Source organism: Jannaschia formosa (assembly GCF_003340555.1).
Lineage (GTDB): Bacteria > Pseudomonadota > Alphaproteobacteria > Rhodobacterales > Rhodobacteraceae > Jannaschia > Jannaschia formosa.
Genome location: NZ_QPLJ01000002.1, coordinates 160,650 through 269,806, shown reverse-complemented (window position 1 = coordinate 269,806; position 109,157 = coordinate 160,650). Strand labels below are relative to the sequence as shown.

Sequence of the window (109,157 nt, the reverse complement as noted above, 5' to 3'; positions counted from 1 at the left end):
CCCTCGTCGTCCATCTCGGACCGGGCCGCGCCGATGATGCGCGCCGTCGGCGGCACCTGCCCGGCAAGGAAGCGGCGGTAGAGCGAGGGCAGGATCTTCCGCGACGCGAGATCGCCGGTCGCACCGAAGAGCACCAGGTCGAAATCGTCGACGGGGATCGTTCTGGAGACCATGTCACGTCCTTCCGGGCTGATCTTTTCCGGGGTCGCTCTCGGACCCGAACTGCGGGGCGCCGTCATATGGTAGCGCTAACGGCCTCCCTCTATCCGGCGGCCCAAGTGGTGTCTAGCGTCAAGGGCGGAAAGGTCCAGATCGCCGCTGACCTTCGCGCCACCGACATTGGCCCGCACCCCGGTCGTGCCGGGGAACGAGGTCGGCAGCCCCCGCGCGGCCCGCACGGCAAGAAAACCGAAGGCCTGCGCCTCCAGCATGTCGCCGTCGAGCCGCACCGCCTCGACCGGCACCGTCTCGCAGAGCGTCGCACGCGCCAGCGCGTCCATGATCGCCGGGTTGCGGCGCCCGCCCCCGGTGACCAGCAGCCGCTCGGGCCGGGTCGGACAGCGCTCCAGCCCCAGCGCGACGGCGCCCGCGACGACCGCGACCCAGGTCGCGACGGCATCGGCGGTGGGCAGCGCGTCGATCTCTGCACCGGTCTCGGCGAAGTCGCCCCGGTCGAGCGACTTGGGCGGTTGGCGCTCGAAATAGGGATGCTCCAGCACGGCGCGGACGAGGTCGATATGGACCCGGCCTTCGGCGGCCAGCGACCCGCCCTCGTCGAAGGGCAGGCCCAGCCGGGCCTGAACCAGGTCGTCGATGGGCGCGTTGGCGGGACCGGTGTCGAAGGCGAGCAGCGCGCCCTCCTCCTCCATCGGGCGGGCGGGGTCGAGCCAGGTCAGGTTCCCGACGCCGCCGAGGTTGAGGAAGGCCACCGGGGCGGTCGCGCCGACATGGCGGGCGCAGGCATGGTGATAGGCCGGGGCGAGCGGCGCGCCCTCGCCCCCCAGCGTCACGTCGGAGCTGCGGAAGTCCCAGACCACCGGCCGGCCCGTCGCCCGGGCCAGAGCATCGCCGTCGCCTGCCTGATGCGTGCGGCGCCTGCCGGGATCGTGGGCAAGGGTCTGGCCGTGAAAGCCGATCACGTCGGGCGGGGCGAACTGCGCCAGAAGCTCGCGATGCGCGGCCTCGACCACGCCGGCGGCCTCGGCCACGCCGGGCTCGCCGTGCCAGAGGCCGAGTGCCGCGCGGATGGTCCTCCGCTCCGCCTCCGTATAGACGCGGTAGCGCGCTTCGCCGAAGCGGGCGATGGACTCGCCGTCGGTCCAGATCTCCGCCGCATCGACCCCGTCCAGCGAGGTGCCCGACATCGTGCCCAAGGCCCGGATCGGCCGCATGTCCCTTCCCCTTCGCGATGGCTCCGCCTATTGAAGCCGCACCGACAACAGGAACCTAACCCGAGATGACCTACCACCCCAAATCCGACTTCCTGCGCGTGATGATCGAGCGTGGCTTCCTGGCCGACTGCACCGATTATCAGGGGCTCGACGAAGCTCTGATCGCGGGGATCGTCCCGGGCTATATCGGCTTCGACGCCACGGCGTCTTCGCTGCATGTCGGCTCGCTGATCCAGATCATGATGCTGCGCTGGCTGCAGAAGACCGGCGGCAAGCCCATCGTGCTGATGGGGGGTGGCACGACCAAGGTCGGCGACCCGTCCTTCCGCGCCGAGGAGCGGCCGCTGCTCACGCCCGAGCAGATCGAGTCCAACATCGCGGGCATCAAGGCGGTCTTCGCGCCCTACGTGACCTTCGGCGATGGCCAGACCGACGCGCTCATGGTCAACAACGACGACTGGCTGGACGGGCTGAACTACCTGTCCTTCCTGCGCGATGTGGGCCGCCATTTCAGCGTCAACCGGATGCTCAGCTTCGAGTCGGTCAAGTCGCGCCTCGACCGCGAGCAGTCGCTCAGCTTCCTCGAGTTCAACTACATGATCCTCCAGGCCTACGACTTCCTGGAGCTGCACCGCCGCCACGGCTGCCTGCTGCAGATGGGCGGGTCGGACCAGTGGGGCAACATCGTCAACGGGATCGACCTGACGCGCCGCATCCTCGACGATCAGGTCTTCGGCCTGACCTCGCCGCTGCTGACGACGTCGGACGGCAAGAAGATGGGCAAGTCCCAGTCCGGCGCGATCTGGCTCAGCGCCGACCTGCTTTCGCCCTACGAGTTCTGGCAGTTCTGGCGCAACACGGCCGACGCCGATGTGGGCCGCTTCCTGAAGCTCTATACCGAGCTGCCCGTGGACGAATGCGACCGGCTGGGCGCTCTCGAAGGGGCGGAGGTAAACGAGGCCAAGGTGCGGCTCGCCAACGAGGTCACGACGCTTCTGCACGGAGCCGAAGCGGCGGCGGCGGCCGAGACCACCGCCCGCGAGGTGTTTGAGAGGGGCGGTGCGGGCGAGGACCTGCCGACGGCGACCGTCACCTCCGAGGAGGCCGCGGCCGGGGTGTCGGTCGTCCAGCTCTTCGTGCGCAGCGGGCTCGCCAAGTCCGGCAAGGAAGCCAAGCGCCTCATCGCCGAGGGCGGCGCGCGGGTGAACGACGAGGCCCTGTCGGACCCCGGCCTCGTGCTCGCCGGTCCGGCCTTCGCCGAGCCGGTCAAGCTGTCGGCCGGACGCAAGCGTCACGCGCTCGTGAAGCGGGAAGACTGATCGGAACTCTCCGCGGGGGATGCGGGTTTCTTCAGTAACCGCATTCACCGCAGGAGGTCCGCCATGAGCGCCCCCGACACGAACCTCGACAAGCAGAAACGCCGCCATGCCGGCCCGCTGATCGGCATGGCCGCCGGTGTCACCCTGGCCGGGATTCTGATCTTCGCCCTCTTCACCTTCCTGGCGGAGTCGCCCGGCGAAGGCGAAGCCGACATCGTTCCCAGCCCGGATGTCGCCGACGTCGTCCCCGAGGGCGTCGAGATCGACGAGCTGGAGAGCCAAGCCCCGATCACCGTGGCCCCCGACTCGGAAGGCCCGCCGACCGTGCGCGGCGGCGGACGCGACGGCGAACTCATCGTGGTACCGACCGAGTGACGCCATCGCCCGGAACGTGAAAAAGGCCCGCGCGAGCGGGCCTTTTGCCGTGGTCGGACCCGATCCGCGTCACTCGATGACGCGGACGTCCTCCATCACGTCGGGCGCGCCGGTGACGGCGCCGCCGCGGCCTTCGCCGCGCTTGATCCGGTCGACCACGTCCATGCCCTCCGTCACCTCGCCGATGACGGTGTACTGGCCGTCGAGGTGAGGCGCGGGCGCGAACATGATGAAGAACTGGCTGTTGGCCGAGTTCGGGTTCGCCGCGCGGGCCATTCCGACGACGCCGCGCTCGAAGGAACGGTCCGAGAACTCGGCGTCGAGATCGTCGAGATCGCTTCCCCCGGTCCCGGCCAGCGCCATGTTGCCGCCGATGCGGCCATGCTGCACGTCCCCGGTCTGCGCCATGAAGCCGTCGATCACGCGATGGAAGACGACGCCGTCATAGGCGCCCTGCTCGGCCAGCTGGGTGATCTGGGCGACATGGGCGGGGGCCACGTCCTCGTAGAGGTCGATGGTGATCGTGCCCTCGGCCTCGCCGGTCACGTCGATCTCGAGCCCCGCGGCCTGCACGGCGCCGGCGGCCAGCATGGCCGCGATGAAGGTGAGCTTATGCATCGGCGGCAACCTTGACGGAGATCATCTTGTCGGGGTTTGCGGGCGGCTCGCCGCGGGTGATCTTGTCGACATGCTCCATCCCCTCGATGACGCGGCCATAGACCGTGTACTGCCGGTTGAGGAAGTGGTTGTCGGCGAAGTTGATGAAGAACTGGCTGTTGGCCGAATCCGGGTTCTGCGACCGGGCGGCGCCCAGCGTGCCGCGGTCATGCGGGATGCCCGAGAACTCGGCCTTGAGGTTCGGCTTGTCACTGCCGCCGGTGCCGGCGCGGCCCATCGAGCCGCCTTCCTTGCCGTGCTCGACATCGCCGGTCTGGGCCATGAAGCCGTCGATGACGCGGTGGAAGACCACGCCGTCATAGGCACCCTCGCGGGCCAGCTCCTTCATCCGCTCGCAATGGCCCGGCGCGATGTCGGGCAGAAGCTCGATGGTCACGGGGCCGTCCTTGAGCTCGATGATGACGGTATTCTCGGGATCCTTGATCTCGGCCATGGCGAGGTCTCCTTCCTGGGTCTCGACCGCTACCTATGCTGCGGCCGGGCGGAGGGAAAGGCCGCGCCGCTCATTCTCCGGGCAGTCTTGGCGTCTCGCCGCTCCGCGCGCCCTCCGCATCGCTGACGACGCGGGTGCCGTCGCCTTCCAGCGACGTGTCGAGGACGCTGTCGAAATCGAGCAGCACGACCGAGCCGCCGGACCCGCTCGCCACCTTCAGCTCGGCGCCGAGCTGGCGGACGAGGCCCGAGACGATCCGGGCGCCGAGATTGCCGGTCTTCGGCCAGTCCTCGCTCATCCCGATGCCGTCGTCGCTGACCGAAAGCCTCACGCGGTCGCCGCCGCCCTGCTTAAGGCTGACGCTGATCATCCCTTCCTCGCGCCCGACGAAGGCGTGCTGAAGCGTGTTGGACAATATCTCGGAGGTGATGAGCCCGAGCTGCGCGGCCGGTTCACTGCGCATGTAGACCGGATCGACGTCGATCGAGATCCGGATGTCGCGCCGCCCGTCCAGCGCGCCGACGGTCGAGGCGACGCGGCTGACATAGCCGCCCGCAGAGACGACGTCGTAGCGCGGCGCCTGGGCCTGCGGCGGGCGCGAGAACTCGTCATAGAGCAGCGACAGCGCGTTGATCCGGCGCGACAGCAGGTCGTAGCCGTGGCTTCCCTCGTCGGCGTGGGACTGCATCCGCACCAGCGAGGCGACCATCTGAAGGTGGTTCTTCATTCGGTGCTGCATCTCTGCGATGCGATCGTCGATGGCCGTTACCGAATGGCCGTCGCGCGGGGGCGTGCTCAGCACCTCCGACTGGAGGCCGACGAAGGCGTGCAGGTCCCCGTTCGCGTCGAAGACCGGAGAAATCATCAGCCGGTTCCTGAAGGGCTTGCCGTCGGCCCGCGTGTTGCGCAGCGTGACCGTCACCGGTTCGCGGGCGGCGATGGCGTCCGAGAGCACGCGGATCTCCTCCTGGTCGACGTCGTCGCCCTGCAGGAAGCGGCAGTTGCGGCCCACCACCGCCGAAGCCGAATAGCCGGTCAGCCGCTCGAAGGCGCCGTTGACGTAGACGATGGGGTTATCGACCTGGTTGGGGTCGGTCAGGACCATCGAGAGCGGGACGTTGGCGAGGATGGCCTCGCCGACCCGAAAGTAGATATCCTCGCCCTTGATCCCGTCCATCGACACCCCCGGTCAGACAGGCGGACTATGCCGTTCCTCCCGCAGGGGTTGCAAGCCTCGGATCGCGTCAAGGCTTCAGGGGGTCAGCGCGGCTTGCCCGCCGCCTCGTGCAGTTGGGCCACCTCGGCGTCGCGCAGGCGCAGCCCGCGCGCGAAGCTGGCAAGGAAGGCCCGCTCGGCCGGACGGTCGGGGTCGATGGCCGTCAGGGCGGCGGCATAGACTTCCGACTCGTGGCCGACGGGGACGTCCCGCGCCAGCGCGTCGGGATCGACCGGCTCCTGCAGGGCGGAGTCGAGCGCGGCGCGGTCCTCCTCCGTCTCCATGTCGCCCATGATCTGGTGCAGGGTGTCACGCTCCGCCGCGTCGATCTCGCCGTCGGCGCGGACGGCCTGCCCGATGGCGCGGATCATCGCGCGGGCGGTGTCCTCGTCCTGCGGTCCGGCCTCGGCCATCCGCATCGCGTGCTCCGGCCCGGCGGTGCTTGCCAGCGCGCCAGAGCCGCCGGCCATCGCAGCCAGCCCGCCGAGCAGGCCACCGAGCCCGCCCTTCGTGGCCTGCCCGCCGCCCAGCGCGCCCAGAACCGCGCCCAGCCCACCGCCAGACCCGCCGGCGCTGCCGGCGCCGGAGCTGCGGGCAAGCTGGTCGCGGATGCCGGACATGCCGCCGCGACTGCGGAAAGCCTGGTAACCCTTGGCGGCGGCGAAGGCGATGGCCATCCGCGTGGCGGTGCGCTTGAGCGACATGATCGGTCTCCCTCTGTGGTCGCCGGAAAACGCGCCGACCCCGCCCTCCGTTCCCGGCCGATCAGGGCAACAGGTTCGGCACGATGGTCACGATGGCGGGGAAGAACCACAGGATCGCCAGCCCCGCGAGCTGGATCAGCACGAAGGGCAGCACGCCACGATAGATGTGACCGGTGGTCACCTCCTTCGGCGCGACCCCGCGCAGGTAGAACAGCGCAAAGCCGAAGGGCGGCGTCAGGAACGAGGTCTGCAGGTTGACCGCGATCATGATCGTCACCCAGCTCGGATCGAAGGCGCCGCCATAGATGACCGGGCCGACGATCGGCACGACGATGTAGATGATCTCAAGGAAGTCGAGGACGAAGCCCAGGATGAACAGAACCAGCATGACGATCAGGAAGACCGTCAGCTCGTTGTCGAAGCTGCGCAGGAAGTCCTGGATGTAGTGCTCTCCGCCGAAGGAGATCAGCACGAGGTTCAGGAGCTGCGAGCCGATGAGGATGGTGAAGACCATGCTCGTGACCTTCGCCGTCTCGCGCACGACCGGACCCAGCACGCCGGTGCGGAACAGCACCCAGCAGGCGTAGAGCAGGCCGAGGAAGGCGGCGTGATAGGCGATCTGCGCGATCACCCCGGCGATGATGTCGCCGGTCGTCGTCGTCTCCAGCCCCATCCGCAGGTCGAAGTTGACCCCGAAGAGCAGCATCACGACCAGCGCCAGCGAGGCGAGCAGGATCACGGACCCCTTGCCGTTCCCCTCCTCCTCCAGCTTGCGGTAGGCGGCCAGCATGATCGCACCGCCCGCGCCAAGTGCGGCGGCCGGGGTCGGGTTGGTGATGCCGCCCAGGATCGAGCCCAGCACCGCGACGATCAGCACCAGCGGCGGGAAGACCACGCGCAGAAGCTCGTTCCGGGCCAGCCGCGAGAAGGCGGGACCGACGCCATAGAGCACCAGCGCCATCGGGATCGCCAGCAGAACGAAGGTCGCCCCGGAGGAGGTCGTCGGCCCGATCAGAAGCCAGTCGATCAGGAAGGCCAGCGCGACGCCCCCGGCGCCGACCAGCAGCGGCCGGGCGTCGGCCAACGGATTGACCGCGCGGGCCGTCGACAGGACCAGCGCCAGGCCGATGAACAGGACCGCGACGCCCGTGCCGATGGGCGCCGCGTTGGCGATGGCGGCGAGGCGCGCGGTCTCACGCTCCTCGGCGGTGCGCTCCTGCGCCATCTGCACGCCGCCCGAGGCGTCTATCTCGGCCTGCTGGGCCACGGCGGCGTCCCAAGCCGCCTGCCCGTGCAGCGCGATCATCGCGTCCCGGCAATCCGGCGACACCTGTGTGCGCAACGAGGCGGTCGCCCCGGCTTCGGTGAAGCTGGAGACGCGGACGTCCTGGCTGCCGACGACGCCGACCTGCCCCAGCAGGACGGCGCCCACGATCAGAGCGGCGGGTACGCCCAGGGCCCAGGTCAGCATGTCCTCGCGGGTCGAGATCGTGCCCTGCCCGTCTTCCATCCGGACGGCGGGTGCCTTGGAAGGGTTCAGCAGCGCGAAGCCGAAGGCGTAGGCGCCATAGAGGAAGGCAAGCAGGATGCCGGGCAGCAGCGCCGCCTGGAACAGCGTGCCTACCGAGACGACGGCGGGCGTGCCGAGGTAGGTCAGGGCGTCCGTGCAGCCGACGAGCTGGGCCCGGTTCTCCTGCGCGGTCGAGTAGATGTCGCCCGCGAGGGTGCCCAGAAGCACGATCACGATGGACGGCGGGATGATCTGGCCCAGCGTGCCGGAGGCCGCGATCACGCCGGTGGCGAGCTCCGGCGAGTAGTTGTTGCGCAGCATAGTCGGCAGGGCCAGCAGACCCATCGTGACGACGGTCGCGCCGACGATTCCCGTGGAGGCGGCGAGGAAGGCGCCCACGATCACGATGGAAACGGCGAGCCCGCCCGGCAGCGGCCCGAAGACCCGCGCCATCGTGGTCAGCAGGTCGTTCGCGATCTTAGACCGCTCCAGCGTGATGCCCATCATCACGAACATCAGCACCGCGAGCAGCGTCTCGATCGAGGCACCGGCGATCACCCGCTCGTTCATGCGGTTGACGATGAAGGAGATGTTGCGGTCCAGCGCCACTTCCCAGCCGCCGGGGAAGAGCGGTTCGATCACGCGCGGAAGCTCGGGGTAGCGGAAGATCGAGATGGCGTCGCGCCGGACCCCCTCGGCCACGAGCTGCGCATACTCGGCAGACCCGGTGTCGATGGCGGCGTGGAGCAGGATCCCGGCGCTGTCGAGCGCGGCGATGATCCCGAAGCTGATAACCCCCGCGCCGGCGATGGCGAAGGCGACCGGGAAGCCCGACATGATGCCTCCGAAAAGGCAAAGGAAGACGATGATCAGGCCGACTTCGACCCCGTCCAGTCCGAATGGCATCCGTTGTTCCCCTCGTGTCGGCCCCCGGCCTTTTGGCGGAAGGGTGGCCGTTGTCGTTCGTGTCGACGCCGCGCGGGCGTCAGTGGATCTCCGCCACCCGCTGCGCGTCCTCGTCCCCCAGGACGTCGCGGTCGAGGTAGCGGTCGGCGCTCAGCTCACCCTCGCGGTATTCCAGCCAGGACCGCCAGAAGAAGGTCAGCGCCTGGAAGAAGGAGATCGCGGCGAAGCAGAGGATGAGGACCTTGAACAGGAAATAGGCGTCGAAGCCGTTCGGGCTGAAGCTGATGGTCTCGACGTTCCAGCGCACCGCCCGGGCCTTCATCAGCAACCTGTCGAGATCTTCCGAGGCCGAGGTGGCGGGGGTGATCATCGAGCGCCAGAAGAAGAACCAGGAGAACAGCCAGATCAGCACCACCGACGGCACCATGAAGAGCAGCGATCCCGCCATGTCGATCGCCCGCTTGGTGCGGTGCGAGACGGCGGAATAGACGAGGTCGACGCGGACATGCCCGCCCTGGATGAAGGTCCAGCCGACGCAGAGACACACGACGATGGCGTTGTAGAGCTTCAGCTCTTCCGAATACCAGCTCAGGTCGCGGGTGAAGGTCGTGCCGAAGGGGCCGATCGAGATCTCCGAGACGCGGAAGATGCGCTGCAGGAACACGATCATGATCTGCTGCAGGACGAGGATCAGACCGGCCCAGGCGGCGACCCGGCCGACCCAGTTGAGGATGGCCTCGTTGACGCGCACGACGCCCCAGAGGAAGTCGCGGAAGAAGTATCCGGCGACGGTGATCACGAGGAAGATCGCGAACAGGACGAAGAAGAACTCGACCGAGGCGCCGTAGTAGATGAATCGCATCAGCGACTGCTTGGCCTCGATCGTCTCGATCCCACCCGTCCAAGCCAGCCACGACCCCGGGTTCACCAGCGCCATCACCAGGTTGTACGGAGCGAGGACGATCTCGAGCAGGAGGGCTCCGATCCAGTCGAGCATGGCGATCTCCTGTCAGGCCGGCATCGTGCGCCGGGCGGCTCGGGCAGTCTGTCACATCGAGATCGGCCCGCCCCCCGACGAGAGGGGCGGGCCGGAGCGGTCAGGGCATCATGCGCCCCGGGGTCACATCCCCAGGATGCGGTTGCGCTGGGCGGCGAACTCGCCTTCCGAGCGCGAGGCCCACTGGGCGGAGCTGTTCATCGACGCCATGTAGCTGTCGTGGACGCGCTTGTAGAACTCGTCGCCCGCGATCGGAGCTTCGATGACTTCCTTGGCCGCGGCGCCGAACGCGTCCCAGACGGAGTCGGGGAACTCGCGAACCTGGACACCGCCCTGCTGCAGGCGCGACAGCGCCGCCGCGTTGTTCGCCATGAACAGCGACATCGTCCAGATGTTGTCGGCGCGGGCTGCCTGCTGCACGATCGACTGCTGCGCGGGCGTCAGGCTGTCGAAGACCTCGAGGTTCCACACGACGTTCAGGTTCGGGCCAGGCTCGTGGAAGCCGGCGGGGTAGTAGATCTTGGTGATTTCCTGGAAGCCGGCCTTCTCGTCCGCCCAGGGTCCGATCCACTCCGTGCCGTCGATCGCGCCGGAGGCCAGCGCCTGATAGACTTCGGAGCCGGGCAGGTTCTGCACGGACGCGCCGAGCTTGCCCAGGACCTCGCCGCCCTGGCCGGGCATGCGGAAGCGCAGGCCCTGGAAGTCCTCGGGGCCGTTGATCTCCTGCCGGAACCAGCCGCCGGCCTGCGGACCGGTGTTGCCCGCCGGGAAGGCCTTCAGGCCGAAGATCGAATAGAGTTCGTCGGCCAGCTCGCGCCCGCCCTCATGGTAGAACCAGTTGTTGAACTCCATGTAGGTCATGCCGAACGGGATCTGCGAGAAGAACGACAGCGACGGGTCGTTCGCCAGGAAGTAGTAGTCCACCCCGTGGTAGAGATCGGCCTGTCCCGAGGACACCGCGTCGAACACCTCGAAGGGCCCCACCAGCTCGCCGCCGGCACGCAGGTCGATGGTCAGCTGACCGTCGCTCATCGCGGTGACGGCGTCGGCATAATACTGGGCCGAATCGTGCACACCGGCGAGACCGCGGCCCCAGGTCGTGACCAGCGTCAGCGTGCGGTTGCCCTGCGCATAGGCGGGCGCGGCGAGCGCGGTCGCGCCGGCGGCGGCGCCACCGATGGCGGAATTCTTCAGGAATGAACGACGGTCCATTTCTTCCTCCCTATATGAAATGCCTGAACCACCCTCCCGGCGGCCCGGCAGCCCCTGTCTCGAGACCTGGCGCGACACTAGGCATCCGCGGGGCCGTGTCAAATACCGGATACTACGCAGCACACCCCGAATCCGGGGCCACCGCGCGCGCGCTGGCGTGGCGGCGTTGCGGCCACGAGACGGCCCCGCCGCGGACCAAATGCCGCCGCGCGCGCCCCCTACGGCTTCGGGTCGAGAGGATCGACTGTGCCCGCGCTCCGCCTGCGCGCCCCTCTGGGTGCAACCGGGCTGCGCGGCCTGATGCGGGCGGCCGTCGTCTCGTCCATCCATCCCGGCGCCGCCCGCGAGGGGCCGCGTCCCCGCACAGGAACGACACGAGATGAGATCGCTGAGCTTGAAACTGGCCCTCGCGGCCGCGCTGACGCTGGCGCCGGGCCTCGCCTCCGCCGAGACCGGCACGATCCGGATCGGGACGGGCGGCCTGACCGGGGTCTACTACCCGACCGGCACCGAGATCTGCGGGCTGCTCAACGCCGGAAAGCCCGCGCCGGTCTGCGAGGCGGTCAGCTCCGGCGGGTCGGTCGCCAATATCGAGGCCGTCCGCGACGGCACCTTCACCTTCGGGATCGCGCAATCCGACGTCGTCGCCGCCGCCTATGCGGGCGAGGGCGCCTTTGCGGACGCCGAGCCCTATCGCGACCTTCGGGTCCTGTTCTCGCTCCATGCCGAGGCGCTTCAGGTGCTCGTGGCGGCCGACTCGGACATCAAGACGGTGGCGGACCTGCGCGGCAAGCGCGTCAATGTCGGCAATCCGGGCTCGGGCACCCGCGTCCTGACCGACATGATGCTGGCCAGCGCGGGCATGGGAGTCTCCGCGCTTGGCGAGGCCGCCGAACTCGAGACGGCCGACCAGTCGAAGGCGATCTGCGACAGGACGCTGGACGCCGTCACCATCGTGGCGGGCCTGCCCAACGGCCTTGCCATGGAGGCGACGATCAACTGCGCGACCCGCCTGCTCGACCTGCGCTCGGCCGGCATGTACGACCTGATGAAGGCGAACCGCGCCTTCGCCGAGGTGCGTGTGCCGGGCGGGACCTACCCCGGCAACCCCGCCGACGTCGTGACCTGGGGTCCGCGGGCCGTCGTCGTGGTCGACGCGAGCACCTCGGCCGAGGAGGTCGGGATGCTCGTCGAGGCGGTCTTCGACAACATCAGACGGCTGCGGCGGTCGCATCCCGCGCTCCAGTTCCTGGACCTGTCGGAGATGAAGACCCAGGGCCTGTCGGCGCCGCTGCATCCGGGCGTGGCCGAGTACCTGTTCAACTGAGCTGACGCGGTCGGGGGCTGGCGTCCCGGGCCGGGATCGACTTCTATCCCGGGCCATGCCCCTGCCCCGCCTCCCCTACGGCCAACGCCTGCTGCTGCTTGCCGCCCTGCCGCTGATCGTCGCCGTCGGCGCCATCGCGGTGCTGGTGACGCTGCAGTCGGAACGCGCCGCGCAGCGCGAGATCGCCGCGCTGGAGGCGGCGATGATCGAGGCCAAGCGGCGCGAGCTGCGCAACTACCTGCAACTGGCCCGCACCTCCTTCATCACCATCTACGGCAATGCGGCGCCGGACGACGAGGCCGCCAAGCGGCAGGTCACGCAGATCCTGTCCGCGATGATATACGGTTCGGACGGCTACTTCTTCGTCTTCGACTATGACGGCACGAACCTCGTAGCGCCGCGCCAGACCTGGCTGATCGAACGCGACTGGTCGGGGCTCACGGATGCCGAAGGCACGCCGATCACCGACCGCCTGATCGAGATCGCGCGCCAGGGATCGGGGTATCACAGCTATGTCTGGCGCAAGCCGTCGACGGGGACGGAATCGACCATCCTGACCTACGTGATCGGGCTGCAGGACTGGCAGTGGGCCATCGGCACCGGCGTCTTCCTCGATGACGTGCTGGCGCAGGCCGCCTCGACCCGCGCCGAGGTGCGCGCCCAGGTGCGGGAGCAGTTCCTCTGGATCGGTGGGATCGCCCTGGCGGCGCTGCTGACGGTCTTCGCCTCGGGCTTCCTCATCACCGTGCGGGAGCGGCGGCTCGCCGACGTCAAGCTGAAGGAGCTGACACAGCGCGTGCTCGATACCCAGGAGGAGGAGCGGGGCCGGGTCGCCCGCGAGCTGCATGACGGGATCAGCCAGGTCCTCGCCGGCATCCGCTTCCGGCTGGAGCTGGCGCGCCGCCTGACCGCCAAGGGCGACCCGAAGGCCGGCGGCGCGGTGGACGCCGCCATCGACGGGCTGCACAGCGCCATCGGCGAGGTCCGCCGCATCAGCCACGATCTGCGGCCCGGCGTGCTGGACGATCTCGGCCTCGGCCCGGCACTCAAGACGCTTTGCGAGACCTTCGAGGCCCGCACCGGGCTCGATGTCACGTTCCGCACCGTGGTCTTCCGCAACCGGCTCGACATCGAGGCGAAGACCGCGCTCTTCCGTATCGCGCAGGAGGCGCTGACCAATATCGAGCGGCACGCCGAAGCCAGCCGCGTCTCGGTTCGCGTCCTCAGCCACCGGCGGGGCGCGACGCTCCGGATCGAGGACGACGGGCGCGGGCTGGGCCGCAGGCGCCAGGGGCTGGGGTTGCGCAACATGGCGGAGCGGATCGAGCAGCTCGACGGGACGCTGACCCTCTCCGACGGCCCGGACGGGCGCGGCACCGTGGTCGAGGCGACGGTGCCGCTGACGCACCTGCTGGCCCCGGCCAGCGACGACGCCCCGGTCCAGGCGGCGGAGTAGGCGAGCGAGAGCAGATCGGATGAAGGTCGCCTCGCAAGCAACTGACTTCCTGAATTTTCCTTCACAGACACCCGCATGGCAAGCCCGGGCTCGCCTCGCGCAGCCTTGCCCGCCCTGCGCCGCTCGCGTATCGCGGCGCCATGCAGGCCAAAGCCCCGATCCGCGTCCTCGTCGTCGACGACCACGCCATGGTCGCCGACGGTTTGCGCGCCCTGCTCGAGACCTATGACGACCTGGAGGTCGTCGGCGCCTATCAGGACGGGCAGTCCGCGCTCGACCATTGCGCGATCGCGGCGCCGGACGTCGTCCTTCTGGACCTCAACATGCCCCGCATGAACGGGCTCGCCGCGACCGAGATCCTGCGGGACCGGCATCCCGGGATCGCCGTGCTGATCCTGTCGATGCACGATACGCGGGAATACGTCGCGACGGCCATGCGTCACGGCGCGGCGGGCTATTGCCTGAAGGACCAGCCCGGCGACGAGATCCGCCGCGCCATCGACATCGTGGCGGGCGGGGGCCGCTACCTCTGCCCCGGCGCGGAGGAAGCGCTGGAGCCGGGCCCCGAGGGGAGCGAGCCGCTGACCTCGCGCGAGCAGACGATCCTTCTGCTGCTGGCGCGCGGGCGGTCCAACAAGGAGGTCGCGCACGAGCTCGACATCTCGGTGCGGACGGTCGAGACCCATCGCAAGAACCTCAAGCGCAAGTTCGGCATCTCCTCGACCGCCGGGCTGACCCGCTATGCCATGGAGCACGGGGTGCTTCAGGGGACCGGCTTCGGGCGCTGAGGTCGTCGTGCACGGAGGTGCGTCGTAACTCGGGTGCGGCTGGGCGATGCGCAACTCCGGCTGTCATTCCGCCGAGGGAGACCTGTCTGATGGAAGACCGGCACCCGGCAGGACGTCCTCACCCCTGTCCCAGGATCACCCGGACATAGTCGCGCGTCTCGCGGTAGGGCGGCACGCCGCCATGCCGCTCCACCGCGCCGGGTCCGGCGTTGTAGGCGGCGAGCGCCAGGCGCCAGCTCCCGAACTTGCGATACTGCTGCGCGAGATAGCGTGCCCCGCCTTCGAGGTTCTGGCGCGGGTCGAGCGGGTTGACGCCGAGCAGCTGCGCCGTTCCCGGCATCAGCTGTGCCAGCCCCAGCGCGCCCTTGTGCGAGCGGGCGTTCGGGTTCCAGCCCGATTCCCGCCGAATCAGCCGCAGGAACAGGTCCTCGGGCACGCCGTGCCGCTGCGCCGCCGCCCGGGCCTCGGGCAGGTATTGCGAGCGGATCGAGCCGGTGTAGCGTGGGATCGCCTCGCGCGCCGACAGCTCGCGGATCCCCGGCGTCTCGGGAGCGAGGCGCGCGGAATGGGCGTATTGCTTGGACAGGCGCCGGTCCATCAGCGCCGTCTGCTGCGCGAATTGCGAAAGCCGGCTCTGACCCGCCGATTGCGCCAGGACGGGTCCGTTCGCCGAGGCCAGACACATTGCGAGAAGTCCAAGGGCCATCGCCCCTTTCCGATGCCGCATGCCGTCCCCCCGTCCTGTCCCGATCCGTTTCGCGGCCCGTTCCGACGGGCCGTCTCAAACCGAGCCGCAGATTAACGCCGGCCTCGCGATTTTCCAAGCCTGCGCTGCGACCGGCCTTTCGCCCCGGCGGGCGGTCTTGTAGTGGCTAACGGAATATCAACCTTCGCCGGGCCAGACGTCCGGGCGACGGAGACGGGAGCGACGCATGGCCGGAAGTGTGAACAAGGTGATCCTGATCGGGAATCTGGGCCGCGACCCCGAGGTCCGCAGCTTCTCGAACGGCGGCAAGGTCTGCAACCTGCGCATCGCCACCTCCGAATCCTGGCGCGACAAGAACTCCGGCGAGCGGCGCGAGAGGACGGAGTGGCACACCGTCGCGATCTTCAGCGAGCCGCTGGTCCGCGTCGCTGAGCAGTATCTCAAGAAGGGCTCGAAGGTTTATATCGAGGGACAGCTCGAGACGCGGAAGTGGCAGGACCAGTCGGGCCAGGACCGCTATTCGACCGAGGTCGTGCTGCGGCCCTACCGGTCGGAGCTGACGATGCTGGACGCGCGCGGCGAAGGCGGCGGTGGCCCCAACTACGGCGGCGGCAGCCCCGATGACGACCGTGGCGGCTCCTCCGGGGGCTATGGCGGCGGCAACCAGAGCGGCGGCTATGGCGGCAGCTCGGACATGGACGACGAGATCCCGTTCTGAGCCCCCGGATGCGCGGCCCGCTGAACCCGGCCTTCGCGGCCACCTTCCCGCCCCCGGTCATGGAGGCGCGCCGCTGGATCGAGGGCGCGACCTTCCCGTCCGACCGCCCGCTTCTGAATCTCAGCCAGGCGGCCCCGGCGGACCCTCCGCCCGAGCCGCTGCGGCAGGCGATGGCCGAGATCGTGCTGGGCGATCCCGCCGCTCATCTCTATGGCCCCGTGCTGGGCCTGCCCGCGCTGCGCGCCCGCGTGGCGCAGGACTGGTCGGCGGCCTATGGCGGCACCGTCCGCCCCGACCAGGTCGCCATCACATCGGGCTGCAACCAGGCCTTCACGGCGGCGCTGGCGACGCTCGCCGGCGCGGGCGACAACGTCATCCTGCCCCTGCCCTTCTATTTCAACCACAAGATGTGGCTCGACATGGAGGGGATTGCCGCGCGCTACCTCGAGACCGGCGACGACCTGCTGCCCGACCCGGAGGCCTGCGCCGCGCTGATCGACGACCGAACCCGCGCCATCGTGCTGGTCACGCCGAACAACCCCGGCGGCGTCGAGTATCCGGCCGCGCTGGTCGCCGCCTTCCGCGACCTGGCCCGCGCCCGGGGCCTCGCCCTGATCGTCGACGAGACCTATCGCGACTTCGATGCGCGCGAAGGGGCGCCCCACGACCTGTTCGCGGATCCCGACTGGGACGAGGTGCTGATCCAGCTCTATTCCTTTTCGAAGGCCTACCGGCTGACCGGGCACCGCGTCGGTGCCATCTGCAGCTCGCCCGCACGTTTGGCGGAGGTCGAGAAATGGCTCGACACGGTGGCGATCTGTCCGAACGGGCTGGGCCAGCGCGCAGCACTCTGGGGGATGGAGAACCTGGGCGACTGGCTCGCAGGCGAACGGCAGGAGATTTTGGCGCGCCGGGCGGCAATGGATGCCGGGTTCGCGAAGCTCGCCGACTGGCGTGCGCTGGGCTGCGGCGCCTATTTCGCCTATGTCGCCCACCCGTTCGACATGCCCTCGGACGCCGTGGCACGGGCGCTGGTCGACCGCGTCTCGCTCCTGCTGCTGCCCGGCACGATGTTCGGACCGTCGCGGGCCGAGGGCGGGTCGGGACGGGCAGAGGCGACGCTGCGTATCGCCTATGCCAACGCCGATCGGGACGGGATCGCCGTGCTGTTCGACCGTCTCGCCGACGTGACCGCGCGCGGCCTCTGACCCGCTTGTAGCCGCAGGCCGGGCCGCATAGGAACGGCCCTGCACGAGCAGGAGGGCCCGATGGCGGACGAAGAGAGACGGCCGAAGAAGAAGGGCAACATCGTCGTCTGGACGATCCTGGGCCTTCTGATCCTGGCGCTGGGCGGGTTCGGCGTGGGCCAGTTCGGCGGCACGCTCTCCACCGTCGCACAGGTCGGCGAGCGCGAGGTCACGGTGCAGGATTACGCCAACGCCATCCGGGCCGAGCAGCGCCGCCTGCAGCAGCAGACCGGCCAGGCGCTGACGATCCAGCAGATGCAGCAGTTCGGCCTCGACCAGCAGGTGATGGAGCGTCTGCTGTCGCTCGCCGCGCTGGAGGAGGAGGCGCGCAGCCTCGGCGTCTCCGTCGGCGATGCCGAGGTGGCGCAGCGGATCCGCTCCAACCCCGCCTTCGGCGGCATATCGGGCGAGTTCGACCGCGAGGGCTACACCTTCGCGTTGCGCCAGATCGGCCTGAGCGAGCGCCGCTTCGAGCAGCGGGTCCGCGCCGAGGCGGCGGCCGAGCTGCTGCAGGCGGCCGTCATCGGCGGGCTCGCGGTGCCCGAGGCGCATACCGACGCGATCGTCGACTGGCTGGCCGAGACCCGCGACGTGACTTTCGCCGAGGTCGGGCGCGGCACGCTCGACGGCATCTCGCGCGCACCCACCGAGGAAGCACTGGCCGCCTTCTTCACGGAGAACGCCGCCGCCTTCGAGATCCCCGAGACCCGCAGCCTGACCTACGTCTGGGTCACGCCGACCCTGATCCTGGACGAGGTCGAGGTCCCGGAGGCGGCCATCGTCGCGCGCTACGAGGAGCTGGGCGAGGAGTTCCGCCAGCCCGAGCGCGTGCTGGCCGAGCGGCTGATCTTCCGCGACCGAGCCGCCGCCGACGCGGCTGTCGCCGCGATCGAGTCGGGCGAGACCGATTTCGACGCCCTGGTCGAGGAGCGGGGGCTGACCCTGGTCGACGTCGACATGGGCGATGTCGCGCGCGACGATCTGGACGCGCAGGTGGCCGACGCGCTCTTCGGGCTGGAGGAGCCGGGGCTGGCCGGGCCGGTCGAGACTTCGCTCGGCCCCGCGCTGTTCCGCGTGAACGCGATCCTCGACGCGACCGAGGTGCCGCTGGACGAGGTGCGCGACGACATCCGCGCCAACCTCGCCCGCGATGCCGCGCGCCGTCAGATCGACGCCGCGCGGGAGGAGATCGACGACCTTCTGGCCGGCGGCGCCACGCTGGAGGAACTGGCACAGGAGACCGACATGGAGCTCGGCACCGTCGCGCTGCGCCCCGGCGCCTCGGGCGGGATCGTGGATTACGAAGCCTTTCGCGAGGCGGCCCTGGCCGCCGAGGAAGGCGACTTCCCGGAACTTCTGGACCTGTCCGACGGCGGGCTCTTCGCGCTGCGCCTCGACGCGGTCGAGCCGCCGCGTACGCCCGAGCTGGACGAGGTCCGCGTGCGGGTCGAGCAGGCCTGGCGCGACGACGACGACGCCCGCCGCCTGGCCGAGGCCGCCGAGGCGCTGGCCGCCCGCATCGAGGCGGGCGCGAGCTTCGAGGAGGTCGGGCTTGCACCCGAGACGCTGGACGGCATCGCTCGAGACGGCGTGGTCGAAGGCCTGCCCCGAGCGCTGCTGACCGACGTCTTCGAAGCCGAGCAGGGCGACGTGATCGCCCGGCGCGGCAACCCGCGGACCGCCTATGTGCTGCGCGTCGACGCGGTGAACACGCCCGACCCGGCCGACGCCCGGACCGCCGAACTGATCGCCGCGGTCGAGCAGCAGATCCGCGCGCAGATGGCGAACGACCTCTACGGCGCCTTCGCCGAGGCGGTGCGCGCCGATATCGGCTTCACCGTCGACCAGCAGGCGGTGCAGGCGGTGCAGTCGCAACTCTTCGGCGCCGGGGGCCAGTGACGCCATGATCGAGCCAGGCTTCGCTTCGTTCGAGGCCGCGCATGCGCGAGGCGCCAATCAGGTGCTGTGGACGCGCCTGCCCGCCGATCTCGACACGCCGGTCTCGCTGATAATGAAGCTGGCCGAGGCACAGCCCTTCTCCTTCGTGCTGGAATCGGTCACCGGCGGCGAGGTGCGGGGGCGTTATTCCATCGTCGGGATGCGCCCCGACCTGATCTGGGAATGCCGGGGCGAGACCAGCCGCGTGAACCGCGCCGCGCGCTACGACCCCGAGGCCTGGGAGGATGCGGGCAAGCCGCTGGAGGCCATCCGCGCCCTTCTGGAAGAGAGCCGCATCGATCTGCCCGAGGGGCTGCCCGCAGCCTCCGCCGGACTGTTCGGCTATCTCGGCTACGACATGATCCGGCTGGTGGAACATCTGCCGGACGTGAACCCCGACCCGCTCGGCGTGCCCGATGCGATGCTGATGCGGCCCTCGGTCGTGGCTGTCCTCGACGGGGTGAAGGGCGAGGTGATCCTCGTGGCGCCCGTCTGGGGCGGCGCCGACCGCTCGGCCCGCGCCGCCTATGCCCAGGCGGCGGAGCGGCTGCAGGACGCGCTTTCGGCGCTGTCGCGCGGGGTGACCGAGACGCGGCGCATGGCCGACCCCTTCGCGCTGGCCGAGCCGGTGTCGAACTTCACCAAGGACGCCTATCTGGCCGCGGTCGAGAAGGCACGTGAGTACATCGCCGCCGGCGACATCTTCCAGGTGGTGCCCTCGCAGCGCTGGACCTACGACTTTCCGCTGCCGCCCTTCTCGCTCTACCGCGCGCTGCGGCGCACGAACCCCTCGCCCTTCATGTTCCATTTCGACATGGGCGGCTTTCAGATCGTCGGCGCCTCGCCCGAGATCCTGGTGCGGGTCTTCGGCGACGAGGTCACGATCAGGCCCATCGCCGGGACCCGGCCGCGCGGCGCCACGCCCGAGGCCGACCGCGCCTTCGAGGCGGAGCTGATGGCCGACGAGAAGGAGCTGGCGGAGCACCTGATGCTGCTCGATCTCGGCCGCAACGACGTGGGCCGGGTCGCCAGGACCGGCACCGTGCACCCGACCGAGAAGTTCATCGTCGAGCGCTATTCCCATGTCATGCATATCGTGTCGAACGTCGTCGGCACGCTCTCTCCGGAGCATGACGCGCTGTCGGCGCTTCTTGCGGGCCTGCCGGCGGGGACGGTCTCGGGCGCGCCCAAGGTGCGCGCGATGGAGATCATCGACGAGCTGGAGCCCGAAAAGCGCGGCATCTACGGCGGCGGCGTCGGCTATTTCAGCGCGGGCGGTGACATGGACATGTGCATCGCCTTGCGGACGGGCGTGGTGAAGGACGGCAAGCTCTACGTCCAGGCGGGCGGCGGCGTCGTCCATGACAGCGATCCCGACGCCGAATGGCAGGAGACGGTCAACAAGTCCCGGGCCCTGCGGATGGCGGCCGAGGAAGCCGGGCGCTTCGTGCCCGGCGGCAATCGGTAGAGGGGGGCTCCGCCCCCCGCCTTCGGCTCCCCCCGAAGTATTTTCGGCCACAGGAAGGCCGGAACAGTTTTATTTGAATTCTGGAGGTCAGGCACCTGCCTTGGCGATCCTGCTGAGGATGCGGTCCAGCCCGTTCCGGAAGGCTGCGCGGTCGGCGGGGCCGAAGGGGGGCGGGCCGCTCGACTGGCCGCCCTGCTGGCCCATCATGCCGGGGCGCAGCTCGGCCATCAGGTCGCGGGTGGCGACCGTGTCGCCGATGGTGGCGGAGGTGTATTCCCGTCCTCTCGGGTCGAGCGCGGCCGCGCCGAGCTTGACCACCCGCTCGGCCAGCAGGATATCCGCGGTGATCGTTACCGTGCCGGGCCGGGCCACCTTCGCGATGGCATCGTCGGCGGCGTCGAACGCGTCGCCCGCGACGAACATCCTGAAGAGCGGATGTTCCGGCAGGCGCAGATAGGTCGCGGCGACGAAGATCGCGGGTACGTTGCGGCGCAGCGCGATCTCCTGGATCTCGCGCTTAACGGGGCAGGCATCTGCGTCCACGAGGATCATGCGAAATGACCTCCGTCGAAGGGGACGGTGCGGGGGCCGGCCTCGGTCCCAAGGATCAGGTCGGGCCCGAGCTCGACGGTGGTAATCTCCAGCGGCTCGGGCAGGCGCAGGATGGCGTGGGGGATCACGTGGCGGCCGGGGGGCAGCGCGGTCGGCAGGCCCTCGGCGGCGACGCGGCTTCGGCCGGAGAGCGCGGCGACGGTGCCCTCCGCCCCGGCGCAGGTGGCGTGCTCGATCCCGAGGACGTTGCGGAAGCGGCCGTTCCAGGGTGGGGCGGTCCGGGCGCCGTTGGACAGCCAGAGCATGGTCAGCGGAAGCTGCTCGGCGCGGCGGAGGATCAGGATCGTGTCGCCCTCGGCATGGCGGCTAAGCGCGGTCCAGCCGACGCCTGTGGCGGGTCCGGTCAGCGCGACGAACTCCTCGTGGGGGTCCGCCGGCAGGTCGCGGAGGTCGCGCGGGCCGTCGGGCGTGGGGAGCACCCAGCCCTCGGCGCGCTGGTCCGGGGCGAAGACCGGCGCGTCGGCCTGCCAGGTCAGCGAGGCGCGAGGCGTCGGCGCGGAGAGGCGTCCCCCGCGGGCGGCGTGGATCATCGGGTGATGGGCGAAGCTGCAGGGCGCCTCGAGCTCCAGCACATGGGTCTGGTAGAGCGCCGGATGGCCGTCGCGCAGGGCGATCCGGGCCTCGATGCGCCCGCGCGGGAGCGCGCGGCGTGCGTTCAGCGCAGAGGGCGCGGCACGGGTCACGGTCCAGGGCGCGTTGGCCGTCAACCCGTGGGGCGGGCCATGATCGGCGTCGTCGGCGCCGAAGGGCGCGCAGGTGAAAGTGCCGCCGAGGCGGCGGTTCACCACGGGGATCGACGCGTCCGCCTGGATGGCGGGGTCGTCCCGCCAGGGCGCGGCGTGCAGGACGGGGGCGCCGCCGATTTCAAGCTCCGGCAGGTGACCCGAAGACGGCTCCCACGCGGCACGGATGCCGCGGGCGGCCAGCCGGATCATCGCAGCGCGGCCAGCCCGGCCGTCAGCACCATCGCATCCGACCCGAGGCAGACGGCGCGCGCGCCCGCCTTCACCCACCGCTCCGGGTCGGCTGCGAAGATGCCGGGCGGCGTGCCGGTGGCGGCGATGCGGGCGATGGCGTCCTCCAGTGCGGCCAGGACCTCGGGCGCGCCGGGGCGCTGTCCCATGTCCCAGGCGAGATCGGCGGGGCCAAGGAAGACGCAGTCGATCCCGGGCACGGCGCAGATGGCCTCGAGATTGCCGAGGGCGGCCCGGCTCTCAGCTTGGACCCAGATCGAGACCTCCGCATTGGCTCGGTCGACATAGCCCGGGTCGGCGCCCCAGGCGCCCGCCCGCGCCACCATGGCGCCGACGCCGCGCCGCCCCTCGGGCGGGTAGCGGGCGGCGGCGACGGCGGACTCGGCCTCGGCCGCCGTGTCGACCATTGGGACGAGTAGCGTCCGCGCGCCGAGGTCGAGTGCCTGCTTGACGATCCAGTCCTCCAGCGCGGGGATGCGGATCACGGCCTCGGGCGCGGCGATCAGCTTGGCGCGGATGGCGGCGGGGTCCCAGGGCCCGTGCTCCCCGTCGATCACGATCCAGTCGAACCCGGCGCGGGCGGCGATCTCGGCGGCATCCATCCCCGGCAGGTTCTGCCAGAGCCCGCGGGTCACGTCGCCCCGGGCGAGCCTCTGCTTCAGCGTTGTCATGGCGCGGAGGTGCCAGTCCCCTGCCCCGGTGGCAAGCCCCCGGAAAGCAGCAGCGGCAGCGCCGGATGCGGAAAGCGGCGGGCGGCGGTGACGGCGTAGAAGGGCGCGCCGATGGCGAGGTCGAAGGCCGCCGTGGCGATGCGGCCCGAGGCGATCTCGTCGGCCATGACGACGGCGGGCGCGATGGCGAGGCCCAGCCCCTCGCGCGCGAGCAGCCGGATCATCGCCATGTCGTCCACGTCGGCCGCGACCCGGGGCCGGACCGAGAGCCGGTCGAACAGCGCTTCGACCTGGCTGCGGATCGCGGCGTCGGTGGGCAGGATCAGCGGCTCGGCGGCGAGCAGGTCGCGCAGGGTCTCGTGCGCCAGCCGGGCGGGCGTGCCGTGCAGCCCGACGGCCTGATCGTCGACCCGGGTGGCCGAGAGGTCGCCGTCCTCGGGCAGCGCGGTGGTCAGCACGACATCGAGCGACAGCGCGCGCAAGCCGTCCAGCAGGGTCGCCGTGCTGCCGGAGGTCAACGCGATCTCCCACCGCGCGGCCTCCAGCACCGGGCGCAGGAAGCCGAGCTGGAAGTTGCGCGACAGCGTGGACTGGGAGCCGACGCGCAGCGGGGCCGCGTCGCCCTCGCCCGCGAAGGTGGCGAGCAGTTCGTCCCCGGTCGCGAAGATGCGTGCCGCGTGGTCGAGCGCGATGCGCCCCGCCTCGGTCAGGTGCAGCCCCCGCGCCTCGCGGGTGAAGAGCGGCCGGCCCAGCCGCTCCTCCAGTTGGCGGATCTGGGTCGATAGCGCCGATTGCGAGACGTTCAGCCGCTCGGCCGCGCGGCCCAGATGGCCCTCGGTGGCGACCTCGTGGAAATAGCGCAGGTGGTGGTAGTTCAGGCGATTCATCGTTCTGTCATAGCGAACGAACACCGGGGATCCATGTCCTTTTCGTGGATCTCGTCGCGCTTCCAGCCCCGGCAGGCGCAACTATCGGCAAGAAATCCACCTCATGGGGCAATTTTCTCCGCCGTCGCAGGTTGACCCCGTCCCCTCCATCGGTATGGATGACGCGCAGTTGAAGGACCAGGCATGAAGACGCGTCTCGTAATTCTCGGAACAGGGTGCATGGGCTGATCGGATCAGCGACCATATCGGTCACCATGCGCCCCCGGAGCCCAGCCTCCGGGGGTTTTTCGTGGAAGACGGGGCGTCCCCGGGCGAAGGAACGGAACGATGAACAAGCAGACTGGCACGCGGCAGTTGACTGGCGCGCAGATGGTCGTGAAGGCGCTGAAGGACCAGGGAGTCGACACGATCTTCGGCTATCCCGGCGGCGCCGTGCTGCCGATCTATGACGAGATCTTCCAGCAGAACGACATCCGCCACTTCCTCGTCCGCCACGAGCAGGCCGCGGTCCACGCCGCCGAAGGTTATGCCCGCTCGACCGGCAAGCCGGGCGTGGCACTGGTGACCTCCGGCCCCGGCGCGACCAACGCCGTCACCGGCCTGACCGACGCGCTGATGGATTCGATCCCGATCGTCGTGCTGACGGGACAGGTGCCGACCTTCATGATCGGCTCCGACGCCTTCCAGGAGGCCGACACCGTCGGCATCACCCGGCCCTGCACCAAGCACAACTGGCTGGTGAAGGACACCGACGACCTGCCCAAGGTCATGCACGAGGCGTTCCACGTCGCGACCTCCGGCCGGCCCGGGCCGGTGCTCATCGACATCCCGAAGGACATCCAGTTCGCCAGCGGCAACTACACCGGCCCGAAGCAGGTGAAGACGTCGCATTACCAGCCTCGGCTCAAGGGCGACATGGAGGCCATCGAGCAGCTGGTCGAGCTGATCGAGACCGCCGAGCGCCCGGTCTTCTACACCGGCGGGGGCGTCATCAATTCCGGCCCGGCGGCGAGCCAGTTGCTGCGCGAGCTGGTGGACGCGACCGGCATCCCGATCACCTCCACGCTGATGGGGCTGGGCGCCTATCCCGCCTCGGGCAAACACTGGCTGGGGATGCTGGGGATGCACGGCCTCTACGAGGCCAACATGGCGATGCATGGCTGCGACCTGATGATCAATGTCGGCGCGCGCTTCGACGACCGGATCACCGGACGGCTCGACGCCTTCTCGCCCAAGTCGATCAAGGTCCATATCGACATCGACCCGTCGAGCATCAACAAGGTCGTCAAGGCCGACGTCCCGATTTTGGGCGACGTGGCCCATGTCCTGGAGGACGCGCTGCGTCTCTGGAAGGCGCGGGGCCGCAAGGTGAACGCGCGCGCGCTTCAGAAATGGACCGCGCAGATCGAGCAGTGGCGCACCGTCGACTGCCTGGCCTACACCCAGGAAGGCAAGGTCATCCGCCCGCAATATGCCGTGGAGCGGCTGGAGGCGCTGACCAGAGACCACCCCAACCGCTACATCTGCACCGAAGTGGGCCAGCACCAGATGTGGGCCGCGCAGTACATGGGCTTCGAGGCGCCCAACCGCTGGATGACTTCAGGCGGCCTGGGCACGATGGGCTATGGCCAGCCCGCGGCCATGGGCGTGCAGGTCGCGCATCCGGACGCGCTGGTCATCAACGTCGCGGGCGAGGCGTCCTGGCTGATGAACATGCAGGAGATGGGCACGATGGTGCAGTATCGCCTGCCCGTGAAGCAGTTCATCCTCAACAACGAGCGGCTCGGCATGGTCCGCCAGTGGCAGGAGCTTCTTCACGGAGAGCGCTATTCCTCGAGCTGGTCCGAGGCCCTGCCCGATTTTGTCAAGCTGGCCGAGGCCTTCGGCGCGAAGGGCATCCTGTGCTCCGACCCCGACGATCTGGACGACGCGATCATGGAGATGCTGAACCATGACGGCCCGGTGATCTTCGACTGCCTTGTCGCGAAGCACGAGAACTGCTTCCCGATGATCCCGTCGGGCAAGGCGCATAACGAGATGCTGCTGGCCAACGCCGAGACGCAGGGGCAGATCACGGCGACGGGGGCGGTGCTCGTGTGAGGAGCAGCCTCGCACCGCATCGAGCACGGAAGGCGTCCTGATGGCGGCGATCGACCGTCTCCTGACATGGAAGGCCGGACGGCGCTGGTCGTCCGCGCCCCGGACCCGAAACTGGTGGACGATCCCGGCGCTGAACGACGAGATCGAGCGCCGGATCGCCAATGGAGCGGGGCGCGGCGTGCCGGATCTGCTGCGCGCCGCCCTGGGAGGGAAGACCGCCGCACGCGGAGTGTCCGTTGCCGCGGGGGACGGCGCGAAGGAGCGGCGCCTCATGGCCGCAGGACTGGTCCGGCACTTCACGCTCTACGAAGTCGCCGGAACCCGGGCCGAGGCCGCGCGCGAGGCGGCCCGGCGGGACGGGATGGCGGACAGGGTCGAGATGATCCTGGGCGACGCCTTCGCCGCGCCCGCCGAGCCGCGCTTCGATCTGGTGACCTGGGATCACGCGCTGCATCACATGATGGACGTGGACGACGCCTTGCGCTGGAGCATTGAGGTGCTGCGCCCCGGCGGCCTGCTTCTGGTCAACGACTACATAGGGCCGAAGCGACTGCAATTTCCCTTCAGCCAGGTCAGGGCGGCGCGGGCTTTCCTGAGGGTTCACGCTGCGGTCCTGGGCGACGTCGCTTTACAGGTCCGGCGCCGGACTCCGGTCAGCCATCTGCGGCAGATACTGCGCGACCCCTCCGAGGCGCCGCAGAGCGAGTTGATCCCCGAAGCGTGGAAGCGGCGTACGGTTTTGCCGATCCGCAGGATCGGGGGGCAACTCATCCATCTCTGCGCTCCGCCCATCGCAGGTGCCGTGGGCGAGACGCATCCGATCTACGACGATCTCATCGCGGCGGATGCGGCGCTGGCGGATACGCCGGACGGAAGCCATTTCGCCGTGGGCCTGTGGCGCAAGCCCGGCTAGCGGCGGTCCGTTCACTCGTCGACGCTGATGATCTTCGGCTCGACCTCCGTGGCGTCGACGCGGCTCGCCTCCAGCCCGTCCTCGCCCGGCAGCACCTCTTCGGGGATGGCGATGCCGTCATCGGCGGTCAGCAGCAGGAAGGCGTCGTACTCGCCGCCGCTGATGACGCCGTCGTTATTGGCATCGATATCCTCGAAGGACGGGCCTTCGAGGCCGAACTCGTCGGGCTCCAGCAATCCGTCGCCGTCGAGATCGGACCAGTGGTCGTTCGCATGGGCTGCGGTCGCCGTGAGCAGGATCGCGGCAAGAGCGATGCGGGTCATGGGGTGTCTCCATTCGTTTGCAGGTATCGGAAAAACCGGCGCCGTCCGGGCTTTGTTCCGCACACGCGAAGCGGGCGGCCCCCGGGGGACCGCCCGCCGCGTCGCGAAGGATCCGTCTGGATCAGGCGTCGGTTTCCATGTCGCCGAAGACGCCGCCCTCGCCCATGTCGGCATCCATCATGCCGCGCTCGGCCTCGTCGATGTCGCCCGAGCCGTCGGCGTCGTACTGGTTGAACCAGGCAGTGTTGTACTCTTCCTCGTCGAGGAAGCCGTCCGCATCGCTGTCGTAGTCCGAGAAGGAGCCGAACTCGCGCTCGCCCATCATCTCGTCGAAGCCCTCGCGGTCGGTGAAGGCCGCGTCGAACTCCTCCTCGTTCAGCATGCCGTCGGCATCCGAATCGTAGGTGCCGAAGGTGTCGCTCTCGGTGAAGCCCGCGTTGAACTCGTCGCTGCCGATCAGGCCATCGGCATTGGTGTCGTAGCTCATCGGCGCCATCTGGGCGGCGGCGGGCAGCGCCAGCGCCAGCAGGGCGGCGGCGGTCAGGGTGATCGTCTTCATGGTGCAGGTCCTCGATGTCTCGATCGGGTGCTGGTCGCGTCCTTGCGACCTTGGCAGAGGGGGAACACCGGCGCTTGGGGGCGGTTCCCGCCGGGCGATTGCGTCTTCCGTCCATAGGCAGAATCGCGCACAAGTGCCCGACCCGAAGGAGGATGCCCGTGTCACCGATCAAGCTGAAGAAGGGCTCGACAAGCCATTCCGCCTACAACCTCCGCCCGACCTTCTCGGACGTGCAGGAGAGGCATACGCTGGCGGTGATCGTCGACAACGAGGCCGGCGTGCTGGCCCGGGTCATCGGGCTGTTCTCGGGCCGGGGGTACAATATCGAGAGCCTGACCGTCGCCGAGGTCGACCACGAGGGCCACCGCAGCCGCATCACGGTCGTCACCACCGGCACGCCGCAGGTGATCGAGCAGATCAAGGCCCAGATCGGCCGCATCGTCCCCGTTCACGCGGTCCGCGACCTGACCGTCGAGGGCAAGGCCGTCGAGCGGGAGCTGGCGCTGTTCAAGGTTCACGGCACCGGCGACAAGCGCATCGAGGCGCTGCGCCTGGCCGAGATCTTCCGCGCCAACGTGGTCGACTCGACGCTCGACAGCTTCGTCTTCGAGATCACCGGCGATGTCGGCAAGATCGACGCCTTCGCCGACCTGATGCGCCCCATCGGCCTGGTCGAGATGGCCCGCACCGGCGTCGCGGCGCTCAGCCGCGGCTCGCAGAGCTGACGGAGGGGGTCAGCCGGCCTCGAAGATCCCGTTGGAGATCTCGCGGAACATCCGCCACGCATCGCCGTCGTCGAACCCGCCCAGCTCGCCGATCTGCGCCGTCACATCCCCCGAGGCGAGGTCGGCCAGACCACAGGCCGCCCAAGGGTCCTCGGCATCCGGCGCCGCCGCATGCTCGGCGTCGCTGACCTGCAGGAAGCTCGCCACCTTGCCGGACGCGTCGAAGCTGCGGACGCGTTCGTGCCAGTCGAAGCTGTCGCCCAGGTCCAGCGTCCGCTGCGTCGCAAGCGCGCTGTCCTCGTACGTCCGGACCCATTCCAGCCCGTCGTCGCGTCGCTCGATCTCGATCTCGATCCCGCCATCGGGATTCACGATGCGATAGATTGAGCTTTGGCCCTCGTGCTGCCCGAGTACTGCAGTCCTTGCGGAGGGTGCGATTAGCGACCCAAGCGTACCTCACCCCGTGATCTGCACGTTCATGTCGTCCCACGCGTAGCAGATGTCGGTGCAGCCGTCCGGATGGAAGGCCGCTCAGTGGACACGCAAGCGCAGGAGGAAGGGCGTCCTCTCGCACAGCGTCGTTCATCCCTCCCTCCAATAGGGTCGCACGGCCGGAGGTGTAGGAGGCGATGAGACGGGCGATTTCGCACCCGCCGACGAGCAGCACTGAGCGGATGCGGGATCGCCAGCGCGTCCGGCGAGCCTTCGTCGCCGATCCTCAGGGACGGGGAAACTTGCCGTTCAGTGCGGCGTTCACCGCCGGGGTCACGAAGCTCGACACGTTGCCGCCCAAGCGGGCGATTTCCTTGACCAGCTTCGAGGCGATGGCCTGATGCTCCGCCTCGGCCATCAGGAAGACCGTCTCGATCCGGTCGTCGAGCACCCGGTTCATGCCGACCATCTGGTACTCGTACTCGAAATCCGCGACCGCGCGCAGGCCGCGCACGATGACCTGCGCGTCCACGTCGCGGGCGCAGTCGATCAGCAGATTCTCGAACGGGTGGACGACGATCTCGGTGCCGGTCTTGCCGGTCCAGCCTGCCGCCTCGGCCTCGACCATGGCGACCCGTTCCTCGAGGGTGAACAAGGGGCCCTTGTCGCGGTTGATCGCCACCCCGATCACGAGGCGGTCGACCAGCCGGCAGGCCCGCTTGATGATGTCGGTATGGCCCAGAGTGATCGGATCGAAGGTCCCGGGATAGAGGCCAGTCCGCATGAATCATTCCCCCTTGCGGTCGCGCCCTTGCGTCGCACGGGGGGGCGCGGGGTTCAAGCGCGGCCCTTGCAGCGCCGGTTGGGGCCCTGGCGGTTCGGCGCGGCGCCGTCTGTGACCCCGTGAGCCGGGAAGCCGAGGCCCGCCGCGCCAGGGCTGGTCCCCCGTCCGGCGCGCCGCCATATAGGGCCAAGCCCGAGGAGACCCCCATGCAGAAGCCCTTCGACGCCGCCATCACCCGCTTTCACGACGAAGAGGCCCCGCAGGAAATCCGCGACGCGCTGGCGGCGGGCGGAAGGAAGGACGTGCTGACCGACGACTATCCCTACGAGCGATGGCTCGACCGCGACGTCTACGAGGAGCGGCTCCACGCCCTCCAGATCGAGCTGGTGAAGATGCAGGCCTGGACGCGCGAGACCGGCGCCCGCATCCTCACCGTCTTCGAGGGGCGCGACGCGGCCGGGAAAGGCGGCACGATCCGGCGGCTGACCGACAACCTGTCGCCCCGCTCGGCCCGGATCGTGGCGCTGTCGAAGCCGACCGAGACCGAGGCCGGGCAGTGGTATTTCCAGCGCTATCTGGGCCATCTGCCCTCAGCCGGTGAGATGACGGTCTTCGACCGCTCCTGGTACAATCGCGCCGTGGTGGAAAAGGTCTTCGGCTTCTGCACCGACGCCCAGCGCGAGGCGTTCTTCGCCCAGCTGCCCGAGGTCGAGCACCTGCTGGTCGAGGACGGGATCATCCTCGTCAAGCTCTGGCTCAATGTCGGCCGGGCAGAGCAGCTGCGCCGCATGCTCGCGCGGGAAAGCGATCCGCTCAAGCACTGGAAGCTCAGCCGGATCGACGTCGAGGGCCTCTCGCGCTGGGACGCCTATACCGACGCCATCGGCGAGACCTTCGCGCGGTCCCATTTCGACTTCGCGCCATGGACGGTGGTCCGGTCCGACGACAAGCGGCGCGCACGGATCGACGCCATCTCGGCGATCCTGTCCCGCATTCCCTACGAGGGTCGCGACGAGGCCGTGACCCGGGTCGACCCGCAGACCGCCGGCGGCCCGGAGCTGTGGCTCGCCGGTGCCTAAGCGCGGCTACCACCACGGCAACCTGCGCCAGGCGCTGGTCGACGCGGCCCTCTCGCTGATCGAGGAGAAGGGCCCGACCGGTTTCACCCTGTCGGAGGCGGCCAAGCAGGCGGGCGTGACCCCCGCCGCCGTCTACCGCCATTTCGAGGGGCGCGAGGACCTCATCATCGAATGCGCCCTTCAGGGGCACGCGATCTTCGGCGACCTGATGGAATACGCCTTCGAGAGCGGCCAGCCCTCGGCGCTGCGCGCCTTCGAGGCAACGGGCCGCGCCTATCTCGCCTTTGCGCGCAAGCATCCGGGGCACTACATGGCGATGTTCGAGAGCGGCCTGTCGCGCCACGCCACGCCGGAACTGGCCCGCGCCGTCGCCCGGTCCCGCGGCGTGCTGGAGCGCGCGGCCGAAGACTTGTCGCGCCACATCCCGCCCGAACGCCGCCCCCCGGCAGCGATGGTCAGCGCCCATATCTGGGCGATGAGTCACGGCGTCGTCGAACTCTTCGCCCGCGGCAAGCCGGGGTCCAACACGCCCTTCCCGCCCGAGGATCTGCTGGAGGCGGGGATCGGCGTCTATCTCCGCGGACTGGGCCTGATCGAAGCCGAGGCGTGACGCGCCTCACTGCCGCGTGAGGCCGGTGCGAGGCGGGATAAGCCCTGTTTGTATGCGCACCTAAATCCCGTCTCCCTCACCTTCACGTGCGTTGAGGCCGCATCCGCGTTCTCCTATCTTCTGCCTGTCGGCGGGCGACCGCGCCCTGCCACGCTTCGGACTCCGCCTCTTCCGGCAGGTCCGGCAGTCAAAGGAACCGCACCCATGAGACCCTTCATCGCAGCCTCCCTCCTCGCCGTCGCCAGCCTGACCGGCGCCGCCTCCGCCAACCCGGTGCCTTACGGCGTTCTGGGCGCCATCGCCCATTTCAACCTCGACCGCGAGGGCGGCGAGCGCATCCGCGCCACCGGCCCCGACACCGTCTCGATCTCGAGCCGCGGCTACGGGTTCGACGGCATCTTCGCCCATTTCAACGCCGACGCCGACAGCCGGAACGACATCCGCGGCCAGAACGGCGCGACGCTCTATCCGGGCAGGCCCGCCATCGGCGCGTCCATCTTCGATCGGCTCGACGCCGAGTGACGCAGCCGGCCCCGGCGCGCCTGCCGCGCACCGGGGCCGTCAACCGCCCGTTAAGGTCCTTCGGCTATTCGCTTTCCTGCCCTGACAGGAGAACCGCCGATGGAAGACACCTCGCCTCAGGCGCCGGGCTGCGCCCGATGCCGCACCGGCAACAGGACCGACTTCACGCGCCCGATCACCATGGCGTTCCAGCCCATCGTCGACCTGTCCGAGGGCACCGTCTTCGCGCAGGAGGCGCTGGTCCGCGGGACGGACGGCGCCAGCGCGAAGGAGGTGCTGGACGCCATCGACGCGTCCAGCCTCTACGCCTTCGACCAGCAGTGCCGCGTGACCGCCATCGCGCTCGCCGCGCGGCTCGACCCCGCCATGACCGTCTCGATCAACTTCATGCCGAACGCGGTCTACAAGCCCGAGACCTGCATCGAGCGGACGCTCTGGGCCGCCGACCAGTTCGGCTTCCCCACCGACCGGATCATCTTCGAGCTGACCGAGCACGAGCAGGTGTCGAACCTCCCCAAGCTGCGCCGCATCGTCGAGGTCTATCGCGAACGCGGATTCCGCACCGCGATCGACGATTTCGGCGCGGGCTTCGCCGGTCTGGGCCTTTTGGCGGAGTTGCAGCCGGACCTCATCAAGCTCGACCGCCACCTGGTGACGGGCCTAGACCGGGACCTGACGCGGCGCGCCATCGTGGCAGGCATCTGCGGGACCTGCCGCGACCTCGGCATCACCGTCATCGGCGAAGGGGTCGAGCGGGCGGAGGAGTCGGATGCCCTGCTGGAGCTGGGGGTGACGCTGCAGCAAGGCTACCTCTTCGCGCGGCCCCTGTTCGAGGGGCAGGTCCGGGCCGAGGCGATCGAACGGCTGACGGCGAGGCGCCGGCCCTTGCGGAAGACGGCCTGATCCCAACGGCACGCCGCGCCCGGGATCAGGCGAGCTTTCCCAGGATGCGCGCCCAGCTGCGCGCGCCCTTGTGGAACGATTCGAGGTCGTACTTCTCGTTCGGCGAGTGGATGCGGTCGTCGTCGCGGGCGAAGCCGGTCAGCATCGAGTCCATGCCGAGGATGGTCTGGAAATGGCCGGCGATCGGGATCGAGCCGCCGCCGCCCACGAAGGCCGCTTCGATTCCCCATTCCTCGCCCAGGGCGGCGCGCGCCGCCTCGAAGGCCGGATGGTCGACCGCCATGGCCGAGGCCGGCGCGCCGCCATGCCCGGCGAACTCCGCCCGGCAATCGCCCGGCATCTGCGACAGAACCCAGTCGCGGAAGGCCACGCGCAGCCGCTCGGGATCCTGCCCGCCGACCAGCCGGAAGCTGACCTTGGCGCGCGCCCTGGACGGCAGCACCGTCTTGAACCCCGCGCCGGTATAGCCCCCCTCGATCCCGTTGATCTCGGCGGTGGGGCGCGACCAGAGCTGTTCCAGCGCGGAATAGCCTTCCTCTCCGGCAGGCACGGACAGGCCGACGGCGCCGAGGAACGCCTCCTCCTGGAATCCCAGCGCCTCCCAATCCGCCAGCACAGCGTCGGGCGGAGCGCCCACGCCGTCGTAGAAGCCGGGGATCGTCACCCGCCCCGTCCCGTCGTGCAGCCCGCCCAGGATGCGCGTCAGCACGCGGATCGGGTTCATCGCGGGCCCCCCGTACTGCCCGGAATGCAGGTCCATCTCGGGTCCGGTGACCGTGATCTCCTCCCCCAGCATCCCGCGCAGCTGGGTGACGATGGCCGGCAGCCGCCCGTCATGCAGGCCGGTGTCGCAGATCAGCGCGATTTCCGCGCGCAGCTCCGCGGCGTTCTCCTTCAGGAACGGCACCAGCGACGGCGAGCCGGACTCCTCCTCCCCTTCCAGCAGCACCGTGACGCGGCAGGGCAGCGATCCGGTCTCGTCGCGCCAGGCGCGGCAGGCTTCGAGGAAGGTCATCAACTGGCCCTTGTCGTCCGATGCGCCCCGCGCACGGATCGCCCCGCCCGCGATGACCGGCTCGAAGGGCGGCGTATCCCACAGCGCCAGCGGATCGACCGGCTGCACGTCGTAATGGCCGTAGAACAGGACGTGGCGCGGGCCGTCCCCGCCATGGGCGACCACCATCGGATGGCCCGGCGTGTCGCGGACCGAGGCGTCGAAGCCCAGCGACGCAAGCTCGGCCGCCAGCCACTCGGCGGCGGCGCGGCAATCGCCCGCATGAGCCGGATCCGTCGAGATCGAGGGGATGCGCAGAAGCGCGCTCAGGCGGTCGAGCGCGGCGGGCTGGCCCGCGTCGATGCGGTCCAGGATGGCGGCAATCGGCTGGGTCATGGCAAGCTCCGGCAAAGGGTCGGCTCTCTAGCTGTGTCCGGGGGGTGCCGCTGTCCAGAGGCGATCGCGCGGCCGGCTGACCTGCGCCGCGCCCGATGGGCGCATGTTGTTGGCGAATCCGGCGCGATGGCCTAGATGACGCGACAACTTGTGGTCTGGCGGGTTCCGTCCGGGACGCTTACCGCAGGCGCGATTACGGACGAGGACGTGGAATGACGAACTACGCGCAGGCGCTGGACGACGCGATCGAGGCGCTTCACAAGGAAGGCCGCTATCGCACCTTCATCGACATCGAGCGCCATCGCGGCCACTTCCCGCACGCCACCTGGAACAAGCCGGACGGCAGCACGCAGGACATCACCGTCTGGTGCGGCAACGACTACCTGGGCATGGGCCAGCATCCCGTCGTGCTCGCGGCGATGCACGACGCGCTGGACGGCGCCGGCGCCGGATCCGGCGGGACGCGCAACATCAGCGGGACGACGGTCTATCACAAGGCGCTGGAGGCGGAGCTGGCGGACCTCCACCGCAAGGAGGCCGCGCTGGTCTTCACCTCGGCCTACATCGCCAATGACGCGACGCTCTCGACCCTGCCGAAGCTGTTCCCCGGCCTCATCATCTATTCCGACGCGCTCAACCACGCCTCGATGATCGAGGGTGTGCGGCGGAACGGGGGTGCCAAGCGCATCTTCCGCCACAACGACACGGCCCACCTGCGTGAACTGCTGGAAGCGGACGATCCTGCCGCGCCGAAGCTCATCGCCTTCGAGAGCGTCTATTCGATGGACGGCGACTTCGGCCCGATCGAGGCGATCTGCGACCTGGCGCAGGAATTTGGCGCGCTGACCTATATCGACGAGGTCCATGCCGTCGGCATGTACGGCCCCCGCGGCGCCGGCGTGGCCGAGCGGGACGGGCTGATGGGCCGGATCGACATCATCAACGGCACACTGGCCAAGGCCTATGGCGTGATGGGCGGCTACGTCGCCGCTTCGGCGCGGATGTGCGACGCGATCCGCAGCTATGCGCCGGGCTTCATCTTCACGACCTCGCTGCCCCCGGCCGTAGCCGCCGGGGCCGCCGCCTCGGTCCGCCACCTGAAGGGCGACCGCGCCCTGCGCGAGCTGCATCAGGAGCGGGCGGCCGTGCTGAAGCTGCGGCTGCGCGGCCTGGGCCTGCCGATCATCGACCACGGCAGTCACATCGTGCCCGTCCATGTCGGCAACCCGGTCAAGTGCAAGATGCTGTCGGACCGCCTGCTGGCCGATCACGGTGTCTACGTCCAGCCAATCAACTTCCCCACCGTCCCGCGCGGGACCGAGCGGCTGCGCTTTACGCCCTCGCCTGTCCACACGCCGCCCATGATCGACGCACTGGTTCGCGCGATGGACGATCTGTGGTCCCATTGTGCGCTGAATCGTGCCCATGCGGCGGGCTGACAAGTCCCGTGCATTGTGACGGAAACGCTGCTACACTAGAGGCGGCAGTGGAACCTCGGGGACGGGACCGGGGTTCATCAACGGGACGGAATCGTGCCCACAGACGGCATGACCACAACCTTTGAGGGGCAGGCTGATGTTCGGCCGTAAAGCGAAGAACAGGACGAAGGTGGTCAGTCCGGAGAAGGGCTTCGACTCCTTCGATTTGCGTCTCGGCGACGAGATGCGAGGGGAGCGGGCGACGCTCGGCAAGTCCCTGATGGACGTCCAGCGCGAGCTTCGCATCAAGGCGAGCTACATCGCTGCCATCGAGAACGCCGATCTCGACGCCTTCGACAGCCAGTCCTTCGTCGCCGGCTACGTCCGCAGCTATGCGCGCTACCTCAACATGGACCCCGAGATCGTCTTCGCCCGCTTCTGCGAGGAATCGGGCTTCGGCGGCATCGGCTCGCTTCGCCCCATGGAATCCGCCCTGACGCGGCGTGACGGGCTCGGCGCCGCGCTGTCGGCGCCCCCTGCGGGCCGCGGCTCGCCGCTGCGCAAGGCGAAGACCGAGACGAAGCCGATTGACCCGCTGCTGGGCGCAGGCAACCCCTTCGCCAAGAAGGCCACCCCCGTCTTCGCCGGGTTCGAGCCCGGCGCGCTCGGCTCGCTCGCCGTGCTGGCGCTGCTCGTCGGCGGGCTCGGCTATGGCGGCTGGACCCTCGTGCAGGAGATCCAGCGCGTCCAGGTTGCCCCCGTAGAGGAGGAGCCGACCCTTCTGGCCGAACTCGACCCGCTCACGCCCGTCGCCCCCGCCAATGCGGCGCCCGAGGTGGCCGGGGTCGATATGCCCGCGACCGAGGCGCTGTCGCGGCTCTACCGTCCGCAGGCGCTCGACGCGCCGATCCTGACCGCCCGCGACCAGCCGATCTCGACCATCGATCCGGGCCTTCCGGAACGCGACCTCGCGGGAGCGCCAGCCGGCATGAGCGGTCCCGACGCCGCCCGTGCGGCGGTCCGCGCCAACGGCATTCAGGCCGGCGTCGACCTCGCCCTGGCCGAGGCCCTGGGCGAGCAGCCGGCCGAAGACGCCCCCGCCACGCCACAGGTCCTCGCCTCCGAGCCCGATGCCGTGGTGATCGTCGCGACGGCGACCGCGTGGGTCCGGGTGCGCACCGCCGACGGCTCGACGATCTTCGAACGGACGATGCAGGCCGGGGATACCTACGAGATCCCCGCCTCCGAAGGCGCCGTCAGCGTCCGCACCGGCAATACCGGCGCCACCTACTTCTCGGTGGCCGGCACGACCTACGGGCCGGTGGCTCCGGGCGCGGATGTGACGACGACACAGGTCGCCGCCGCCACCATCGGCGAGGATTTCCCGTCCGTCGACCCGAACGCCGACAGCGACATCAACCGGCTCGTCGCGGAGCTTGCGGTCGAGCCCGCCCTTCCCGGAGAGGCCGCGCCAGAGGAGTGAGCCGGTTGCGCCGCCCGGCCCCGCGTCCTACCTGAGAGCGAACCGGAAACGAGGCCGCCCATGTCCCTCCACGCCATCCGCCCCTGGCGCCAGATCGACCGTCGCAAGTCGCGCCAGATCATGGTCGGGAACGTCCCCGTCGGCGGAGACGCCCCGATCACCGTGCAGACGATGACGAACACGCTGACGACGAATGTCGCCGCCACCGTGGCCCAGGTCCAGGCCGCCGCCGATGCGGGGGCGGACATCGTCCGCGTCTCGGTCCCCGACGAGGCATCGTCGAAGGCCCTGAAGCAGATCGTGCGCGAAAGCCCGGTGCCGATCGTCGCGGACATTCATTTCCACTACAAGCGCGGGATCGAGGCCGCCGAGGCAGGCGCCGCCTGCCTTCGCATCAACCCCGGCAATATCGGCTCCGCCGACCGCGTGCGCGAGGTCATCAAGGCCGCCCGCGACCACGGCTGCTCGATCCGCATCGGCGTCAATGCGGGCAGCCTGGAAAAGCATCTGCTCGAAAAGTACGGCGAGCCCTGCCCCGAGGCGATGATCGAATCCGGTCTCGACCACATCCGCATCCTGCAGGACAACGACTTCCACGAGTTCAAGATCTCCTGCAAGGCCTCCGACGTCTTCCTCGCCGCCGCCGCCTACCAGGGCCTGGCCGAGGCGACCGACGCGCCGATCCATCTCGGCATCACCGAGGCGGGGGGCCTGACCTCCGGCACGATCAAGTCGGCCATCGGCCTCGGCAACCTGCTCTGGATGGGGATCGGCGACACGATCCGCGTCTCGCTCTCGGCCGACCCGGTCGAGGAGGTGAAAGTCGGCTACGAGATCCTCAAGTCGCTGGGCCTGCGCCATCGCGGCGTCAACGTCATCTCCTGCCCCTCCTGCGCGCGGCAGGGTTTCGACGTCATCAAGACCGTCGAGATCCTGGAAAAGCGTCTGGAGCATATCAAGACGCCGATGTCGCTCAGCATCATCGGATGCGTCGTGAACGGTCCGGGCGAGGCGCTGATGACCGATGTCGGCTTTACCGGCGGCGGCAACGGGCGCGGCATGGTCTATCTGGCCGGCGCAAGGAGCCATGCGATGGACAACGACCGGATGATCGACCACATCGTCGAACAGGTCGAGAGAAAGGCCGCCGAGATCGAGGCCGCCCAGGCCACCGAGGCGACCGCCGCCGAGTGACGACCCCCCGGGGCCGCCTCTTTCGATGCTCCGGAAATATGCCGGGGGGAGCCGAAGGCGGGGGGCAGAGCCCCCCTCCCCGCCCGACGCAGAGAGGACCGCTCTCAGTCCAGTCCGTGCACCGCCTCCGCCGTCGCACGTGCGCCCAGCAGCATGAAGGCGTGCTCCGAGGCGATGAAGAACATCGTCACGCCCAGTTCCCGCAGCGGCGCACAAGCGGCCGCGTTCGGCGCGAAGGTCATGAAGGCCTTGCCGTTGGCCCGCGCCGCCTTGCCGACCCGCTCCATCGCCGCACGCACGGGGGGTGCCGTGATGTCGGTGACACCGTAGCAGACCGACAGGTCGGCCGGGCCGACGAAGAGGCCGTCGATCCCCTCGGTCGCGGCGATCTCCTCGCAGGCCTCGACGCCCGCGGGCTCCTCGATCTGGGCGATCACGATGGTCTGGGCGTCCTGCGCCAGCACCTCGGCCATACCGCGGGTGGCGAAGCCCGCCCAGCGGGTCGATCCGGCATAGCCGCGCCCGCCCTCGCCGAAATGCGCCGCGCGCGCCACGGCCCGCGCCTTCTCGGCCGAATCGACATGCGGCACGACCACGCCCAGCGCCCCGCCGTCCAGCGCCTTCAGGATCTCCACCGGCGTGCCGGTCGGCACCCGGACCAGCGCGGGCAGGCCCAGTGCCCGGGCCACCGCGAGGCAGACATCCATCCGCCCGTGGTCGAAGGGCGCATGCTCCGCGTCGAGGCAGAGGAAATCGAGCCCGGACACCGCCAGCACCTCCACCAGCTCGTGCGCGGGCGTCTTGAAGAAGGTGCCCGCCATCACCTCCCCGCCCATCATCCTTGTCCTGAAACTCGCATCGGCCATCTTGGTCCCCCCGGCTGGCGCGCATACGACCCGGCCGCAAGTGCCGGGTCAAGCGGCCGTTGCATAGCTATCCACTTCGCCCGCGCGTGCCGCCCTGCGGAGCTCGCCGGCGGCGCGGCCTTGGTGAAGCTGTCAGGTCTCTACCGTCTCTGCGATGCGCCCTACGAGGCGGCGGCGGCGCATGTGGCGGCGCTGGTCCGAGCCAATCTCGGAAGCTGCCTCTGGGGCTCCGACTGGCCGCATGTCCTGCTGGCCGGGGCTAGGCGGCAGGATGCCATCACAGGACCGACAGGTAGCGCGCGGCCAGGGGCGCCCAGGCGGCGCCCACGGCGCGGGCGGTCTCTCCGACCCGGCCCTCGACCACGGCGGGCACGACGAGGCCGCGCATGTCGAGATCCGGCAGCACCTCGCGGACCCGCGCGACCAGCCGGGCGCGCACGGCGGGCGGCACGGCGCCGTCGACCACGACCGCCTCGAAATCGATCACCGCGCAGGCCGAGACCATCGCCCGGGCGATCGCCTCTCCGGTCCCGGCGATCCAGGGGGCGAGCTGCGCCTCGAACGTCGACCAGTCCCGCGACCCGGTCCAGAGCTGGCTCGGGTCGCCCCCGGCCTCGGTGATCGCGTTTTCCAGCAGGTACAGCGACGCCGTCTCGACCAGCGGTGCGGCGCGGCCGTCCGGGGTGCGGCTCTGCATGGCGCCGAAGGCTCCGGCGTTGCGGTGCGGACCGTCGAACACCGAGCCGCCCAGCGCCACTCCCCCGCCGATGAACGACCCGACATAGAGATAGGCCCAGTCGGTAAAGCCCGGTCCCCGGCCCAGCATCGCCTCGGCGCGGCAGGCGGCGGTGGCGTCGTTGACGACGACCGCCTCCAACCCCGTGCGGGCCGCGACCTCGGCGCCGGGGTCGAGGTCGCGCCAGGCGTCCAGGCCCTTGGGCGGCGCGCCGATCTCGTGCTCCCACCGCCAGAGCTCGAACGGCAGGGCGAGGCCGAGGCCGCAGAGCCTGTCCTGCGCCGTGCGGGGCAGCCCGGCGACCAGCCGGGCCAGCGCGGTCTCGAGGAAGCCGAACACGACATCGGGCAGCGGATAGCGATAGGCCGTCTGCACCTGCCCGCGGACGCCGCCCTGCAGGTCCATCAGTACCAGGTCGGCCGAGCGGCGCCCGATCTTCAGCCCGACCGAGAAGGCGCCGTCGGGCGCCAGTTCCATCGGGACCGAGGGCTTGCCGACCCGGCCCCGCTGCGGTGCGCCGCGCGCGACCAGCCCGTCCGCTTCGAGCCCCCTGAGGATGACCGAGACGGTCTGTGCCGACAGACCGGTGAGGCGCGCAAGCTCCGCCCCCGGCGCCGCGCCGAGCCGCGACAGCGCCGTCAACAGCAGCCGTTCGTTATGGTCCCGCTGGTCCCTGCGCGCGAGCGCGGGACCCATCATGGAATCACCCTGGTCGGGCATGTCGGCCTCCGTCGCCGCCAGCCTACGGGGGCGCATTAATAAATCAATCTGATTTATGAATTGACGGAGCGACAGACTCGCGCCATGGTCGTTGCGGAGACGGTCGCCACGGCCGTCGGACTGGGAGGAAGACAAAAAATGAAGAAGCTACTCGCTGGAACCGCGCTCGCGCTGACCGCCACCACCGGCGCGGCCTTTGCCGACGCGCATGGCACGACCGCCTGCCTGATCACCAAGACGGACACCAACCCGTTCTTCGTGAAGATGAAGGAAGGCGCCACCGCGAAGGCCGAAGAGCTGGGCATCACGCTCAAGACCTTTGCCGGCCAGGTCGACGGCGATCACGAGACCCAGGTCGCCGCCATCGAGACCTGCATCCTCGACGGCGCGAGCGGGATCCTGATCACCGCCTCGGACACCTCGTCCATCGTGCCCGCCGTGCAGCAGGCGCGGGACGCGGGCATCCTGGTGATCGCGCTCGACACCCCGCTGGAGCCGATCGACGCCGCCGACATGACCTTCGCGACCGACAACTACGTCGCCGGCCAGCTGATCGGCCAATGGGCCCGCGCCGCCATGGGCGACGAGGCCGAGAACGCCAAGATCGCGACGCTCGACCTGGCCGTCAGCCAGCCGACGGTGGACGTGCTGCGCAACCAGGGCTTCCTCGACGGCTTCGGCATCGACCTGAACGATCCGAACGTCATCGGCGACGAGACCGACCCGCGCATCGTCGGCTCGGACGTGACGCAGGGCAACGAGGAAGGCGGCCGCCGCGCGATGGAGAACCTGCTGGCGCAGGATCCCGAGATCAACGTGGTCCACACCATCAACGAGCCCGCCGCCGCCGGCGCCTTTGAGGCGCTGCGCGCCATCGGGCGCGAGAACGACGTGCTGATCGTCTCGGTCGACGGCGGCTGCCCCGGCGTCCAGAACGTGGCCGATGGCGTGATCGGCGCGACCTCGCAGCAGTATCCCCTGCTGATGGCGTCGAAGGGCATCGAGGCGATCGCCCAGTATGCCCAGGACCGCACCCTGCCCGCCCCGACCGAGGGCAAGAACTTCTTCGACACGGGCGTGGCCCTCGTCACCGACCAGCCGGTCGAGGGCGTCGAGAGCATCTCGGTCGAAGAAGGCAAGGAGCTGTGCTGGGGGTGAAGTCCCGAACCCGGCTTCGCCGGGCGGACCCTCCGGGGGAGGGTCCGGGGAGTTCACGGGCGGAGCCCCGGGCCTGAAGCGGGCGTCTGCTCCGACCTGAACCATCCGGGCGCGCGACCCTCGCGCGCCCTCCATCGCGGCCTGGGGAGGCGCCGACGTGACTCAATCCGACAGCTACGAGACCGCGATCAACCGCGTGGACAAGGTCGCCGAGTTCGAGCGCCGCAAACGCGGCTTCGTCGGCACCCTTCAACATCTTTTGCACGTCAACCCGGCGCTGGTGCCGCTGATCGTGCTGGTGGCCTCCATCGTCGTCTTCGGCCTGCTGCTCGGGTCGCGCTTCTTCAGCCCCTTCGCCCTGACGCTGATCCTGCAGCAGGTGCAGATCGTCGGCATCGTCGCGGCGGCGCAATCGCTGGTCATCCTGACCGCGGGCATCGATCTGAGCGTCGGCGCCATTGCCGTCATCTCTTCGGTCATCATGGGCCAGTTCACCTTCCGCTACGGCCTGCCCCCCGAGATCGCGGTCGCCTGCGGGCTTCTGTTCGGGACCGCCATCGGCTGCGTCAACGGCTGGCTGGTCGCGGTGATGAAGCTGCCACCCTTCATCGTGACGCTGGGCATGTGGCAGATCGTTCTGGCCGCGAACTTCCTCTATTCCGCCAACGAGACGATACGAAGCCAGGACATCCAGGCCGAGGCGCCGCTGCTGCAATTGCTCGGCGCCAAATTCGAGATCGGCGGCGCGGTCTTCACCGTCGGCGTGATCTTCATGGTCCTGCTGGTGGTCGGGCTGGCCTTCGTGCTGCGGCACACCGCCTGGGGGCGCCACGTCTATGCCGTGGGCGACGACCCGGAGGCGGCGCAGCTCTCGGGCGTGAACGTGCGCGCGACGCTGATCTCGGTCTACGCGCTGGCCGGCCTGATCTGCGCCTTCGCCGGCTGGGCGCTGATCGGCCGGATCGGCTCGGTCTCGCCGACCTCGGGCCAGCTTCTGAACATCGAGAGCATCACCGCCGTCGTGATCGGAGGCATCTCGCTCTTCGGCGGGCGCGGCTCGATCCTCGGCACCTTCTTCGGGGCGCTGATCGTGGGCGTGTTCACGCTGGGCCTGCGCCTTCTGGGGGCGGACGCGCAGTGGACCTACCTGCTGATCGGCGTGCTCATCATCGCGGCCGTCGCGGTCGACCAGTGGATCAGGAAGGTCTCGGCATGACGCATCTCCTCCGTTGCGCGAACTCGCCCGGTGCAAGCGTGACAGCGAAGCTGCACGGGGACCAGTGGATCAGGAAGGTGGCGGCATGACCCGGCAACCCATTCTCAGCGCGACAAACCTGGTCAAGCGCTACGGCCGGGTGACCGCCCTCGACCATTGCGACTTCGAGCTCTTCCCGGGCGAGATCCTCGCGGTGATCGGCGACAACGGCGCGGGCAAGTCGAGCCTCATCAAGGCCATCTCCGGCGCGGTGCAACCCGACGAGGGCGAGGTCTTCCTCGAGGGGAAGAAGGTGGACTTCCAGTCACCGATGGACGCCCGCGCGGCGGGGATCGAGACGGTCTACCAGACCCTCGCCATGTCCCCGGCGCTCTCGATCACCGACAACATGTTCATGGGCCGCGAGATCCGGAAACCCGGCTGGCGCGGCAAGTACCTGCGGATGCTCGATCGCTCCGCCATGGAGAAATTCGCCCGCCAGAAGCTGAGCGACCTCGGGCTGATGACGATCCAGAACATCAACCAGGCGGTCGAGACCCTGTCCGGCGGCCAGCGCCAGGGCGTGGCCGTGGCCCGCGCGGCGGCCTTCGGGTCGAAGGTCATCATCCTGGACGAGCCGACGGCGGCGCTGGGCGTCAAGGAGAGCCGCCGGGTGCTGGAGCTGATCCTCGACGTGAGGGCGCGGGGCATCCCGATCATCCTGATCTCCCACAACATGCCCCATGTCTTCGAGGTCGCCGACCGCATCCATGTCCACCGCCTGGGCAAGCGGCTGACGGTGCTCGATCCGAAGGAGCACACGATGTCCGACGCGGTCGCCTACATGACCGGCGCGAAGGAGCCGGTGGCCGCGTGAACCTCGACGCCCTGCTGGCCCGGATCGAGGCCCATCCCGGCGACCGCGTCGTCGTCGCGTTGGCCGGGCCGCCCGCCTCGGGCAAGTCGACCCTGGCCGAAACACTGGCGGAGCGGACGGGCGGCGCCGTCCTGCCGATGGACGGCTTCCATCTCGACGACCGCATCCTCGGCCCCCGCGGCCTGCTGCCCCGCAAGGGCGCGCCCGAGACCTTCGACCTGGGCGGCTTCGCGCGCACGGTCGCCGCGCTGCGCCGGGGCGAGGACGTCTACCACCCCATCTTTGACCGCTCCCGCGAGATCGCCATCGCGGGGGCCGGGCATGTCCCGGCCGCCACGCGCGTCGTCGTGGTCGAGGGCAACTGGCTGCTGCTCGACGCCCCCGGCTGGCGCGACATCGCATGGGACGTCACGGCCCGGCTGGAGGTGCCGGATGCGGAACTGCGCGCCCGGCTGGAGGAACGCTGGGCCGGACTGACGCCCGAGGCGCGGGCGGCGAAGATCGACGGCAACGACATGCCGAACGCGCGCCTCGTCCGCGAGGGGTCGCGCACGCCCGACATCCTGTTGCGCAAGGGATAGGCTGGGGGCGCCGCCGGTCGACCGGCGGCGGGCCTGCGGTCGACCGCAGGCCCGCCCGGCTCAGGCCTTCACCGCCTCCATGAAGCGGTGCCGGATCACCACCGGGTCCATCGTGATGACCGGCATCTTTGCGTTGCCGCTGTCGCATTTCACCACGATGACGTGCATCTGCTTCGAGTCGATCGCCTTCTGCAGCACCTCGCCGGTGTCGATGTCCTTGCACTCGATCACGTTCTCGCAGCCGCAGGCCTTCGCGACGCCCGCGAGAGACGTCTTCTTGCCCGTATAGGTCGGCTGGTCTCCGGTGGACCCGTAGGACCCGTTGTCGATGATCATCAGGATGTAGTTGTCGGCCACGTTGTTCGCGATGGTCGGCAGCGTGCCCATGTTGGTCAGGATCGAGCCGTCGCCGTCGATCACGATCACCGTCTTCGGCTGCGCCAGCGCCAGCCCGAGGCCGATGGACGAGGCCAGCCCCATGGTGCCCAGCATGTAGAAGTTCGTCGGCTGGTCGTCGATGGCGTGCAGCTCCTGCGACGGGATGCCGATGTTGCAGACGACGAGCTGGTCGCGGAGGATCGGGGCGATCTCCTTCAGGATTTCGGAACGGATCATTGGTCGCCGTAGCCTCCCCAGAAATTGGCGTCGGTCAGGATGGCGACCGGCTTGTTGGACATGAAGGTATATTTCAGGATGTTGTCGAACTCTTCCACGTCCTTCTGCCAGTGGAAGTGGTAGGTCGGGATGTGCATCTGCGCGAGCAGCGCCTTGGTGTGCACGGCCATCTCGACCTGGCAGGCAACCGGCTCCCGCAACTCTCCGCGGTAGGAGATGATCATCGGCAGCGGCATCCGGTAGAACTGGATCAGCGTGGCGAGCGTGTTGATCGTCACGCCCAGCGCGGTGTTCTGCATGATGATCGCAGGCCGCTTGCCGCCCATCCACGCCCCGGCGCAGAGACCCATGCCCTCGTCCTCCTTGTTGGAGGGGACGTGCATGACCTCGGGGCGGGTGTCGATCTCGGCGATCACGCCGGCGAGCTGCTTGCAGGGGACGGTAGTCACGAACGAGATGTCGTTCGCGATCAGGTCGTCGCAGATCCTCTTGTCGATATCCAAGACGGGGGCTCCTTTCAGGGGACGAGCAATATCTTCGGGGCCGCGACGCGGCCCGCACGGACGTCGGCGAAGGCGCGGGCGCCATCGGCCAGCGGACGCTCCTCCACCCAGTCGAGCGGGCCGAGCGTTCCGGCGAACATGGCGGCGCAGGTGTCGCGGAAGTCCCGCGCCGTGTAGGTATAGATGCCCAGAAAGGCGATCTGCTGCAACGTGATACGCCGCAGGTCCAGCCCGCCCTGCCCGCCGCCCAGCCCGATATGGACGATGGCGCCGCCGGGCCGCACCGCGGCCGAGGCGGCGGCGCGGGTCGCGTCATAGCCGACGGCGTCGACCACGATGTCGAAGGCGCCGTGCGGGGCCTCGGCGACCGCCTCGACATGACGCCCCAGATAGGCGCGGCGCGTGTCATTCGGCTCGACCACGACGACCTCGCCCACGCCCTGCGCCGACAGGCACAGCGCGGCGCCGAGCCCGATGGCTCCGCCGCCCAGCACCAGCGCCCGGTCGGCCACGCCGGCCGCCGCGATGCCGCTGCGCGCACCATTCCAGCCGCAGGCAATGGGCTCCGCCAGAGCGGCCTGGGCGTCGGTCACGTGGTCGGGCACGTCGACCAGGTTGCGCTCCGGCATGGCCACGGCGCCCGCGAAGGCCCCTTCGCGCGGCGGCATGGAGATGATCTGGCGGCGCGCACAAAGGTTCGTCTCGCCCCGCAGGCAGACGGCGCAGTCCATGCAGGTCACGAGCGGGTTGACCGTAACCCGCCGCGCCCCGACCGCCCCGGCGGCCTCGTGGCCCAGGATCAGAGGCGCGGGGCGCCGGTCGTCATGGCCGAGAAAGGCATGCATGTCCGAGCCGCAGATGCCGACCCGCGCGATGCGGACGACCTCCTCCCCGGGCGCGGGCACCGGCTCCGGGACGTCCCGCAGCTCCAGCGTCTCGGCGCCGGTATAGACGAGCGCCTCCACGCTCAGCCTTCGGCGCTCAGGTCGAAGTTCTCGCCGGGGAAATACTTGGCGAGCCGGATGTCCGCCGTCCGGGCATGGCCCTCCATCCCCTCCAGCCGGCTGATCCGCGCGGTGGCCAGCGCCACGTCCCGGGACCCCTCGCGCGTCGCGCGCTGCCAAGTCACAACCTTCATGTACTTGTGGACCGACAAGCCGCCCGTATAGGTCGCCGCGCGCGAGGTCGGCAGGACGTGGTTCGTCCCCGAGGCCTTGTCGCCGAAGGCCACCGTCGTCTCCTCTCCGAGGAACAGCGAGCCGTAGCAGGTCAGCCGGCCCAGCCACCAGTCGAGATCGGCGGCCTGCACCGTCAGGTGCTCGGGCGCGTATTCGTCCGAGGTGGCGGCCATCTCCTCGCGATCCGCGCAGAGGATCACTTCGGCATAGTCGCGCCAGGCGGCAGTGGCGTTCTCGCGGTTCACCTCGGGCAGCTCGGCGATCAGCTGGGGGACCCGCGCCATCACTGTTTCGGCCAGCGCGCGGTCGTCGGTGACCAGCCAGACCGGCGAGTTGTAGCCATGCTCCGCCTGCCCCACGAGGTCGGCGGCCACGATCTCCGCATCCGCCGTGCTGTCGGCGAGGATCAGCGAATCGGTGGGGCCTGCGATCATGTCGATCCCGACCCGGCCGTAGAGGATGCGCTTCGCCTCCGCCACGAACTGGTTGCCCGGACCGACGAGGATATTGGCCTTCGGCAACCCGTGCAGCCCGAAGGCCATCGAGGCCACGCCCTGCACCCCGCCCATGGCGAGGATCGCGTCGGCGCCGCAGATCTTCGCCGCATAGACGATGGCCGGGGCGATCCCGTCCGCCCGCGGTGGGGAGCAGGCGGTGATATGGGTGCAGCCGGCGACCTTGGCCGTCGTCACCGTCATGATCGCGCTCGCGACATGGCTGTAGCGCCCGCCCGGCACGTAGCAGCCGGCGGCGGCGACCGGCATCACCTTCTGGCCGGCGATCAGGCCCGGGACGACCTCGGTCTCGACATCGGTCATGGTGGATTTCTGAAGCTCGGCGAAGCGCTTGACGTTCGCGTGGCTGAACCGGATGTCCGCCTTCAGCTTCTCGGGAACCCGGGCGCAGGCGGCCTCGATCCCGGCCTCGTCCAGAAGGACCGCACCGTCATACTTGTCGAACTTCGCCGCGTATTCCAGCGCCTTGGCATCGCCGCCCTGCTCGATGTCGTCGAGGATGGCCTGCACCGTGGCGGACACGTCGGCCGCGTCGCTGCGCGCCGTCTTCGTTGCCTTCTTCAGATACTCGCGCGCCATGGCCGTCACTCCCCCTTCGTGCCTGATCGCTGTGTAAGCGCTCTCATCGCGTCATGCAAGCGCTTACATGCGAGGCGCGTTCCTGTTATCCTCGGCGCCAGCCCCAGCGAGACGGACCGGCCCGCAGATGACCAGGACACCGACTTTGGCCGATGTCGCCCACCGCGCGGGCGTCTCGACCGCGACCGTCTCGCGCTGCGTGAACGCGCCCGCCCGCGTCCAGCCCGAGACGCGGGAGCGGATCGAGGCCGCGATTCGCGATCTCGGCTATTCTCCGAACTTTGGTGCCCGCGCGCTGGCGGCCAGGCGAACCGACACGATCGGCGCCATCATCCCCACGCTCGACAATTCCGTGTTCGCCCGGGGGCTTCAGGCCTTCCAGACGGCTCTGGTCGAGCATGGGATGACGCTGCTGCTCGCCTCCTCCTCCTACCGTCCCGACCTGGAGGAGGCGCAGATCCGCACCCTCGTGGCGCGGGGCGCCGACGGGCTGCTGCTGATCGGGCATGAGCGGGACCCGGCGCTCTACGACTTCCTTGCGCTGCACCGGGTGCCGGTGCTGGTTGCCTGGGTCCACGACCCTGCCGCGCCCCGGCCCTCGGTCGGCTTCGACAACAAGGCGGCGATGGAGGCGATGACCTCGGCCGTGCTCGACCGCGGCCATGTCCGGCTGGCGACGATCTCCGGCCATACCCGCTTCAATGACCGCACCCGCGACCGCGTGGCGGGGGTGCGTGCCGCGATGGCGGCGCGGGGCCTGGACCCGGCCGCGCTGGCCGTGGTCGAGACACCCTACGGGATCGAGACCGGCGCGCAGGCGATGGCCGAGTTGATGGCGCGAGACCCGCGCCCGACGGCGGTGATCTGCGGCAACGATCTTCTGGGGATGGGAGCGCTGCGCCAGGCCCGGGCGATGGGGCTGCGCGTGCCCGGCGACGTCTCGATCACCGGCTTCGACGATATGGAACTCTCGACCGTGGCCGACCCGCCGCTCGCCACGGTCGCCATCCCGCATGCGCGGATGGGCACGACGGCGGCTGCCATGCTGACCGGAATGGTGCGCGACGGGACAAGGCCCGACAGCGTCGCCCTGCCCTGCGAGATCCTGCTCAGGGCCTCGCTCGGCCCCGCGCCGCTCAGTCCAGCCTGACGGCGCCCAGAACCGGACCGGGCTTCCCGTCGACCAGCTTCTGCGCCAGCACCACGCTCGAATGGCCCGGCTCCGGCTCGGGCACGGCGAAGCTGGTGGTCTCGCCCGACCAGTCGCTCATCACCTCCCAGCCGACGACGACGTTGTGGTAGGTCATCGTGCGGCCCGCGTTCTCGCCGCGCATGATCTTGACCTGCGCCTCGGGCAGCACGGTCACCAGCACCAGTTGCCCGCCGCCTTCGACCTCCATCGCCATGACCTTTCGGCCTTCGGCGCCCGAGGCCGCCCTCAGCACGTCGTCGGTGACGCCGCGATGCGCTTCCACCAGCTGCGCGAGTTCCATGCCCGAAGGTCCCGCGACCTGGTCGATCCCGCCCACGACGAATTGCGGCGTGTAGACGACGCTCGACCCGGCAGCAGAAGCATAGGCCCGCTGCCGCGCCGAGAACAGCGCATGGCCGAAGGTGTCCTCCCAGCCGATCCAGTCCCAGTAATCGACATGCAGCGACAGCGCGATCACGCCCTCCTGCTCCGCAAGCTCGCCCAGCATCTCGTCCGCGGGCGGGCAGGAGGAGCATCCCTGCGAGGTGAAGAGCTCGACCACGACCGGATCGGCGGCAGCGGACAGGGGAAGCAGGGCGGCGAGAGCGGCAGTGGCAAGGCGCATCAGGATCATGTCCGGCAATCGGGTCAGGCCCGATACCTAGAGGAGCCGGGGCCCGAATGCCAATCACCTACGGGTGAAGCTTTCACAGCCAGCGCCGCGTTTGCGCCAGATAGGGCTCGGCCGCCGCGCCGAACCTCGCCTGCAGCCGCGCCTCTTCCACGGCGGCGAAGCGTCGGTCCAGCACCCACCAGAGCGCGGGGACCGGCAGCAGCGCCAGCAGGCTGTCCTGCCGCAGCGCGACCCCCGCCGCGATGACCACCATCGCGAGATAGATCGGGTTGCGCGAAAGCCGGTAAGGCCCCTCGACGATCAGCGCGTCGGGATCGTGATGCGGCATGATCGGCGTCCGTTTGCGCCGGAACCAGATCGCCGCCCAGAGGATCAGCCCCAGCCCGAGGACGACCGCCGCGCCGCCGACCCACTCCCCGACCGGCCCTGCCGAAGGGCCCGGCCCCCGGCCCAGAAGCCAGGACGCGGCCACGGCGCCCAGCAGCCAGATCGGCGGCAGGTCCGGGAAGCCCTTCAGGTGTTCCGCCAGCGCCATACGATCCCCCCGACAGCCTCGTCCCCATCCTGCGCCTGCCCGCCCCCCGAACGCAAGCGGGGCCCCCTAAGGGACCCCGCAGGCGGTCAGAAGGACAAGGTCACTCGGCCGCGATGGCCGGTTGCGCCAGGTTGCGCAACACGTAATGCAGCACGCCGCCGTTCTTGATGTAGTCGATCTCCACCTCGGTATCGATCCGGCAGCGCAGCGTGACCGTCTTCTCGGTCCCGTCGGCCATGGTGATCCTGGCCGGAACCTCCTGCAGCGGCTTCACGTCGCCCAGGCCCACGATGCTCACCGTCTCCTCGCCGGTCAGGCCCAGAGTCTTGCGGGTGTCACCGCCGGTGAACTCGAACGGGATCACGCCCATGCCGACCAGGTTGGAGCGGTGGATGCGCTCGAAGCTCTCGGCGATGACCGCCCTGACGCCCAGCAGCGCGGTGCCCTTCGCGGCCCAGTCGCGGCTGCTGCCCGCGCCGTACTGCTCGCCCCCGAAGATCACGAGCGGCACGCCCTGCTCCTGCCAGGCCATGGCGGCGTCGTAGATTGAGGTCTGCTCGCCGTCCGGCCCCTTGGTATAGCCGCCCTCGACCCCGTCCAGCATCTCGTTGCGGATGCGGATATTGGCGAAGGTGCCGCGCATCATCACCTCGTGATTGCCCCGGCGCGATCCGTAGGAGTTGAACTCCCGCACCGGAACCTGCCGCTCGATCAGGTACTGGCCCGCGGGCGACGTCTCCTTGAACGACCCGGCCGGAGAGATGTGGTCCGTCGTGATCATGTCGCCCAGCACGGCCAGGACGCGGGCGTCCTCGATATCCCCGATCTCGCCCGGCTTCGGGTCCATGTCGCGGAAATAGGGCGGGTTCTGCACATAGGTCGAAGCCGCGGGCCAGTCATAGGTCTCCTGCTTGGGGACCTCGACCGCCTGCCACCTCTCGTCGCCCTTGAAGACGTCGGCATACTTCTCGCGGAAGGCCTCTCGCGTGACGGTACGCTCGACCAGTTCCGCGACCTCCTGCTGGGACGGCCAGATATCCTTCAGGTAGACCGGATTGCCGTCCTTGTCCGTCCCCAGGGGATCGGAAGTGATGTCGACGTTCATGTCGCCGACCAGCGCATAGGCCACGACCAGCGGCGGACTGGCCAGGTAGTTGGCGCGCACGTCCGGGCTGATCCGGCCTTCGAAGTTGCGGTTGCCCGACAGGACCGAGGTCGCGATCAGGTCGTTGTCGTGGATCGTCTTCGAGATCTCGGGCGCCAGCGGGCCGGAATTGCCGATGCAGGTCGTGCAGCCATAGCCGACGAGGTTGAAGCCGATGGCGTCCAGATCCTCCTGCAGCCCCGCGGCCTCCAGATAGTGCGACACGACCTGCGACCCGGGCGCGAGCGAGGTCTTGACCCAGGGCTTGCGGTTCAGCCCCAGCTCCCGCGCCTTGCGCGCCACCAGCCCCGCGCCGATCATCACGTAGGGGTTCGAGGTGTTGGTGCAGGAGGTGATCGAGGCGATCACGATCGAGCCGTCATGCAGCTGCTGCCGGTCGGCTTCGCCGCCGGAGACGTAGCCCCGCATGTGGAAGCCCTCGTCGCCGGGGATCTCGACCGGCTCCGGCGCGCCGCCCTCGCCCTCCCAGCGGATCTCGGCCCGCGGCGCGGCGTCCTTGCCCGAGCGAATGCCGTTGACGTACTGCCCGAAGGTCCGGGCCGCCTTGTCGAGCGCGACGTAGTCCTGCGGCCGCTTCGGCCCCGAGATGGCCGGCACGATGGTCCCCATGTCGAGGGTCAGCGTCTCGGTATAGACGGGCGCGTAGTCATCGCCCCGCCACATCCCGTTCTCCTTGGCATAGGCCTCGACCAGCGCGATCCGGTCCTCCTCGCGCCCCGTCTGGCGCAGGTAGCGCAGGGTCTCCGCGTCGATCGGGAAGAAGCCGCAGGTCGCGCCATATTCCGGCGCCATGTTGGCGATGGTCGCCCGGTCGGCCAGCGGCAGCGTGTCGAGACCCGCGCCGTAGAACTCCACGAACTTGCCGACGACGCCATGGGCGCGCAGCATCTCGGTGACCTTCAGCACGAGGTCGGTGCCCGTCGTGCCTTCCATCATCTTGCCGGTCAGCTCGAAGCCCACGACCTCGGGAATCAGCATCGAGATCGGCTGGCCCAGCATCGCGGCCTCGGCCTCGATGCCGCCCACGCCCCAGCCGAGGACGGCGGCGCCGTTGACCATGGTCGTGTGGCTGTCGGTGCCGACCAGCGTGTCCGGATAGGCCACGGTCTCGCCCGACTGGTCCTCGTCGGTCCAGACGGTCTGGGCCAGGTATTCCAGGTTCACCTGGTGGCAGATGCCGGTCCCCGGCGGGACGACGCGGAAATTGTCGAACGCGGTCTGCCCCCATTTGAGGAACTGGTAGCGCTCCATGTTGCGCTCGTATTCGCGATCCACGTTCATCTGGAAGGCGCGCGGGTTGCCGAACTCGTCGATCATGACCGAGTGGTCGATCACCAGGTCGACCGGGTTCAGCGGGTTGATCTTCTGCGCGTCGCCGCCCAGCCCCACGATCCCGTCGCGCATCGCCGCCAGGTCCACGACCGCGGGAACCCCGGTGAAGTCCTGCATCAGCACCCGCGCGGGACGATAGGCGATCTCGATCGGGTTCTTGCCGCCCTGCGCGGCCCAGTCGCCGAAGGCCTTGATGTCGTCAAGGCTGACGCTCCGGCCGCCATCCTCGAAGCGCAGCAGGTTCTCCAGCACGACCTTCAGCGCCGCGGGCAGCCTCGAGAAGTCGCCCAGCCCCGCCTCGGTCGCGGCGGCGATGGAATAGTAGCTGACGGACTGGCCGCCAACGGACAGCGTGCGGCGGGTCTTGGCGGTGTCGGTTCCGACTTGGATCGTCATGGGCGTCCTCCGGGCTTCGGATCAGGTGCGGTCAGGCGTCATTTGCAGCATGGGCCGGACGGGATCAAGTCCATTGTATGCCGTGGCATACAATTGTTCATCGCGGCCCCGCGTCCCTCTCAGGCTTGCGCCCGCGCCCCCCATGCTGACAAGCCCCTTCGGCCCTTCCCCCCGTGCGGCGGATGCGCCATCACCCGGGGCATGGAGTTCGAGGCCCGATCCCTGACCTGCCGCCGCGGCGAGGCGACCGTGCTGGAAGGCGTCGCCTTCCGCGTCCGCGCGGGCGAGGCGCTGATCCTCCGGGGTCCGAACGGCGCAGGCAAGACGACGCTGTTGCGCACGCTCGCCGGGCTGACCCCGGCCGTCGCGGGCGAGGTCACGGCGCCGCCCGAGGCGATGGCCTACGGCGCCCATGCGGACGGGCTGAAGGCGCAGCTCACCGTGGCCGAGAACCTCGCCTTCTGGGCCGCGGCCTTCGGCACCGGCGCCGAGGCCCTGGCCCGGGCCGAGGCCGCCTTCGACCTCGCCCCCCTGCGCGCCCGCCGCGCCGCCGACCTCTCCGCCGGCCAGAAACGCCGCGCCGCCCTCGCCCGGCTGGTGCTGACCGGCCGCCCCGTCTGGCTTCTGGACGAACCGACTGTCTCCCTCGACGCCGGGAACACCGCCCGCTTCGCCGCCGCCGTCCGGACCCATCTCGCCGCCGGAGGCTCCGCCCTCATCGCCACCCATATCGACCTCGGCCTGCCCGAGACCCGCGTCCTCGACGTGGCCCGGTTCGCCCCGACCGGACGGCAGGCCGCCGGGTCCGACCCCTTCGCCGAGGCGGTGGAATGACGATGCTTCACCTCCCGTTAAGGTTAACGCCCCCCCGCCCCCTCATCTCGCCCCAAATACCTCGGGGGGAGTCGCCGCAGGCGACGGGGGGCAGAGCCCCCCTCCCCGCCCGACGCCCATGCTAGCGCTGCTTCAACGCGACCTCCGCCTCGCCCTGCGCGCCGGGGGCGGCTTCGGTCTGGGGCTCGCCTTCTTCCTGATCCTCGCCACCCTCGTGCCGCTCGCCGTGGGCCCCCAGCCCGACCGGCTCGCCCCCATCGCGCCGGGCATCCTCTGGCTCGGCGCGTTGCTCGCCTGCCTTCTCTCGCTCGACCGGCTCTGGGCGCTCGACGCCGAGGACGGCTCGCTCGACCTCCTTGCCACCGCCCCCGTCCCGCTCGAGGGCGCGGCGACGGTCAAGGCCCTCGCCCACTGGATCACCACCGGCCTGCCGCTGGCCGTGATCGCGGCGCCGCTCTCGCTCCTCCTCTTCCTGCCCGGGCCGGCGCTTCCCTGGCTCGCGCTCTCGCTCCTCCTCGGCACCCCGGCGCTCAGCTGGATCGGCACCTTCGGCGCGGCCCTGACCGTCGGCCTGAAGCGCGGTTCGCTCCTCCTGTCGCTCCTCGTCCTGCCGCTCTACGTGCCCACCCTCGTCTTCGGCGCCGAGGTCGTGCGCCGCGGCGCCGAGGGCCTGCCGGTCGCCACACCCCTCGCGCTCCTCGCCGGGATCACGCTGGGCTGCATCGCGCTGCTCCCCTTCGCCAGCGCCGCGGCGCTGCGGGTCAATCTCCGCTAGCCCCAACCGGCCACGAGGGCGTGACATCCGCTCCCTTGCCGCCCCTCGCCGTGCCGCCTAGACACCTCTCATGTCGATCTGGGAATACGCCAACCCCCGCCGCTTCATGGCCGCCTCCGGCGCCGTGCAGCCCTATGTCTGGGGCCTCGCCATCCTGCTCTGCGCGACCGGCCTGATCTGGGGGTTCTTCTTCACGCCCGAGGATTTCCGCATGGGGCACTCGGTGAAGATCATCTACATCCACGTCCCCTCCGCCTTCCTCGCGATCAATGCATGGTTCATGATGCTGGTGGCCTCCCTGATCTGGCTGATCCGGCGCCACCACGTCTCGGCGCTGGCGGCGCGGGCAGCGGCGCCCATCGGCCTGATCATGACCGCCGTGGCGCTGATCACCGGGGCGATCTGGGGCAAGCCGATGTGGGGGACCTATTGGGAATGGGACCCGCGCCTCACATCCTTCCTGATCCTGTTCCTGTTCTACCTAGGCTATGTCGCGCTCTGGTCGGCCATCGAGCAGCAGGACCAGGCGGCGGACCTTACCTCGATCCTCTGCCTCGTGGGGACGGTCTTCGCGGTGCTGTCGCGCTACGCGGCGCAGTTCTGGAACCAGGGCCTGCACCAGGGCGCCTCCCTGTCGCTCGACGCCGAGGAGAATGTGGCCGATGTCTTCTGGATTCCTCTGGTCATCACCCTCGCGGGCTTCGTCTTCCTCTTCGTGGCGCTCGTCCTGCTGCGCACCCGGACCGAGATCCGCCGCCGCCGCCTCCACGCCATCTCCCTGAAGGAGCGCCTCGCATGAGCTGGCTCGGAAAATACGCCTTCGACATCCTGCTGGCCTACGGCCTGACCGCGCTGCTGATCGGCGGCCTGATCCTGCAATCCGTCCTGGCCGCCCGCGCCGCGCGGCGCCAGCTGGAGGAGCGCGGCGAATGAGGTGGCTCGCCCTTCTCCCCATCGCGCTTTTCGCGGCGCTCGGCGGGTTCTTCCTGTCGGGCCTCTTCCGTGAGAATCCCGACGCCCTGCCCTCCACCCGGATCGGCCAGCCGGCCCCGGCGCTGTCCGTCACCGAACTGCCCGGCAAGGCCCCCCTGACACCCGCGATCCTGACCGATGGCGAGGTCAAGCTGGTGAACTTCTGGGCCTCCTGGTGCGTCCCCTGCCGCGTCGAGCATCCGCAGCTGGAAGAGCTCGCCGAGGAGCTTCCGGTCTACGGCATCAACTACAAGGACAGCCCCGAGGCCGCGCTGGCCTTCCTGGAAGAGCTGGGCGACCCCTTCGCCGCCATCGGCGTGGACGGCGAGGCACGGACCGGCATCGACTGGGGCCTCTACGGCGTGCCCGAAACCTTCGTGGTCGCCGGCGACGGCACGGTCATGCTGCGCTTCGCGGGCCCGATCACCCGATCGGTCATCGAGGACAGCATCGCCCCGGCGATCGAGGCTGCCCGGGCGCGCTGACCCCGGCCTCTCAGCAGTTGAACCGCCAGCCCGCCGCCTGCGCCTGCACCCAGGCCCAGCTCGTGCGGCACATCTCTTCGAGATCGTATTGCGCCTCGAAGCCCAGCTCCGCCCGCGCCCGCGCCGGGTCGGCATAAAGCCGGGGCACGTCCCCCGGACGGCGCGGGCCGATCGCATGCGGCAACTCCCGCCCGACGACGTCCGAATAAGCGCGGTGCATCTCCAGCACCGAGACGGGCCGCCCGGTGCCGACGTTCAGCACATGGCTCTTTCCCTCCAGCAACTGGCCCATCGACAGCACATGCGCCCGCGCCAGGTCCATGACGTGGATATAGTCGCGCCAGCAGGTCCCGTCCGGCGTGTCGTAATCCGCGCCATGCACCGTCAGCCGCGGCAACTCGCCCAGCGCGACCTTGGCGATATAGGGCATCAGGTTGCCCGGAATGCCGCGCGGATCCTCTCCGATCAGGCCGGAGGGATGGGCGCCGACCGGATTGAAATAGCGCAGCACCCCCGTCACCCAAGGGTCGGCCGCCGCCGCCTGCTCTAGGATGCGCTCGCAGGTGAGCTTGGTGAAGGCATAGGGCGAGGCATGCGACAGCGGCGCCGTCTCGGGGATCGGGAAGGTCTCCGGGTCACCGTAGACCGTCGCGGTGGACGAGAACACGATCCGCCAGACCCCTGCGGCCCGCATCTCCTGCATCAGCAGGGTCAGGCCCCAGATGTTGGTCTCGAAATAGTCGAGCGGCAGCGCCACGCTCTCGCCCACGGCCTTGCGGGCGGCGAAATGCACGACCCCGTCGATCCGGCGCTCGGCGAAGACATGGGCGAGGAAGGCACGGTCGAGGATCGACCCGACATGAAGGTCGACATCGCCCCCCGCGATCCGCGCCAGCCGCGCGATCACCTCCGGGTCGGAGTTCGAGAAGTCATCGATGATCGTGACCTCGTGGCCCGCCTCGCGCAGCGCGAGATAGGTATGCGAGCCGATATACCCCGCCCCGCCGGTCAGAAGAATCCTCGCCATCAATGTTCCTCTCGACGTTTCATCGGATATGGCCCCCCGACGTGGCGACAACGTGGCACGAACGTCCCCGGGTCCCGACCAATCCGCTCCGTCCCCGTCGGACCGTTTCCCATCCCACCCCGTCCGCACGAAATGAAACGCCACGGGTCTCAGTTTTGGCGCGAATCTTTGCAAGGATCATCATCGAAGTTGAGTGGAGTGTTCGTCAAATGTTTGATTTCTTCAGATCGGAATCCGGAGCCGTCACCGTCGACTGGGTGGTGATGACCGCTGCGCTGGTCGGCCTCGGCCTCGCCGTCTCGACCACCGTTTCGCGCGGGGTCGAGGATCTCTCCGGCGACACGCGCGACGCGATGACGGGAATGGGCATCAAGACCGCCTTCGCCAGGGTCTTCGGCCAGCACGACTTCGAGGACGGCCGCGGAAGCTGGACGGCGGGCGAGGTGCTGGACGTGCCGGGCTTCGGCAATATCCTCGCCTTCTCGCGCAACCAGCCCACCGGCTCCATGCCCGTGGAGGTCGACTCGCGCTACAGCCACGCGAAGATCGAGTTCGACATGATCATCGCCGACAGCTGGGACGACGAGCAGGGCAGCATCTCGATCGGCGGCGAGGAGGTCGTGATCGCCTCCCACGCCTGGCGCAACGACGCGCCCGAAATCCAGACCTTCGACGGCCCCGGCGACACCTCGGTCACCCTGACCCGCGCCTCGACCGGCACGGGGGTCGGCGACGGGCGCTGGCAGAACCGCAACGACTACACCTACCGCGTCAGCATCGTCACCCGGAACGACGGCGACGACCTGACGCTCGGGGCGACGACGAACCTGAATTCGGGCAGCAACGACGAATTCTTCGGCGTCGACAACGTGGTCGTCACCGGCACCAGCGGTCGCTGACGCCCCGACCTTTCACCGGACCCGCATATCGCCTATCTTGCGCGGAAACACACAAGATAGAGCAGCCCCATGCCCGACGACCTTCTCAAGGGCGCCGTCCCGCCCGAGACCTACGACGCCTCCTCGATCGAGGTGCTGGAGGGGCTGGAGCCGGTGCGCAAGCGCCCCGGCATGTATATCGGCGGCACCGACGAGCGGGCGCTGCACCACATGGTCGCCGAGGTGCTCGACAACTCCATGGACGAGGCGGTCGCGGGCCACGCCAACCGCATCGAGGTGACGCTGCACGCCGACGGGTCGATCACGGTCACCGACAACGGCCGCGGCATCCCGATCGACCCGCATCCCAAGTTCCCCGGCAAGTCCGCGCTCGAGGTCATCCTCTGCACGCTGCACGCGGGCGGCAAGTTCTCCGGCAAGGCCTACCAGACCTCCGGCGGCCTCCACGGCGTCGGCGCCTCGGTCGTCAATGCGCTCAGCGATTCGATGGTCGTCCAGGTCGCCCGCGACCGCGAACTGTGGGAGCAGCGCTTCTCCCGCGGCCTCCCCCTCGGTCCCGTGCAGAAGATCGGCGCCGCCCCGAACCGCCGCGGCACCACCGTCACCTTCCACGCCGACCCCGAGATCTTCGGCTCTCACCAGATGAAGCCGGCCCGCCTCTTCAAGTCGATCCGCTCCAAGGCCTACCTCTTCAGCGGCGTCGAGATCCGCTGGAAGTCCGCCATCGACGACGGCGAGACCCCGACCGAGGCGAAATTCCACTTCCCCGGCGGCCTGACCGACTATCTCACCGAGACGCTGGGCCGGGCCTCGACCTATGCCGACCAGGCCTTCGCCGGCGCGGTCGACTTCCACGAGAAGTTCGGCCAGCCCGGCAAGGTCGAATGGGCGATCAACTGGACGCCCTCCCGCGACGGCTTCATCCAGTCCTACTGCAACACCGTGCCCACGCCCGAGGGCGGCACCCATGTCGCGGGCTTCTGGGCCGCGATCCTGAAGGGCATCAAGGCCTACGGAGAGCTGGCCAACAACCGCAAGGCCGCGCAGATCACCCGCGAGGACCTGATCTCCGGCGGCTGCGCGCTGGTGTCCTGCTTCATCGCCGAGCCCGCCTTCGTCGGCCAGACCAAGGACCGGCTCTCCACCGAATCCGCCGCGCGCATGACCGAGGGCGCCGTCCGCGACCGCTTCGACACCTGGCTCACGCAGGACACGAAGGCGGCCGGAGCCATCCTCGACTTCCTCGTGCTGCGCGCCGAGGAGCGTCTGAAGCGCCGGCAGGAGAAGGAGACGGCCCGCAAGTCCGCCACCAAGAAGCTGCGCCTGCCCGGCAAGCTGGTGGACTGCTCCGCCAACAGCCGCGAGGGCACGGAGCTCTTCATCGTCGAGGGCGACAGCGCCGGCGGCTCCGCCAAGATGGCCCGCGACCGCCGCATCCAGGCGCTGCTGCCGCTGCGCGGCAAGATCCTGAACGTGCTGGGCGCCGCCTCCTCGAAGCTGGGCTCCAACGCCGAGATCAGCGACCTGACCCAGGCGCTGGGCGTGGGCCTCGGCACGAAGTTTAGGATCGACGACCTGCGCTACGACAAGGTCATCATCATGACCGACGCCGACGTGGACGGCGCCCATATCGCCTCGCTCCTGATGACGTTCTTCTTCACCCAGATGCGCCCGATGATCGACGCGGGGCACCTCTACCTCGCCTGCCCGCCGCTCTACCGGCTGACGCAGGGAGCGAAGCGCGTCTACTGCCTCGACGAGGCCGAGCGCGACCGCTGGCTGAAGAAGGGCCTCGGCGGCAAGGGCAAGATCGACGTCTCCCGCTTCAAGGGTCTCGGCGAAATGGACGCCAAGGACCTCAAGGAGACGACGATGGACCCTCGGTCGCGCAAGCTCATCCGCGTGACGGTGGACGAGGACGCCCCGGGCGAGACGGGGGACCTGGTCGAGCGGCTGATGGGCAAGCGGCCGGAGATGCGGTTCCAGTATATCAGCGAGAATGCGCGGTTCGCGGGGGAGTTGGATGTTTGAACCGGCTGTTTTGGTTCGGCGTTTTCTTCTCAGTTCTCTATCTAATCTGCGGTTTGTGGTGGGCCGTATCCATCGATGCTTTCACTGACCTCCGCCCGAATGAGCTCGGAGATACGCTTGCAGGATTTTTTGGCCCTCTAGCGGTGTTTTGGCTCATACTCGGCTTTTTTCAACAGGGTGCAGAGCTTCGCAACAGTGTCGCTACTTTGAAGCTTCAAGCGGAAGAACTTGCGAAGTCCGTTGAGCAACAGAAAGAGATGGCGCTAGTGGCACGAGAGGCCCTAGAACATGAACGCGAGGCCCTGAATGCGCAACGGAGAGAGCATCATCATTCTGCTCAACCCAAGCTTAGTGTCAATTTCTGGCCCTACCGACAAGATGGATGGAAGGCGTACTACAAGCTTGGCATCAAGAACTTTGGCGCGCGAATATCAGACTTACGAATCAACCTGCGCCACCCGGAGCTTTCAGACAAGGTCATCAGTCTAGCAGTTCTCGAATCAGGCGCAGGAGAAGATTTAGATATTGGCAAGCCGGGCGGCCGGATCGCGGAAAATTTTAACGGTGTTATTCATTTCAGAGACGGAAACGGGAACGAACAGCAAGAAGTAATGGAGTTCTTATACGACGAGGAGAAGCGGCTTTACCGCGTACAATTAGCCAAGCGGCCCTTGGAACGGTCGTGGTGAGTAAGTGGAGGGTTGCTGAAAACCTGCGCGTCCCCCTCGCCAACCGGCGCAAATGGTGGGCCGTCAACTCCCCCTTACACCCCCCACTCGGGCAACCGCCCGCCCACACTCCCGGTGGATTGACGAGTATGGCCAATCCTCCGCCCGCTCGACCAGCCCGTCTTTCACCGGGTTCCCCCCACACGTACTGCAAACATTCCGCCAATTCCCCCTAGTCGCGCACGGGGCGTTCCCCACAAGCGTAGGGTGTATGGCCCCCGCATCTTCCCACACCGTTGCGCACCCCCATGCGGGCCAGCTCCCAGGTCAAGATCGCAAGACGAACCCTTTGCCAGATTCCCGCAGCACTCACCAAACAAAAAACGCGGCAGCGAAGGCCGCCGCGTTTCCGATGCTCGCAAACACGCTCCCTTCTACCGGGGGCGCGGAGCTCAGAACCAGTTGTCGCTGACGTCCAGGATTGCTCCGGTGACGGGGTCATACTCGATCTCGACCTCGTTGCCGTCCGGGGCGATGGCCTCGACCTCGTAGTTGCCCCATTCCACGTCGAAATCGTGGATGTTGGTGTAGCCCATCGCCTCCATGCGGGCGACGGCGTCGGTCGCCGTCGTGTAGTCCGGAACGGCATCGCCGTAGACTTCGACGAACATCACTTCCGCAGCTTCATCCGCCGCGACCAGCTCCTCGTCCGTCATCGCGTCCTGGGCCGTCGCTGCGGTCGCAAGCAGCAGGCAGGAAGCGGCAGTGCTCATGAAAATCCTGGTCATCCTGATAACTCCTCCTTGTCATGTCGGACTCAACCCCACGTTGTACGCTCGGTTCCATGATCTCTGGCCTCTGTCCGATGCTGGATCCTGCGGCCCGGCAAGGCAGCGCGTCCGTGACAGGCGCAGGGCCATGCCCCCTACCGCTGCACCGTCTCCAGCCACGCCACCAGCGCCGCCACCGGCGGGGACGTCACGATCGGCTGCCCCGCTTCGGTCCGCACGAAGGCCCCCTCGCCCTCGTCGAAGAAATCCCCCCAGATCGGCATCGCGCCGCCGTGGCTCACGACCGGATCGCGGCCATCGATCTTGGCGATCACGTCGAAATGCGGAAAGCCGTCCTCCCCGGCCAGCCGCGTCAGGTCGGGCACGTCGACCGACAGGACCTTCTGCATCGAGCCGTCGCCCCGCGCCTCCTCCCCGTGGCAGGTCGCGCAATAGCGCAGGAACAGGTCCTCCCCCTCGGCGACCCGCGCCTCCTGCGCGGCGGCGGCAAGAGGCAGGATCAGGCAGATCGTCAGGACACGCATGGCAGGCACCTCCGCTGTTGCCGCCCGAGGGTCGCACGGGCCTGCGGCCGCGTCCTTGACCCCCGTCAAGACGTCCGACGCAGATCCGACCCGGATCACCCGTGGATCACCCGCGGAATCCGCCCTACCCTTGGCCCCATGCGCCTCCTCCTGATCCTCCTCCTCCTGACCGCCTGCGCCCGCCCCCTGACCGAGGGCGAGCGCGCGCTGACCGCGCCGCTGCACGGCGAGACCCTCAATACCGCGCCGATCCGCATCCGCACCCAGCCCGGCATCGGCGCCTTCCCGATCACCTACGACGCCCGCCCCCGCGTCACCTGCCGCGAGCGGATCGGCCCGCCGCAGCAGGGCCGGATCACCGCAAGAACGGGCGGTATCGTGTTGTTTCAGGAGCTTCTTCTCTCGCCGCGCATCGCCTTCCCGGACTTCGCGCGCACCGACGCCGAGGGCCGGCTGGACCTGGCCACGGCGATGTTCTTCGTCCACGAGATGACCCATGTCTGGCAGTGGCAGAACCGCGCGATCACGGGCTACCACCCGCGCAAGGCCTTCACCGAGCAGATCCTGATCGACGATCCCTACCTATTCGAGGAAGGCGACGCCCGCTTCCTCGACCACGGCTACGAGGTCCAGGCCTCGCTGGTCGAGGAATATCTCTGCTGCGCCGTCCTCGACCCGCAAGGCGCCCGCACGCACCGCCTCAAAAACCTTCTGCGTCAAGCCCTTCCGGTCGCCGAGCCGGAGCGGATCACCCGCCCCGCCTTCGTCCCCTATGACCGCGATCTCGACGGCATCTGCGCCTGAATTGCAGGCACATACGAGGTTGTGAATTGCTCGGGCGCGCGCTCCGCCTCAGCCTGTCGCCCATGCGCCTCCTCTCCCTCCTGGCCCTGCTCGCGGCCCCCGCCTTCGCCCAGGACACCGACCTGGAACTGGTCCTGCTCGCCGACGCTTCCGGCTCGATCACCCAAGGGGAGCTGATGTTCCAGCGCGACGCCTATGCCGCCGCGATGACCGATCCGACGGTGATCGCCGCGATCCGCAACACCGCCTACGGCTCCATCGCCGTGACCTATGTCGAATGGGCCACCAATCAGGGTGTCGTCGTGCCGTGGATGCGGGTCGACGGGCCCGAAAGCGCCGCGGCCTTCGCCGCCGCGCTCGACGGCCCGCCCCGGGGCGCCACCGGGCGCAACGCCATCGGCTCGGCGCTGCTCGTCGCGCGCGACCTGATCGAGACGAACCGCATCGACGGCTGGCGCCGGGTCATCGACTTCTCGGGCGACACCACCGGCAACACCTTCGGCCCGCCCATCGAACAGGCGCGCGACGAGGTGCTGGCCACCGGCATCACCATCAACGCCCTCGCCATCGTGTCGGAGCGTCGCTGGGACAGCGACACCCTCGCCCAGCAATATGCCGACCGCATCATCGGCGGGATGGGCGCCTTCGTGGTCGAGGCCGCCGAGGACGAGGCCTTCGCCGAGGCCGTGAAGCGCAAGCTGATCCTGGAGATCTCGGGCGCCCCCACCCCCCGCATCGTGGCGAGCCTGCCATAGGGGACGCCCAGGAACCCTTAGGCCGAGGCCTCGGCCTTCTCCGCCAGTTCCAGCCATTCCTCCTCGGCGGCCGCCAGCCTGGCCTGCCGCTCGGTCAGCGCCTCGGTCGCTTTGCGGAACTTCACCGGCTCCCGGGTGAACAGCGCGGGGTCCGCCAGCAACTTCTCCAGCTTGGCGATCTCGGCCGAGATCCGCTCCAGTTCGGCCGGCAGCGCCTCGAGCCGGTGGCGCTCGGTATAGCTCAGCCCGTCGGCCCTGGCCGCCGGTTTCGGCGCCTCAGCCACCGGCTTCGCCTTGCGCTTTTCCTCGCGCTTTCCGTTGCTTACAGAGGGACGTTGAGACTGGTAGTCGGACCAGCCGCCGGGATAGACCGTGGCGCGCCCGTCCCCCTCCATCGCGACCGTCTGCGAGGCGACGCGGTCGAGGAAGTCGCGGTCGTGGCTGACCAGAAGCACCGTCCCGTCATACTCGCCCAGCACGTCCTGCAGCAGGTCCAGCGTCTCGATGTCGAGGTCGTTGGTCGGCTCGTCCAGCACCAGCAGGTTCGAGGGCAACGCCATGATCCGCGCCAGCAGCAGCCGTGCCTTCTCGCCCCCCGACAGCGACCGCACCGGCGCCTTCAACTGCTTGTCGTCGAAGAGGAAATCCTTCAGATACCCGGCGACGTGCCGCGGCGTGCCGCGCACCATCACCTGATCCGACGCCCCGCTCACGCCGAGCGAGGGGTCGAGCGTCAGGTTGTCCCAGAGCGTCTTGTCCCCGTCCAGCTTCTCGCGGGTCTGGTCGAAGACCGCGACCTCCAGGTTGGTGCCCAGCGTGACCGACCCCTCGTCGGGCTCCACCTCGCCCAGCAGCATCTTCAGGACGGTCGTCTTGCCCACGCCGTTCGGCCCGACGAAGGCCACGCGGTCGCCGCGCTGCACCCGCAGGTCGAAGTCCCGCAGGATCAACGTCTCTCCGTAAGCCTTTGACAGACCGCGCGCCTCGATGACGCGCTTGCCGCTCGACGGACCCGAATCCAGCTCCAGCGCAGCGGTGCCCGCACGCCGGACCTGCCCGGCCCGCTCGGCCCGCAGATCGGCCAGCGCGCGGACGCGGCCCATGTTGCGCTTGCGCCGGGCCGAGATGCCCTCGACCGCCCAGCGCCCCTCCGACTTGATGAGCCGATCCAGCTTGTGGCGCTGCTGGTCCTCCTCTTCCCAGACCCTGTCGCGCCAGGCTTCGAAATCGGCGAAGCCCTTCTCCTGGCGCCGGACCTGCCCCCGGTCGACCCAGAGCGTGGCCCGCGTCAGCGCCGTCAGGAAGGCGCGGTCATGGGAAATGACGACATAGGCGGTGCGGGTCTCCGACAGCTCCCGCTCCAGCCAAGCGATGGCCTCGATGTCGAGATGGTTCGTCGGCTCGTCCAGCAGCATCAGCTCCGGCGCCTCGGCCAGCAGCTTTGCCAGCGCCGCGCGCCGCCGCTCCCCACCAGACGCCTGCCCCGGCGCGGCGTCGAGGTTCAGCTTCAGCCCCTCGGCGACCGCCTCGACGCGCCAGGCCTCCGACGGCTCCAGCGCCGCGGTCGCGTAAGCGCCCAGCGTGGGAAAGCCGCTCAGGTCCGGATCCTGCTCCATGTAGCCGACCGACATGCCCGGAGAGAGCGTCCGCTCCCCCCGGTCCGGCTCCACCAGCCCGGCCATCACCTTCATGAGCGTGGACTTTCCCGACCCGTTCCGCCCGACCAGAGCGACCCGGTCGCCCGGCTGGACGACCAGCGAGAGGTCCGCAAACAGCGGTGCCCCCCCGAAGGTGAGCGAGATGTCGGTGACCTGGAGAAGGGGAGCGCGCGCCATGCGCCGCAGCTAGGCGCCGCCGCGGCGGCCGTCAATCGGCCCCGGTCAACATCCCGCTCAGCATCCCCGTCAACAGCCGCGCCCGGGCGGGCGGGATCGCGGCGATGGGCAGGGCGGTAAAGACATGCACTGTGCCGAGATCGCGGTCGACGACGGCGTGGTCCGAGACAACGGCGCCCATGCCCAGCCAGGCGCGCATGAGCGGCGGCATGGTCCCGGCGGTCCCGGTCAGGGGCCGCGTCTCGGCGGCGCGCCGGACGGGCGCCCAGGCGGCCGGCGCCTCGCGCCCGGCCAGCCGCGACAGCGGTGCGGCGTCGATAGGAAACGAGGTGCAGCCATGAAGGACGCCGACCCTCTCCCGCTCCACCACCTGCGCCATCGCGCCGAGCAGCAGCCGCGGCACGTCCGGATCGGCGCAGCCGGGAGCGAGGCAGACCCGCCCGACCTCCAGCGCGCGCGGGAAGGCACGGGCGAAGGCCTCCAGCCCGTAGAACCCGGCCGTATAGCCGCGCAGCACCTCGCCCGGCCCCTGCACCGAAAGCCGCGCCGCCCCCAGCGCGGTGCCCGCCCGCTCCACGATCAGGTGAGAGGCGCGCGCGTCGAACCCGTCCCGGTCGCAGGCGCCGCCGCGGAAGACGCGGGCGCGCAGCTCCAGCGCCGGTCCCGCCTCCGCCAGCGGGACGCGCCGCACGCGCAAGGTCCCGGCCTCGATCCTCATCCCAGCCCTTTCCGCAAGCGCCTCAAGCCCCTATCTCCCACGTCGCACGAGGCCATGCGAGAAGGAAGCCCGATGGACAAGGTCGTCAAGACGGATGCGGAATGGCAGCAGCAGCTCGGCGCCGAGGCCTACAAGGTCCTGCGCAAGCACGGGACCGAGCGCGCGGGCACCCACGAGGACTTCCCGAAGGAGCCGGGGATCTATCTCTGCAAGGGCTGCGGCGCGCCGCTCTTCGACCAGGCCCACAAGTTCGAGAGCGGGACCGGCTGGCCCTCGTTCTACCAGCCGGTCGACGGCACCGACGGCGAACGCGTCGGCGAGAGCGAGGACAATTCTTGGTTCATGCGCCGGACCGAGGTCCATTGCGCCACCTGCGAGGGGCATCTCGGCCATGTCTTCCCCGACGGCCCGAAGCCGACCGGCCTGCGCTACTGCATCAACGGCGTCGCCCTGACCTTCGAGCCGAAAGAAGGCTGATCCTCAAGCGGTCATCAAGGTTAACGCCCCCGCCTTTCGATGCTCCGGAAAAATGCCGGGGGGAGCCGAAGGCGGGGGGCAGAGCCCCCTCCACCGCGGCCAGCGGGCGCCGCGCTACTTCCGCGCGCCGACCACCGGATGCGTCAGGGCCGCGATATCCGCCACGTCCGCGCCAAGCCCGGCCTGCCGGTAGATGCGCTTGTCCAGCCGCGGATAGTCGGCCACGTCATGGGCAAGTCGCTGCCCGACCACCAGCAGCCGCAGCACCCCGTCGTCGGTATTGGTGATCGCATGCGCCAGACCGCCCGCGCGATAGCCGACGAAGTCGCCGGGGCCGATCGCCACCTCCTCCTCGCCGATCGTGGCGGTGGCGCGGCCCTCCAGCACGTAGACCGCCTCGTCCTCGTGATAGTGGACGTGGTACTCCGTCGTCTCCCGCCCCGGTTCGACCTCGATCAGGTGGACGCCCAGACCCGTCAGCCCGGTCGCGTCGCCCAGCGACCGGTTCAACCGCCGCGCGTTGTCGTTGAGGAAATGCGTCTTCTCCTGCCCCGCCATCGCCGCGATCTCGGCGGCGCGCAGCAGATAGCCCTCGGTCACGGCTTACCTGTCCTCGGCGAGGGTCTCGCCGACGTTGATCCGGCCGAAGTTGCGCAGAAGCTGCTGGATCAGTCCGAAGTCGCGGACCGAGGTCTCGGTCACGCGGCGCGACAGCGTGACGACGCGCCCCTTCTCCAGGCCGAAGCGCTCGATGTTCTCTACCGTGCCGTCCTCCGCGAAGGAGATGGCGACCAGCTCCCGCTCGACGGTCTCGGGCGCGCGCCAGGCGAACTGCCGCACGCGCGAGCGGACGAAATACCAGTTGTCGCCCTCGAGAACCCCCGAGGTCGAGGGCCGTCCGACGAGGCTTTCGACCGAATCGCGGGTGTCGACGCCGACGATCACCTCCTGCAGCATCTCGGGATCGGGGACATAGCCGTGGTTCTGGAACGTGGCGGAGCAGGCGCCGAGCCCCATGGCGAAAAGGCCCGCGATCGAAAGGCGCGCCATCCTGCGTGTCGTCCTGTCCACTCGTCCCTCCCCGGCGGGCCGCGCCCGTTGCGGCGGCGCGCCATTTGCCCCATGCCTTACCCGCGCGTCGCGCACCCATCAAGTCACCCTCGCCCCCTGCCCAGTCCGGGAGACCCGCGATGAAGCCCATCCTGTCCCAGCCGCTCCGCCTCGCCGACCTGCCGCAGCGCAAGGCCACCCAGGTCCGGCTCGTCCCCGACGAGGGCCAGCTCGAGGCGCTGGCCGACCGAATGGAGGTCGACGCCGTCCGCAAGCTGCGCTTCGAGGGATGGCTGACCCCGGGTCCGGGCCGCGGCTGGACCTTCGAGGGCCATCTCGGCGCCACCGTGGTCCAGCCCTGCCGCGTCACGACCGAACCCGTCACCACCCGGATCGAGGAGGACGTGAACCGGCGCTGGGTCGCCGACTACGTCCCGCCCTCCGGCGACGAGATCGAGATGGGCGAGGAGGACGACGAGATCGAGCCGCTGCCCGCCACGCTCGACATGGGCGACCTGCTGGAAGAGGCGCTGATGCTGGCCATCCCGCCCTATCCGCGGGTCGAGGGCGCGGAGGAGATCGACCTCTCCGCCGCCCCCGACGGCGCCGCCCCGCTCGACGACGAGACGGCCAAACCCTTCGCCGGGCTCGCCGCGCTCAAGGCCCGGTTGGAGGGCGAGGACGACTGAGGGCGGCCACCGCGCCCGGGCCTTGCATCCTCCGGGAATCCCTGTATGAGGCGCGCTCTGCCGCCCCGTCCGGGGCCGGAAACCGCTGGACCCTTGGCCGGATAGGCAATAGGGACCGTCCGAATACCGAAACGCACGCGGGCCAGGCATCGGCCCCGCCGACAACACCCGAGGTTGCACCATGGCCGTTCCGCAGAACAAGGTCACCCCGTCCCGCCGTAACAACCGCCGTTCGCACGACTTCCTCAAGCCGGGCAACCCGGCGGAATGCCCGAACTGCGGCGAGCTCAAGCGCCCGCACCATGTCTGCGGCGCCTGCGGCCACTATGCCGGCCGTGAAGTCGTCGCGGCCGACACGGTCGAGCTCGAGGACGACCTGTAAGACGTCATCGCGAGGCCTGAGCGGGGGACCTGGGTTTCATGCCAGCTGACGGGGACACGACCGAAGCAGGCACCCGGGCCGCGGCCGGTCTGCTGTCCATCGACGCGATGGGCGGCGACCACGGGCCCGAAGCGGTGATCGCGGGCCTCGCCCGCGCTGTCACGAAGACCCCCGCGATGCGCTTCGTCGTCCATGGCGACAAGGCCACGCTGACCTCGCTGCTGTCCAGGCGGCGGGAGCTGTCTGGTCATGTCACGATCCGCCATGCCGACGGCGTCGTCCGCATGGACGACAAGCCCAGCCAGGTCGTGCGCACCGGCAAGGACAGCTCGATGTGGTCGGCGGTGGAATCGGTCCGCTCCGGCGAGGCCGATGTCTGCGTCTCCTGCGGGAATACCGGCGCGCTGATGGCGGTCTCCATGATCCGGCTGCGCAAGCTGCCGGGCGTGCAGCGGCCAGCCATCGCGATCCTCTGGCCATCGCGCAACCCGTCGGGCTTCAACGTGATGCTGGACGTGGGCGCCGATATCCGCGCCGATCCGGACGACCTGCTGCAATACGCGCTGATGGGCATGTCCTATGCCCGCAACGGCCTGGGTCTGGCCCGGCCGCGCATCGGCCTGCTCAACGTCGGCACCGAAGAGACGAAGGGCCGCGCCGAGCTGAAGGAGGCGCATGACCTGATCGAGGCCCAGGCCGAGCCGAACGGCTTCGCCTTCGTCGGCTTCGTCGAGGGCGGCGACATCCCCGGCGACCGCGCCGACGTGATCGTCACCGACGGCTTCACCGGCAATGTCGCGCTCAAGACCGGCGAGGGCACCGCCCGCTTCGTCCGCGACATGCTCGGCGAGGCGTTCCGCGCCACGCCCCTTTCCAAGATCGCCGCGCTGCTGGCGATGACCTCGCTCAAGCGGCTGTCGAAGCGGATCGACCCGCGCCGCGTCAATGGCGGCGTCTTCCTCGGGCTCAACGGGACGGTCGTGAAGTCCCACGGTTCCGCCGACGAGACCGGGGTCGCCGCCGCGGTGGAACTGGCCTGGAACCTGTCCCGCTCCGGGTTTTCCGAGCGGCTCAAGACGCGGATCGCCTCGACGAGCCGCTCCATGGAGGCCGGCGAATGAAGCGCGCCATCGTCAGCGGCGTGGGACACTACCTGCCCGCCCGAATCGTCCCCAACGACTGGTTCGCGACCTTCCTCGACACCTCCGACGAGTGGATCCGCTCCCGCTCCGGGATCGAGCGGCGCCATTTCGCCGCCGAGGGGGAGACGACTTCCGACCTCGCCACCGCCGCCGCGCGCGCCGCGCTCGACGATGCCGGGCTCAAGCCGGACGACATCGACGCCATCGTGCTGGCGACCTCGACCCCCGACCTGACCTTCCCGGCCACGGCGACCATCGTGCAGCAGAAGCTGGGCATGACCCGGGGCTTCGCCTTCGACGTGCAGGCCGTCTGCGCAGGCTTCGTCTATGCGCTGGCCAATGCCAACGGCATGATCCTGTCCGGCCAGGCCGAGCGGGTGCTGGTCATCGGCGCCGAGACCTTCAGCCGGATCATGAACTGGGAGGACCGCGCGACCTGCGTCCTCTTCGGCGACGGCGCCGGCGCGGTGGTGCTCGAGGCGGGCGAAGGCGACGGGACCTCGGCCGATCGCGGCATCCTCGCGACCGACCTGCAATCCGACGGCCGCTACCGGGACATCCTGCAAGTGTCTGGCGGCGTGTCGTCTTCCCAGACCACGGGCCACCTGATGATGGCCGGGAAAGAGGTCTTCCGCCACGCCGTCGACAAGCTCGCCGCCGCGACCCTCAGCGTGATGGAGAAGGGCGGCGTGACCCGGGACCAGATCGACCGCGTCGTCCCGCACCAGGCCAACATCCGCATCATCAGCCGCACCGCCGCCAAGCTCGGCCTGCCGATGGAGAAGATCGTCGTGACCGTGCAGGACCACGGCAATACCTCGGCCGCCTCGATTCCGCTGGCGATGTCCGTCGCGCAAGCGCGCGGGCAGCTGAAGCGCGGCGACCTGACCGTGACCGAGGCGATCGGCGGCGGGCTCGCCTGGGGCGCGGTGCTGCTGCGCTGGTAGGCGGGTTTCCCCGCGTTCCCCCTTTGTCTGCCCGCGTGAACTTCGGCTGCTAACCCTCGGCATTGACACTCCTTTGCTGCGGGGCAACATGGGGCGCGGGTGCGGTTGGTCTGAATCGAACGGGAGTACGAAATGGCCGGCAAGACGATGACGCGAATGGACCTGAGCGAAGCCGTGTTCCGAGAGGTGGGGCTCAGCCGGAACGAGAGCGCGGCGCTGGTGGCGTCGGTCCTTCAGCACGTCTCCGACGCGCTGGTCGCGGGCGAGCAGGTGAAGATCTCGGGCTTCGGCACGTTCTCGACGCGCGACAAGTCCGCCCGCGTCGGCCGCAACCCCAAGACCGGCGAGGAAGCGCCGATCCCGCCGCGCCGGGTCCTCACCTTCCGTCCGTCCCATCTGATGAAGGACCGCGTGGTCGAAGGCAACAAGGCCAAGGCCTGACCTTGACCCGGCCACCCGAGAAGTCAGGCGAGGCCTTCCGCACCATTCGAGAGGTCGCGGACTGGCTGGGCGTGCCGACGCATGTCCTGCGCTTCTGGGAATCGAAGTTCGACCAGATCGCGCCCGTCAAGGGCGCGGGCGGCCGGCGCTACTACCGGCCCGAGGACATGCGCCTTCTGGGCGGGATCAAGGTCATGCTGCACGACGACGGGCTGACGATCCGCGCGGTGTCGCAGCGGATCGAGGAATCGGGCGTCGAGACGATCAGGGACCTCTCGCCCGCGCTCGAGTCGGGCGATCCCGCCCCGCCGCAGCGCATGCGCCGCGTCATCCGCAAGGGCGACGACACCCCCCCGAAACCGGCGGACGAGGCGAAGTCCAGGCCCGAGCCACCGAAGGACGACCCCCGCGCCGACCGAATGGAGACCGCGCTGGCCCGGCCCCCGGCCGAGGCCGCGACGGCCATCGCCAAGGACCCCGCCACGCCGCCGGACGAGACCCTGCCCGCCCAGCCGGACGAGCCCGAACTGCCCGACGGCGCCCCCGATCCGGGCGAGCCGCTGGTCGAGCCTCCGGCCCCGCTGCCCGATGACATGCCCTCCGGCGACCCCCTGCCGGACCTCCCGCCCGAAGAGCCCGGCGCCGACCCAGCCGACCCGTCGGACCGGATCGCCCCCGTGCCCGAGCCATCGAGCGATCCGCTGCCGGGCGACCCGGCCGACGCGCCCCCTTCGGACGCCTCTCCGCCCCCGCCCGAGGCCCCCGCCCCGGCAGATGCCGCCACGATCGACCCGCTCGCCCGCGCCCGCGCGCTGGCCCGGGGCGCCGGCGCCCTCTCCGTGGCGGAGCGCAAGCGTCTGCGCCGCATCGTCCGCCGCTACCGCGCCCTGGCCGAGGAGATCGCCGAGGACCTCGCCGACGAGGCCTCGAACTGACCTCCGCGAGCCACCCAATTCGCGCTTGCGCCCGGCGCCGGGGGCCGTATGTAGGGCCCCAAGTCGGGCTATGGCGCAGCCTGGTAGCGCGTCCGTCTGGGGGACGGAAGGTCGCAGGTTCGAGTCCTGCTAGCCCGACCAAAGCATTGGCCCTGCAAGGGGCAACTTCGGACGCCCCGGCCCTGACGGTCCGGGGCGTCCGGCGTTTGGGCCGCCAGACGCTGCCGGCAATCGAAACCGCCCCGCGGACGCCCCGACGGCGCGCAGCACGGCCCTTCCGTCCTGACTTGGCCCCCTCCGGCGCAACGCGAGGCCCGCGATGACTTACCCGAAGGGCGTCCTCGCCAGCCAGCAGATCGAGGCCCTGATCGCCGACGGCGCCATCCGCGCGCCCGACCTGGTGCCGGGCCAGGTCCAGCCCGCCTCGCTCGACCTTCGCCTCGGCCACGTCGCCTACCGCGTCCGCGCCTCCTTCCTGCCGGGCCGGGCCAGGCTCATGGACCGGCTGCCCGACTTCCACATGCACGAGATCGACCTGACGAACGGCGCCGTGCTGGAAAAGGGCGCCGTCTACCTCGTCCCCCTGCAGGAGAGCCTCGCCCTGCCTCCCGGCCTCTCGGCGGTGGCCAACGCCAAGTCCTCGACCGGGCGGCTCGACCTGCTGACCCGCACCGTCACCGATGGCGGGACCGAGTTCGACCGCATCGCGCCCGGCTATCGCGGCCCGCTCTATGCCGAGATCTGCCCGCGCAGCTTCTCGGTCCTGGTCCGCCCCGGCATGCGCCTCAACCAGATCCGCTTCCGCGCGGGCGAGGCACGGCTCGACGACGATGCCTTGCGGGCGCTCCATGCGAGGACGCCCCTGGTCGATGGCCCGGCGGTCATCGACGACGGGCTCGGCTTTTCCGTCGATCTCGCCCCTGGCGAGGGCGATCTCGTCGGCTGGCGGGCCAAGCCGCATTCCGGGGTGATCGACCTCGACCGTATCGGCCACTACGCGCCCCGCGACTTCTGGGAGGCGATCCGCACCGACAGCCGCCGCATCGTGCTGGACCCCGGCGCGTTCTACATCCTGGTGAGTCGCGAGGCGGTGACGATCCCGCCGACGCATGCCGCCGAGATGGCCCCCTATCTCGCCATGGTCGGAGAGTTCCGCGTCCACTACGCCGGCTTCTTCGATCCCGGCTTCGGCTACGAGACGCCCGCCCGCGGCGTGCTGGAGGTCCGCTGCCACGAGGCCCCCTTCGTGCTGGAGCATGGCCAGATCGTCGGTCGACTCGTCTACGAGGCGATGTCCGAGACGCCCGACCTCCTTTACGGCGCCGGGATCGCGTCGAACTACCAGGGCCAAGGGCTGAAGCTCTCGAAGCATTTCGCCGCGCCTTGAGGCGCGCCCCTCACAGCCCCGGGCACCCCGCCCGCTGCGCCTCCGTCAGCCGCTCGAAGGGCACGACCCAGGTATGGACGGCGAAGACCGCCGCATCGCTCCGTGGCAGGGAGAGGATCGTCTGCCGCTCCGAGCGCAGGAAGCGGGGGACCGCGTCGACACGCGGCGCCGCCTCGGTCCGGGGATGGAACAGCGCCGCCTCCGCATAGGCCAGCGCGTTCGCCCGCCAGACCGGCTGCCCCGGCCGGGCCAGGTCGAAGAGCCGCTGCACTCGCGCCGCAAGCCCCGCATCGTAGACCGGCACCGGGCCGTGGATCGCCGTCAGCGGCCGCCCGATCTTCTCGGCCAGCGTCCAGGAGGCGGGGAAACACAGCAGCCCGGCGATCAGCACATGCTCCGCCCCCTGCTTGCGCAGCAGCAGCACGTCCTCCTGGATCAGTTGCCCGATCACCTCGAGCGGCGCCCCGTCCGTCGCGACCTCCCGCCCGTCGGGGCAGACCACCCCGCCGCCCCGCCGCGCGAAATTTGCGGGCAGGTCGCGCAGCACCGTCTCCAACAGCTCCGCAAGGGCATCGCCGGCGCCGGGCAGCACCTGCATCACCGCGGCCCGGCGCTGCGCCATCAGACGGGCCTTCTCGGCCATCTGCGCGCCATAGGCGTCGTCGACCACGATCCACGGCCCCTCGACCGGGCGCAGGCCGGGCAGCCGGGACAGGGCCGGGTCGGCCCAGGGCGTGTGGGGAAGCGCGGCCTGCAGGATCATGGCGCGACGGAAGCACAGCCGGCGCGGAGGCGCATCCTCATTCCTCCGGGGCCGCCGGGCTCAGCAGGTCCCGCTGTGCCGTGGTCTTGCGCTCCTCCTCGACCATGCGCCCGATGGTCGGGTCGGCGGCGACGTCCTGCGCCCCGGGCAGCGGCAGCGGCTTCTGCTCGGGCGGGGGCTCGTCCTCGGAGATCACCATCGACTCGGCCGGCTTGGCACTGTCCGGCAGGCCGATGACCGGCAGCCCGCCGCCGCCGAGGTTCAGTCGGTAGGACGGCTCCGGCAGGCCGATCCCGGCGCGGGTCAGCGCCGCCATGACGAGGCGCAGCGCTTCGCCCTTCGACACCATGAAGTCGGTCTCACGCTGGTTGATCCAGGCGAAGAACTCCATCGTGACGGTCGAATCCCCCGCCTCCTTCACCCAGACGGCGGGCGCCGGGTCGGCCAGCACGAAGTCGAGCGCCCGCAGCGTCTCCAGCCCGATCCGTCGCGCCTCGGCCAGGTCGTCGGCCGGGTCGATGCCCAGGGCAAAGCCGAAACGGCGCGTGTCGTTGCGGGTGTAGTTGATGATCTTCGCCTTGAAGACGAAGGCGTTCGACAGGCGCACATGGTTCCCGTCCGGGTCGAGCAGGATCGTCGCGCGGCTGGTCAGGCGGATGACGGTGCCCAGCGTCCCGTCGATATCCACGAAGTCGTGCGGCCGGAACGGCTGGCGCAGCGACAGCATGACCGAGGCGATGAAGTTCTCGACCGTGTCGCGCACCGCGAAGCCGACGGCGAGGCCCACGATCCCCGCCGCGCCCAGAAGGCCGGTCAGCACGGCGGTCGCGTTCAGGATGTCGAGCGCGACCACCACCCCGGCCAGCACGAAGGCCAGCCGCAGGACGACGCGATAGATCTCGCCGATGAAGGCGTTGGGCGCGAGCCTGCGCCACGGCGCCTCCCACCGGGCCAGCAGGATGCCCAGGGCGACGACGGCAAGCCCCGCAACGATCGCCACCGCCAGAAGCGGCAGATAGGCCACCGCCTGCACCAGCCGCGCGCGGAACCGGTCGAGCACGGGGTTGAGCCGGCGGGCGACGTCGGTATCCTCGACGACTTCGTTCTCGATCGCCACGACCCCGTTCACGCGCGAGGCGAGCTCATCCAGGCGGGCAATGGCCTCGGGCTCCAGCACGGCACCCGAGAAGGTAACGATCCCCTCGCGCACATCGACCGCGACGCCCTCGTACCCGTTCAGCTCGGCCAGGATGCGCTCGATCCGCCGCTCGATGGCGGCGTCGCCGCCGACCTCCTGCTCGGTCTCGATGGTGCCCGAGGGCTGCCCCTGCTCCTGCGCCTGGGCAGGCAGGGCCAGCGCGCAGAGCAGCAGCAGAAGTCGCGGCAGATGGGTCATGGCATGTCTCCGTCGGCGGGGCTTCGACCTGACCCGCCGACGGAAGAAGTCAAACCCCGGCCGCCCGACACGGCCATCCCCGGGACCGCGGCGGCGCGGTCCCGGGGCGTCGTCAGCCGCTGACCTGCTCCCGCAGGATCGCGGCGGTGAGCGAGACCATGAGGTAGATGCCCGAGAAGATCAGGAAGGCCAGCAGCGTGTTCTCGAAGGACCGCGGATAGGTCGCCTCGTCGGGCGCGAGCGGGGCCACCGGCGTCGACAGATAGCGCACCTGCCGGTTCGCCTCGATCCGCGCCGTCTCCTGCTGCTGGGCGGCCTGCTGCAGCAGCAGCTGCCGGGTCTGCAGGTCCATCTGCGCCACGCCCAGCTCGGCGGTGACGCGGGCGAGGCTGACATCGGCGTTGAGCCCCTCGGTCAGCCCGGCGCGCAACTCCGCCAGCTCCGCTTCCAGCGTCGCGATGTTGCGCTCCGCAATCTCGACGCGGCTCGCGTTGGGGCGCGCGTTGGCGCGCAGCTGGTCGAGGTCCAGCCGCTCGGCCCGAAGCTCCGTCTCGATGGCCGAGATCTGGGAATAGCGGTTCGACAGTTCCGCATCCGCCGAGACGACGCCCAGCTGCTCCTGTAGGTCGACGACGCGGGCCTGCGCGGCCAGCATGCGCGCCTCGGCGGCCTCGAAGCTCTCGATCGCGCCCTCCATCTGGTCGGCGCGCAGCCGGCTGGTGAGCTGGTCGACCTGCTCCTCGGCATAGCCGATCAGGGCATGGCTGAACTGGGCGCTGATCTGGGGATCGGCGGCGACCACCTCCATCTTGATGACGCCCTCGGTCGGGTCGTAGCCGATCTCGACCATCCGCTGGTAGAGCTCGTAGGCGTCCTGCTGGGTGCTGTCCGCATCCAGCCGCTGCAACGCATCGATACTCGGGTCCGCGAAATGCGCCGAGAATCCCAGCTCCGCGTCGAGCCGCTGGAACGCCTCCCGCGACAGCAGATAGCCCTGCACGGCGATGCTGTCGGTCTGGGTGGCGAACCCGGTCCCCGAGAACAGCCCGCCCAGCCCCGCGCCCCCGGCCGAGGCGATGTCGGCCTGCTGGATCACGAATTCGGACTTGGTGGCATACATCGGCGTCGCCAGCGCGTAGTAGTAGACCCCCGCGATCAGCGTCGGCAGGCCCACGAAGAAGGCCAGCCGCAGCCCCAGCAGCGCCAGCCGCCGCTTGCGGCGCCGGGCGATGTCGCGCTGGATCTTCACGATCTCCGAGGCGCGGCGGTCGCCGTCCAGCGTCACGGGCTTCGGCTCGGCCGGAAGCGGCGGCTCGGGCGCCAGCGCGGGGACCTGCGCCCCGCCGCCCTGCCCCGGGATCAGCTGCAGCATGTTCTCGCGCGAGAAGGGGTCGATGCCGCGGGCGCGCAACGCCTCCACCGCCTCCTGATCGGAACTCACCTCGAGCCCGTGCTTCTGCGCGATCCGCCGCGCCATGCGCAGCTGGCGGCCCGTCACCTCCTCGGTTTCGGGGGCGGGATGCGGGTCGTTGGCCGCCGGGGCCAGCACCGTCGGCTCGGGCGGGGGGGTCGCGTCCGGCGGGATCGTCACCCCCTGCGGCGCGAAGGAGGTATCCGGGCGGATGCGGTATTTCAGGGCTTTAGGCATCATATTCGTAAAGCCTCCGGGCTTCGTCGAGCGTGTCGAACTGGTACAGCTTGCCGTCGCGCAGCACGGCCGCCGTGGTCGCGAACCGCTCCAGCGTGCGGGGCTGGTGGCTCACGATGACGACGGTCGCATCCGCCAGCCGCTCGCGCAGGATCGAGCCCGCGCGCTTGTTGAAGCCGGCATCGGTGGTGGACGGCATGCCCTCGTCGATGAGGTAGATGTCGAATTCCAGCGCCAGCATCAGCGCAAAGGCGAAGCGCGCGCGCATGCCCTGGCTGTAGGTGCCGACGGGCATGTCGAAATATTCCTGGATGTCGCAGAGCCAGCGGCAGAACGCCTCGACGTAGTCGGGATCCAGCCCGTAGAGCTGCGCGATGTAGCGCGCGTTCTCGGTCGCCGTGTTCTTGGGCAGGATGCCGCCCATGAAGCCCAGCGGGAAGGAGACGCGGCAGGTGCGCCGGACCTCGCCCTCGTCGGGCTTCTCCAGCCCGGCCATCATGTTGATGATGGTCGTCTTGCCGGTGCCGTTCGGCGCCAGGATGCCGACCGACCGCCCGCGCTCGACCCGGAAGGATGCCCGGTCGAGGATGACCTTGCGCTGCTTGCCGGTCCAGAAGGACTTGGAGACGTCGTCGAACTCGATCATCGGGGCGAATCGCTACCTGCAGGCCAGGCCCAACGGGGACCCTACACCGACAGGGTAACAGGTTAATCCGGCAAATTGTTGGACGCCGTCACGGTCGGACCGCATCGGCACCGCATTTTTACCCTGAATTCGTCCCGTTCCGGAAACGGTCCGGCCGTCAGGCCGGGACCTTCTCCACCCGCGTCAGCTTGCCCATGACGATCGAGATACCGCCGCGCCGAAGGCGACGGCGTCCTCGCCCCGCGCCCTGATCCATTTCTCGGCGGAGATGCCCATCGTGTCGTTGAACCAGAGCGGGTACTCGACGAGGCAATAATAGGAACGGGCGTCGAGATTCGCCCAGATCAGAGCGATACCAGCGCCAAGGATCTGCAGGATCGACTAGTCGGTGACGAAGTCCCAGACACGATACATGCCGATCCGCTCGCCGTTCGGCCCTCTCGCCTGGCGGAGGCGGCGACGCGCGACGACTGCTGCAGCCGTTCCCTCCGTCACGGGAACGCCCCACGTCGTCCCCGGGGCCGGGAAGGCGGGTGCCGGGCGCCCACGCGGCGGCGCCCGGCACCCGGTCGCGTCAGATGTAGTGAGGCACCGTGCCGTAGGCGGCATAGGTGCGGTCGTGCCAGTCGCGATTGGCCTCCCAGCCGGTCTCGGCCTGGGGCGCGTCGCGCAGTTGCTGCTCGGTGATGGACGTCTTGAAGCCGCCGAGCCCGGTATCATAGGTCAGCGTGTTCCAGGGCACGGGACGCTCGTCGCCCCCGATGCCCAGCACGCCGCCGAAGCTCATGACGGCATAGGCGACCTTGCCCGAGATCTTGTCGATCATCACGCGGTCGATCGTGCCGACCCGGCTGTCGTCCGCGCCGTAGACGGCGGTGCCCGAGACATCGGCGGCGGCGACGAGGCTATGGGTGTCGTGGGTCATTCTTACTCTCCTCATGGTAGAGTCGGGCAAACGTCGCGCCCCTGCGAATGTTCCGGCCACGCCCCGTTCCGGGACCCCCGAACGCGACGAGGGGCCCGACAGGGCCCCTCGCGTTTTTTCCATCTGGCAGATGGGCTTACATCATGCCGCCCATGCCGCCCATGTCGGGCATGCCGCCGCCCGCATTCTCTTTCTGCGGCTTGTCGGCGACCATGGCTTCGGTCGTGATCAGCAGGCCGGCGATCGAGGCCGCGTCCTGCAGCGCGTGACGCACCACCTTGGCCGGGTCGATGACGCCGAACTTGAACATGTCGCCATATTCCTCGGTCTGCGCATTGAAGCCGAAGGACAGGTCGGTGCTCTCGCGGATCTTGCCCGCGACCACGGAACCGTCGACGCCCGCGTTCTCGGCGATCTGGCGCAGCGGGGCTTCGAGAGCCTTGCGCACGATCGAGATGCCGACGTTCTGGTCGTTGTTGTCGCCGGCCAGACCGTCGAGCGACTTGCCCGCCTGGATCAGGGCGACACCGCCGCCCACGACGACACCTTCCTGAACGGCCGCGCGGGTCGCGTTCAGCGCGTCGTCGACGCGGTCCTTGCGCTCCTTGACCTCGGTCTCGGTCATGCCGCCGACGCGGATGACGGCGACACCGCCGGCCAGCTTGGCAACCCGCTCCTGCAGCTTCTCGCGGTCGTAGTCCGAGGTGGTCTCCTCGATCTGCGTGCGGATCTGGGCGACGCGGGCCTCGATCTCGGCCTTCTCGCCGTGACCGTCAACGATTGTGGTCTCGTCCTTGGTGATCGAGACGCGCTTGGCAGAGCCCAGCATGTCGATCGTGACGTTCTCGAGCTTCATGCCGAGGTCGTCCGAGATCACCTGGCCGCCGGTCAGGATCGCGATGTCCTGCAGCATGGCCTTGCGACGGTCACCGAAGCCCGGCGCCTTGACGGCGGCGATCTTCAGGCCACCGCGCAGCTTGTTGACGACCAGCGTGGCCAAGGCCTCGCCTTCCACGTCCTCGGCGATGATCAGCAGCGGCTTCTGCGACTGGATCACCTGCTCGAGCAGCGGAACCATCGGCTGCAGCGACGAGAGCTTCTTCTCGTGCAGCAGGATGATCGCATCCTCCAGCTCGGTAGTCATCTTGTCGGGGTTGGTCACGAAGTAGGGCGACAGGTAGCCGCGGTCGAACTGCATGCCCTCGACGACGTCGGTCTCGGTCTCGAGGCCCTTGTTCTCCTCGACGGTGATGACGCCCTCGTTGCCGACCTTCTGCATCGCGTCCGCGATCTGACGGCCGATTTCCTTCTCGCCATTGGCGGAGATGGTGCCGACCTGGGCGACTTCGTCGCTGTCGGTCACGTCACGGGCGGCGGCCTTGATGGCCTCGACGACCTTGGCGGTGGCCATGTCGATGCCGCGCTTGAGGTCCATCGGGTTCATGCCGGCGGCGACGGACTTCATGCCTTCCTTGACGATGGCCTGGGCCAGAACGGTCGCGGTGGTGGTACCGTCGCCCGCCTCGTCATTGGTGCGCTGGGCCACTTCCTTGACCATTTGCGCGCCCATGTTCTCGAACTTGTCCTCGAGCTCGATCTCCTTGGCGACGGAAACGCCGTCCTTGGTGATGCGCGGCGAGCCGAACGACTTGTCGAGCACGACGTTGCGGCCCTTGGGGCCCAGCGTCACCTTGACGGCGTCGGCCAGGATGTTCACGCCCTTGAGCATGCGATTGCGTGCGTCGCTGTTGAATTTCACGTCCTTGGCGGCCATGATATTCTCCTAGATAAGAGTGGGTTGCGGGTCGAAGTTCAGACGAACCGGGGCAGTCAGGCGGCCTTGGCGGCAGCGGCGTCGCCGATGATGCCCAGGATGTCGGACTCCTTCATGATCAGCAGCTCTTCGCCGTCGATCGTCACTTCGGTGCCGGACCACTTGCCGAACAGGATGCGGTCGCCGGACTTCACCGACGGCGCGATCAGCTCGCCCGAGTCCTTGCGCGCGCCCTCGCCCACGGCGATGACCTCGCCCTCGGCGGGCTTTTCCTTGGCGGTGTCGGGGATGATCAGACCGCCCTTGGTCTTCGCGTCGGACTCGACGCGGCGAACCAGGACGCGGTCGTGCAGCGGTGTGAAAGCCATGTCAGGGCCTCTCAGCTAAATTGGTTGCTCCCTGTTGGCACTCACCCATGGAGAGTGACAACGACCGGCAGATAGGAAAGTCGCACTGGCCTGTCAACGGGTCTGAACGGGGGCGGACCGGGAAATCTTCGGGGGCTTCCTGCCATGCAGGATGTCCTCCCCGGCCCCGCCGGCCAGCGCGTCGCTCCTGCCCCCGGCGAACCGGCCCGGTGCCGGGGCCCGGCAGCCCGGTCCGGTCGAGTCGCCCGGCGCTCCCGGTCCCGCGTATGACCGTGACGCGCAAGCCCCCTTCGCCGGACGGGCCTCGTCGGCATCGCGACGCCCGCTCGCGGCGCCCATGCGTCCGGCTGCGGCTCGTCGGACCCGATGCGTCACCAGACTGTTGACCGGTTCCGGCGTGGCTTCCTCCGCTTCCCGCCCTAGCCTCGCCCTGATGCTGACACATTGAGCGGAGCTTTCATGCCGCAGACCCCTCCCGATCTCTATTGCTTCCTCGGCCGCGCCGTGGCGGGCGATCCGGCGCCCTACCGACCGGGGGCATGTCACGCCCTCGTCGCCTTCACCGCCGCCCGCGGCGGGCTGGAGGAAGCGCAGGAGGTGCTCGCCCGCGAGACGCGGGCGCGCGGCTGGCACGACCTGGAGATCGTCCAGAGCACCGCCTTCCCCTCCGGCCCGGACGCGCTGGACCCGGGCCCGGCGCGCAGGGCCGCCGAGGACGCGCTGCGCCACGGCGCCAGCGTCATCGTCCATCCGGACGAACTGAGCGCCGCAACCTGACTGGCGCCCGGCCGCGGGGCACCCTATCTGCCCCGCGATGGCCCTCACCGACGAGATCCGCGCCTGCCGGCACTGCGCCGACCGCTTCGCCGCCACCGAGACGGCGCATGAACCCGCTCCCGTGGTCTGGTTCGCGCCCGGCGCACGCATCCTGATCGCCAGCCAGGCGCCGGGCCTGCGCGCCCATGTCTCGGGCAAGCCCTTCGACGATCCCTCGGGCGTGCGCCTGCGGGAATGGATGCAGGTCGACGACGAGACATTCTGGGACCGCCGCCGCGTCGCCATCGTGCCGATGGGCTTCTGCTTCCCGGGCTACGACAAGGCGGGCGGCGACATCCCGCCCCCGAAGGTCTGCGCCCGGCTCTGGCGCGAGAAGGCGCTGGCCCATGCAGGCGACGTGCCCGTGACGCTGCTGGTCGGCGGCGCGGCGCAGGCGTGGCACCTTGGCCCCGGCCGCGTCACCGACCGCGTCCGCGACTGGCGCGCGCGCGCGCCCCGCATCTGGTGCCTGCCGCACCCGTCCTGGCGCAACACCGCCTGGCTCCGAAAGCACCCCTGGTTCGAGGCCGAGACGCTGCCCGCGCTCCGCACCGCCATCCGCGAGGCGCTGGCATGACGTCCGACGCGGATCACCCGCAGATCACCCACGGATCACCCATGGGTTTGACCCCCCTCGACACCGCCCATCTCCGCGCCGAGGAGACCGGCGCCGACGCCGACCGCCTCGCCTTTCTCGGCCGTCTGGCCGAAGCCGAGCTCCACCTCCTGCTCGACGCCGCCGAGGGAGAGACCGTCTCCCCGCGCCTCTTCGACGTCGACGGCACGCGCTACGCCCTCGCCTTCGACCTGCCCGAACGGCTGGAGTCCTTCGCCGGCGGCGCCCCCACCGCGACGCTTTCGGGACGGCGCCTCGCCGCGCTGCTGGCCGCCGAGGGGCTGGGGCTGGGCCTCAACCTGGAGGACGCGCCCTCGGCCCAAATGATTGATCCCCAAGCGATCTCCTGGCTGGCCGAGATGACCGGCACCGCCCCCGCGGTGGCCGAGCGCGCCCTGAAGGAGATCGCCCCGCCCGGCGCCCTGCCCGACGCGCTGCTGACGGCGCTCGACGCCAAGCTGCCGCTCGCGGCCGGCCTCGCGCGGACCGGCTACCTGGCCCGGGCGATCTTCGACGACGGCTCCCGCGGGCACGTTCTGGCCTTCATCGACGCGGTGCCCGGCGCCGAAGACGACCTCGCCCGCGCCGTCTCCGAGGCGCTGATCTTCTCGGGGCTCGAAGCCGGCCAGCTCGACGTCGCCTTCCTGCGCGCCGCCCACCCCGTCGCCGCCGCCCTCGCCCGCCACGGGCTGCGTATCGACCTGCCGGAACAGGAAAAATCCAGGCCCACCCGCGATCCGGACGCGCCCCCGCGACTGCGCTAAAGCATGTCACGTCAGCATTGATCAGTACCCGACGTTGTCGACGTAGTTTCGGCATTCGTCTGGCGGGAAGCGGTCGATGATGGTGGCGACGGTGCGGAGTAAGAGCGCCTAACGAAACCGATCATCGTCTCGCGGATTCGGTCTCCATGAGACATGAACTTGTGAGCGACGAGATGTGGGCGGCTGTGGAGCCGTTGCTGCCCGAGGAGCCAGCGAGGCCGAAGGGTGGTAGACCGAGGGTGCCGGATCGCGCCGCGCTACGGGGGATCGTGTTCGTGCTGCGGACCGGCATGGCGTGGGAGATGCTGCCGCGGGAGGTGTTCGGGTGCTCGGGCATGACCTGTTGGCGACGGCTGCGGGACTGGCAGCAGGCTGGGGTCTGGGATCGGTTGCACCGGACGCTGCTGGAGCGCCTTGATCGGGCGGGCGAGCTGGACTGGATCCGGGCTGCGCTCGACAGCCAGTCCATCGCCGCCAAAAGGGGGGCGCCGCGACGAGGTCGAACCCGACCGACAGGGGGCAAGCCGGGCACGAAGCGCCACGCGGTCACCGACGCACGCGGCACCCCGCTCGGCCTGACGATCACGGGCGCGAACCGCCATGACAGCATGGCGCTCGCCCCCACCTTGGACGCCGTGCCGAGGGTGCGGTCGGGCAAGCGGGGCCGCCCGCGCAAGCGGCCCGGAAAGCTCCATGCCCCCTCTCGGGACATCGCTGCGCGATGCCCTGCCGGGCAATGGACAAGGCCTGCGACCATCGCCGGTGCCGCCGGGAATGCCGCGCCCGTTCGATCGCCCCGCGCATCGCGCGCCGTGGCGTCGACACATCGGCCAAGCTCGGCCGCCACCGCTGGCTGGTCGAGCGCACCTTCGCATGGATCGACCAGTTCCGAAGGCTCGCCACCCGCTACGAGCGCCGATCCGACATCCATACGGCTCTCACCAAACTCGCCACGGCCATCGTTTGCATGAACCAGATCAGGCGGTTCTGTTAGGCGCTCTAGATCCTCAGCGGTCCTAGCCTGAGCATGGCGCAGCCAATGCTTCACCTATGCGAAGGCATATTCGAGGGGGTTCAGGTCGGGACTGTAGTGGGGCAGGAACCACAGCCGCGCTCCTGCGGTCTCGACGGCCGGCCGCACGGCGGCGCCCTTATGGGAGCTGAGGTTGTCGAGCACGACCACGTCGCCGGGCCGAAGCGTTGAGACGAGCAAGCGCTCGACCTAGGCGAGGAAGGCCTGCGCGCTGATCGGTCCATCGAAGACGCAGGGCGCGCTCAGCGCATCCTGGCGCAGTGCGGCGACGAAAGCCTGCGTGCGCCAATGCCCGTGGGGCGCGTCTCCCCGGACCCCCGACAGCAGACAGGACGGGTGAACGTGGGCGCGGTTGGCGCTGCCGGGCGGGTTGACGATCGACCACATCGTCCCGATCCGGAGCGCGTGGTCGGTCGAATATCCGAGATCCTCTGTGATCTTCTCGCCCGCCGTGTTCACATGGGCGACGAGATCCTTGTACTCCTCGTTCTTGTGCAGATTGTTGTGGCTGTGCCAGCCGCCGAGTTGCGGCAGGTTCGACCGGGAAATGCCCTTCCGGTCCCGGTCCCGCTCGGCATAGATCGCCTTCCGGAGCTTGTCGTTGAGCGCCTTGGGCTCCGGGATGTCGATCTGAAAGATCTTCGTCGGGAGCTAGGCGCAGCGCCGAAACTCGTCTTGCGCAGACATTCCTGGCTGGCTGCGTCGGGGCAGGCCAGGCTGGCTGCGCTCTTCTCCTGCGGGCTGACGGTGGCGGCGCTCGCCGAGGAAGTCGCGACGACCTAGGACCGTCCCTCCATCGGGGCGAGCGTCACGCCCTCCGCCTCCAGCGCGGCGCGCACGGCGCGGGCAATGGCCACCGCCTCGGGCCCGTCGCCATGCAGGCAGATCGAATCGCAGGCTGCCGGGATCGCTTTGCCGGAACGGACGTGGATCGCCCCGTCCCTGACGAAGCGGACCATGCGCGCCGCCGCCTCCTCCGGGTCGTGGATCATGGCGCCGGGCGTGCCACGCCTGACCAGCGTGGCGTCGTCCTCGTAGGCCCGGTCGGCGAAAATCTCTCCGGCCCAGCGGGCGCCGAGGTCGCGGGCGACCTTCTCCTGCACCGTTCCCGCGAGGACCAGCAGGATCACGCCGGGATCGACCCGCAGCGCCGCCTCGTAGGCAGTGCGGGCCATTGCCTCGTTCTCGCAGGTCATGTTCGACAGGGCGCCGTGCAGCTTGAAGTGCCGGACCTGAGTGCCGAGCGCCGTCGCCATCCCGCGGGCGGCGCCGAACTGCCAGACGATCAGGTTGGCGAGGCTCCCGGCCGGCATCTCCATCCGCCGCCGGCCGAAGCCCTGCAGGTCCGGAAAGCCCGGATGCGCGCCGATGCCCACGCCCCGGTCGCGGGCCTGCGCCATCGTCCGGGCCATCACGTCCCAGTCGCCCGCATGGGCGCCGCAGGCGACGTTGGCCGAGGTCACCAGCTCCAGCAGGGTGGCGTCGTCGCCCATCGGCCAGTCGCCGAAGCCCTCGCCCATGTCGGCGTTCAGATCGACCTTCATTGCGGCTCCTCCACGCGGGCCGAGATCACCCCCCCGATCAGCTGCCGCGTCAGCAGATCGGGATCGTCGCCGGGCGCGCGGGTCAGCGGCTCGGTCTGCGGCCTGTCCGGCGGCGCGGCACGCGCCTCCTCGACGGTGACGAACTCGAAGCGGACCCGGGCCCCCGGCGGCGCCTGCATCGCGCGCGGCAGGTCGGCGGGAATGACGCTCGCGATGCGGGGATAGCCGCCGGTCGTCTGGCATTCGGGGCCGAGGATGTAGGGCGTCCCGTCGCCGGTCATCTGCAGGTCCCCGGGCAGGACGAAATCCGACAGCAGGCTGAGCTGCCCCTCGGTCTGGAATCCCGCCCCCTCCGAGGCCAACCGGACGCCCTGCCGGTTGCCGCGCGGGTCGCGCGTGAAGACCGTCTCGGCGAAGCGCGCGAGTTCCTCATCGGGGAAGAGCCGGGTCTGCGGTGTGGGCACGACGCGCAGCGTTCCGCCGTCGAACCCGTCTGGGCGCCGGCTCAGGCGCCGCGCGGCGTGGCGCGACGGCTCGAAGGGGAGCGTGTCGCCCGCGGCCAGCGCCCGACCGAGCCCTGCGATCAGATGCGCCGCGCGGGCGCCGAGCACCGGCGCGGTGCGCAGGCCGCCCGCGACATGGATGTAGGCGTAGCTGCCCTTCGCCGTCGGCCGCAGGTCCAGCACCGTCCCGGCGGGAAAGGACAGCGACGCGTGCCACGGGACGGCGCGTCCCTCGGCCTCGACGCGCATTTCGGCCCCGGTGAAGGCCAGCGTCGCCTCGGCGTGCAGACGCAGGCGCAGCGGGCTGCCCGGGCTCTCGATCCCGGCGCCAGGATCGCCGCCCAGCAGCGCCGCCGCCTCGGCGCGGGCGCGCCTGTCGGCGGCCCCGCCGCGGGCGAGGCCCTGCGCCAGCCAACCGGGCCGGCCGTCGTCCTGCACCGTCACCAGCGGCCCGCAGGAAAGGATCTCCAGCGCGCCGCTCACGAAACTTCCTCCCACCGCGCCCCGCCATGGCGGTGAGGATCGGCGGCGGCGCCCTCGCGCAGGGCCTCGGGCGAGACCGGGACGAAGCGGACCTCGTCCCCGGGCGTCAGCGCGATGGGCGCAGGGCGGGAGACCTCCAGACAGCCAAACAGCGTCCGTCCGACCTGGCGCCAGCCGGTCGGCGCCTCGGTGCCGAACAGCACGAACTGCCGCACCGCCAGCACAAGCGCCCCCTCGGGCACCTTCGGCGTCAGCCCGGTCTGGCGCGGCAGGTTCCAGCATTCGGGCAGGATGCCGAGATAGGGCATCCCGGGCGCGAAGCCGAGCGCGAGCACGCGCACCCGCGCCTCCGACAGGGCCTCGACGGCCTGCGCCGGGCTCAGCCCCGCCATCCCCGCGGTCTCGTCCAGCTGCGGGCCGTCCGCGCCCCCATAGCTGCACGGGATCTGCCAGAGCTTGTGCGGCGGCGGCGGCACGGCCGCCCAGTCCGCCTCGCCCAGCAGGTCCTCCAGCGCGCCGCGCAGCGCGTCCGGCGAGCCCTCGACGCGCACCAGCACCGATCCGAGAGACGACGCGGTCTCGGCCATGCCCGGCAGCCCCCGCGCCTCCAGCGCCGCACGGAAGGCCGTGCAGGCCCGGTTCGCGGCGTCGTCCAGCCGGTCTGCGAAGCGCACGAGCAGCGCCTCCGTCCCCAGCGGCTCGATCAGCGGGAAGCCTTCGGTCATGGGACATGGGTGGAGCCGGGGCGCCGGAGCGTCAAGCCTTGTCAGGCGACCCCGGCCATGGGAACGCTGACGCCATGAGACTGGCCTACACGATGACCCGCGGGCGCGGCGAACTCGACCCGCTGCTCCACGACACGGCACGGCGCGCGATCGCGTCGGGACGGCGCGTCGCGGGGATCGTGCAGGTCAATTCCGACCGCCCCGGCTGCGCGCGCTGCGACATGGACGCGGTGGTGCTGCCCGACGGACCAGTGATTCGCATCAGCCAGTCGCTAGGTCGCGAGGCGCGGGGCTGCCGGCTGGACGCCGAGGGGCTGGAGCGCGCGGTATCCGTGACGGAGATGCACCTGAAGCGCGGTGCCGACCTTCTGATCGTCAACAAGTTCGGCAAGCAGGAAGCAGCGGGCCGCGGCTTCCGCCCGCTGATCGCCGAGGCGCTGGATGCCGGGGCCGACGTGCTGGTCGGCGTCAACCCTCTGAACTTGCAGGCCCTGCTGGATTTCACCGGCGGCCTGGCGGTCGCGCTGGAGCCCGATGCCGCGCGCCTCGCGGACTGGGTCGCGGGGGATCCGGTCGCCTCGACGCAAGGCTGACGAGCGGAGATTCGCGGTGATCGGCGTGTTCTCGGGCGCGCCCTGCGTCTCCTGGCCCCGAATAATCCGCAGGGCGGACGCCGCTACTCGGCCGCCCCTGCAGGCGCTTCGGTGTCGATGGCGAAGACGACGCGGCGCGAGGCGACGGCGTCCTCGGCGCCCCCTTCGTCCAGGATCGGCCGCGACGAGGAGAAACCGACAGCGCTCATCCGCGTGCGCGCCCAGTCGGCCACCGCGTCCTGCCCCGCGAGCGCGAGGCAGCGCTTGAAGACGGCGGCGGCGCGGGCCTGGCTCAGGTCGAGATTGCGCTCGAAGGCCGCGCGCGGCGGAAGCGAGATCCATTCCGACGAGGCATGACCTTCGATCCGCACCGCCGAAAGCGCATCGCGGTTCTCGTAGAGCGTCTCGATCCAGGGGCGGCAGAGCCGGCCCAGCGCCGAGTCGAACTCCGGCCGCAGCCGCGCGCTGCCCGCGTCGAACAGCAGGCGGTCGCTGAAGACGATGGACCCGTCCGGCCGAACCTCGCCGCCCAGGCCGGCCACGACCGCGCCAGCCTCGGCCTCCAGCGCGGTGGCGATCCGGTCGCGGCTGGCAGCGGCGGCAAGCTGCGCCTGCGCGACGTCGTTCATCTGCGCGGCCAGCGCCGCCACCTCCTCGGGGGCGAGCCCGGTCTCGCGATAAGCGGTCAGGTCGTCGAGCGCACCCGCCGCCTCGGACCCTTCCTCCAGTAGCTCCTCGAAGGCGGCGAGCTTGGCCAACTCGCCTTCCAGCGCGCCGTCCTCCAGAAGCTCGGCCAGGCGCGGGACTTCCTCCATCCGGGCGAGCTCCACCAGCGCCGCCTGCGCCTCCGGGTCGCGCAGCGCGGCGGCCTGGGCAAGGTCGCGCAGCGCCTCCGCGTCCAGCAGGCGCACGCGCGCGACCGCCTCCTCTGGGGTCAGCCCGTCCTCCAGCACCGGCAGCAGCTCCAGCGCCAGCGCCGCCTCGGTGGGCGAGGCGCCCTGCTCGGCCAGCGTGCGGAACGCCTCGAGCTTGGCGATGTCGTTGCCGATCAGCGTCAGCTCGTCGCGATGGGCCAGCGCGGCGGCACGCTGCTCCTCGGTGAAGGCGAGGGCAAAGGGCTCGGCGGCGCGCACCCGCTCCTCCAGCTCGGTGATCCTCTCCCGGGCGGAGGCCATCCAGACGCCCAGCAGCATCAGCAGCACGAAGGCGATCAGCATGAAGGCCTCGGCGACGGTCAACCCCATCACGGTGCCGCGCCGGTAGCCGCGCGCGCGGTCCATCCCCTCGCGCCTCATCGGTCGTCGGCCTTCTTCACCGGCGCGTCGTTCGCCGCGCGGGCAAGCGTCAGCGCCGCGCGGATCTCGGCCCGGATCTCGGCGCGGTGGGCGCGGAGTTCCGCCAGGGCCGCCTGCCCGATCCCCTGCGTCGACGCCCCGAGCGCCGCCGAGGCCCGGTTCGCCGCCGCCTCGAAGCGCGCCAGGGTCGCCTCCAGCCGCGCCTCGGCCGCCGTGACGGACCGGATCGCGGCATCGTCCAGCCGGTCTTCCAGCGCCGCGACCCGCGCCTCAGCCCCGCCCGCATGGCGGTCGGACAGCCCGGCCAGCCGCCCCGCCGCCTCAGCTACCGTGGCCTCGGCCCGCTCGGCCAGCGTCCGGTCCAGCGTCCCCGCGCGGTCCGCGAAACGGGTCATGGCGTCCTCGAAGGCGGCCATCATCCGCTCCGTCGCCTCGCGGGTCCGGGCCTCGTCCTGCTCGGCCAGTTCCCTGTGGTGCTGCGCCAGCGTCTGGCGGATCTCCACGCCCATGTAGCGCGTGCCGCGGATCACCTCGGCCAGTTCGGTGCGGAAGGCCGACATCGCCTCGCCCAGCGCCATCTGCGCCTCGCGCTCCCGCGCGACGAGGTCGAGCCGGAACTGCATCAGGAAGACCCGCACCGCCACGCCGACCACGGTCGAGGTCAGCGCCACGCCGAAGCCCGACACGACCTCGGCGATGAAGGCCGCCTCCGCCTCGACCTCGCCCAGCGCCCAGAGCGTGTAGGCCAGCGAACAGAGGGTCAGGACGAAGCCCAGGTAATAGGCGTTGTCGCCGATCTGCTCCGGCTCCAGCCGGGCGGAGCGGAGCGCCCAGGTCAGCGCCGCGTAGACCACGATCACCGCCGCCGCAAAGACCGCCGGGATCCATTGCGGCAGCTCCGACAGCTTGAAGGCGACCACTCCCAGCATCCCCGCCAGGAAGGCGAGGCCCAGAAGCCATCGGTCGAGGCCGAAGCTGTCCAGCGTGCGGCGGGCCATCTACAGGTCTCCCAGCACCGTCGGCACGACCCGCGCGGCGCCCTGCGCGTCGAGATAGCGGACCCAGAAGTCGTCGACCGCCGCCCTGGGCGCGGCGGGACGCGGGAAGCGCAAGATCGCGACCTCCGCCCCGTCGAGGCTGCGCGCCAGCCGCTCGGCCCCGCCCGAGGCACTGAAGCTGTCCCAGTCGCCGCCGCGGTAGAAGCTGAATACCTCAGAATGCTGCACGAGATCGCTGACCAGCACGACGCGCGCCGGCCCGTCGCCGAAATCGGGAATGGCGGCGAGGAAAGCCTGCAGCGCCTCGATGATCGGCGAGCTGTCAGCTTCGGGAACGGCCAGCAGCCCGTCCAGCGTCTCGGTCACGGGGGCGAGGAAGTCGCTTTCATAGCGCTCGGCCACGAGCCGCGGGTTTGCCGTCAGCGCCGAGGCATCGCTGGGCGGCTTGCAAAGAGACCGGACCGGCGCCGCGCGGGGCGAGACGGTCGCCAGCGAGACGCGGGTGAAGTCCGGCGCGGCCTCGATCATCGAAGCAAGCTCCGCCCGCGCGCGGGCGAGTTGCGTGGGCGAGATCGGGTCGGTCGTGTCGATCAGGATGGCGAGATGCCCGACCGGCCCGTCCTCGGGACACAGCGACGCGGCGTCGAGCCCCGGCGCCTGCGCCCGGTCCCAGAGCAGCCAGCCGAGCCCGCCGAACCCGGCCAGTGCCAGCACGATCAGACCGGCGCCGAGCACGGTTCTGCCCGCGCCGCCCTGGCGCCGGGACCGGCGGCGCCGGGCCATCAGGCGGCGCGTCCCGGGACGGCGCGCGGGCGCGGCGCGGCGTCGCCCGCCTTGATCTCGCGCACGGTCGGATAGGCATCGAGCGCCGTCTCCCGCGCCTCGAGCAGGCGGTCGACGCCCACGCGGACGGTGTCGTCGATGCGGCGGATCTCGGCCACGGCGGCCTCGCGCTCGCCCTGGGGCGGCTCGGGGGCGACATAGGGCGGGAAGGCGAAGGGCTCGTTGAAATAGTCGGGCGGGGCATCCGCCCGCGCGCGCAGGTTGGCGTCGCGATAGATCCGGATCAGCCGGTTCGCCGCCTCGTCGCAGGTCTCGAGGAAGGTCTGCAGCGCGCGCGCCAGGGCGCCGCGCTGGGCCACCGCGTCGACGGCGGCGCGCAGCTCCGTCCGGCGGGACTGCGCCTCCTGCTGGAGCTTGTCGCGCGCCTCGGCGAAGGCGTCCTCCAGCGCCTCCTGGGCGTCGGAATAGGCCTCGGCATAGTCGTCGACCGCATCCTCCCACTGGTCATAGATCGCGTTGTAGCCCGGCATCGGGTCGAGCCGCGTCAGCCCCTTCCAGAACGCCGTCAGCGAGACCAGCGCGCCGAAGCTCACCACCAGCCAGGACGCGAAGGAGCGCAGGTCCAGCGGCCCGGCGACCAGCCGGTCGACCGAGGCGACCAGCGCCTGTTCCCATTCCATCACCTCAAGCGCATCGCGGAAATGCGCGACGGCGAGGTTCAGCGCCCCGGCGAAGAGGAGGAACGCCGACAGTGCCAGCACGCCCCAGAGCCACCAGAGCGGGTTGCGGCGGTTCATGTAGCGCACCTGCCCGCCCAGCGCGTAGCTGAAGGAGACGTTTACCACCGCGATCACGGCAGCGATGGCGATGCCCCCGACATAGCCAAGGGCGTTCTGCTCGGCGAAGAAATAGCCGTTCAGCAGCACCTCCATCAGGCCGATCAGCAGGATCAGGCCGAAGACGAAGACGCCGTTCTGGGCTTCGCGCGGGGGGCCTTCCAGCCGGTGCTTCTTCTGGAAGGCGCGCAGCTTCATCTCCAGCCCGCCGACGCGGGTGCGGGCATTCTCCAGCCGGTTCTCCTCGTCGAGCGTCAGGTTGCGGATCGTGTTGCGCGCCTCGCCCACCATCAGCTCGACCCGCTCGCGCGCGGTGCCGGCCTCGGCGACGCGATCGGCGAAGGCGTGCTGCTGCATCTCGTATTCGGCCAGCGCCGCGCGGCGCAGGGCGCGGACGGCGTCCGCCGCCTCCAGCTCTGCGGCCGACAGCGTCGCGCTGCCGGTCGGCGGCACGCCGGCGCGGCCATCGGTCTCGCCGCGCTTCTCGAGCTTCAGGTCGGCGGCCAGCTTGTCGACCATCACGTCCGGGAAGGTCTGGAGCCCCGGTTCGAACCGATTGGCCTTGCCTTTGCCGAACATCTCGCCCCCTGCACTTGCCTGCCCTGACATCTGGACGTCCGGGGCGACGATTGCAATTCGCACGGCCCCGCCTTCCGCGGCCTTGCGCCGCCCGCGCTCGACGTTTGCGCCCGGCGCGCTATCGCATATCTGCATGACCACGATGGCCTTCCGATTCCTTTCCTCCTGGAAGATCTGGCTCTGGCCCGTGCTGCTGGTGGGGCTGGCGCTGGGCGCGTGGCTGCTGCCGTGGGAGTCCTGGGTGCCCGCGCTGCGGGACTGGGTGCAGTCGCACGGGCCGCTGGGCTGGGTCGTCTTCGTCGGCGTCTACGTGATCGTCGTGATCCTGCCCCTGCCCGCCGCCGCGATGTCGGTCGTGGGCGGGCTGGCCTTCGGCTGGTGGGGCTATCCGCTGTCGATGCTGGGCTCGGTTCTGGGCGCGGTCCCGCCTTACCTGATCGGCCGCACCTGGTTGCGCGGGATCCTCCTGCGGCGCTTTCCCGGGCCCCGCGTGGCCGCCGCCGACCGGGCGATCGCGGGCAACGCGGTGCTGTTCGTGACCCTGCTCCGGATCACCCCGATCCTGCCCTTCACGGTCCAGAACTGGCTGCTGGGCCTGACCGGGATCACGTTCTGGCCCTATTGCCTGGCGACGCTGCTCGGCCTCGCCCCCGGCACGCTGGCGATGGTCTGGATCGGCGAGATGGGCGGTCTCGCCACCACGCGGACCAGCGAGGCGCAGCTGCTGATCGCCGGGGCCGGGCTGCTCTGCTTCGCCATTCTGATGCTGTGGCTGACCCGCGTCGCCACCCTGGAGCTGCGCCGCGCCGGCTTCGGTGCGCAGGACTGACGCAGCCCGGAACCGCCGCCCGCCTCCTCGCATTGCCCCTGCGACGCGAGGTAAAGCCGAATGACCGAAGAGACCGACATCACGACCGACCGGGACCCGAACAAGTCGCGCAACCGGGCGGTGCTGATGGGGATGATCTGGCTCGCCGTCTATCCGACGGTGACGCTGCTGACCTACCTGACCTCCGGACTGGAGGTCCCGACCTGGGTCCGCACCTTCCTGACCACCATCCTGACGGTCCCGATCATCACCTACCTCGTCGTCCCGACCGCAAAATCCGCCATCCACAAGGCCGACACCGAGGCATGACACAACCCGGAGACCCCCATTCATGGACCTGCAAATCGAAGGCCGCACCGCCGTCCTGACCGGCGGCGCCGGCGACATGGCGCTTGAGACCGCGAAGATCCTGCAAGCCGAGGGCTGCAACATCGTCCTCTCCGACATCGACGAGGAGGAACTGGCCGAGGCCGTCGGCAAGCTCGGCCCCGGCGTCGTCAGCGTGGTCGCCGACCTCACCTCGCAGGACGGGGCCGACAGGATCGCCAGGGCCATCGAGGGCGCGGGCTGGCATGCCGACATCCTCGTCCATGCGGCGGGCGTGACCGGCGCCAAGGGCGACCCGCTGGCCGATATCACCGAGGAAGACTGGCACCACGCCTGGAACACCGACTTCATGACCGCGGTACGCATGTCGAAGGCGCTGATCCCCGGCATGAACCGGCGCGGCTGGGGCCGCGTCGTCTTCGTCACCTCCGAGAACGTAGCCCAGCCCTATCCCGATGAGGTCGTCTACAACGCCTCCAAGGCCGCACTGCTCAGCTTCGCCAAGGGCATGAGCCAAGTCTACGCGCAGAAGGGCACGCTGATAAACTGCGTGGCCCCGGCCTTCATCGCGACCGACATGACCGACGGCATGATGGAGAAACGCGCCGAGGAGATGGGCGTGAGCTTCGACGAGGCCATCGACACCTTCCTTGAGGAGGAGCGCCCGCATCTCGCGCTCAAGCGCCGCGGCAGGCCCGAGGAGACGGCCTTCGTCATCGCCTGCCTTTGCTCCGATCGGGCGTCCTTCGTCAACGGCGCGAACTGGCGCGTCGACGGGGGGTCGGTGCAGGCGATCGACACCTGATGCGACGCGCCGACATCCTCGCGCGGATCGAGGCGCATCCCCTGGGCGACACACCCGCCGAGATGCGCCCGGCCTTCGACCGGCTGACCCGCGGCGTCGACATCCCCCTGCCCCACGGCATCAAGGTGACGAACATGCCCGACGTCGGGCTGCGCGTCACCGGTCCCCGCCCGGGGCCGGAGGTGATCTGGTTCCACGGCGGCGGCTATGTCTTCGGCGCGCCCGACACGCATCTGCGCGCCGCCGCGCGGCTCGCCGCCCGCAGCGGCGCCCGCGTGACCCTGCCCCGCTACCCGCTGGCGCCCGAGGCGACCTGGCCCGCGCAGCGCCACGCCGCGCTCGCCGCGATCCCCGATGGCCCCGTCCCGATCCTTGCGGGCGACAGCGCGGGCGGGCATCTCGCGCTGGTCACGGCGCTGGCGCTCGCCCGGCAGGGGCGGCCGCCGCCCGCGCTCCTGCTCTTTTCGCCCAACACCGACCGCAGCGGCCTCAGCGACACGCGCAGGGCCAACGAGGACAGCGACCCGATGGTCGACGACGCGAGCGACCGGCGGTTGGCGCGGATGTGCTTCATGGGCATGCCGGGCGACCACCCCGAGGTCTCGCCGGTGCTCGACGACCTGTCGCTGCTGCCGCCGACGCTGATCGAGGTCGGCGCGGAGGAGGTGCTTCTGGGCGACGCCCGGGTGCTGGCGCGCCGCGCGCGGGACCGGGGCGCCTTCGTCAAGCTGCACGAGGTGCCGGGTATGATCCACATGGGCCAGGTCTGGGCACCGGGCTGGCAGAGGGCCAACGCCTCGCTCGGCCGGGCGATGGGCTTCGCGCTGGCCTTCGGCGGCGAGCGCCGGCGTGCGTCCTGAGCGCCTACCGCCCGATCATCCGCAGGATGCGCATCGCCATGCGAGCCTTCCGCAGGTTCTTCGCATTCTTCCGGCCTGCAAGGCGGCTCGCCTTCTTCCACATCAGCCGTCGCAGCAGCATCTGGATCATCCGACATCTCCCGGCACCGCCATGGTGCTTGCCGGGACATGGGAAGCGGAGCCGCCGATGTCACCCCTCGGGCGGCGGGGGCGCGAAGAGGTCCTCCTGCGGCGCCTCCTCCTCCTCTGGGGCGGCGTCGGGGGGCGGCGTGCTCTCCAGCAGGCCCGCGGCGCGCAACTCCTTCAGGCCCGGCAGGTCGCGCGGGCTCTCCAGCCCGAAATGGTCGAGGAAGGCGCGGGTCACAACGAAAGTCACCGGCCGCCCCGGCGTCTGGCGGCGCTTGCCCAGCCGAATCCAGTCCAGCTCCATCAGCTGCTCGATCGTCCCCTTCGAGACCGACACGCCCCGGATCTCCTCGATCTCGGCGCGGGTGACGGGCTGGTGATAGGCGACGATGGCGAGCGTCTCGATGGCGGCCCGGCTCAGCTTGCGGGTCTCGACCGTCTCTCGCGTCATCAGAAAAGCCAGATCGGCGGCGGTGCGGAAGGCCCAGGCGTCGCCGACGCGCATCAGCCGCACGCCCCGCCCCTCGTAGCGGCGTGCCAGCCGCTCCAGCGCGCGGGGCGCGTCGCAGCCATGCGGCAGGCGGGCGTGAAGTTCGCCCACCGTCAGGGGTGCGGCCGAGGCGAAGAGCAGCGCCTCGACCATCCGCTCCTGCTCGCCTTCGGGCGGGGCCTCGAACAGGCTGTCGGTCATGCCCGCGCCCGGATGCGGATCGGCCCGAACATGTCGTCCTGCCGCAGCTCCAGCCCGCCGCGCTTGGCCAGTTCCAGCGTCGCCGCGAAGGTCGAGGCCGTGGCCGAGCGCCGCCGCTTGGGATGGCCGCGCCACTCTTCGGGCAGGAAGGCGACGAGGTCGGTCCACTCGACCGTGGCACCCATCAGCGGGCGCAGCCGCGCCAGCGCCTCCTCCATGGTGAAGACGTCGACGCGGTCCATGACGAACGGCCGGAAGTCCTCGCGGGTGCGCAGCCTTGCATAGCCCTGCATCAGGTCGAGCAGGCTGGCGGTATAGGTCACCCGGCGGGTATGCCCCCGCTCCTCCGGCTGGCCGCGCGCGAAGACGTCGCGGCCGAGCTGGTCGCGCGCCATCAGCTGCGCGGCGGCCTTCCGCATCGCCTCCAGCCGCTCCAGCTGGAAGGCCAGATGCGCGGCGAGATCCTCGGCCGAGACCTCCTCCTCCGGGTCCGGCGGCAGCAGCAGTCGCGACTTCAGAAAGGCGAGCCAGGCGGCCATCACCAGGTAGTCGGCCGCCAGCTCCAGCCGCAGCTGCCGCGCGCGTTCGACGAAGAGGAGGTATTGCCGCGCCAGTTGCAGCACCGAGATGGCGCGCAGGTCGACCTTCTGCCTCCGCGCGAGGGTCAGAAGCAGGTCGAGCGGTCCCTCGAACCCGTCCACGTCCACGATCAGCGCCTCGGCGGCGAGCCGGTCGGCCACCGACAGCGCGTCACGGGCGGGGCCTTCGGGGAAATCGTCGTCTGCCATCGCGGCGCCTCAGCTCGTCAGGGCGCGAAGCTCCGCACGGGCCGCCTCGATGTCAAGCTCCACCGGCTCGGCCCGCATCGCCAGCGCACGGTCCGCACGTTCGAGCGCCGCGCCCGCCAGCCGGGGGCAGGTCCCGGCGACCCTCTCCATCTCGGCGCGGTCGCCGTTGCAATGCAGGACCAGGTCGCAGCCCGCCGCGATCGACGCGGCGCAGCGCGTCGCCATGTCCCCCGGCAGGGCCTGCATCGAGATGTCGTCGGTCATCAGCAGCCCGCCGAAGCCCAGCTCGCCCCGGACCAGGGCATGAATCGCCGGCGAGATCGTTCCCGGCAGCGGGTCGATATCCGAATAGACGACATGCGCAGTCATCCCCAGCGGCAGGTCGGCGAGCCTGCGGAACACCTCGAAATCCGTCTCCCGCAGCTCCGCACGGGGCGTGTCGACCACCGGCAGGCGCAGGTGGCTGTCGGCGGTGCCGCGTCCGTGGCCCGGCATGTGCTTCAGGACCGGCAGAACGCCGCCCTGCAGGCAGCCTTCGGCATTGGCGCGGGCGCGGGTCACCACCTCCTCGACGTCGCGGCCGTAGAGGCGGTTGTAGAGGAACGGATGCGTGGCCTCGCCCGCGATGTCGGCCGTGGGAGTGCAGTTCACGTCGACGCCCACGTCCCGAAGCTCCCGCGCGATCAGGGTCGCGCGCAGGAACATCGCGCGCGCGGGGTCGCTGGCGCGGTCCATCTGGTCCAGCGGCGCGGGCCAGTCGGACCAGAAGGGCGGGCCCAGTCGCTGCACCCGCCCGCCTTCCTGGTCGATCAGGACTGGCGCGTGCCGTCCCACCGAATCGCGAAGCGCGCCCGTCAGGGCGCGCAACCGGTCCGGCCCGTCGACATTGCGGGCGAAGAGGATGAAGCCCCAGGGGTCCGCTTCCCGGAAGAAGGCGGCCTCCGACGGGCCGAGGTCGGGGCCCTCGCATCCGAGGATGAAGGCCCCCGGCCCCGCGCCGGCCATGGCTCAGCGCACCGTGACGGGGATGCAGGCCGCGTCCTTGGCCAGCAGGGCCGAGCAGAAGCGCCGCGCGTCCGAGCTGTCCGCGAAGCCCACGACCCGCAGCCGCCAGAAGTCGCGCCCGCCGGACTGGGCCTTCTGCACCAGGCGGCGCTTGTCGCCCATGTAGGCCGCGAACTTGCCCGACAGCCGGTCCCACTCGCCCATCGCGGCGTCGCGCGAATCATAGGCGCCGAGCTGGACGACGCGGGTGCCCGCCGCCAGCGTGGCCGGATCGACGTCCAGCGCTCCGCCGAGGCTCGCCACCTGCACGGTCGGCGCCTGCACCGGCGCCTCGGTCGGCACGCGGCGGGCGACGACGCCCTGCGGCCGCTGCGCCGGGCGCGACGACCGCGCGAGGCCCGGGCCGGTATGGAGGTCGGCGACCTCGATCTCCGCTTCCTCCTCGACCAGCGGCTCGGCCATCTCGGCAAGGCTCTGGGCCTCGACTTCCGGGTCCAGCGGCTCGGCCAGCGTGGCGACGTCGGCGGGCGCGGGCGTGGCGATGGCCGAGGGCGCCGGCACCTCCGCCGTCAGCGCGTCGCGGACGGGGTCCAGCGGGGCGAGTCCGGCGGCCTCACGCCGTTCGGACAGCGGCGGGGCGCTCAGGTCGACCGGTGCGGGGGCCAGCACGATCTCTTCGGGCGCGGGCGCCGCCGGGCCGCCCGAGGTGATGTCCGACAGGGCCATGCCCTGGAATTTCGGCCTCATGCCGCCGGGATCGGCGGGCTGGACGCGCATCGGCCCCTCCATCGCGGCGATCACGGGGACGCGGGACATGTCGCGCATCGTCAGGTCGACGGCCCAGACGGCCATGCCCCCCGCCAGCGCCAGCGACGTCGCCGCCCCGGCCCAGTTGGCGAGGCCGAAATTGCGAAGCGCGTCGCCGATACGCGACGGGGCCTCGGCGCCGTAATCGGCGCCGTAATAGTCGAGATCTGCCATGTGCCTGCCCTCCGACCGGATCGCATGGCCTGCGTCCGGCGTCTGTCGTTCACTGCCCATGATGGCCGGGGTTGACCCCGGTCGCATCGTCTCAGAACCCGATTCTCCCCGATCTGACGCGGGGATTCAGCGCATTTCCTGCGCAGGTTCGACTCCGAGGATACCCAAGCCGGATGCGATCACAAGCGAAACGGCACGGGCGAGGCCGATCTTCGCCAGCGATGTGGCATCGTCGTCCTGCAGGAAGCGCAGGCTGGTCTCGTCGTTGCCGCGATTCCACAAGGCATGGAAGGCCGAGGCGAGGTCGTAGAGGTAGAAGGCGACGCGATGCGGCTCGTGGGTGCGGGCGGCGGTCTCGACCAGGCGTGGCCATTCGGCCAGCTTCGCGGCCAGATTGTGCTCCGCCTCGTGATCGAGCTTGCCGAGGTCCGCGCCCGCCAGCGCCGCGTCGGACACGTCCAGCCCCTGCGCGGCCGCCTTGCGCAGCACCGACATGACCCGGGCATGGGCGTACTGCACGTAGTAGACCGGGTTGTCCTTCGACTGCTCCAGCGCGCGGTCCACGTCGAAATCGAGCGGTGCATCGTTCTTGCGCGTCAGCATGATGAAGCGCGTGACGTCGGGCCCCACCATCTCGACGAGGTCGGCGAGCGTCACGAAGGTGCCCGCGCGCTTCGACATCTTCAGCTCCTTGCCGTCCTGCATCAGCTTGACGAGCTGCGTGAGCTTGATGTCGAGCGGGACCCGGTCGTCGGTCAGCGCGGCGACCGCCGCCTTCATCCGCTTGACATAGCCGCCATGGTCGGCGCCGAAGACGTTGATGAGCGCGTCGAAGCCCCGGCTCGCCTTGTCGTGGTGATAGGCGATGTCGGGCGCGAAATAGGTCCAGGCGCCGTCGGCCTTCTGGATCGGCCGGTCCTGGTCGTCGCCATAGGCGGTGGAGCGGAACAGCACCTGCTCCCGCGCTTCCCAGTCGTCGGGCAGCTTGCCCTTCGGCGGCTCCAGCGTGCCGGTATAGATCAGGCCCTTGGCCCGCAGCGCGTCGATCGCGGCCTCGATCCGGCCTGTGCCATAAAGGGCCTTCTCGCTGGAAAAGACGTCCATCTTCACGCCCAGCCGGGCGAGGTCGGCGCGGATCAGATCCATCATCGCGTCGGTCGCGAATTCCCGCACCTCGGCCAGCCAGACCTCTTCGGGCTGGTCGAGATAGGCGTCGCCGACCTTCGCCTTCAGCGCCTCGCCCACCTCGATCAGGTAGTCGCCGGGATAAGTGCCCTCGGGCCAGTCGACCGAGAGGTCGTGCGCCTCAAGATAGCGGTTGTAGACCGACCGCGCGAGCACGTCGACCTGCGCGCCCGCGTCGTTGATGTAGTATTCCCGCGTCACGTCATGGCCCGCGAAGGCCAGCAGCGCGGCCAGCGCGTCCCCGAACACCGCCCCCCGCGTGTGCCCGACATGCAGCGGGCCGGTCGGGTTGGCCGAGACGTATTCGACATTGACCCGCGTCCCCTGCCCCATCGTCGAGCGCCCGAACGCCGCGCCCTCGGCAAGCACCGCGGCCACCACGTCCTGCCAGACCGACGGCGCGAGCCGGATGTTGATGAAGCCCGGCCCCGCCACCTCGGCCGAAGCGACGCGCGGGTCCGCCTCGAGCCTCGGGGCCAGCGCCTCGGCGATGTCCCGCGGCTTGCGCCCTGCGGGCTTGGCAAGGACCATAGCGGCGTTCGTCGCCATATCCCCATGCGCGGCGTCGCGCGGCGGCTCGACGGTGACGTTGCCGGTATCGAGCCCGGCGGGGAGGACGCCCTCCTCGGCGAGGGCGGCGAGCGTGTCGAGGGTCAGGGCACGGATATCGGCGAAGAGGTTCATCTGGCGTCCGGGGCTTTGGGGTCCGCCTCCTCTAGCGCCGCCCCGCCCCGGCCTCAAGCGCGGGGCGCAGACGCAACGGCAGCCGGGCACCGGAAGGGGCAGACAGGGCGTCGGGGGGATCGCCCGGCACGACCGTGCGCCTCCGGCGGGGATATTTGGGGAGGGAAGAGGGGGGCTCGCGCTCCGTGGCGAAGGTCGTCGACGGGGTGCAGCCCGCGCCGATCACGCCGCACCGCTCCACCGACTTAAGGGCGTCCGGGCCGACGCCGTCGGCGATCTCCGTCCCGCTCAGCACGGTCCTCGTCCCGATCACCGCCTCGGTGCCCAGACAGGCCAGCGCGGCCCGGAAGTTCGTGTTGTCCACCCGCTGCCGTTCGACAAGCCCGCCGTCGAAGTTCTGGCCGCTGGCGAGGGTAGAAGCGAACGCGTCGCGGCGGCCGCTATTGCCCCCCGTTCGCGTCGGCCAAGGGCGGGCCGGCTTCGGCCACCCGCGCGTCCTTTGCACGCACGGTTCCTGACCGTCGCGGGAGCGGCAGGGCGGCGAGTATGGCGCGTGAACCCTCTGCCTACTCCGCCAGCCTGCCCGCCGGCGACCGGGCAAGCCCCGCGTCAGGCCCGTTCCAGCGCCGCGTGGCTCTGCAGCGCGAAGCGGTCCGTCATGCCGGCGATGTAGTCGCAGACGATCCGCGCCAGCTCCGTCTCGTCGCGGGTCTCGGCGACGTCCTTGCGCCACTGCCGGGGCAGCGCCTCGGGATGGGCCATGAAATGCGGGAAGAGGTCCTCGACCACCTGCGTCACCTCGCGCCGCACCTCGACCACGGCGGGGGCGCGGTACATCCGCTCGAACAGGAAGCGGCGGATCACCTTCAGGTCCTGCCAGAGCCCGTCCGAGAAGGCGCAGGTCATCCGCCCCGCATCCCGCACCTCCTGCGGGCTGAGCGGCTGGAGCGCGTCGAGGTTGGCCCGCGTCACCGCGATCACGTCCTCGACCAGAACGCCGAAGAAGCGGCGCAGCGCCTCGTGGCGGCGACGGTAATAGTTCAAACCCGGATAGATCCGGTCAACCTCGGCGAAGCAGTCGCGCAGCACCGGCAGCTCGGCCAGCTCGTCGGTCGAGAAGAGCTCCGCCCTGAGCCCGTCATGCAGGTCGTGGTTGTTGTAGGCGATGTCGTCGGACAGGGCCGCGATCTGCGCTTCCGCGCTGGCATGGGTGTGCAGTTCCAGGTCGTGCACCGCGTCGTACTCGGCCAGCGCATAGGGCACGGGCTCGGTCACCGGGCCGTTATGCTTTGCGATGCCCTCCAGCGTCTCCCAGGTCAGGTTCAGCCCGTCCCACTCGGCGTAATGCCGTTCGAGCCGGGTAACGATGCGGATGGCTTGGGCGTTATGGTCGAACCCGCCATAGGGCGCCATCAGCCGCTGCAGCGCCTCCTCGCCCGTATGCCCGAAGGGCGGATGGCCCAGGTCGTGGGCCAAGGCCACCGCCTCGGTCAGCTCGACGTTCAGGCCGAAATGCTTGGCGATGGTGCGCGCGACCTGCCCCACCTCGATCGAATGGGTCAGGCGGGTGCGGAAATAGTCGCCCTCGTGCTCGATGAAGACCTGGGTCTTGTGCTTGAGCCTGCGGAAGGCGCTCGCGTGGATGATCCGGTCGCGGTCGCGCTGGAACGGGGATCGGAAGGCGGACTCCTCCTCGGGGTGGAGCCGCCCGCGGGTCGCATTCGGGTCGCTGGCGAATGGGGTCACGGGGGCTCTCTTGGCAGGCGCGTCCGGGCTCCATATATCTGCAAACCAAGGAATGCACAGCCCCGGAGCGGCCCCATGGACCTCGCCCTGCCCCCGCGCGTGACGCCGCGCGCCTTCGAACGCCTCGCCGAGATCGGTGCCGCCGACCAGGGCAAGGCGCTGCGCATCGCCGTCGAGGGCGGCGGCTGCTCCGGCTTCCAGTATCAGATCGACCTCGACGCGCCGGCCGAGGGCGACCTCGTGCTCGAGGGCGAGGGCCAGAAGGTCGTCGTCGATGAGGTCTCGCTGCTTTTCCTCGAGAACGCCGTGATCGACTTCACCGAGGAACTGGTCGGATCCCGCTTCACGATCGACAACCCGAACGCCGCCTCCAGCTGCGGCTGCGGCGTCAGCTTCTCGATGTAGCGCCTTCACCTCTCGTTAAGGTTAACGCGCCCCCCTTTCGATGCTCCCCAAATATGCCGGGGGGAGTCGCCGCCAGGCGACGGGGGGCAGAGCCCCCCTCCCCGGCCCTCAGCCGGGCACCGCGGCGCCGGGCCGCGCGACCATCCGGGCGAACCGCAGCGCCAGGGCCACCGCGACGGCGGCGAGCCCGACGCAAAGCCCCAGCCAGATCCCGTCCGGGCCGAGCCCCAGCGGAAAGCCCAGCACATAACTCGTTGGGATGCCCAGAAGCCAGTAGCCGACCATCGCATAAACCATCGGCATCCGCGTGTCCTGCACCCCGCGCAGCATCCCCAGCGCCATGACCTGCCCCGCATCGACCAGCTGGAACAGCGCCGCGACGATCAGCAGATGCGCCCCCAGCGCCAGGATCTGCGGCGCCGCGGGGTCGTCCGGAGCCACGAACAGCGACACGAGCCACGGCCCCGCCCCGAGATAGAGCGCCGTGGCCAGCAGCACCGCGATCCCCGACAGGATCGTCGCCGCCAAGGCCGCGCGGGCGACGGCGGGCCGGTCGGCCCGGCCCCAGGCCTGCCCGACCCGCACCGTCACCGTCTGCGACAGACCCAGATGCAGCATGAACACCGCCCCCGCGATCTGGATCGCGACGCCATGGGCGGCCAGGGGTACGGTGCCCAGCCAGCCCATCATCACCGCCGAAGCGGCGAAGAGCCCGGTCTCCGACACCAGCGTCAGCCCGATCGGCCAGCCGATCCGGAAGACCTTGGCGAAGATCGGCCAGTCGGGTCGGTGCAGGTTCTGCAGCAGCGCATACTCCGCCATCCCCGGCCCGCGCGTGGCATAGACCAGCAGAAGACCCGCCATCACTACGTTCACGAGGACCGAGGCCACCGCCGCCCCGGCGACCCCCATCTCGGGGAAGCCGAGATTGCCGAAGATCAGCAGCCAGTTGAGCCCCGCGTTCGACAGCGCCCCGGCGACCGTCGCCCAGAACACGACCCGCGTCCGCTCCAGCGCCGAGAGATGGGAGCGCAGCACCATGGTCACGAGGCCCGGCAGCACGCTCAGCCCCGCGATCCGCAGGTAGGACTGCGCGTCCGCGGCCACCTGCGGCTGCTGGCCCAGCGCCAGCAGGATGGGCCCGGACCAGAGGAAGACCGGCAGGACGAGGACGCCATAGATCGCCGAGAGCCACAGCCCCATCCGCGTCGCCCGGCGCGTCGCCGTGGCGTCCCCGCGCCCCACCCCTTCCGAGGCGAGCGGCAGCACCGCGAAGGCGAAGCCCGCCCCCAGCAGCATGAGCGAGAACAGGAAGGACGCGCCGATGGTGCCCGCAGCCAGGGCCGGGACGGAATACCAGCCCAGCATCAGCGTGTCGGTCATCCCGATCGAGAACTGCACCACCTGCCCGCCGACCAGCGGCAGGCCCAGGGACAGGGTGCGGAAAATGTCGTGGCGCAGGTTCATCGTCGGCGCGCTACGCCGATCCGGAACGTCTGTCCACTCCGCGCCGGCGCAGGCCCGCCCTCAAGCGACCGAAGGACCTGCGGGGGCGCAAGCGGCGACGATCCCCCGGATTGCGGTCCATGCGCATCAGGTGCGCTTCATGCATGGAGTTGTGCCTGTTCTTTATCCAGTTCTCGGTCTACGCATACCGGACCCATTGCGACCTCAGGAAACCCAAGTGAAATTCCTGGGAACCGCACTTGCGATAGGTCTCTCACCGGCGACGGCGCAGGCAGCGACGTTCACCCTCAGCTATGACCTCGCATCGGGCGAGACCTTGGGTGCCACCATCGACGGCACGTTGCTGGGAGACGCCAATCGGATCCTTGTCGGCGGCATTTCCGGCGTGACGATCGACGGCGCCCCTCGGACGATCACCTTCTTCGATGCCGTCACCGAGGTCCTCGGGACGGCGTCTGCTGCGGATCCGCTGCTGTCGCTGGACGGGACCGTTCTGGATCTCCTGGCCTGTAATACGTCATCCTGCCTTGTCGGCTTCTTCTTCGACGACGGCGATCTCGAAGGTTATCCACTCTTTTCCAGTAGCGAGGAATTCGCAGCCGCCTTCGAGCCGTTCGACCGCGAACGCTACAGCCTCACCGCGGCGGCCCCGTTCCGCTTCCGGCCGGGCTGGCCCTCCTGATGACGGGCCTCGCCGCGCTCGGCCTCGCCCGCCGCCGCCGTCCCGCCTGACCGCGATCAGACCCGCCCGTCCGCCGACAGCATCACGGCGACCGGGCGGGTGGCCTCGATCTCCGCCAGCACGATCACCAGGATCGAGGTCATCGGCACGGCCAGGATCGCCCCCGCCAGCCCCCAGATCGACGCCCAGAAGCTCAGCGAAAGCAGCACGACGAAGGTCGACAGGTTGAAGGTCTTGCTCATCATCCGGGGCTCGACCACGCTGCCGATCACCTGCTGCGCGATCGTCAGTCCGATCAGCGCCACCAGCGCGATCCCGAGCGAGCCGAACTGCGCCAGCGCAAGCAGCACCGGGAAGGCCACGCCGACCAGCGAGCCGATATAGGGGATGTAGTTGAGCAGCGCGATCAGCACCGCCCAGAACACCGCGAAGTCGATCCCGAGCAGCAGCATCACCGCCAGCGAGATCACCCCCAGCATGATATTCACGACCGTCTTGACGACGAGGTAGTTGCCAATCCGTTCGTTCGCCGCCTCCAGGAAGGCGCGGGCGCGGTCCCGGCGCTCCGAATCGCCGAAGGCGAGCGTCAGCTTCCGCTCGAAGGCGCCCCGCTCCACGAACAGGAACGCGGCGTAGAGCACGACCAGCAGCACCTGCCCGCCCAGCGACGACAGGACGCCAAGCAACTGGCCCGCCAGCACCCCGATATTGATCCGCTCGGCGACGAAGACGCGCAGGGATTCCCAGGCCGGCTCCTCGGCGAAGCCCAGGCGTCCGGCGGTGCGCGCGACCAGCGCCTCGATATTCTCGGCATAGACCGGCAGCGACGACACCGCCTGCGTCACGTTCGACGTCACCATGGCCGACAGCGCCACCGCGCCGCCCAGGAACAGCAGCAGCACGATCACCCGGCGCAGCCAGCCTGGCGTCCAGCCGAAGCCCGGCACGCGGCCCAGCCCGCCCGCCGCCGCCGACAGGATGTAGAGCGTGATGATGGCGGCGATGATCGGCAGCAGGATCGCCTGACCGACCCAGAGCAGCCAGCCGATGGCGATGGCCAGCAGCACGCCTTCGAGCGTGGCGAGAAGCGGGAGGCGCGTCGCGGTCTTCATGACCCCGCCCTAGCGCAGGTCGCGATGCCGGGCCAGCACCGCCGGGCGGCAGGGCCATATCGACTGCCCCGAACGAAAAAGGGCGTCCCGCAGGACGCCCTCGCCGCGCAGTCCGGCAGGCTCAGCCGACGATTTCGAGGCCCGAGAAGAAATAGGCGATCTCCTCGGCGGCCGTGTCCGGGCCGTCCGACCCGTGGACCGAGTTCTCGCCGATCGACAGCGCGAACTCCTTGCGGATCGTGCCCTCGGCGGCATCGGCGGGGTTGGTCGCGCCCATCACTTCGCGGTTCTTCGCGATCGCGTCCTCGCCCTCCAGCACCTGAACCACGATCGGCTCGGAGATCATGAACTCGCAGAGCTCGCCGAAGAAGGGACGGTCCTTGTGGACGGCGTAGAAGGTCTGCGCCTGCTCCATCGTCATCCGGATGCGTTTGGAGGCGACGACGCGCAGGCCGGCCTCCTCGAACTTCGCGGTGATGGCGCCGGTCAGGTTGCGCTTGGTGGCGTCGGGCTTGATGATCGAGAAGGTGCGTTGCACGGCCATGGGGGCCTCCTGTCGTTGAATTCTGCCGCGCCCCTAGCAGGGGGCCGGGCCGAAGGAAACAGGCTCCGCCGGGCGGTTGACGCCGGCCGCGCGCGGGCGCATGGGGCGGCCCATGCTACAGATCGAGGACCTTTCCTATTCCGTCGCCGGGCGCCCGCTTCTTGTCGGCGCCAGCGCGACCATCCCCGAGGGCCACAAGGTCGGCCTCGTCGGCCGCAACGGCACGGGGAAGACGACGCTGTTCCGCCTCATCCGGGGCGAGATCCCGCTCGACGGCGGCGAGATCATCCTGCCCCAGCGCGCCCGCATCGGCGGCGTCGCGCAGGAGGTGCCCTCGTCGGAGACCTCCGTCCTCGACACCGTGCTTGCGGCGGACGAGGAGCGGGCGGCGCTCATGGCCGAGGCCGAGACGGCCACCGACCCGACCCGCATCGCCGAGGTGCAGGCGCGGCTTCAGGACATCGACGCCTGGTCCGGCGAGGCCCGCGCCTCCAGCATCCTCAAGGGGTTGGGCTTCGAAGTTGATGAACAGTCGCGCCCCTGCTCGGCCTATTCCGGCGGCTGGCGCATGCGCATCGCGCTGGCCGGCGTCCTGTTCGCGCAGCCCGACCTGCTGCTGCTCGACGAGCCGACGAACTATCTCGACCTCGAAGGCGCGCTCTGGCTCGAAAGCTATCTCGTCAAGTATCCCCACACCGTCCTCATCATCAGCCACGACCGGGGTCTCCTGAACCGCTCCGTCGGCGGCATCCTCCATCTCGAGGACAAGGGCCTGACCTACTATACCGGCACCTACGACCAGTTCGTGCGGGCGCGGGCCGAACGACGCGCGGGCCAGGCGGCGGCGGCGGCCAAGCAGCAGGCGCAGCGCGCGCACCTGCAGGCCTTCGTCGACCGCTTCAAGGCCAAGGCCAGCAAGGCCAAGCAGGCCCAGAGCCGCGTGAAGATGCTCGAGAAGATGGAGACGATCACCGCGCCCGAGGACGCGGCCCGCGTCGTCTTCACCTTTCCGAAGCCCAGCCAGCTCAGCCCGCCGATCCTGCGCCTCGACGGCGCCTCGACGGGCTATGACGGCAAGCAGGTGCTGGGGCGCATGAACCTGCGCCTCGACCAGGACGACCGGATCGCGCTTCTGGGTCGCAACGGCGAAGGGAAATCCACTCTTTCCAAGCTGTTGTCGGACAGACTTCAGGTGATGGACGGCAGCCGCGTCGCCTCGTCGAAGCTGAAGATCGGCTATTTCGCCCAGCATCAGGTCGACGACCTGCATGTCGACGAGACGCCACTCGACCACATCCGGCGCGAACGCCCGGACGAGGCGCCGGCGCGGCTGCGCGCGCGGCTCGCCTCCTTCGGGCTGGGCGCCGACCAGGCCGACACGGCGGTCGGCGCGCTTTCGGGCGGACAGAAGGCGCGGCTGTCGCTGCTTCTGGCGACGCTCGACGCCCCGCAGCTCCTGATCCTCGACGAGCCCACCAACCACCTCGACATCGAGAGCCGCGAGGCCCTGGTCGAGGCGCTGACGGCCTATGACGGGGCGGTCGTCCTCGTCAGCCACGACATGCACCTGCTCAGCCTCGTCGCCGACCGGCTCTGGCTGGTGAAGGACGGCACGGTGGAGCCCTATGACGGCGATCTCGAAAGCTACCGCAAGATGCTGCTGCAGGGTGAGGACAAGCCCGCAAAGGCCCGCAGCGAAAAGAAAAACGCCCCGCCGCCCAGCCGGGACCGCATCCTGGAGCTGCGGGCCGAGGTCCGCCGCGCCGAGGAGCGGATGGCCAAGATCGAGGGCATGCGCGACAAGCTCGCCAAGAAGCTGGCCGATCCGTCGCTCTACGAGGAAGGCCGCGTCGGCGAGCTGGAGACCTGGAACAAGAAATATGCCGAGGTGATGGAGGCCACCGACCGCGCCGAGGCGCTGTGGATGGCCGCGGTCGAGGCGCTGGAGCGGGTCGAGGCATGACCGTCGCCGAGGCCGCCACCGCCTTCGCCGCTCTCTTCGTGGTGATCGACCCGATCGGCCTCGCCCCCATCTTCGTGGCGCTGACCTCGGGCATGACCCCGCGCCACCGCCGCGCCATCGCCTTCCGCGCCACCGCCATCGCCGCGGCGATCCTCATCGTCTTCGCGCTTCTGGGCGAGGGCCTCCTGAACTTCCTCGGCATCTCGATGCCGGCCTTCCGCATCGCGGGCGGCCTGCTGCTGTTCCTGACCGCGCTCGAGATGCTGTTCGAAAAGCGCACGCAGCGGCGCGAGCACAATGCCGACGCCCCGCCCCCCGACCCTTCGGTCTTTCCGCTGGCCCTGCCGCTGACGGCAGGCCCCGGCGCCATCGCGACGATGATCCTGCTGACTGATGGCGCCGCGCCGCTGGGCACGGCGCAGGCCATCGGCGTCATGCTCGCCGTGCTGGCCGTGGTGCTGGCGCTGTTCCTGCTGGCCTCGCCGATGGAGCGGCTGCTCGGCCCCGTCGGGATCAACGTGACGACCCGGCTTCTGGGCATGCTGCTCGCCGCGCT

General features: G+C 69.9%; 115 protein-coding genes, 1 tRNA gene and 2 pseudogenes (2 of these 118 cut by a window edge). 57 read left to right on the top strand and 61 right to left on the bottom strand.

From position 1 onward, the window contains the following. Together zwf and DR046_RS04250 are read right to left on the bottom strand one after the other, a co-directional pair. A protein-coding gene (gene zwf, locus DR046_RS04255) for a glucose-6-phosphate dehydrogenase (RefSeq protein WP_115380298.1) crosses the window boundary here: on the bottom strand, window positions 1–173 show its 5' portion. 1,282 nt of this gene lie to the left of the window's left edge; 173 of the gene's 1,455 nt are visible here — the first part of the coding sequence; the start codon lies at window positions 171–173; the stop codon falls past the left edge of the window. A gap of 75 nt (window positions 174–248) precedes the next feature. Beyond that, window positions 249–1,391, bottom strand: coding sequence for an anhydro-N-acetylmuramic acid kinase (locus DR046_RS04250; protein WP_115380296.1), 1,143 nt, complete (start codon window positions 1,389–1,391; stop codon window positions 249–251). A 65-nt stretch (window positions 1,392–1,456) separates the two neighbouring features. On the opposite strand from DR046_RS04250, the gene tyrS reads away from it, so the two are divergent. Together tyrS and DR046_RS04240 are read left to right on the top strand one after the other, a co-directional pair. After that, window positions 1,457–2,710, top strand: coding sequence for a tyrosine--tRNA ligase (gene tyrS, locus DR046_RS04245; protein ID WP_115380294.1), 1,254 nt, complete (start codon window positions 1,457–1,459; stop codon window positions 2,708–2,710). Between the two features lie 63 nt (window positions 2,711–2,773). After that, complete coding sequence (locus DR046_RS04240) at window positions 2,774–3,085, top strand: hypothetical protein (RefSeq protein ID WP_115380292.1); 312 nt, start codon at window positions 2,774–2,776, stop codon at window positions 3,083–3,085. A gap of 69 nt (window positions 3,086–3,154) precedes the next feature. On the opposite strand, the gene DR046_RS04235 is transcribed toward DR046_RS04240, so the two are convergent. From DR046_RS04235 to DR046_RS04205, 7 genes are all read right to left on the bottom strand, one after another. Further along, a complete protein-coding gene (locus DR046_RS04235; protein WP_115380291.1) occupies window positions 3,155–3,703 on the bottom strand; it encodes a peptidylprolyl isomerase in 549 nt (182 codons plus the stop codon). Beyond that, the gene (locus tag DR046_RS04230; RefSeq protein ID WP_115380289.1) at window positions 3,696–4,196 is read right to left on the bottom strand and encodes a peptidylprolyl isomerase; all 501 of its coding nucleotides are present in this window, start codon (window positions 4,194–4,196) and stop codon (window positions 3,696–3,698) included. The genes DR046_RS04235 and DR046_RS04230 overlap by 8 nt, the downstream gene beginning before the upstream one ends. 70 nt (window positions 4,197–4,266) lie before the next feature. Next, on the bottom strand, window positions 4,267–5,373 hold the full coding sequence (locus DR046_RS04225) for a PAS domain-containing protein (protein ID WP_115380287.1): 1,107 nt from the start codon (window positions 5,371–5,373) through the stop codon (window positions 4,267–4,269). A gap of 83 nt (window positions 5,374–5,456) precedes the next feature. Then, window positions 5,457–6,116, bottom strand: a complete 660-nt coding sequence (locus DR046_RS04220) for a DUF533 domain-containing protein (RefSeq protein ID WP_115380285.1) — start codon at window positions 6,114–6,116, stop codon at window positions 5,457–5,459. Window positions 6,117–6,177: 61 nt separating this feature from the next. After that, a complete protein-coding gene (locus tag DR046_RS04215; RefSeq protein WP_115380283.1) occupies window positions 6,178–8,532 on the bottom strand; it encodes a TRAP transporter large permease in 2,355 nt (784 codons plus the stop codon). Between the two features lie 79 nt (window positions 8,533–8,611). After that, window positions 8,612–9,529, bottom strand: a complete 918-nt coding sequence (locus tag DR046_RS04210; RefSeq protein WP_115380281.1) for a TRAP transporter small permease subunit — start codon at window positions 9,527–9,529, stop codon at window positions 8,612–8,614. Between the two features lie 123 nt (window positions 9,530–9,652). Continuing rightward, the gene (locus DR046_RS04205) at window positions 9,653–10,741 is read right to left on the bottom strand and encodes a TRAP transporter substrate-binding protein (protein ID WP_115380279.1); all 1,089 of its coding nucleotides are present in this window, start codon (window positions 10,739–10,741) and stop codon (window positions 9,653–9,655) included. A 379-nt stretch (window positions 10,742–11,120) separates the two neighbouring features. Here DR046_RS04205 and DR046_RS04200 point away from each other — a divergent pair, with 379 nt between their 5' ends. From DR046_RS04200 to DR046_RS04190, 3 genes are all read left to right on the top strand, one after another. Then, window positions 11,121–12,068 (top strand): TAXI family TRAP transporter solute-binding subunit, encoded by a 948-nt coding sequence (locus DR046_RS04200; RefSeq protein WP_115380277.1) that lies wholly within the window; start codon window positions 11,121–11,123, stop codon window positions 12,066–12,068. A 55-nt stretch (window positions 12,069–12,123) separates the two neighbouring features. Beyond that, window positions 12,124–13,524, top strand: coding sequence for a cache domain-containing protein (locus DR046_RS04195; protein ID WP_115380275.1), 1,401 nt, complete (start codon window positions 12,124–12,126; stop codon window positions 13,522–13,524). 140 nt (window positions 13,525–13,664) lie between these two features. Beyond that, window positions 13,665–14,312 carry a response regulator gene (locus tag DR046_RS04190; protein WP_115380273.1) on the top strand — a complete coding sequence of 216 codons (648 nt, stop codon included), beginning with the start codon at window positions 13,665–13,667 and terminating at the stop codon, window positions 14,310–14,312. A gap of 118 nt (window positions 14,313–14,430) precedes the next feature. Here DR046_RS04190 and DR046_RS04185 read toward each other — a convergent pair whose 3' ends face one another. Further along, window positions 14,431–15,018, bottom strand: coding sequence for a lytic transglycosylase domain-containing protein (locus DR046_RS04185; protein WP_115380271.1), 588 nt, complete (start codon window positions 15,016–15,018; stop codon window positions 14,431–14,433). A 226-nt stretch (window positions 15,019–15,244) separates the two neighbouring features. Between DR046_RS04185 and ssb the strand changes: the two genes are divergently transcribed. The 4 genes from ssb to trpE are packed head-to-tail and all read left to right on the top strand — an operon-like array spanning window position 15,245 to window position 20,389. Then, window positions 15,245–15,736, top strand: coding sequence for a single-stranded DNA-binding protein (gene ssb / locus DR046_RS04180; protein ID WP_115380269.1), 492 nt, complete (start codon window positions 15,245–15,247; stop codon window positions 15,734–15,736). Between the two features lie 8 nt (window positions 15,737–15,744). After that, window positions 15,745–16,944, top strand: a complete 1,200-nt coding sequence (locus DR046_RS04175) for an aminotransferase (RefSeq protein ID WP_115380267.1) — start codon at window positions 15,745–15,747, stop codon at window positions 16,942–16,944. 60 nt (window positions 16,945–17,004) lie between these two features. Continuing rightward, a complete protein-coding gene (locus DR046_RS04170) occupies window positions 17,005–18,882 on the top strand; it encodes a peptidylprolyl isomerase (RefSeq protein WP_115380265.1) in 1,878 nt (625 codons plus the stop codon). A gap of 4 nt (window positions 18,883–18,886) precedes the next feature. Continuing rightward, window positions 18,887–20,389 carry an anthranilate synthase component I gene (gene trpE, locus DR046_RS04165; protein ID WP_115380263.1) on the top strand — a complete coding sequence of 501 codons (1,503 nt, stop codon included), beginning with the start codon at window positions 18,887–18,889 and terminating at the stop codon, window positions 20,387–20,389. A gap of 87 nt (window positions 20,390–20,476) precedes the next feature. On the opposite strand, the gene DR046_RS04160 is transcribed toward trpE, so the two are convergent. From DR046_RS04160 to DR046_RS04145, 4 genes are read right to left on the bottom strand one after another with little or no spacing between them, the layout of a single operon-like run. Beyond that, complete coding sequence (locus DR046_RS04160) at window positions 20,477–20,941, bottom strand: YaiI/YqxD family protein (RefSeq protein ID WP_115380261.1); 465 nt, start codon at window positions 20,939–20,941, stop codon at window positions 20,477–20,479. Next, complete coding sequence (locus tag DR046_RS04155; protein WP_115380259.1) at window positions 20,938–21,936, bottom strand: hypothetical protein; 999 nt, start codon at window positions 21,934–21,936, stop codon at window positions 20,938–20,940. Before DR046_RS04155 ends, DR046_RS04160 begins: the two co-directional genes overlap by 4 nt. After that, window positions 21,933–22,646 carry an HpcH/HpaI aldolase family protein gene (locus DR046_RS04150; RefSeq protein WP_115380257.1) on the bottom strand — a complete coding sequence of 238 codons (714 nt, stop codon included), beginning with the start codon at window positions 22,644–22,646 and terminating at the stop codon, window positions 21,933–21,935. The genes DR046_RS04155 and DR046_RS04150 overlap by 4 nt, the downstream gene beginning before the upstream one ends. Further along, on the bottom strand, window positions 22,643–23,533 hold the full coding sequence (locus DR046_RS04145; RefSeq protein WP_115380255.1) for a LysR family transcriptional regulator: 891 nt from the start codon (window positions 23,531–23,533) through the stop codon (window positions 22,643–22,645). Before DR046_RS04145 ends, DR046_RS04150 begins: the two co-directional genes overlap by 4 nt. A 327-nt stretch (window positions 23,534–23,860) precedes the next feature. Here DR046_RS04145 and DR046_RS04140 point away from each other — a divergent pair, with 327 nt between their 5' ends. Continuing rightward, window positions 23,861–25,633, top strand: a complete 1,773-nt coding sequence (locus DR046_RS04140; protein ID WP_115380253.1) for an acetolactate synthase 3 large subunit — start codon at window positions 23,861–23,863, stop codon at window positions 25,631–25,633. 40 nt (window positions 25,634–25,673) lie between these two features. Continuing rightward, window positions 25,674–26,546, top strand: a complete 873-nt coding sequence (locus DR046_RS04135) for a class I SAM-dependent methyltransferase (protein ID WP_115380251.1) — start codon at window positions 25,674–25,676, stop codon at window positions 26,544–26,546. An 11-nt stretch (window positions 26,547–26,557) separates the two neighbouring features. Here the strand turns inward: DR046_RS04135 and DR046_RS23495 are convergent, their stop codons facing one another. Continuing rightward, window positions 26,558–26,869: a hypothetical protein gene (locus DR046_RS23495; RefSeq protein ID WP_167766871.1), complete on the bottom strand. Its 312-nt coding sequence runs from the start codon at window positions 26,867–26,869 to the stop codon at window positions 26,558–26,560. A gap of 121 nt (window positions 26,870–26,990) precedes the next feature. Beyond that, window positions 26,991–27,428 carry an EF-hand domain-containing protein gene (locus tag DR046_RS04125; RefSeq protein ID WP_115380247.1) on the bottom strand — a complete coding sequence of 146 codons (438 nt, stop codon included), beginning with the start codon at window positions 27,426–27,428 and terminating at the stop codon, window positions 26,991–26,993. A gap of 158 nt (window positions 27,429–27,586) precedes the next feature. Here DR046_RS04125 and ilvN point away from each other — a divergent pair, with 158 nt between their 5' ends. Further along, a complete protein-coding gene (gene ilvN / locus DR046_RS04120; protein ID WP_115380397.1) occupies window positions 27,587–28,153 on the top strand; it encodes an acetolactate synthase small subunit in 567 nt (188 codons plus the stop codon). A gap of 9 nt (window positions 28,154–28,162) precedes the next feature. Here ilvN and DR046_RS04115 read toward each other — a convergent pair whose 3' ends face one another. Further along, window positions 28,163–28,525, bottom strand: a complete 363-nt coding sequence (locus DR046_RS04115; protein ID WP_115380245.1) for a hypothetical protein — start codon at window positions 28,523–28,525, stop codon at window positions 28,163–28,165. A gap of 346 nt (window positions 28,526–28,871) precedes the next feature. Continuing rightward, the gene (coaD, locus tag DR046_RS04110) at window positions 28,872–29,369 is read right to left on the bottom strand and encodes a pantetheine-phosphate adenylyltransferase (RefSeq protein ID WP_115380243.1); all 498 of its coding nucleotides are present in this window, start codon (window positions 29,367–29,369) and stop codon (window positions 28,872–28,874) included. A 206-nt stretch (window positions 29,370–29,575) separates the two neighbouring features. Here coaD and ppk2 point away from each other — a divergent pair, with 206 nt between their 5' ends. The 4 genes from ppk2 (at window position 29,576) to DR046_RS04090 (ending at window position 32,483) form a co-directional block, all read left to right on the top strand. Further along, window positions 29,576–30,448, top strand: coding sequence for a polyphosphate kinase 2 (gene ppk2, locus DR046_RS04105; protein ID WP_115380241.1), 873 nt, complete (start codon window positions 29,576–29,578; stop codon window positions 30,446–30,448). Next, complete coding sequence (locus DR046_RS04100; RefSeq protein WP_115380239.1) at window positions 30,441–31,058, top strand: TetR/AcrR family transcriptional regulator; 618 nt, start codon at window positions 30,441–30,443, stop codon at window positions 31,056–31,058. Before ppk2 ends, DR046_RS04100 begins: the two co-directional genes overlap by 8 nt. A 204-nt stretch (window positions 31,059–31,262) precedes the next feature. Then, window positions 31,263–31,580 carry a hypothetical protein gene (locus DR046_RS04095; RefSeq protein ID WP_115380237.1) on the top strand — a complete coding sequence of 106 codons (318 nt, stop codon included), beginning with the start codon at window positions 31,263–31,265 and terminating at the stop codon, window positions 31,578–31,580. A gap of 99 nt (window positions 31,581–31,679) precedes the next feature. Beyond that, window positions 31,680–32,483 (top strand): EAL domain-containing protein, encoded by an 804-nt coding sequence (locus tag DR046_RS04090; RefSeq protein ID WP_115380235.1) that lies wholly within the window; start codon window positions 31,680–31,682, stop codon window positions 32,481–32,483. Between the two features lie 25 nt (window positions 32,484–32,508). Here the strand turns inward: DR046_RS04090 and DR046_RS04085 are convergent, their stop codons facing one another. Then, window positions 32,509–33,873, bottom strand: a complete 1,365-nt coding sequence (locus DR046_RS04085) for a M20/M25/M40 family metallo-hydrolase (protein WP_115380233.1) — start codon at window positions 33,871–33,873, stop codon at window positions 32,509–32,511. Between the two features lie 212 nt (window positions 33,874–34,085). Here DR046_RS04085 and hemA point away from each other — a divergent pair, with 212 nt between their 5' ends. From hemA to ispG, 3 genes are all read left to right on the top strand, one after another. Beyond that, window positions 34,086–35,312 carry a 5-aminolevulinate synthase gene (gene hemA, locus DR046_RS04080; protein WP_115380231.1) on the top strand — a complete coding sequence of 409 codons (1,227 nt, stop codon included), beginning with the start codon at window positions 34,086–34,088 and terminating at the stop codon, window positions 35,310–35,312. 136 nt (window positions 35,313–35,448) lie between these two features. After that, the gene (locus DR046_RS04075; protein WP_115380229.1) at window positions 35,449–36,774 is read left to right on the top strand and encodes a helix-turn-helix domain-containing protein; all 1,326 of its coding nucleotides are present in this window, start codon (window positions 35,449–35,451) and stop codon (window positions 36,772–36,774) included. Between the two features lie 60 nt (window positions 36,775–36,834). Next, window positions 36,835–37,968, top strand: coding sequence for a flavodoxin-dependent (E)-4-hydroxy-3-methylbut-2-enyl-diphosphate synthase (gene ispG, locus DR046_RS04070; protein WP_115380227.1), 1,134 nt, complete (start codon window positions 36,835–36,837; stop codon window positions 37,966–37,968). 104 nt (window positions 37,969–38,072) lie between these two features. On the opposite strand, the gene DR046_RS04065 is transcribed toward ispG, so the two are convergent. Both DR046_RS04065 and DR046_RS04060 read right to left on the bottom strand, forming a co-directional pair. Next, on the bottom strand, window positions 38,073–38,834 hold the full coding sequence (locus tag DR046_RS04065) for an HpcH/HpaI aldolase family protein (RefSeq protein ID WP_115380225.1): 762 nt from the start codon (window positions 38,832–38,834) through the stop codon (window positions 38,073–38,075). Window positions 38,835–39,111: 277 nt separating this feature from the next. Continuing rightward, window positions 39,112–40,290, bottom strand: coding sequence for an ROK family transcriptional regulator (locus DR046_RS04060; RefSeq protein WP_115380224.1), 1,179 nt, complete (start codon window positions 40,288–40,290; stop codon window positions 39,112–39,114). A gap of 138 nt (window positions 40,291–40,428) precedes the next feature. On the opposite strand from DR046_RS04060, the gene DR046_RS04055 reads away from it, so the two are divergent. The 4 genes from DR046_RS04055 (at window position 40,429) to DR046_RS04040 (ending at window position 44,101) form a co-directional block, all read left to right on the top strand. Further along, window positions 40,429–41,448, top strand: coding sequence for a sugar ABC transporter substrate-binding protein (locus tag DR046_RS04055; protein WP_115380222.1), 1,020 nt, complete (start codon window positions 40,429–40,431; stop codon window positions 41,446–41,448). 196 nt (window positions 41,449–41,644) lie between these two features. Then, window positions 41,645–42,664, top strand: a complete 1,020-nt coding sequence (locus DR046_RS04050) for an ABC transporter permease (RefSeq protein WP_370815651.1) — start codon at window positions 41,645–41,647, stop codon at window positions 42,662–42,664. Window positions 42,665–42,749: 85 nt separating this feature from the next. Then, window positions 42,750–43,520, top strand: coding sequence for an ATP-binding cassette domain-containing protein (locus DR046_RS04045; protein ID WP_115380218.1), 771 nt, complete (start codon window positions 42,750–42,752; stop codon window positions 43,518–43,520). Beyond that, window positions 43,517–44,101, top strand: coding sequence for a nucleoside/nucleotide kinase family protein (locus DR046_RS04040; RefSeq protein WP_115380216.1), 585 nt, complete (start codon window positions 43,517–43,519; stop codon window positions 44,099–44,101). The genes DR046_RS04045 and DR046_RS04040 overlap by 4 nt, the downstream gene beginning before the upstream one ends. Before the next feature lie 60 nt (window positions 44,102–44,161). Here the strand turns inward: DR046_RS04040 and comE are convergent, their stop codons facing one another. Genes comE through hisD form a run of 4 tightly spaced genes read right to left on the bottom strand, consistent with a single transcriptional unit; the run spans window position 44,162 to window position 47,491 of the window. After that, the gene (gene comE / locus DR046_RS04035) at window positions 44,162–44,716 is read right to left on the bottom strand and encodes a sulfopyruvate decarboxylase subunit beta (RefSeq protein WP_115380214.1); all 555 of its coding nucleotides are present in this window, start codon (window positions 44,714–44,716) and stop codon (window positions 44,162–44,164) included. Beyond that, window positions 44,713–45,219, bottom strand: coding sequence for a sulfopyruvate decarboxylase subunit alpha (gene comD / locus DR046_RS04030; RefSeq protein WP_115380212.1), 507 nt, complete (start codon window positions 45,217–45,219; stop codon window positions 44,713–44,715). Before comD ends, comE begins: the two co-directional genes overlap by 4 nt. A 14-nt stretch (window positions 45,220–45,233) precedes the next feature. Next, window positions 45,234–46,184: an alcohol dehydrogenase catalytic domain-containing protein gene (locus tag DR046_RS04025; protein ID WP_115380210.1), complete on the bottom strand. Its 951-nt coding sequence runs from the start codon at window positions 46,182–46,184 to the stop codon at window positions 45,234–45,236. A gap of 2 nt (window positions 46,185–46,186) precedes the next feature. Then, window positions 46,187–47,491, bottom strand: coding sequence for a histidinol dehydrogenase (hisD, locus tag DR046_RS04020; protein WP_115380208.1), 1,305 nt, complete (start codon window positions 47,489–47,491; stop codon window positions 46,187–46,189). 127 nt (window positions 47,492–47,618) lie between these two features. Between hisD and DR046_RS04015 the strand changes: the two genes are divergently transcribed. Further along, window positions 47,619–48,641 carry a LacI family DNA-binding transcriptional regulator gene (locus DR046_RS04015; protein ID WP_115380206.1) on the top strand — a complete coding sequence of 341 codons (1,023 nt, stop codon included), beginning with the start codon at window positions 47,619–47,621 and terminating at the stop codon, window positions 48,639–48,641. Here DR046_RS04015 and DR046_RS04010 read toward each other — a convergent pair. The 3 genes from DR046_RS04010 to acnA form a co-directional block, all read right to left on the bottom strand. After that, complete coding sequence (locus DR046_RS04010) at window positions 48,628–49,317, bottom strand: DUF1223 domain-containing protein (RefSeq protein ID WP_115380204.1); 690 nt, start codon at window positions 49,315–49,317, stop codon at window positions 48,628–48,630. The genes DR046_RS04015 and DR046_RS04010 overlap by 14 nt on opposite strands. A gap of 73 nt (window positions 49,318–49,390) precedes the next feature. After that, window positions 49,391–49,852 (bottom strand): methyltransferase family protein, encoded by a 462-nt coding sequence (locus DR046_RS04005; protein WP_115380202.1) that lies wholly within the window; start codon window positions 49,850–49,852, stop codon window positions 49,391–49,393. Between the two features lie 100 nt (window positions 49,853–49,952). Then, window positions 49,953–52,745 carry an aconitate hydratase AcnA gene (acnA, locus tag DR046_RS04000; protein WP_115380200.1) on the bottom strand — a complete coding sequence of 931 codons (2,793 nt, stop codon included), beginning with the start codon at window positions 52,743–52,745 and terminating at the stop codon, window positions 49,953–49,955. A gap of 201 nt (window positions 52,746–52,946) precedes the next feature. Between acnA and ccmA the strand changes: the two genes are divergently transcribed. The 5 genes from ccmA to DR046_RS03975 all read left to right on the top strand — a co-directional run bounded on the left by ccmA (window position 52,947) and on the right by DR046_RS03975 (window position 55,811). Beyond that, window positions 52,947–53,579 (top strand): heme ABC exporter ATP-binding protein CcmA, encoded by a 633-nt coding sequence (gene ccmA, locus DR046_RS03995; RefSeq protein ID WP_115380198.1) that lies wholly within the window; start codon window positions 52,947–52,949, stop codon window positions 53,577–53,579. Window positions 53,580–53,697: 118 nt separating this feature from the next. Then, window positions 53,698–54,354 carry a heme exporter protein CcmB gene (gene ccmB, locus DR046_RS03990; RefSeq protein WP_115380196.1) on the top strand — a complete coding sequence of 219 codons (657 nt, stop codon included), beginning with the start codon at window positions 53,698–53,700 and terminating at the stop codon, window positions 54,352–54,354. A gap of 70 nt (window positions 54,355–54,424) precedes the next feature. After that, window positions 54,425–55,153: a heme ABC transporter permease CcmC gene (gene ccmC / locus DR046_RS03985; protein WP_115380194.1), complete on the top strand. Its 729-nt coding sequence runs from the start codon at window positions 54,425–54,427 to the stop codon at window positions 55,151–55,153. Then, window positions 55,150–55,287 carry a heme exporter protein CcmD gene (gene ccmD / locus DR046_RS03980; protein ID WP_115380192.1) on the top strand — a complete coding sequence of 46 codons (138 nt, stop codon included), beginning with the start codon at window positions 55,150–55,152 and terminating at the stop codon, window positions 55,285–55,287. Before ccmC ends, ccmD begins: the two co-directional genes overlap by 4 nt. Then, on the top strand, window positions 55,284–55,811 hold the full coding sequence (locus tag DR046_RS03975; protein ID WP_115380190.1) for a DsbE family thiol:disulfide interchange protein: 528 nt from the start codon (window positions 55,284–55,286) through the stop codon (window positions 55,809–55,811). The genes ccmD and DR046_RS03975 overlap by 4 nt, the downstream gene beginning before the upstream one ends. Before the next feature lie 10 nt (window positions 55,812–55,821). Here the strand turns inward: DR046_RS03975 and galE are convergent, their stop codons facing one another. Continuing rightward, entirely contained in the window at window positions 55,822–56,838 is a 1,017-nt protein-coding gene (gene galE / locus DR046_RS03970; protein ID WP_115380188.1) for a UDP-glucose 4-epimerase GalE, read from the bottom strand. A gap of 209 nt (window positions 56,839–57,047) precedes the next feature. Between galE and DR046_RS24105 the strand changes: the two genes are divergently transcribed. From DR046_RS24105 to DR046_RS23210, 3 genes are all read left to right on the top strand, one after another. After that, entirely contained in the window at window positions 57,048–57,737 is a 690-nt protein-coding gene (locus DR046_RS24105; protein ID WP_115380186.1) for a hypothetical protein, read from the top strand. 69 nt (window positions 57,738–57,806) lie between these two features. Next, window positions 57,807–59,768: a DNA topoisomerase IV subunit B gene (parE, locus tag DR046_RS03960; protein ID WP_115380184.1), complete on the top strand. Its 1,962-nt coding sequence runs from the start codon at window positions 57,807–57,809 to the stop codon at window positions 59,766–59,768. Further along, window positions 59,765–60,457: a hypothetical protein gene (locus DR046_RS23210; protein ID WP_135227253.1), complete on the top strand. Its 693-nt coding sequence runs from the start codon at window positions 59,765–59,767 to the stop codon at window positions 60,455–60,457. The genes parE and DR046_RS23210 overlap by 4 nt, the downstream gene beginning before the upstream one ends. A 431-nt stretch (window positions 60,458–60,888) precedes the next feature. On the opposite strand, the gene DR046_RS03955 is transcribed toward DR046_RS23210, so the two are convergent. Next, entirely contained in the window at window positions 60,889–61,224 is a 336-nt protein-coding gene (locus DR046_RS03955; RefSeq protein ID WP_115380182.1) for a PepSY domain-containing protein, read from the bottom strand. 137 nt (window positions 61,225–61,361) lie between these two features. Further along, the gene (locus DR046_RS03950) at window positions 61,362–61,751 is read right to left on the bottom strand and encodes a c-type cytochrome (RefSeq protein WP_115380180.1); all 390 of its coding nucleotides are present in this window, start codon (window positions 61,749–61,751) and stop codon (window positions 61,362–61,364) included. A 138-nt stretch (window positions 61,752–61,889) separates the two neighbouring features. On the opposite strand from DR046_RS03950, the gene DR046_RS03945 reads away from it, so the two are divergent. Both DR046_RS03945 and DR046_RS03940 read left to right on the top strand, forming a co-directional pair. After that, window positions 61,890–62,555 carry a hypothetical protein gene (locus tag DR046_RS03945; RefSeq protein ID WP_115380178.1) on the top strand — a complete coding sequence of 222 codons (666 nt, stop codon included), beginning with the start codon at window positions 61,890–61,892 and terminating at the stop codon, window positions 62,553–62,555. 62 nt (window positions 62,556–62,617) lie between these two features. Next, window positions 62,618–63,310 carry a DUF1194 domain-containing protein gene (locus DR046_RS03940; protein WP_115380395.1) on the top strand — a complete coding sequence of 231 codons (693 nt, stop codon included), beginning with the start codon at window positions 62,618–62,620 and terminating at the stop codon, window positions 63,308–63,310. A 17-nt stretch (window positions 63,311–63,327) separates the two neighbouring features. Here DR046_RS03940 and DR046_RS03935 read toward each other — a convergent pair whose 3' ends face one another. Then, complete coding sequence (locus DR046_RS03935; RefSeq protein WP_115380176.1) at window positions 63,328–65,145, bottom strand: ABC-F family ATP-binding cassette domain-containing protein; 1,818 nt, start codon at window positions 65,143–65,145, stop codon at window positions 63,328–63,330. Window positions 65,146–65,176: 31 nt separating this feature from the next. Continuing rightward, complete coding sequence (locus tag DR046_RS03930; protein WP_115380174.1) at window positions 65,177–65,863, bottom strand: GNAT family N-acetyltransferase; 687 nt, start codon at window positions 65,861–65,863, stop codon at window positions 65,177–65,179. A gap of 72 nt (window positions 65,864–65,935) precedes the next feature. Here DR046_RS03930 and msrB point away from each other — a divergent pair, with 72 nt between their 5' ends. Further along, window positions 65,936–66,340, top strand: coding sequence for a peptide-methionine (R)-S-oxide reductase MsrB (gene msrB / locus DR046_RS03925; protein WP_115380172.1), 405 nt, complete (start codon window positions 65,936–65,938; stop codon window positions 66,338–66,340). 114 nt (window positions 66,341–66,454) lie between these two features. Here msrB and DR046_RS03920 read toward each other — a convergent pair whose 3' ends face one another. Both DR046_RS03920 and DR046_RS03915 read right to left on the bottom strand, forming a co-directional pair. Next, window positions 66,455–66,940, bottom strand: coding sequence for a cupin domain-containing protein (locus tag DR046_RS03920; protein WP_245190800.1), 486 nt, complete (start codon window positions 66,938–66,940; stop codon window positions 66,455–66,457). Window positions 66,941–66,943: 3 nt separating this feature from the next. Beyond that, window positions 66,944–67,390: an outer membrane protein assembly factor BamE gene (locus DR046_RS03915; protein WP_115380170.1), complete on the bottom strand. Its 447-nt coding sequence runs from the start codon at window positions 67,388–67,390 to the stop codon at window positions 66,944–66,946. Window positions 67,391–67,530: 140 nt separating this feature from the next. Here DR046_RS03915 and DR046_RS03910 point away from each other — a divergent pair, with 140 nt between their 5' ends. The 8 genes from DR046_RS03910 (at window position 67,531) to DR046_RS03875 (ending at window position 73,313) form a co-directional block, all read left to right on the top strand. Next, a complete protein-coding gene (locus tag DR046_RS03910) occupies window positions 67,531–68,079 on the top strand; it encodes a YceD family protein (RefSeq protein WP_115380168.1) in 549 nt (182 codons plus the stop codon). Window positions 68,080–68,260: 181 nt separating this feature from the next. Then, on the top strand, window positions 68,261–68,461 hold the full coding sequence (rpmF, locus tag DR046_RS03905; RefSeq protein ID WP_115380166.1) for a 50S ribosomal protein L32: 201 nt from the start codon (window positions 68,261–68,263) through the stop codon (window positions 68,459–68,461). 38 nt (window positions 68,462–68,499) lie between these two features. Then, window positions 68,500–69,582 (top strand): phosphate acyltransferase PlsX, encoded by a 1,083-nt coding sequence (gene plsX / locus DR046_RS03900; RefSeq protein ID WP_115380164.1) that lies wholly within the window; start codon window positions 68,500–68,502, stop codon window positions 69,580–69,582. Next, window positions 69,579–70,550 carry a beta-ketoacyl-ACP synthase III gene (locus tag DR046_RS03895; protein WP_115380162.1) on the top strand — a complete coding sequence of 324 codons (972 nt, stop codon included), beginning with the start codon at window positions 69,579–69,581 and terminating at the stop codon, window positions 70,548–70,550. The genes plsX and DR046_RS03895 overlap by 4 nt, the downstream gene beginning before the upstream one ends. A gap of 132 nt (window positions 70,551–70,682) precedes the next feature. Then, the gene (gene ihfA, locus DR046_RS03890; RefSeq protein ID WP_115380160.1) at window positions 70,683–70,991 is read left to right on the top strand and encodes an integration host factor subunit alpha; all 309 of its coding nucleotides are present in this window, start codon (window positions 70,683–70,685) and stop codon (window positions 70,989–70,991) included. Window positions 70,992–70,993: 2 nt separating this feature from the next. Further along, window positions 70,994–71,926, top strand: a complete 933-nt coding sequence (locus DR046_RS03885) for a MerR family transcriptional regulator (protein ID WP_115380158.1) — start codon at window positions 70,994–70,996, stop codon at window positions 71,924–71,926. A gap of 64 nt (window positions 71,927–71,990) precedes the next feature. After that, window positions 71,991–72,067, top strand: a tRNA-Pro gene (locus DR046_RS03880). Between the two features lie 178 nt (window positions 72,068–72,245). Next, entirely contained in the window at window positions 72,246–73,313 is a 1,068-nt protein-coding gene (locus DR046_RS03875) for a 2'-deoxycytidine 5'-triphosphate deaminase (RefSeq protein ID WP_115380156.1), read from the top strand. Between the two features lie 10 nt (window positions 73,314–73,323). Here the strand turns inward: DR046_RS03875 and DR046_RS03870 are convergent, their stop codons facing one another. The 7 genes from DR046_RS03870 to DR046_RS03840 form a co-directional block, all read right to left on the bottom strand. Then, on the bottom strand, window positions 73,324–74,076 hold the full coding sequence (locus DR046_RS03870; RefSeq protein ID WP_115380154.1) for a heme-dependent oxidative N-demethylase family protein: 753 nt from the start codon (window positions 74,074–74,076) through the stop codon (window positions 73,324–73,326). 37 nt (window positions 74,077–74,113) lie between these two features. After that, on the bottom strand, window positions 74,114–75,472 hold the full coding sequence (locus DR046_RS03865; RefSeq protein WP_115380152.1) for a mechanosensitive ion channel domain-containing protein: 1,359 nt from the start codon (window positions 75,470–75,472) through the stop codon (window positions 74,114–74,116). A gap of 112 nt (window positions 75,473–75,584) precedes the next feature. Beyond that, a complete protein-coding gene (locus DR046_RS03860) occupies window positions 75,585–77,120 on the bottom strand; it encodes a KpsE/RkpR family capsule polysaccharide export protein (protein WP_245190799.1) in 1,536 nt (511 codons plus the stop codon). Further along, window positions 77,113–77,766 (bottom strand): ABC transporter ATP-binding protein, encoded by a 654-nt coding sequence (locus DR046_RS03855; protein ID WP_115380148.1) that lies wholly within the window; start codon window positions 77,764–77,766, stop codon window positions 77,113–77,115. The genes DR046_RS03860 and DR046_RS03855 overlap by 8 nt, the downstream gene beginning before the upstream one ends. A 574-nt stretch (window positions 77,767–78,340) precedes the next feature. Then, on the bottom strand, window positions 78,341–78,691 hold the full coding sequence (locus tag DR046_RS03850) for a PRC-barrel domain-containing protein (RefSeq protein ID WP_115380146.1): 351 nt from the start codon (window positions 78,689–78,691) through the stop codon (window positions 78,341–78,343). A gap of 136 nt (window positions 78,692–78,827) precedes the next feature. Beyond that, entirely contained in the window at window positions 78,828–80,465 is a 1,638-nt protein-coding gene (gene groL, locus DR046_RS03845) for a chaperonin GroEL (protein ID WP_115380144.1), read from the bottom strand. A gap of 56 nt (window positions 80,466–80,521) precedes the next feature. After that, window positions 80,522–80,833, bottom strand: coding sequence for a co-chaperone GroES (locus DR046_RS03840; protein ID WP_115380142.1), 312 nt, complete (start codon window positions 80,831–80,833; stop codon window positions 80,522–80,524). 459 nt (window positions 80,834–81,292) lie between these two features. Here DR046_RS03840 and DR046_RS03835 point away from each other — a divergent pair, with 459 nt between their 5' ends. The 4 genes and pseudogenes from DR046_RS03835 (at window position 81,293) to DR046_RS03820 (ending at window position 84,023) form a co-directional block, all read left to right on the top strand. Next, window positions 81,293–81,610 (top strand): hypothetical protein, encoded by a 318-nt coding sequence (locus tag DR046_RS03835; protein ID WP_115380140.1) that lies wholly within the window; start codon window positions 81,293–81,295, stop codon window positions 81,608–81,610. A gap of 37 nt (window positions 81,611–81,647) precedes the next feature. Further along, entirely contained in the window at window positions 81,648–82,226 is a 579-nt protein-coding gene (locus DR046_RS03830) for a uracil-DNA glycosylase family protein (protein ID WP_115380138.1), read from the top strand. Window positions 82,227–82,267: 41 nt separating this feature from the next. Beyond that, a complete protein-coding gene (locus DR046_RS03825; protein ID WP_115380136.1) occupies window positions 82,268–83,029 on the top strand; it encodes an SseB family protein in 762 nt (253 codons plus the stop codon). A gap of 146 nt (window positions 83,030–83,175) precedes the next feature. Beyond that, window positions 83,176–84,023: pseudogene (locus DR046_RS03820) on the top strand (IS5 family transposase). A 57-nt stretch (window positions 84,024–84,080) separates the two neighbouring features. Here DR046_RS03820 and DR046_RS24800 read toward each other — a convergent pair. The 4 genes and pseudogenes from DR046_RS24800 to DR046_RS03790 form a co-directional block, all read right to left on the bottom strand. Beyond that, window positions 84,081–84,710 (bottom strand): annotated as a pseudogene (locus DR046_RS24800) (TIGR02466 family protein); the annotation flags it as partial. A gap of 131 nt (window positions 84,711–84,841) precedes the next feature. Then, window positions 84,842–85,606 (bottom strand): LamB/YcsF family protein, encoded by a 765-nt coding sequence (locus DR046_RS03800; protein WP_115380128.1) that lies wholly within the window; start codon window positions 85,604–85,606, stop codon window positions 84,842–84,844. Then, window positions 85,603–86,592 (bottom strand): 5-oxoprolinase subunit C family protein, encoded by a 990-nt coding sequence (locus DR046_RS03795; protein ID WP_115380126.1) that lies wholly within the window; start codon window positions 86,590–86,592, stop codon window positions 85,603–85,605. The genes DR046_RS03800 and DR046_RS03795 overlap by 4 nt, the downstream gene beginning before the upstream one ends. Then, on the bottom strand, window positions 86,589–87,317 hold the full coding sequence (locus tag DR046_RS03790) for a 5-oxoprolinase subunit B family protein (RefSeq protein ID WP_115380124.1): 729 nt from the start codon (window positions 87,315–87,317) through the stop codon (window positions 86,589–86,591). Before DR046_RS03790 ends, DR046_RS03795 begins: the two co-directional genes overlap by 4 nt. 74 nt (window positions 87,318–87,391) lie before the next feature. On the opposite strand from DR046_RS03790, the gene DR046_RS03785 reads away from it, so the two are divergent. Then, window positions 87,392–87,910 (top strand): DUF2478 domain-containing protein, encoded by a 519-nt coding sequence (locus DR046_RS03785; RefSeq protein ID WP_115380122.1) that lies wholly within the window; start codon window positions 87,392–87,394, stop codon window positions 87,908–87,910. A gap of 83 nt (window positions 87,911–87,993) precedes the next feature. On the opposite strand, the gene DR046_RS03780 is transcribed toward DR046_RS03785, so the two are convergent. From DR046_RS03780 to DR046_RS03765, 4 genes are read right to left on the bottom strand one after another with little or no spacing between them, the layout of a single operon-like run. Further along, the gene (locus DR046_RS03780; RefSeq protein ID WP_135227252.1) at window positions 87,994–89,205 is read right to left on the bottom strand and encodes an OmpA family protein; all 1,212 of its coding nucleotides are present in this window, start codon (window positions 89,203–89,205) and stop codon (window positions 87,994–87,996) included. Continuing rightward, window positions 89,202–90,203: a hypothetical protein gene (locus DR046_RS03775; RefSeq protein WP_115380118.1), complete on the bottom strand. Its 1,002-nt coding sequence runs from the start codon at window positions 90,201–90,203 to the stop codon at window positions 89,202–89,204. Before DR046_RS03775 ends, DR046_RS03780 begins: the two co-directional genes overlap by 4 nt. Continuing rightward, window positions 90,204–90,986 (bottom strand): hypothetical protein, encoded by a 783-nt coding sequence (locus DR046_RS03770; RefSeq protein WP_115380116.1) that lies wholly within the window; start codon window positions 90,984–90,986, stop codon window positions 90,204–90,206. It abuts the gene before it with no gap. Next, window positions 90,986–92,431, bottom strand: a complete 1,446-nt coding sequence (locus tag DR046_RS03765; protein WP_135227251.1) for a hypothetical protein — start codon at window positions 92,429–92,431, stop codon at window positions 90,986–90,988. Before DR046_RS03765 ends, DR046_RS03770 begins: the two co-directional genes overlap by 1 nt. Before the next feature lie 103 nt (window positions 92,432–92,534). On the opposite strand from DR046_RS03765, the gene DR046_RS03760 reads away from it, so the two are divergent. Genes DR046_RS03760 through DR046_RS03745 form a run of 4 tightly spaced genes read left to right on the top strand, consistent with a single transcriptional unit; the run spans window position 92,535 to window position 95,222 of the window. Then, window positions 92,535–93,230 (top strand): TVP38/TMEM64 family protein, encoded by a 696-nt coding sequence (locus tag DR046_RS03760; RefSeq protein WP_115380112.1) that lies wholly within the window; start codon window positions 92,535–92,537, stop codon window positions 93,228–93,230. 60 nt (window positions 93,231–93,290) lie between these two features. Beyond that, complete coding sequence (locus tag DR046_RS03755) at window positions 93,291–93,539, top strand: putative antibiotic biosynthesis monooxygenase (protein WP_115380110.1); 249 nt, start codon at window positions 93,291–93,293, stop codon at window positions 93,537–93,539. Window positions 93,540–93,561: 22 nt separating this feature from the next. After that, on the top strand, window positions 93,562–94,362 hold the full coding sequence (locus DR046_RS03750; RefSeq protein WP_115380108.1) for an SDR family NAD(P)-dependent oxidoreductase: 801 nt from the start codon (window positions 93,562–93,564) through the stop codon (window positions 94,360–94,362). Continuing rightward, window positions 94,362–95,222, top strand: coding sequence for an alpha/beta hydrolase fold domain-containing protein (locus DR046_RS03745; protein WP_115380106.1), 861 nt, complete (start codon window positions 94,362–94,364; stop codon window positions 95,220–95,222). Before DR046_RS03750 ends, DR046_RS03745 begins: the two co-directional genes overlap by 1 nt. 4 nt (window positions 95,223–95,226) lie before the next feature. Here the strand turns inward: DR046_RS03745 and DR046_RS24575 are convergent, their stop codons facing one another. The 8 genes from DR046_RS24575 to DR046_RS03710 all read right to left on the bottom strand — a co-directional run bounded on the left by DR046_RS24575 (window position 95,227) and on the right by DR046_RS03710 (window position 102,428). Continuing rightward, on the bottom strand, window positions 95,227–95,352 hold the full coding sequence (locus DR046_RS24575; RefSeq protein WP_280652820.1) for a hypothetical protein: 126 nt from the start codon (window positions 95,350–95,352) through the stop codon (window positions 95,227–95,229). Between the two features lie 60 nt (window positions 95,353–95,412). Then, on the bottom strand, window positions 95,413–96,039 hold the full coding sequence (scpB, locus tag DR046_RS03740) for an SMC-Scp complex subunit ScpB (protein WP_115380104.1): 627 nt from the start codon (window positions 96,037–96,039) through the stop codon (window positions 95,413–95,415). Then, window positions 96,036–96,827, bottom strand: a complete 792-nt coding sequence (locus tag DR046_RS03735; RefSeq protein ID WP_115380102.1) for a segregation and condensation protein A — start codon at window positions 96,825–96,827, stop codon at window positions 96,036–96,038. The genes scpB and DR046_RS03735 overlap by 4 nt, the downstream gene beginning before the upstream one ends. 9 nt (window positions 96,828–96,836) lie before the next feature. Continuing rightward, window positions 96,837–97,832: a glycoside hydrolase family 3 N-terminal domain-containing protein gene (locus DR046_RS03730; RefSeq protein WP_115380100.1), complete on the bottom strand. Its 996-nt coding sequence runs from the start codon at window positions 97,830–97,832 to the stop codon at window positions 96,837–96,839. Between the two features lie 3 nt (window positions 97,833–97,835). Further along, complete coding sequence (locus DR046_RS03725) at window positions 97,836–98,813, bottom strand: SPOR domain-containing protein (protein WP_167766869.1); 978 nt, start codon at window positions 98,811–98,813, stop codon at window positions 97,836–97,838. 126 nt (window positions 98,814–98,939) lie between these two features. Then, window positions 98,940–100,682 (bottom strand): arginine--tRNA ligase, encoded by a 1,743-nt coding sequence (gene argS / locus DR046_RS03720; protein WP_115380096.1) that lies wholly within the window; start codon window positions 100,680–100,682, stop codon window positions 98,940–98,942. Between the two features lie 31 nt (window positions 100,683–100,713). Further along, entirely contained in the window at window positions 100,714–101,046 is a 333-nt protein-coding gene (locus DR046_RS03715) for a hypothetical protein (protein ID WP_135227250.1), read from the bottom strand. Window positions 101,047–101,291: 245 nt separating this feature from the next. Beyond that, the gene (locus DR046_RS03710; protein WP_167766868.1) at window positions 101,292–102,428 is read right to left on the bottom strand and encodes a deoxyguanosinetriphosphate triphosphohydrolase; all 1,137 of its coding nucleotides are present in this window, start codon (window positions 102,426–102,428) and stop codon (window positions 101,292–101,294) included. 75 nt (window positions 102,429–102,503) lie between these two features. On the opposite strand from DR046_RS03710, the gene DR046_RS03705 reads away from it, so the two are divergent. After that, on the top strand, window positions 102,504–102,833 hold the full coding sequence (locus DR046_RS03705) for a HesB/IscA family protein (RefSeq protein ID WP_115380389.1): 330 nt from the start codon (window positions 102,504–102,506) through the stop codon (window positions 102,831–102,833). Window positions 102,834–102,941: 108 nt separating this feature from the next. Here DR046_RS03705 and DR046_RS03700 read toward each other — a convergent pair whose 3' ends face one another. Next, entirely contained in the window at window positions 102,942–104,300 is a 1,359-nt protein-coding gene (locus DR046_RS03700; protein ID WP_115380092.1) for an MATE family efflux transporter, read from the bottom strand. Between the two features lie 217 nt (window positions 104,301–104,517). Here DR046_RS03700 and DR046_RS24090 point away from each other — a divergent pair, with 217 nt between their 5' ends. Next, window positions 104,518–104,982, top strand: coding sequence for a hypothetical protein (locus tag DR046_RS24090; RefSeq protein ID WP_245190798.1), 465 nt, complete (start codon window positions 104,518–104,520; stop codon window positions 104,980–104,982). Beyond that, on the top strand, window positions 104,982–105,032 hold the full coding sequence (locus DR046_RS24795) for a hypothetical protein (RefSeq protein ID WP_370815649.1): 51 nt from the start codon (window positions 104,982–104,984) through the stop codon (window positions 105,030–105,032). Before DR046_RS24090 ends, DR046_RS24795 begins: the two co-directional genes overlap by 1 nt. Window positions 105,033–105,038: 6 nt before the next feature. Here the strand turns inward: DR046_RS24795 and DR046_RS03690 are convergent, their stop codons facing one another. Together DR046_RS03690 and ndk are read right to left on the bottom strand one after the other, a co-directional pair. Continuing rightward, window positions 105,039–106,094 carry an AI-2E family transporter gene (locus DR046_RS03690; RefSeq protein WP_115380090.1) on the bottom strand — a complete coding sequence of 352 codons (1,056 nt, stop codon included), beginning with the start codon at window positions 106,092–106,094 and terminating at the stop codon, window positions 105,039–105,041. 121 nt (window positions 106,095–106,215) lie between these two features. Next, window positions 106,216–106,638 carry a nucleoside-diphosphate kinase gene (gene ndk, locus DR046_RS03685; RefSeq protein ID WP_115380088.1) on the bottom strand — a complete coding sequence of 141 codons (423 nt, stop codon included), beginning with the start codon at window positions 106,636–106,638 and terminating at the stop codon, window positions 106,216–106,218. A 112-nt stretch (window positions 106,639–106,750) separates the two neighbouring features. Here ndk and DR046_RS03680 point away from each other — a divergent pair, with 112 nt between their 5' ends. After that, the gene (locus tag DR046_RS03680) at window positions 106,751–108,601 is read left to right on the top strand and encodes an ABC-F family ATP-binding cassette domain-containing protein (protein WP_115380385.1); all 1,851 of its coding nucleotides are present in this window, start codon (window positions 106,751–106,753) and stop codon (window positions 108,599–108,601) included. Then, a protein-coding gene (locus DR046_RS03675) for a MarC family protein (RefSeq protein WP_115380086.1) crosses the window boundary here: on the top strand, window positions 108,598–109,157 show its 5' portion. 49 nt of this gene lie beyond the right edge of the window; the window shows 560 of its 609 coding nt (coding positions 1–560); the start codon lies at window positions 108,598–108,600; its stop codon lies beyond the right edge, outside the window. Before DR046_RS03680 ends, DR046_RS03675 begins: the two co-directional genes overlap by 4 nt.

Excerpts from the sequence above, each read along its gene's own strand:
- DR046_RS03850 (WP_115380146.1), bottom strand. The coding sequence starts at position 78,691 with ATGACCCACGACACCCATAGCCTCGTCGCCGCCGCCGATGTCTCGGGC.
- DR046_RS03895 (WP_115380162.1), top strand. The coding sequence starts at position 69,579 with ATGAAGCGCGCCATCGTCAGCGGCGTGGGACACTACCTGCCCGCCCGA.
- DR046_RS03915 (WP_115380170.1), bottom strand. The coding sequence starts at position 67,390 with ATGGCGCGCCTTTCGATCGCGGGCCTTTTCGCCATGGGGCTCGGCGCC.
- DR046_RS04075 (WP_115380229.1), top strand. The coding sequence starts at position 35,449 with ATGTTCGGCCGTAAAGCGAAGAACAGGACGAAGGTGGTCAGTCCGGAG.
- DR046_RS03825 (WP_115380136.1), top strand. The coding sequence starts at position 82,268 with ATGGGTTTGACCCCCCTCGACACCGCCCATCTCCGCGCCGAGGAGACC.
- ccmA (WP_115380198.1), top strand. The coding sequence starts at position 52,947 with ATGGAGTTCGAGGCCCGATCCCTGACCTGCCGCCGCGGCGAGGCGACC.
- DR046_RS04140 (WP_115380253.1), top strand. The coding sequence starts at position 23,861 with ATGAACAAGCAGACTGGCACGCGGCAGTTGACTGGCGCGCAGATGGTC.
- argS (WP_115380096.1), bottom strand. The coding sequence starts at position 100,682 with ATGAACCTCTTCGCCGATATCCGTGCCCTGACCCTCGACACGCTCGCC.
- ppk2 (WP_115380241.1), top strand. The coding sequence starts at position 29,576 with ATGCAGAAGCCCTTCGACGCCGCCATCACCCGCTTTCACGACGAAGAG.
- DR046_RS04045 (WP_115380218.1), top strand. The coding sequence starts at position 42,750 with ATGACCCGGCAACCCATTCTCAGCGCGACAAACCTGGTCAAGCGCTAC.
- comE (WP_115380214.1), bottom strand. The coding sequence starts at position 44,716 with ATGATCCGTTCCGAAATCCTGAAGGAGATCGCCCCGATCCTCCGCGAC.
- DR046_RS04135 (WP_115380251.1), top strand. The coding sequence starts at position 25,674 with ATGGCGGCGATCGACCGTCTCCTGACATGGAAGGCCGGACGGCGCTGG.
- DR046_RS04060 (WP_115380224.1), bottom strand. The coding sequence starts at position 40,290 with ATGCCCGACCAGGGTGATTCCATGATGGGTCCCGCGCTCGCGCGCAGG.
- DR046_RS04195 (WP_115380275.1), top strand. The coding sequence starts at position 12,124 with ATGCCCCTGCCCCGCCTCCCCTACGGCCAACGCCTGCTGCTGCTTGCC.
- msrB (WP_115380172.1), top strand. The coding sequence starts at position 65,936 with ATGGACAAGGTCGTCAAGACGGATGCGGAATGGCAGCAGCAGCTCGGC.
- DR046_RS04170 (WP_115380265.1), top strand. The coding sequence starts at position 17,005 with ATGGCGGACGAAGAGAGACGGCCGAAGAAGAAGGGCAACATCGTCGTC.
- DR046_RS04205 (WP_115380279.1), bottom strand. The coding sequence starts at position 10,741 with ATGGACCGTCGTTCATTCCTGAAGAATTCCGCCATCGGTGGCGCCGCC.
- DR046_RS03930 (WP_115380174.1), bottom strand. The coding sequence starts at position 65,863 with ATGAGGATCGAGGCCGGGACCTTGCGCGTGCGGCGCGTCCCGCTGGCG.
- hemA (WP_115380231.1), top strand. The coding sequence starts at position 34,086 with ATGACGAACTACGCGCAGGCGCTGGACGACGCGATCGAGGCGCTTCAC.
- DR046_RS03835 (WP_115380140.1), top strand. The coding sequence starts at position 81,293 with ATGCCGCAGACCCCTCCCGATCTCTATTGCTTCCTCGGCCGCGCCGTG.
- DR046_RS03785 (WP_115380122.1), top strand. The coding sequence starts at position 87,392 with ATGAGACTGGCCTACACGATGACCCGCGGGCGCGGCGAACTCGACCCG.
- DR046_RS03705 (WP_115380389.1), top strand. The coding sequence starts at position 102,504 with ATGGACCTCGCCCTGCCCCCGCGCGTGACGCCGCGCGCCTTCGAACGC.
- tyrS (WP_115380294.1), top strand. The coding sequence starts at position 1,457 with ATGACCTACCACCCCAAATCCGACTTCCTGCGCGTGATGATCGAGCGT.
- DR046_RS04230 (WP_115380289.1), bottom strand. The coding sequence starts at position 4,196 with ATGGCCGAGATCAAGGATCCCGAGAATACCGTCATCATCGAGCTCAAG.
- DR046_RS04220 (WP_115380285.1), bottom strand. The coding sequence starts at position 6,116 with ATGTCGCTCAAGCGCACCGCCACGCGGATGGCCATCGCCTTCGCCGCC.
- DR046_RS04095 (WP_115380237.1), top strand. The coding sequence starts at position 31,263 with ATGAGACCCTTCATCGCAGCCTCCCTCCTCGCCGTCGCCAGCCTGACC.
- DR046_RS04190 (WP_115380273.1), top strand. The coding sequence starts at position 13,665 with ATGCAGGCCAAAGCCCCGATCCGCGTCCTCGTCGTCGACGACCACGCC.
- DR046_RS04015 (WP_115380206.1), top strand. The coding sequence starts at position 47,619 with ATGACCAGGACACCGACTTTGGCCGATGTCGCCCACCGCGCGGGCGTC.
- DR046_RS03735 (WP_115380102.1), bottom strand. The coding sequence starts at position 96,827 with ATGGCAGACGACGATTTCCCCGAAGGCCCCGCCCGTGACGCGCTGTCG.
- rpmF (WP_115380166.1), top strand. The coding sequence starts at position 68,261 with ATGGCCGTTCCGCAGAACAAGGTCACCCCGTCCCGCCGTAACAACCGC.
- DR046_RS03855 (WP_115380148.1), bottom strand. The coding sequence starts at position 77,766 with ATGATCGAGTTCGACGACGTCTCCAAGTCCTTCTGGACCGGCAAGCAG.
- DR046_RS03690 (WP_115380090.1), bottom strand. The coding sequence starts at position 106,094 with ATGAAGACCGCGACGCGCCTCCCGCTTCTCGCCACGCTCGAAGGCGTG.
- DR046_RS04145 (WP_115380255.1), bottom strand. The coding sequence starts at position 23,533 with ATGAATCGCCTGAACTACCACCACCTGCGCTATTTCCACGAGGTCGCC.
- ispG (WP_115380227.1), top strand. The coding sequence starts at position 36,835 with ATGTCCCTCCACGCCATCCGCCCCTGGCGCCAGATCGACCGTCGCAAG.
- DR046_RS04010 (WP_115380204.1), bottom strand. The coding sequence starts at position 49,317 with ATGATCCTGATGCGCCTTGCCACTGCCGCTCTCGCCGCCCTGCTTCCC.
- DR046_RS24105 (WP_115380186.1), top strand. The coding sequence starts at position 57,048 with ATGTTTGATTTCTTCAGATCGGAATCCGGAGCCGTCACCGTCGACTGG.
- DR046_RS04065 (WP_115380225.1), bottom strand. The coding sequence starts at position 38,834 with ATGGCCGATGCGAGTTTCAGGACAAGGATGATGGGCGGGGAGGTGATG.
- DR046_RS24575 (WP_280652820.1), bottom strand. The coding sequence starts at position 95,352 with ATGATCCAGATGCTGCTGCGACGGCTGATGTGGAAGAAGGCGAGCCGC.
- ccmD (WP_115380192.1), top strand. The coding sequence starts at position 55,150 with ATGAGCTGGCTCGGAAAATACGCCTTCGACATCCTGCTGGCCTACGGC.
- DR046_RS04235 (WP_115380291.1), bottom strand. The coding sequence starts at position 3,703 with ATGCATAAGCTCACCTTCATCGCGGCCATGCTGGCCGCCGGCGCCGTG.
- DR046_RS04175 (WP_115380267.1), top strand. The coding sequence starts at position 15,745 with ATGCGCGGCCCGCTGAACCCGGCCTTCGCGGCCACCTTCCCGCCCCCG.
- DR046_RS04125 (WP_115380247.1), bottom strand. The coding sequence starts at position 27,428 with ATGAAGACGATCACCCTGACCGCCGCCGCCCTGCTGGCGCTGGCGCTG.
- ccmB (WP_115380196.1), top strand. The coding sequence starts at position 53,698 with ATGCTAGCGCTGCTTCAACGCGACCTCCGCCTCGCCCTGCGCGCCGGG.
- ssb (WP_115380269.1), top strand. The coding sequence starts at position 15,245 with ATGGCCGGAAGTGTGAACAAGGTGATCCTGATCGGGAATCTGGGCCGC.
- DR046_RS03865 (WP_115380152.1), bottom strand. The coding sequence starts at position 75,472 with ATGACCCATCTGCCGCGACTTCTGCTGCTGCTCTGCGCGCTGGCCCTG.
- DR046_RS03745 (WP_115380106.1), top strand. The coding sequence starts at position 94,362 with ATGCGACGCGCCGACATCCTCGCGCGGATCGAGGCGCATCCCCTGGGC.
- DR046_RS03760 (WP_115380112.1), top strand. The coding sequence starts at position 92,535 with ATGACCACGATGGCCTTCCGATTCCTTTCCTCCTGGAAGATCTGGCTC.
- DR046_RS04210 (WP_115380281.1), bottom strand. The coding sequence starts at position 9,529 with ATGCTCGACTGGATCGGAGCCCTCCTGCTCGAGATCGTCCTCGCTCCG.
- DR046_RS03700 (WP_115380092.1), bottom strand. The coding sequence starts at position 104,300 with ATGAACCTGCGCCACGACATTTTCCGCACCCTGTCCCTGGGCCTGCCG.
- DR046_RS03750 (WP_115380108.1), top strand. The coding sequence starts at position 93,562 with ATGGACCTGCAAATCGAAGGCCGCACCGCCGTCCTGACCGGCGGCGCC.
- plsX (WP_115380164.1), top strand. The coding sequence starts at position 68,500 with ATGCCAGCTGACGGGGACACGACCGAAGCAGGCACCCGGGCCGCGGCC.
- DR046_RS04240 (WP_115380292.1), top strand. The coding sequence starts at position 2,774 with ATGAGCGCCCCCGACACGAACCTCGACAAGCAGAAACGCCGCCATGCC.
- ihfA (WP_115380160.1), top strand. The coding sequence starts at position 70,683 with ATGGCCGGCAAGACGATGACGCGAATGGACCTGAGCGAAGCCGTGTTC.
- DR046_RS03830 (WP_115380138.1), top strand. The coding sequence starts at position 81,648 with ATGGCCCTCACCGACGAGATCCGCGCCTGCCGGCACTGCGCCGACCGC.
- DR046_RS03945 (WP_115380178.1), top strand. The coding sequence starts at position 61,890 with ATGCGCCTCCTCCTGATCCTCCTCCTCCTGACCGCCTGCGCCCGCCCC.
- DR046_RS04055 (WP_115380222.1), top strand. The coding sequence starts at position 40,429 with ATGAAGAAGCTACTCGCTGGAACCGCGCTCGCGCTGACCGCCACCACC.
- DR046_RS03775 (WP_115380118.1), bottom strand. The coding sequence starts at position 90,203 with ATGGCCCGCCGCACGCTGGACAGCTTCGGCCTCGACCGATGGCTTCTG.
- DR046_RS03955 (WP_115380182.1), bottom strand. The coding sequence starts at position 61,224 with ATGACCAGGATTTTCATGAGCACTGCCGCTTCCTGCCTGCTGCTTGCG.
- DR046_RS03765 (WP_135227251.1), bottom strand. The coding sequence starts at position 92,431 with ATGTCAGGGCAGGCAAGTGCAGGGGGCGAGATGTTCGGCAAAGGCAAG.
- DR046_RS04250 (WP_115380296.1), bottom strand. The coding sequence starts at position 1,391 with ATGCGGCCGATCCGGGCCTTGGGCACGATGTCGGGCACCTCGCTGGAC.
- galE (WP_115380188.1), bottom strand. The coding sequence starts at position 56,838 with ATGGCGAGGATTCTTCTGACCGGCGGGGCGGGGTATATCGGCTCGCAT.
- DR046_RS03780 (WP_135227252.1), bottom strand. The coding sequence starts at position 89,205 with ATGAGGCGCGAGGGGATGGACCGCGCGCGCGGCTACCGGCGCGGCACC.
- ndk (WP_115380088.1), bottom strand. The coding sequence starts at position 106,638 with ATGGCCGTGCAACGCACCTTCTCGATCATCAAGCCCGACGCCACCAAG.
- ccmC (WP_115380194.1), top strand. The coding sequence starts at position 54,425 with ATGTCGATCTGGGAATACGCCAACCCCCGCCGCTTCATGGCCGCCTCC.
- groL (WP_115380144.1), bottom strand. The coding sequence starts at position 80,465 with ATGGCCGCCAAGGACGTGAAATTCAACAGCGACGCACGCAATCGCATG.
- DR046_RS03680 (WP_115380385.1), top strand. The coding sequence starts at position 106,751 with ATGCTACAGATCGAGGACCTTTCCTATTCCGTCGCCGGGCGCCCGCTT.
- DR046_RS03975 (WP_115380190.1), top strand. The coding sequence starts at position 55,284 with ATGAGGTGGCTCGCCCTTCTCCCCATCGCGCTTTTCGCGGCGCTCGGC.
- DR046_RS04160 (WP_115380261.1), bottom strand. The coding sequence starts at position 20,941 with ATGATCCTCGTGGACGCAGATGCCTGCCCCGTTAAGCGCGAGATCCAG.
- parE (WP_115380184.1), top strand. The coding sequence starts at position 57,807 with ATGCCCGACGACCTTCTCAAGGGCGCCGTCCCGCCCGAGACCTACGAC.
- DR046_RS03730 (WP_115380100.1), bottom strand. The coding sequence starts at position 97,832 with ATGGCCGGCGCGGGGCCGGGGGCCTTCATCCTCGGATGCGAGGGCCCC.
- DR046_RS04200 (WP_115380277.1), top strand. The coding sequence starts at position 11,121 with ATGAGATCGCTGAGCTTGAAACTGGCCCTCGCGGCCGCGCTGACGCTG.
- hisD (WP_115380208.1), bottom strand. The coding sequence starts at position 47,491 with ATGGCGCGCGAGTATCTGAAGAAGGCAACGAAGACGGCGCGCAGCGAC.
- DR046_RS04150 (WP_115380257.1), bottom strand. The coding sequence starts at position 22,646 with ATGACAACGCTGAAGCAGAGGCTCGCCCGGGGCGACGTGACCCGCGGG.
- DR046_RS04090 (WP_115380235.1), top strand. The coding sequence starts at position 31,680 with ATGGAAGACACCTCGCCTCAGGCGCCGGGCTGCGCCCGATGCCGCACC.
- DR046_RS03910 (WP_115380168.1), top strand. The coding sequence starts at position 67,531 with ATGAAGCCCATCCTGTCCCAGCCGCTCCGCCTCGCCGACCTGCCGCAG.
- coaD (WP_115380243.1), bottom strand. The coding sequence starts at position 29,369 with ATGCGGACTGGCCTCTATCCCGGGACCTTCGATCCGATCACTCTGGGC.
- DR046_RS03860 (WP_245190799.1), bottom strand. The coding sequence starts at position 77,120 with ATGCCTAAAGCCCTGAAATACCGCATCCGCCCGGATACCTCCTTCGCG.
- acnA (WP_115380200.1), bottom strand. The coding sequence starts at position 52,745 with ATGACGATCCAAGTCGGAACCGACACCGCCAAGACCCGCCGCACGCTG.
- DR046_RS03950 (WP_115380180.1), bottom strand. The coding sequence starts at position 61,751 with ATGCGTGTCCTGACGATCTGCCTGATCCTGCCTCTTGCCGCCGCCGCG.
- scpB (WP_115380104.1), bottom strand. The coding sequence starts at position 96,039 with ATGACCGACAGCCTGTTCGAGGCCCCGCCCGAAGGCGAGCAGGAGCGG.
- DR046_RS04085 (WP_115380233.1), bottom strand. The coding sequence starts at position 33,873 with ATGACCCAGCCGATTGCCGCCATCCTGGACCGCATCGACGCGGGCCAG.
- DR046_RS03935 (WP_115380176.1), bottom strand. The coding sequence starts at position 65,145 with ATGGCGCGCGCTCCCCTTCTCCAGGTCACCGACATCTCGCTCACCTTC.
- DR046_RS03875 (WP_115380156.1), top strand. The coding sequence starts at position 72,246 with ATGACTTACCCGAAGGGCGTCCTCGCCAGCCAGCAGATCGAGGCCCTG.
- trpE (WP_115380263.1), top strand. The coding sequence starts at position 18,887 with ATGATCGAGCCAGGCTTCGCTTCGTTCGAGGCCGCGCATGCGCGAGGC.
- DR046_RS03790 (WP_115380124.1), bottom strand. The coding sequence starts at position 87,317 with ATGACCGAAGGCTTCCCGCTGATCGAGCCGCTGGGGACGGAGGCGCTG.
- DR046_RS03755 (WP_115380110.1), top strand. The coding sequence starts at position 93,291 with ATGACCGAAGAGACCGACATCACGACCGACCGGGACCCGAACAAGTCG.
- DR046_RS04225 (WP_115380287.1), bottom strand. The coding sequence starts at position 5,373 with ATGGACGGGATCAAGGGCGAGGATATCTACTTTCGGGTCGGCGAGGCC.
- DR046_RS04215 (WP_115380283.1), bottom strand. The coding sequence starts at position 8,532 with ATGCCATTCGGACTGGACGGGGTCGAAGTCGGCCTGATCATCGTCTTC.
- DR046_RS03770 (WP_115380116.1), bottom strand. The coding sequence starts at position 90,986 with ATGGCCCGGCGCCGCCGGTCCCGGCGCCAGGGCGGCGCGGGCAGAACC.
- DR046_RS04185 (WP_115380271.1), bottom strand. The coding sequence starts at position 15,018 with ATGGCCCTTGGACTTCTCGCAATGTGTCTGGCCTCGGCGAACGGACCC.
- DR046_RS03800 (WP_115380128.1), bottom strand. The coding sequence starts at position 85,606 with ATGAAGGTCGATCTGAACGCCGACATGGGCGAGGGCTTCGGCGACTGG.
- DR046_RS04005 (WP_115380202.1), bottom strand. The coding sequence starts at position 49,852 with ATGGCGCTGGCGGAACACCTGAAGGGCTTCCCGGACCTGCCGCCGATC.
- DR046_RS03725 (WP_167766869.1), bottom strand. The coding sequence starts at position 98,813 with ATGGCAGATCTCGACTATTACGGCGCCGATTACGGCGCCGAGGCCCCG.
- DR046_RS03840 (WP_115380142.1), bottom strand. The coding sequence starts at position 80,833 with ATGGCTTTCACACCGCTGCACGACCGCGTCCTGGTTCGCCGCGTCGAG.
- DR046_RS04155 (WP_115380259.1), bottom strand. The coding sequence starts at position 21,936 with ATGATCCGGCTGGCCGCCCGCGGCATCCGTGCCGCGTGGGAGCCGTCT.
- DR046_RS03940 (WP_115380395.1), top strand. The coding sequence starts at position 62,618 with ATGCGCCTCCTCTCCCTCCTGGCCCTGCTCGCGGCCCCCGCCTTCGCC.
- DR046_RS03870 (WP_115380154.1), bottom strand. The coding sequence starts at position 74,076 with ATGATCCTGCAGGCCGCGCTTCCCCACACGCCCTGGGCCGACCCGGCC.
- DR046_RS23495 (WP_167766871.1), bottom strand. The coding sequence starts at position 26,869 with ATGACCCGCATCGCTCTTGCCGCGATCCTGCTCACGGCGACCGCAGCC.